Annotated in this window: 124 protein-coding genes and 1 tRNA gene (2 of these 125 only partly in view); 72 read left to right on the top strand and 53 right to left on the bottom strand. The window is 64.6% G+C overall.

Going from position 1 to position 109589, the window contains the following annotated elements:
• Positions 1-72: the start of a hypothetical protein gene (locus IE101_RS04980; RefSeq protein ID WP_189632664.1), read on the bottom strand. It extends 378 nt beyond the left edge of the window; only the first 72 of its 450 coding nucleotides appear in the window; it begins with the start codon at positions 70-72; the stop codon falls past the left edge of the window.
• Positions 73-207: 135 nt separating this feature from the next.
• Here IE101_RS04980 and IE101_RS04975 point away from each other — a divergent pair, with 135 nt between their 5' ends.
• A complete protein-coding gene (locus tag IE101_RS04975; protein ID WP_189632663.1) occupies positions 208-627 on the top strand; it encodes a SufE family protein in 420 nt (139 codons plus the stop codon).
• Between the two features lie 3 nt (positions 628-630).
• Here IE101_RS04975 and IE101_RS04970 read toward each other — a convergent pair whose 3' ends face one another.
• From IE101_RS04970 to IE101_RS04910, 13 genes are all read right to left on the bottom strand, one after another.
• Positions 631-1956, bottom strand: a complete 1326-nt coding sequence (locus IE101_RS04970) for a DUF8689 domain-containing protein (protein ID WP_189632662.1) — start codon at positions 1954-1956, stop codon at positions 631-633.
• 75 nt (positions 1957-2031) lie between these two features.
• Entirely contained in the window at positions 2032-2520 is a 489-nt protein-coding gene (locus tag IE101_RS04965) for a prepilin peptidase (protein WP_189632661.1), read from the bottom strand.
• A 9-nt stretch (positions 2521-2529) separates the two neighbouring features.
• Positions 2530-3378 (bottom strand): tetratricopeptide repeat protein, encoded by an 849-nt coding sequence (locus IE101_RS04960; RefSeq protein ID WP_189632660.1) that lies wholly within the window; start codon positions 3376-3378, stop codon positions 2530-2532.
• Between the two features lie 39 nt (positions 3379-3417).
• On the bottom strand, positions 3418-3993 hold the full coding sequence (locus tag IE101_RS04955) for a tetratricopeptide repeat protein (RefSeq protein ID WP_189632659.1): 576 nt from the start codon (positions 3991-3993) through the stop codon (positions 3418-3420).
• A gap of 13 nt (positions 3994-4006) precedes the next feature.
• Complete coding sequence (locus IE101_RS04950) at positions 4007-4978, bottom strand: type II secretion system F family protein (RefSeq protein ID WP_189632658.1); 972 nt, start codon at positions 4976-4978, stop codon at positions 4007-4009.
• A 7-nt stretch (positions 4979-4985) separates the two neighbouring features.
• Positions 4986-5954, bottom strand: coding sequence for a type II secretion system F family protein (locus tag IE101_RS04945; RefSeq protein ID WP_189632657.1), 969 nt, complete (start codon positions 5952-5954; stop codon positions 4986-4988).
• A gap of 8 nt (positions 5955-5962) precedes the next feature.
• Positions 5963-7429 (bottom strand): TadA family conjugal transfer-associated ATPase, encoded by a 1467-nt coding sequence (locus IE101_RS04940; RefSeq protein WP_189632656.1) that lies wholly within the window; start codon positions 7427-7429, stop codon positions 5963-5965.
• 23 nt (positions 7430-7452) lie between these two features.
• On the bottom strand, positions 7453-8739 hold the full coding sequence (locus IE101_RS04935; protein WP_189632655.1) for a CpaE/TadZ family protein: 1287 nt from the start codon (positions 8737-8739) through the stop codon (positions 7453-7455).
• A gap of 237 nt (positions 8740-8976) precedes the next feature.
• Positions 8977-9624: an OmpA family protein gene (locus tag IE101_RS04930; protein WP_189632654.1), complete on the bottom strand. Its 648-nt coding sequence runs from the start codon at positions 9622-9624 to the stop codon at positions 8977-8979.
• Positions 9625-9629: 5 nt separating this feature from the next.
• Positions 9630-11021 (bottom strand): type II and III secretion system protein family protein, encoded by a 1392-nt coding sequence (locus tag IE101_RS04925; protein ID WP_189632653.1) that lies wholly within the window; start codon positions 11019-11021, stop codon positions 9630-9632.
• A gap of 203 nt (positions 11022-11224) precedes the next feature.
• Entirely contained in the window at positions 11225-12088 is an 864-nt protein-coding gene (gene cpaB, locus IE101_RS04920) for a Flp pilus assembly protein CpaB (RefSeq protein WP_189632652.1), read from the bottom strand.
• An 89-nt stretch (positions 12089-12177) separates the two neighbouring features.
• The gene (locus tag IE101_RS04915) at positions 12178-12336 is read right to left on the bottom strand and encodes a hypothetical protein (protein ID WP_189632651.1); all 159 of its coding nucleotides are present in this window, start codon (positions 12334-12336) and stop codon (positions 12178-12180) included.
• Between the two features lie 112 nt (positions 12337-12448).
• Entirely contained in the window at positions 12449-12640 is a 192-nt protein-coding gene (locus tag IE101_RS04910; protein WP_189632650.1) for a Flp family type IVb pilin, read from the bottom strand.
• Between the two features lie 390 nt (positions 12641-13030).
• Here IE101_RS04910 and IE101_RS04905 point away from each other — a divergent pair, with 390 nt between their 5' ends.
• The 3 genes from IE101_RS04905 (at position 13031) to IE101_RS04895 (ending at position 15269) form a co-directional block, all read left to right on the top strand.
• A complete protein-coding gene (locus IE101_RS04905; protein WP_189632649.1) occupies positions 13031-13918 on the top strand; it encodes a lytic transglycosylase domain-containing protein in 888 nt (295 codons plus the stop codon).
• A gap of 162 nt (positions 13919-14080) precedes the next feature.
• Positions 14081-14164 (top strand) — tRNA-Leu (locus IE101_RS04900).
• Between the two features lie 142 nt (positions 14165-14306).
• The gene (locus IE101_RS04895) at positions 14307-15269 is read left to right on the top strand and encodes a tyrosine-type recombinase/integrase (RefSeq protein WP_189632648.1); all 963 of its coding nucleotides are present in this window, start codon (positions 14307-14309) and stop codon (positions 15267-15269) included.
• Here the strand turns inward: IE101_RS04895 and IE101_RS04890 are convergent.
• The 18 genes from IE101_RS04890 to IE101_RS04805 form a co-directional block, all read right to left on the bottom strand.
• The gene (locus tag IE101_RS04890) at positions 15261-15497 is read right to left on the bottom strand and encodes a helix-turn-helix domain-containing protein (protein ID WP_189632647.1); all 237 of its coding nucleotides are present in this window, start codon (positions 15495-15497) and stop codon (positions 15261-15263) included. The two genes, IE101_RS04895 and IE101_RS04890, sit on opposite strands and share 9 nt — an antisense overlap.
• Positions 15497-15676 carry a hypothetical protein gene (locus IE101_RS04885; protein WP_229804013.1) on the bottom strand — a complete coding sequence of 60 codons (180 nt, stop codon included), beginning with the start codon at positions 15674-15676 and terminating at the stop codon, positions 15497-15499. The genes IE101_RS04890 and IE101_RS04885 overlap by 1 nt, the downstream gene beginning before the upstream one ends.
• 65 nt (positions 15677-15741) lie before the next feature.
• On the bottom strand, positions 15742-15918 hold the full coding sequence (locus IE101_RS04880) for a hypothetical protein (protein ID WP_189632645.1): 177 nt from the start codon (positions 15916-15918) through the stop codon (positions 15742-15744).
• Entirely contained in the window at positions 15915-16229 is a 315-nt protein-coding gene (locus IE101_RS04875) for a hypothetical protein (protein WP_189632644.1), read from the bottom strand. Before IE101_RS04875 ends, IE101_RS04880 begins: the two co-directional genes overlap by 4 nt.
• A complete protein-coding gene (locus tag IE101_RS04870; protein ID WP_189632643.1) occupies positions 16226-16570 on the bottom strand; it encodes a hypothetical protein in 345 nt (114 codons plus the stop codon). The genes IE101_RS04875 and IE101_RS04870 overlap by 4 nt, the downstream gene beginning before the upstream one ends.
• Positions 16567-16932 (bottom strand): hypothetical protein, encoded by a 366-nt coding sequence (locus IE101_RS19735; RefSeq protein WP_229804012.1) that lies wholly within the window; start codon positions 16930-16932, stop codon positions 16567-16569. The genes IE101_RS04870 and IE101_RS19735 overlap by 4 nt, the downstream gene beginning before the upstream one ends.
• Positions 16929-17300 (bottom strand): hypothetical protein, encoded by a 372-nt coding sequence (locus tag IE101_RS04860; RefSeq protein ID WP_189632642.1) that lies wholly within the window; start codon positions 17298-17300, stop codon positions 16929-16931. The genes IE101_RS19735 and IE101_RS04860 overlap by 4 nt, the downstream gene beginning before the upstream one ends.
• Positions 17297-17509 (bottom strand): hypothetical protein, encoded by a 213-nt coding sequence (locus tag IE101_RS04855; protein ID WP_189632641.1) that lies wholly within the window; start codon positions 17507-17509, stop codon positions 17297-17299. The genes IE101_RS04860 and IE101_RS04855 overlap by 4 nt, the downstream gene beginning before the upstream one ends.
• Positions 17509-17778 carry a DUF6378 domain-containing protein gene (locus IE101_RS04850; RefSeq protein ID WP_189632640.1) on the bottom strand — a complete coding sequence of 90 codons (270 nt, stop codon included), beginning with the start codon at positions 17776-17778 and terminating at the stop codon, positions 17509-17511. Before IE101_RS04850 ends, IE101_RS04855 begins: the two co-directional genes overlap by 1 nt.
• A complete protein-coding gene (locus IE101_RS04845) occupies positions 17775-19829 on the bottom strand; it encodes a DNA cytosine methyltransferase (protein ID WP_189632639.1) in 2055 nt (684 codons plus the stop codon). Before IE101_RS04845 ends, IE101_RS04850 begins: the two co-directional genes overlap by 4 nt.
• Positions 19822-19983, bottom strand: a complete 162-nt coding sequence (locus IE101_RS04840; protein WP_189632638.1) for a hypothetical protein — start codon at positions 19981-19983, stop codon at positions 19822-19824. Before IE101_RS04840 ends, IE101_RS04845 begins: the two co-directional genes overlap by 8 nt.
• Entirely contained in the window at positions 19976-20341 is a 366-nt protein-coding gene (locus IE101_RS04835; protein ID WP_189632637.1) for a hypothetical protein, read from the bottom strand. The genes IE101_RS04840 and IE101_RS04835 overlap by 8 nt, the downstream gene beginning before the upstream one ends.
• Positions 20341-20967, bottom strand: coding sequence for a hypothetical protein (locus IE101_RS04830; protein WP_189632636.1), 627 nt, complete (start codon positions 20965-20967; stop codon positions 20341-20343). Before IE101_RS04830 ends, IE101_RS04835 begins: the two co-directional genes overlap by 1 nt.
• Positions 20967-21128, bottom strand: a complete 162-nt coding sequence (locus tag IE101_RS04825) for a hypothetical protein (RefSeq protein ID WP_189632635.1) — start codon at positions 21126-21128, stop codon at positions 20967-20969. The genes IE101_RS04830 and IE101_RS04825 overlap by 1 nt, the downstream gene beginning before the upstream one ends.
• Positions 21121-21369, bottom strand: a complete 249-nt coding sequence (locus IE101_RS04820) for a hypothetical protein (RefSeq protein ID WP_189632634.1) — start codon at positions 21367-21369, stop codon at positions 21121-21123. Before IE101_RS04820 ends, IE101_RS04825 begins: the two co-directional genes overlap by 8 nt.
• Positions 21370-21585: 216 nt before the next feature.
• Entirely contained in the window at positions 21586-21792 is a 207-nt protein-coding gene (locus tag IE101_RS04815; protein WP_189632633.1) for a hypothetical protein, read from the bottom strand.
• Positions 21789-22094, bottom strand: a complete 306-nt coding sequence (locus IE101_RS04810) for a hypothetical protein (RefSeq protein ID WP_189632632.1) — start codon at positions 22092-22094, stop codon at positions 21789-21791. The genes IE101_RS04815 and IE101_RS04810 overlap by 4 nt, the downstream gene beginning before the upstream one ends.
• Positions 22094-22294 (bottom strand): hypothetical protein, encoded by a 201-nt coding sequence (locus tag IE101_RS04805; protein WP_189632631.1) that lies wholly within the window; start codon positions 22292-22294, stop codon positions 22094-22096. The genes IE101_RS04810 and IE101_RS04805 overlap by 1 nt, the downstream gene beginning before the upstream one ends.
• Positions 22295-22405: 111 nt before the next feature.
• On the opposite strand from IE101_RS04805, the gene IE101_RS04800 reads away from it, so the two are divergent.
• Positions 22406-22627, top strand: coding sequence for a hypothetical protein (locus IE101_RS04800; RefSeq protein WP_189632630.1), 222 nt, complete (start codon positions 22406-22408; stop codon positions 22625-22627).
• Here the strand turns inward: IE101_RS04800 and IE101_RS04795 are convergent, their stop codons facing one another.
• The 3 genes from IE101_RS04795 to IE101_RS04785 all read right to left on the bottom strand — a co-directional run bounded on the left by IE101_RS04795 (position 22628) and on the right by IE101_RS04785 (position 24333).
• Positions 22628-23101, bottom strand: coding sequence for a hypothetical protein (locus IE101_RS04795; RefSeq protein WP_189632629.1), 474 nt, complete (start codon positions 23099-23101; stop codon positions 22628-22630).
• A 189-nt stretch (positions 23102-23290) separates the two neighbouring features.
• Positions 23291-23641, bottom strand: a complete 351-nt coding sequence (locus IE101_RS04790) for a hypothetical protein (RefSeq protein ID WP_189632628.1) — start codon at positions 23639-23641, stop codon at positions 23291-23293.
• A gap of 26 nt (positions 23642-23667) precedes the next feature.
• A complete protein-coding gene (locus IE101_RS04785; RefSeq protein ID WP_229804011.1) occupies positions 23668-24333 on the bottom strand; it encodes a S24 family peptidase in 666 nt (221 codons plus the stop codon).
• A gap of 51 nt (positions 24334-24384) precedes the next feature.
• Here IE101_RS04785 and IE101_RS04780 point away from each other — a divergent pair, with 51 nt between their 5' ends.
• From IE101_RS04780 to IE101_RS04635, 29 genes are all read left to right on the top strand, one after another.
• Positions 24385-24603 (top strand): hypothetical protein, encoded by a 219-nt coding sequence (locus tag IE101_RS04780; protein ID WP_189632627.1) that lies wholly within the window; start codon positions 24385-24387, stop codon positions 24601-24603.
• Positions 24603-24950: a hypothetical protein gene (locus IE101_RS04775; protein ID WP_189632626.1), complete on the top strand. Its 348-nt coding sequence runs from the start codon at positions 24603-24605 to the stop codon at positions 24948-24950. The genes IE101_RS04780 and IE101_RS04775 overlap by 1 nt, the downstream gene beginning before the upstream one ends.
• A 226-nt stretch (positions 24951-25176) precedes the next feature.
• The gene (locus IE101_RS04770; protein ID WP_189632625.1) at positions 25177-25452 is read left to right on the top strand and encodes a hypothetical protein; all 276 of its coding nucleotides are present in this window, start codon (positions 25177-25179) and stop codon (positions 25450-25452) included.
• On the top strand, positions 25449-26492 hold the full coding sequence (locus tag IE101_RS04765) for a hypothetical protein (RefSeq protein ID WP_189632624.1): 1044 nt from the start codon (positions 25449-25451) through the stop codon (positions 26490-26492). The genes IE101_RS04770 and IE101_RS04765 overlap by 4 nt, the downstream gene beginning before the upstream one ends.
• A 1-nt stretch (position 26493) precedes the next feature.
• The gene (locus IE101_RS04760) at positions 26494-27627 is read left to right on the top strand and encodes a DUF7146 domain-containing protein (protein ID WP_189632623.1); all 1134 of its coding nucleotides are present in this window, start codon (positions 26494-26496) and stop codon (positions 27625-27627) included.
• Between the two features lie 8 nt (positions 27628-27635).
• A complete protein-coding gene (locus IE101_RS04755) occupies positions 27636-29495 on the top strand; it encodes a DNA primase family protein (protein ID WP_189632622.1) in 1860 nt (619 codons plus the stop codon).
• Positions 29496-29893: 398 nt separating this feature from the next.
• Entirely contained in the window at positions 29894-30625 is a 732-nt protein-coding gene (locus IE101_RS04750) for a hypothetical protein (RefSeq protein WP_189632621.1), read from the top strand.
• Positions 30626-31175: 550 nt separating this feature from the next.
• Positions 31176-31628, top strand: coding sequence for a hypothetical protein (locus tag IE101_RS04740; protein ID WP_189632619.1), 453 nt, complete (start codon positions 31176-31178; stop codon positions 31626-31628).
• A gap of 4 nt (positions 31629-31632) precedes the next feature.
• The gene (locus tag IE101_RS04735) at positions 31633-33333 is read left to right on the top strand and encodes a terminase large subunit (protein WP_189632618.1); all 1701 of its coding nucleotides are present in this window, start codon (positions 31633-31635) and stop codon (positions 33331-33333) included.
• A 1-nt stretch (position 33334) separates the two neighbouring features.
• The gene (locus IE101_RS04730; protein WP_189632617.1) at positions 33335-34633 is read left to right on the top strand and encodes a phage portal protein; all 1299 of its coding nucleotides are present in this window, start codon (positions 33335-33337) and stop codon (positions 34631-34633) included.
• Complete coding sequence (locus tag IE101_RS04725; RefSeq protein ID WP_189632616.1) at positions 34623-35570, top strand: S49 family peptidase; 948 nt, start codon at positions 34623-34625, stop codon at positions 35568-35570. Before IE101_RS04730 ends, IE101_RS04725 begins: the two co-directional genes overlap by 11 nt.
• 1 nt (position 35571) lies before the next feature.
• A complete protein-coding gene (locus IE101_RS04720) occupies positions 35572-36870 on the top strand; it encodes a phage major capsid protein (protein ID WP_189632615.1) in 1299 nt (432 codons plus the stop codon).
• An 80-nt stretch (positions 36871-36950) separates the two neighbouring features.
• Entirely contained in the window at positions 36951-37412 is a 462-nt protein-coding gene (locus IE101_RS04715; RefSeq protein ID WP_189632614.1) for a hypothetical protein, read from the top strand.
• On the top strand, positions 37409-37720 hold the full coding sequence (locus tag IE101_RS04710; RefSeq protein ID WP_189632613.1) for a hypothetical protein: 312 nt from the start codon (positions 37409-37411) through the stop codon (positions 37718-37720). The genes IE101_RS04715 and IE101_RS04710 overlap by 4 nt, the downstream gene beginning before the upstream one ends.
• A 1-nt stretch (position 37721) precedes the next feature.
• Positions 37722-38291, top strand: a complete 570-nt coding sequence (locus IE101_RS04705) for a head-tail connector protein (RefSeq protein ID WP_189632612.1) — start codon at positions 37722-37724, stop codon at positions 38289-38291.
• 207 nt (positions 38292-38498) lie between these two features.
• On the top strand, positions 38499-38891 hold the full coding sequence (locus IE101_RS20055; protein ID WP_373296054.1) for a head-tail adaptor protein: 393 nt from the start codon (positions 38499-38501) through the stop codon (positions 38889-38891).
• Entirely contained in the window at positions 38888-39286 is a 399-nt protein-coding gene (locus tag IE101_RS04695) for a DUF3168 domain-containing protein (protein WP_189632610.1), read from the top strand. The genes IE101_RS20055 and IE101_RS04695 overlap by 4 nt, the downstream gene beginning before the upstream one ends.
• Positions 39287-39289: 3 nt before the next feature.
• Positions 39290-39766, top strand: coding sequence for an HK97-gp10 family putative phage morphogenesis protein (locus IE101_RS04690; RefSeq protein WP_189632609.1), 477 nt, complete (start codon positions 39290-39292; stop codon positions 39764-39766).
• Between the two features lie 176 nt (positions 39767-39942).
• Positions 39943-40380: a phage tail tube protein gene (locus IE101_RS04685; RefSeq protein WP_189632608.1), complete on the top strand. Its 438-nt coding sequence runs from the start codon at positions 39943-39945 to the stop codon at positions 40378-40380.
• Complete coding sequence (locus IE101_RS04680) at positions 40380-40925, top strand: gene transfer agent family protein (RefSeq protein ID WP_189632607.1); 546 nt, start codon at positions 40380-40382, stop codon at positions 40923-40925. Before IE101_RS04685 ends, IE101_RS04680 begins: the two co-directional genes overlap by 1 nt.
• A 2-nt stretch (positions 40926-40927) precedes the next feature.
• Positions 40928-42961 carry a coiled-coil domain-containing protein gene (locus IE101_RS04675; RefSeq protein WP_189632606.1) on the top strand — a complete coding sequence of 678 codons (2034 nt, stop codon included), beginning with the start codon at positions 40928-40930 and terminating at the stop codon, positions 42959-42961.
• Positions 42958-43620, top strand: coding sequence for a hypothetical protein (locus tag IE101_RS04670; protein ID WP_189632605.1), 663 nt, complete (start codon positions 42958-42960; stop codon positions 43618-43620). The genes IE101_RS04675 and IE101_RS04670 overlap by 4 nt, the downstream gene beginning before the upstream one ends.
• Positions 43611-44195, top strand: coding sequence for a hypothetical protein (locus tag IE101_RS04665; protein ID WP_189632604.1), 585 nt, complete (start codon positions 43611-43613; stop codon positions 44193-44195). The genes IE101_RS04670 and IE101_RS04665 overlap by 10 nt, the downstream gene beginning before the upstream one ends.
• 35 nt (positions 44196-44230) lie before the next feature.
• The gene (locus IE101_RS04660; protein WP_189632603.1) at positions 44231-44563 is read left to right on the top strand and encodes a DUF6950 family protein; all 333 of its coding nucleotides are present in this window, start codon (positions 44231-44233) and stop codon (positions 44561-44563) included.
• Complete coding sequence (locus tag IE101_RS04655; RefSeq protein ID WP_189632602.1) at positions 44556-46754, top strand: phage tail protein; 2199 nt, start codon at positions 44556-44558, stop codon at positions 46752-46754. Before IE101_RS04660 ends, IE101_RS04655 begins: the two co-directional genes overlap by 8 nt.
• A gap of 18 nt (positions 46755-46772) precedes the next feature.
• Positions 46773-49280, top strand: a complete 2508-nt coding sequence (locus IE101_RS04650; RefSeq protein ID WP_189632601.1) for a hypothetical protein — start codon at positions 46773-46775, stop codon at positions 49278-49280.
• Positions 49281-49533: 253 nt separating this feature from the next.
• Positions 49534-49857, top strand: coding sequence for a phage holin family protein (locus IE101_RS04645; protein WP_189632600.1), 324 nt, complete (start codon positions 49534-49536; stop codon positions 49855-49857).
• A 63-nt stretch (positions 49858-49920) separates the two neighbouring features.
• Positions 49921-50613, top strand: a complete 693-nt coding sequence (locus IE101_RS04640; protein WP_189632599.1) for a glycoside hydrolase family 19 protein — start codon at positions 49921-49923, stop codon at positions 50611-50613.
• A 2-nt stretch (positions 50614-50615) separates the two neighbouring features.
• Positions 50616-50942: a hypothetical protein gene (locus tag IE101_RS04635; RefSeq protein ID WP_189632598.1), complete on the top strand. Its 327-nt coding sequence runs from the start codon at positions 50616-50618 to the stop codon at positions 50940-50942.
• A gap of 552 nt (positions 50943-51494) precedes the next feature.
• Here IE101_RS04635 and IE101_RS04630 read toward each other — a convergent pair.
• The 3 genes from IE101_RS04630 to IE101_RS04620 all read right to left on the bottom strand — a co-directional run bounded on the left by IE101_RS04630 (position 51495) and on the right by IE101_RS04620 (position 52430).
• A complete protein-coding gene (locus IE101_RS04630; protein ID WP_189632597.1) occupies positions 51495-51731 on the bottom strand; it encodes a helix-turn-helix domain-containing protein in 237 nt (78 codons plus the stop codon).
• A 54-nt stretch (positions 51732-51785) separates the two neighbouring features.
• Complete coding sequence (locus IE101_RS04625; RefSeq protein WP_189632596.1) at positions 51786-52004, bottom strand: hypothetical protein; 219 nt, start codon at positions 52002-52004, stop codon at positions 51786-51788.
• A 111-nt stretch (positions 52005-52115) separates the two neighbouring features.
• Positions 52116-52430: a hypothetical protein gene (locus tag IE101_RS04620; RefSeq protein ID WP_189632595.1), complete on the bottom strand. Its 315-nt coding sequence runs from the start codon at positions 52428-52430 to the stop codon at positions 52116-52118.
• A 380-nt stretch (positions 52431-52810) separates the two neighbouring features.
• Here IE101_RS04620 and IE101_RS04615 point away from each other — a divergent pair, with 380 nt between their 5' ends.
• The 25 genes from IE101_RS04615 to pepN all read left to right on the top strand — a co-directional run bounded on the left by IE101_RS04615 (position 52811) and on the right by pepN (position 79883).
• Positions 52811-53575, top strand: coding sequence for a motility protein A (locus IE101_RS04615; protein ID WP_189632594.1), 765 nt, complete (start codon positions 52811-52813; stop codon positions 53573-53575).
• An 11-nt stretch (positions 53576-53586) separates the two neighbouring features.
• Entirely contained in the window at positions 53587-54972 is a 1386-nt protein-coding gene (locus tag IE101_RS04610; protein WP_189632593.1) for an OmpA family protein, read from the top strand.
• Positions 54973-55044: 72 nt separating this feature from the next.
• Positions 55045-55263, top strand: a complete 219-nt coding sequence (locus IE101_RS04605) for a hypothetical protein (protein ID WP_189632592.1) — start codon at positions 55045-55047, stop codon at positions 55261-55263.
• A 120-nt stretch (positions 55264-55383) separates the two neighbouring features.
• On the top strand, positions 55384-57210 hold the full coding sequence (locus tag IE101_RS04600) for a phosphatidylglycerol lysyltransferase domain-containing protein (RefSeq protein ID WP_189632591.1): 1827 nt from the start codon (positions 55384-55386) through the stop codon (positions 57208-57210).
• A 55-nt stretch (positions 57211-57265) separates the two neighbouring features.
• Positions 57266-58588, top strand: coding sequence for a sensor histidine kinase (locus tag IE101_RS04595; RefSeq protein WP_189632590.1), 1323 nt, complete (start codon positions 57266-57268; stop codon positions 58586-58588).
• Entirely contained in the window at positions 58588-59580 is a 993-nt protein-coding gene (locus tag IE101_RS04590; protein ID WP_189632589.1) for an NADH-quinone oxidoreductase subunit B family protein, read from the top strand. Before IE101_RS04595 ends, IE101_RS04590 begins: the two co-directional genes overlap by 1 nt.
• Positions 59577-61007 (top strand): nickel-dependent hydrogenase large subunit, encoded by a 1431-nt coding sequence (locus IE101_RS04585; protein WP_189632588.1) that lies wholly within the window; start codon positions 59577-59579, stop codon positions 61005-61007. The genes IE101_RS04590 and IE101_RS04585 overlap by 4 nt, the downstream gene beginning before the upstream one ends.
• A gap of 2 nt (positions 61008-61009) precedes the next feature.
• Positions 61010-63208, top strand: coding sequence for a carbamoyltransferase HypF (hypF, locus tag IE101_RS04580; RefSeq protein ID WP_189632587.1), 2199 nt, complete (start codon positions 61010-61012; stop codon positions 63206-63208).
• A gap of 213 nt (positions 63209-63421) precedes the next feature.
• Positions 63422-64507: a hydrogenase small subunit gene (locus IE101_RS04575; protein ID WP_189632586.1), complete on the top strand. Its 1086-nt coding sequence runs from the start codon at positions 63422-63424 to the stop codon at positions 64505-64507.
• Between the two features lie 2 nt (positions 64508-64509).
• Positions 64510-66303, top strand: a complete 1794-nt coding sequence (locus IE101_RS04570) for a nickel-dependent hydrogenase large subunit (RefSeq protein ID WP_189632585.1) — start codon at positions 64510-64512, stop codon at positions 66301-66303.
• A gap of 10 nt (positions 66304-66313) precedes the next feature.
• Entirely contained in the window at positions 66314-66898 is a 585-nt protein-coding gene (locus IE101_RS04565; protein WP_189632584.1) for a HupE/UreJ family protein, read from the top strand.
• 4 nt (positions 66899-66902) lie between these two features.
• On the top strand, positions 66903-67688 hold the full coding sequence (cybH, locus tag IE101_RS04560) for a Ni/Fe-hydrogenase, b-type cytochrome subunit (protein ID WP_189632583.1): 786 nt from the start codon (positions 66903-66905) through the stop codon (positions 67686-67688).
• 329 nt (positions 67689-68017) lie between these two features.
• Complete coding sequence (locus tag IE101_RS04555; protein WP_189632582.1) at positions 68018-68656, top strand: HyaD/HybD family hydrogenase maturation endopeptidase; 639 nt, start codon at positions 68018-68020, stop codon at positions 68654-68656.
• Positions 68656-68976, top strand: a complete 321-nt coding sequence (locus tag IE101_RS04550; protein ID WP_189632581.1) for a HypC/HybG/HupF family hydrogenase formation chaperone — start codon at positions 68656-68658, stop codon at positions 68974-68976. Before IE101_RS04555 ends, IE101_RS04550 begins: the two co-directional genes overlap by 1 nt.
• A 13-nt stretch (positions 68977-68989) precedes the next feature.
• The gene (locus IE101_RS04545) at positions 68990-69367 is read left to right on the top strand and encodes a thioredoxin domain-containing protein (RefSeq protein WP_189632580.1); all 378 of its coding nucleotides are present in this window, start codon (positions 68990-68992) and stop codon (positions 69365-69367) included.
• Between the two features lie 13 nt (positions 69368-69380).
• Positions 69381-70214, top strand: a complete 834-nt coding sequence (locus IE101_RS04540) for a hydrogenase expression/formation protein (RefSeq protein ID WP_189632579.1) — start codon at positions 69381-69383, stop codon at positions 70212-70214.
• Positions 70211-71026: a [NiFe]-hydrogenase assembly chaperone HybE gene (hybE, locus tag IE101_RS04535; RefSeq protein WP_189632578.1), complete on the top strand. Its 816-nt coding sequence runs from the start codon at positions 70211-70213 to the stop codon at positions 71024-71026. The genes IE101_RS04540 and hybE overlap by 4 nt, the downstream gene beginning before the upstream one ends.
• Before the next feature lie 3 nt (positions 71027-71029).
• Positions 71030-71920 carry a hydrogenase expression/formation protein HupK gene (locus IE101_RS04530; RefSeq protein ID WP_189632577.1) on the top strand — a complete coding sequence of 297 codons (891 nt, stop codon included), beginning with the start codon at positions 71030-71032 and terminating at the stop codon, positions 71918-71920.
• On the top strand, positions 71913-72254 hold the full coding sequence (gene hypA / locus IE101_RS04525; protein ID WP_189632576.1) for a hydrogenase maturation nickel metallochaperone HypA: 342 nt from the start codon (positions 71913-71915) through the stop codon (positions 72252-72254). The genes IE101_RS04530 and hypA overlap by 8 nt, the downstream gene beginning before the upstream one ends.
• Positions 72254-73210 (top strand): hydrogenase nickel incorporation protein HypB, encoded by a 957-nt coding sequence (hypB, locus tag IE101_RS04520; RefSeq protein WP_189632575.1) that lies wholly within the window; start codon positions 72254-72256, stop codon positions 73208-73210. Before hypA ends, hypB begins: the two co-directional genes overlap by 1 nt.
• On the top strand, positions 73210-74694 hold the full coding sequence (locus IE101_RS04515) for a sigma-54-dependent transcriptional regulator (protein WP_189632574.1): 1485 nt from the start codon (positions 73210-73212) through the stop codon (positions 74692-74694). The genes hypB and IE101_RS04515 overlap by 1 nt, the downstream gene beginning before the upstream one ends.
• A 1-nt stretch (position 74695) precedes the next feature.
• On the top strand, positions 74696-74980 hold the full coding sequence (hypC, locus tag IE101_RS04510; protein ID WP_189632573.1) for a HypC/HybG/HupF family hydrogenase formation chaperone: 285 nt from the start codon (positions 74696-74698) through the stop codon (positions 74978-74980).
• Positions 74977-76122, top strand: a complete 1146-nt coding sequence (gene hypD, locus IE101_RS04505; RefSeq protein WP_189632572.1) for a hydrogenase formation protein HypD — start codon at positions 74977-74979, stop codon at positions 76120-76122. Before hypC ends, hypD begins: the two co-directional genes overlap by 4 nt.
• Positions 76123-76226: 104 nt before the next feature.
• Complete coding sequence (gene hypE / locus IE101_RS04500) at positions 76227-77249, top strand: hydrogenase expression/formation protein HypE (RefSeq protein WP_189632571.1); 1023 nt, start codon at positions 76227-76229, stop codon at positions 77247-77249.
• Positions 77250-77318: 69 nt separating this feature from the next.
• The gene (gene pepN / locus IE101_RS04495) at positions 77319-79883 is read left to right on the top strand and encodes an aminopeptidase N (RefSeq protein WP_189632570.1); all 2565 of its coding nucleotides are present in this window, start codon (positions 77319-77321) and stop codon (positions 79881-79883) included.
• Positions 79884-79946: 63 nt separating this feature from the next.
• On the opposite strand, the gene IE101_RS04490 is transcribed toward pepN, so the two are convergent.
• The gene (locus tag IE101_RS04490; protein WP_189632569.1) at positions 79947-80540 is read right to left on the bottom strand and encodes a transglycosylase SLT domain-containing protein; all 594 of its coding nucleotides are present in this window, start codon (positions 80538-80540) and stop codon (positions 79947-79949) included.
• A gap of 168 nt (positions 80541-80708) precedes the next feature.
• On the opposite strand from IE101_RS04490, the gene gatB reads away from it, so the two are divergent.
• Together gatB and IE101_RS04480 are read left to right on the top strand one after the other, a co-directional pair.
• Positions 80709-82220 carry an Asp-tRNA(Asn)/Glu-tRNA(Gln) amidotransferase subunit GatB gene (gene gatB, locus IE101_RS04485; protein WP_189632568.1) on the top strand — a complete coding sequence of 504 codons (1512 nt, stop codon included), beginning with the start codon at positions 80709-80711 and terminating at the stop codon, positions 82218-82220.
• 165 nt (positions 82221-82385) lie between these two features.
• Positions 82386-82751, top strand: a complete 366-nt coding sequence (locus IE101_RS04480) for a DUF4177 domain-containing protein (RefSeq protein WP_189632567.1) — start codon at positions 82386-82388, stop codon at positions 82749-82751.
• Here IE101_RS04480 and IE101_RS04475 read toward each other — a convergent pair whose 3' ends face one another.
• From IE101_RS04475 to IE101_RS04465, 3 genes are all read right to left on the bottom strand, one after another.
• Entirely contained in the window at positions 82752-83861 is a 1110-nt protein-coding gene (locus tag IE101_RS04475) for a pyridoxal phosphate-dependent aminotransferase (RefSeq protein ID WP_189632566.1), read from the bottom strand.
• Between the two features lie 221 nt (positions 83862-84082).
• The gene (locus tag IE101_RS04470; protein ID WP_189632565.1) at positions 84083-87052 is read right to left on the bottom strand and encodes a valine--tRNA ligase; all 2970 of its coding nucleotides are present in this window, start codon (positions 87050-87052) and stop codon (positions 84083-84085) included.
• A gap of 117 nt (positions 87053-87169) precedes the next feature.
• Positions 87170-87601 carry an Lrp/AsnC family transcriptional regulator gene (locus IE101_RS04465; RefSeq protein WP_189632564.1) on the bottom strand — a complete coding sequence of 144 codons (432 nt, stop codon included), beginning with the start codon at positions 87599-87601 and terminating at the stop codon, positions 87170-87172.
• 215 nt (positions 87602-87816) lie between these two features.
• Here IE101_RS04465 and IE101_RS04460 point away from each other — a divergent pair, with 215 nt between their 5' ends.
• The 3 genes from IE101_RS04460 (at position 87817) to aguB (ending at position 91139) form a co-directional block, all read left to right on the top strand.
• A complete protein-coding gene (locus IE101_RS04460; RefSeq protein WP_189632563.1) occupies positions 87817-88962 on the top strand; it encodes a type III PLP-dependent enzyme in 1146 nt (381 codons plus the stop codon).
• A gap of 146 nt (positions 88963-89108) precedes the next feature.
• Positions 89109-90197 carry a T6SS phospholipase effector Tle1-like catalytic domain-containing protein gene (locus IE101_RS04455; protein WP_189632562.1) on the top strand — a complete coding sequence of 363 codons (1089 nt, stop codon included), beginning with the start codon at positions 89109-89111 and terminating at the stop codon, positions 90195-90197.
• A gap of 63 nt (positions 90198-90260) precedes the next feature.
• Complete coding sequence (gene aguB, locus IE101_RS04450; RefSeq protein WP_229804010.1) at positions 90261-91139, top strand: N-carbamoylputrescine amidase; 879 nt, start codon at positions 90261-90263, stop codon at positions 91137-91139.
• Here aguB and IE101_RS04445 read toward each other — a convergent pair.
• The 3 genes from IE101_RS04445 to gltX all read right to left on the bottom strand — a co-directional run bounded on the left by IE101_RS04445 (position 91129) and on the right by gltX (position 94716).
• Positions 91129-91836 carry a heparan-alpha-glucosaminide N-acetyltransferase gene (locus IE101_RS04445; RefSeq protein WP_189632561.1) on the bottom strand — a complete coding sequence of 236 codons (708 nt, stop codon included), beginning with the start codon at positions 91834-91836 and terminating at the stop codon, positions 91129-91131. The two genes, aguB and IE101_RS04445, sit on opposite strands and share 11 nt — an antisense overlap.
• A gap of 102 nt (positions 91837-91938) precedes the next feature.
• Positions 91939-93234, bottom strand: coding sequence for a citrate synthase (gltA, locus tag IE101_RS04440; RefSeq protein ID WP_189632560.1), 1296 nt, complete (start codon positions 93232-93234; stop codon positions 91939-91941).
• 72 nt (positions 93235-93306) lie between these two features.
• Entirely contained in the window at positions 93307-94716 is a 1410-nt protein-coding gene (gene gltX / locus IE101_RS04435; RefSeq protein ID WP_189632559.1) for a glutamate--tRNA ligase, read from the bottom strand.
• Positions 94717-94791: 75 nt separating this feature from the next.
• On the opposite strand from gltX, the gene IE101_RS04430 reads away from it, so the two are divergent.
• On the top strand, positions 94792-96855 hold the full coding sequence (locus IE101_RS04430) for a ComEC/Rec2 family competence protein (RefSeq protein WP_189632558.1): 2064 nt from the start codon (positions 94792-94794) through the stop codon (positions 96853-96855).
• Here the strand turns inward: IE101_RS04430 and lexA are convergent.
• The 7 genes from lexA to IE101_RS04395 all read right to left on the bottom strand — a co-directional run bounded on the left by lexA (position 96849) and on the right by IE101_RS04395 (position 102402).
• On the bottom strand, positions 96849-97541 hold the full coding sequence (gene lexA / locus IE101_RS04425) for a transcriptional repressor LexA (protein WP_189632557.1): 693 nt from the start codon (positions 97539-97541) through the stop codon (positions 96849-96851). The two genes, IE101_RS04430 and lexA, sit on opposite strands and share 7 nt — an antisense overlap.
• 82 nt (positions 97542-97623) lie before the next feature.
• On the bottom strand, positions 97624-98799 hold the full coding sequence (locus tag IE101_RS04420) for a molybdopterin molybdotransferase MoeA (protein WP_189632556.1): 1176 nt from the start codon (positions 98797-98799) through the stop codon (positions 97624-97626).
• On the bottom strand, positions 98796-99275 hold the full coding sequence (gene moaC / locus IE101_RS04415) for a cyclic pyranopterin monophosphate synthase MoaC (RefSeq protein ID WP_189632555.1): 480 nt from the start codon (positions 99273-99275) through the stop codon (positions 98796-98798). Before moaC ends, IE101_RS04420 begins: the two co-directional genes overlap by 4 nt.
• Before the next feature lies 1 nt (position 99276).
• The gene (gene trpC / locus IE101_RS04410) at positions 99277-100089 is read right to left on the bottom strand and encodes an indole-3-glycerol phosphate synthase TrpC (RefSeq protein WP_189632554.1); all 813 of its coding nucleotides are present in this window, start codon (positions 100087-100089) and stop codon (positions 99277-99279) included.
• A gap of 68 nt (positions 100090-100157) precedes the next feature.
• Positions 100158-100811: a uracil-DNA glycosylase gene (locus tag IE101_RS04405; protein ID WP_189632553.1), complete on the bottom strand. Its 654-nt coding sequence runs from the start codon at positions 100809-100811 to the stop codon at positions 100158-100160.
• Positions 100811-101824: an anthranilate phosphoribosyltransferase gene (gene trpD / locus IE101_RS04400; protein ID WP_189632552.1), complete on the bottom strand. Its 1014-nt coding sequence runs from the start codon at positions 101822-101824 to the stop codon at positions 100811-100813. Before trpD ends, IE101_RS04405 begins: the two co-directional genes overlap by 1 nt.
• Complete coding sequence (locus IE101_RS04395) at positions 101821-102402, bottom strand: anthranilate synthase component II (RefSeq protein ID WP_189632551.1); 582 nt, start codon at positions 102400-102402, stop codon at positions 101821-101823. The genes trpD and IE101_RS04395 overlap by 4 nt, the downstream gene beginning before the upstream one ends.
• Positions 102403-102559: 157 nt before the next feature.
• On the opposite strand from IE101_RS04395, the gene IE101_RS04390 reads away from it, so the two are divergent.
• The 4 genes from IE101_RS04390 (at position 102560) to IE101_RS04375 (ending at position 107742) form a co-directional block, all read left to right on the top strand.
• On the top strand, positions 102560-104044 hold the full coding sequence (locus tag IE101_RS04390; protein ID WP_229804009.1) for a divergent polysaccharide deacetylase family protein: 1485 nt from the start codon (positions 102560-102562) through the stop codon (positions 104042-104044).
• A gap of 211 nt (positions 104045-104255) precedes the next feature.
• Complete coding sequence (obgE, locus tag IE101_RS04385; protein ID WP_189632549.1) at positions 104256-105287, top strand: GTPase ObgE; 1032 nt, start codon at positions 104256-104258, stop codon at positions 105285-105287.
• Positions 105275-106402: a glutamate 5-kinase gene (gene proB, locus IE101_RS04380; protein ID WP_189632548.1), complete on the top strand. Its 1128-nt coding sequence runs from the start codon at positions 105275-105277 to the stop codon at positions 106400-106402. The genes obgE and proB overlap by 13 nt, the downstream gene beginning before the upstream one ends.
• Before the next feature lie 68 nt (positions 106403-106470).
• Entirely contained in the window at positions 106471-107742 is a 1272-nt protein-coding gene (locus tag IE101_RS04375; RefSeq protein WP_373296051.1) for a glutamate-5-semialdehyde dehydrogenase, read from the top strand.
• 14 nt (positions 107743-107756) lie between these two features.
• Here IE101_RS04375 and IE101_RS04370 read toward each other — a convergent pair whose 3' ends face one another.
• Positions 107757-108353 (bottom strand): histidine phosphotransferase family protein, encoded by a 597-nt coding sequence (locus IE101_RS04370; protein WP_189632547.1) that lies wholly within the window; start codon positions 108351-108353, stop codon positions 107757-107759.
• A 35-nt stretch (positions 108354-108388) separates the two neighbouring features.
• Between IE101_RS04370 and IE101_RS04365 the strand changes: the two genes are divergently transcribed.
• The 3 genes from IE101_RS04365 to olsA all read left to right on the top strand — a co-directional run.
• The gene (locus tag IE101_RS04365) at positions 108389-108574 is read left to right on the top strand and encodes a DUF3553 domain-containing protein (protein ID WP_189632546.1); all 186 of its coding nucleotides are present in this window, start codon (positions 108389-108391) and stop codon (positions 108572-108574) included.
• Positions 108575-108703: 129 nt separating this feature from the next.
• On the top strand, positions 108704-109501 hold the full coding sequence (gene olsB, locus IE101_RS04360) for an L-ornithine N(alpha)-acyltransferase (protein ID WP_189632545.1): 798 nt from the start codon (positions 108704-108706) through the stop codon (positions 109499-109501).
• Positions 109498-109589 carry the 5' portion of a lyso-ornithine lipid O-acyltransferase gene (gene olsA / locus IE101_RS04355; RefSeq protein ID WP_189632544.1) on the top strand. The gene runs 736 nt beyond the window's last position, so the window shows 92 of its 828 coding nt (coding positions 1-92); its start codon is at positions 109498-109500; the stop codon falls past the right edge of the window. The genes olsB and olsA overlap by 4 nt, the downstream gene beginning before the upstream one ends.

Below are 109589 nucleotides of genomic sequence, written 5' to 3'. Positions count from 1 at the left end.
CGGGTTCAGCCGCGTCCCGCAGGCAGACACCAGCATCATCAGCGACAGCGCAGCAAGCAGCGGTTTCTTCATGCCTCACCCTTTCGCGCCCATTCGTCAAAGCCTGTGGCGCCTCTCTTGGCTAGCGCATGGCGGAGGGTTTGAAAAGCGCCCCTCTGGACCTTTCCGCCTGCGCGGCTTAGCTCTGACCCAAAGATGGAGAACGCCATGGCCACCGCCGCCTTTGAAGACATTGTGGAAACGTTCGAATTTCTCGACGACTGGGAAGATCGCTATCGCCATGTCATCGAGCTGGGCAAAGCTTTCCCCGATCTGGACCCCGCCTTTCAGGCGCCCGCCTTCAAGGTGGATGGCTGTGCAAGCCAGGTCTGGCTGCGCCCGTTGGTGGAAGGGCAGGGGCCTGCTGCGCGGTTCGATTTCCAGGGCACGTCGGATGCGATGATCGTGCGGGGGCTGATCGCCGTGCTGCACGCGCTTTATTCCGGGCTGACGGCAGCCGAGGTGGGCAAGGTGGATGCACCAGCCGAACTCGCCCGATTGGGGCTGAACGAACATCTGTCGTCGCAGCGGTCGAACGGGGTGCGCGCCATGGTGGAGCGCATCCGCCAGACCGCCGCGGCCGCCTGAGCCTTAGCGCGCAATCGCCTCATCGCGGACAAACATGTTGGCCCAAGCCCGGTCGATCAGGCTGGGCGACATGTGGTAGGGCTGGCCCTCGAATTCGCAGATGGCAATCATCTGATCGATTAGGAAGATCGGCTGATAATTTGCGTAATTGTTGTTGATGGTGGGGTATTTCACCTTCAGCAGATGGATGATCGCCTTTTCATCCAGCGGCATCTTCCGCTTGCGCGCCATCATGGCAAAGATCTTCAGGAAGTTTTCCTGATCGGGGCCGTCGATCTTGATCTTGAAGAAGATCCGCCGCAACGCCGCGCCGTCAAAGATTTCATTCGGGTGGAAGTTGGTCGAGAAGATGACCAGCGTGTCAAAGGGCACGGTGAACTTTTCGCCCGATTGCAGCTGCAGGATGTCGCGGCTTTCCTCCAGCGGCACGATCCACCGGTTGACGAGCTTTTGCGGCGGTTCCGCCTGACGGCCAAGGTCGTCCACGATGAAGATGCCGCCATTCGATTTCATCTGCAGCGGCGCGGTATAGGTGCGCGCGACCGGGTTGTAGGTCAGATCAAGCATGTCGAGCGTCAGTTCCCCCCCCGTGATCACCGAGGGGCGCTGGCAATAGACATAGCGTTGGTCAAAGCGGTTGGCGGTGCGGCGCAGGCTGGTCGGGTCCTCGACAATCTCGACCGCGGCGGTATGCACGATCGGGTCATAGACGGTGATGACCTGCCCTGAATATTCCACCGCGCGGGGGATATAGATCTTGTCACCCAACGCATCGCGGATACCGTTCGAGATCGAGGATTTCCCGTTCCCCGGCGGGCCATACATCAGGATCGACCGGCCCGAGCCCACCGCAGGGCCAAGGTTGTTGATCAGATCATCGGGCAGGATCAGATGGCCCATGCCCTTGAGCAGCTGGTCCCGCGTCAGCTTCATGTTGCGAACGGATTGCCGCTTGATCTGGGCCGAGTAATCCTCAAGCGGGACGGGCATCGCGCCGTAATATTCGGACTGTGCCAAGGCATCGAGCGCGCGCGCCTTGCCCGCATCGGTCAGCTGATAGCCCATCTCATTGCCAGAGGTGGCATGCAGCGTGCCCGTGGCCTCCAGCAGGCGCTGGCTGCGGCAGGTATCGACAAGCTCTTGCGTGGCGGTGACAGGCAGGCAGATGATCCGGCTGATGTCCGACACCAGATCAAGGTTCATGCGGAACATGGTCTTGAGCAGGATATCCCGCATCATCACCATGGACAGACCGGTGTCCGCCAGCGAACGGGGCGCAACCGGCGCAATGACAGTGGGGCCCGGCTGCGGGGCGGCCTGCATGTTCATGGACTTCAACCTCGTCGGCAGTGCAGCGCAGGGGCGATGGTTGCCCCCGCGCGATTCAACCGAGAGTTAGCCCGATCAATTGGCCAGAAATGGGGCGAGAAGGTAGAAAATCAGCGTCCCCGAAAGGGCAAGACCCATGGGAAAATCCTTGCGCGTCCAGCTTTCCCAATCGCTCGCGGCGCGGCGCACGGCGGGGATCATCCGGGCCAGCCGATGCGTGGCAAAGGCGCCCAGAAGGCAGGCACAGAACAGCGCCAGCACCAGCACCGGGTTCGCGGTGGTGAAGACGGGTGCCATGGCCGCGGCGAATTTCGCATCCCCCGCCCCAACCAGCCCCAGCGCGCTGCTGACGAAACCGATGGCCAGCACGATCCCCAACAGCGCCCAGCCCCAGCCATATTGCGCCAGCGGGAAGGCGAAAAAGCCCACCACCGTCCAGACGGCGGCCATGGTCATGACGGCCTTGTTGGGGATTTTCATGAATTTCATGTCCGACCACGCAACCCAGATTGCGATCGGCAGGCAGAAGGGCAAAAGCCACAGGGCGGCGGAACTGGAAATCATCGATTCACCTCAGCCCTGAAGGGCGGCCAGACTGCGGGCGGCAGCCTCGAAATATTGGGGGTGGGTATCAACCGCTTCCTGCAGCAGGTTGCGTCCGACGCTGACATCGCCTTGCTTCACGGCGGCAAGACCAAGGGTGTAAAGCAGCTCTGCCCGTTCGGTCTGCGTCATGTCGATGACCGGCAGGTCATATTTGCGCTGCGCGCCACGGGCCAGAATCAGGTTGTTCTTCGCCGTGAACATGCGGGGATCATTCGTCAGCGCCTCGACGAAAAGCTTTTCGGCGGCTGCATATTCCCGGCGGTTCAGCTTGGAAAAGCCCCAATTGTTCAACACGCTGGCCGGCTTGGTGGTCAGCCCGGCCGCGATTTCATAGAAGCTGTCGGCCTTTTTCCATTCCTTGCGGCTGTCTGCAATCATCGCTTCCAGCCGGTAACGGTCATAGGTTTCATGCGTCGGTGGCACCTGATTGAGCTGCGCCGCCGCCTCGGCCCATTTGTTCGACCGGATCAGCGCCTCGGCATAGCCCACACGGTCATCATTGCTGCCCTGACCCGAGGCGATGAGCGCTGACCAGACCTTTGCCGCCTCTTCAGGCTTGCCTGCCCGCATCAGCGACTTCGCCAGACCGCGTTTCAGATCGGGGCGGTCGGGGTTCTGCTGCAGCGTGCGGGTGAAATAGGCGACCGCCTCATTCGGGTCACCCACGGTCAGCATGATCTCGCTCAGGTTGCTTTCATCAATGACATTCACGTCCTTGATGGCGCGCTGCACTTCGGCGTCGCTTGCGCCGCCGCCGCAACCGGCAAGCAGGGCTGTCGCCGCAAGGCACAGCCCGGAAAACAGATGATGGCGCATGGCGCGTCCTTGATCCTGCTCGCGAGCCACAGCCCTCGATCACAGCGCCGACAGCAGAACGTATTCCCCCTGGCCACGCCGAACGAGCGAGAAGTTGTGGACTTCTTGTTCTTCTTTTGCCGTTTCAGCATAAATCGAATTCTGGGACATGGCCATTGCGCGCTTCAGATTTTCGCGAATCGCGTCAGAGTTGCCACTGTCCAATGCAAAGGCCTGCTGGAAGACGATCTTCGCCTCGGGCGCCTTGCCCTGTTCCATCAGCACGCAGCCCAGATTGTTCAGCGCGGGCACGAAGGTCGGGTCCCGTTCCAAGGCGCGGCGCAGCGCCTGTTCCGCCTGACCCAGCCGCCCCAGCGCCAGATTGGCGCTGCCCACCGCCGAAAGCACATCGGCATCGACCCCCTGTTCCGCCGCGGCCCGGTAATAGGCGCGGAGCGCCAGTTCAGGCTCGCCCGCGGCCATCAGGCGGTGGCCGACGATCAGCCCGTCCACCCCTTCGCCACGCGCATTCGCGGGGGGCGGCGCATTTTCGGCAGGCCGCAAAGTGCCAGCGCCGCCCATCATCTGACAGGCGGCGAGCGGGATCACGCAAAGCGCAAGAAGGGCTTGTCTCATACTCGTCCGGGTCTCAACCCCCGCCGAGCTGTGTGGCGATGCCGTAGATCGAGGGTCCGATCAGGATCAGCATCAGGGGCGGCAGGGTGAACATCATTGTGCCGAGTGTCAGCTTCGTCGGCAAGACGTTCGCCTTCTCTTCGGCGCGCATGACGCGTTTGTCGCGCATCTCGGCAGAATAGACACGCAGCGCTTCCGAGATCGAGGTGCCGAAGGTGGCCGATTGCACCAGCGTCGTCACGAAGGACGACACGTCTGCCACGCCGACACGTTCGGACATGTCTTTAAGCACCTGCACCCGTTCCTTGCCCGCCTTCACCTCTTGCGCGACCATCTCGAATTCCTCGGCCAGGGCCGGGTAGCCCGCCCGCATTTCCTGCGCCACGCGGTTGATGGACTGGTCCAGCGACTGACCCGCCTCGACACAGACGAGCATGAGGTCGAGCGCATCGGCGAACCCGGCAAGGATTTCGGCCTGCCGGGTCTGAAGCCGCCGCTGCACCCAGTATTGCGGCATGTAATACCCCGCCGCTGCGGGCAGGATGGTGTAAAGGATCATCGTCTGCGTGGGCAGATCGCCGCGCTGCGATTTCAGCAGCATCGTATACAACAGCCCCAGTGCCAGCGCGCCGAGGCCCAGCGTCAGCTTGGCGAAGTAATAGGTCCGCACCGCGTTCTTCGACCGGTAGCCCGCCCGCAGCATGGTCAGCCGCGCGGCCGACATTTCCTGCTGGTCCTGCGGTTCCAGATAGGCCGCGTATTTCTCCAGCTTGTCGGCCGCGCTGCGCGTGCGCAGCTGCGCGTCACCGGCGGCGATGCCCATGGCGGTGCGCTGTTGTTTCAGCTTGTCCAGCGGATCGGTGCGTTTTTGCAGGATGGTCGGCAGCGCCACCGCCACCAGCACCACCGCCAGCCCCAACAAGACCATGACCGGGCCCAGCGGGCCAAGCTTTTCGGTCAGCAGTGCATTGATGTTTGTCAGCATGGCACCCTCAGACCTTGATGTTGACCATGATCTTCATGAAGATCACGTTAATCGTAAGCATCACGCCGACCACCAGCGCCGCAGGCACGAACATCGCGGATTTCTGGACCTCGTCGAAATAGTCGGGCTTGAGCATCAGGATCATCAGCAGCGCCAGCACCGGGAAGGCCGAAAGGAACATGCCCGACCATTTCGCCTCGGCCGTAATGGCGCGGACGCGGCGGAACAGCTTGAAGCGCGACCGGATCACCTGCGCCAATCCTTCAAGGATCTCGGCCAGGTTACCCCCCGATTGCTGCTGGATCGACACGGCGACGGCCAGGAAGCGCAAATCCTGATTGTCCATCCGTTCGGCAAAGGCCTTCAGGCTTTCTGCCACGTCACGGCCATAGGCAGCCTCGTCCGAGATCATGCCGAATTCGGTGCCCAGCGGGTCGGCCACCTCTTTGGCGACGATGCCAAGCGCGGCGGAAAACGGATGGCCCACCCGCAGGCTGCGCACCATCAGTTCAACCGCATCGGGCAGCTGTTCCTGCAGCAGCAGAACGCGCTTCTTGGCCTTGTTGTTCACCCAGATATAGATGCCGCCCACGCCCATGGCGATGGCCAGAATCACCCGCACCGGCGTATCGGCGGGGGTGCCGAAGGTGAGGCCGACATAGGCCATGCCCGACAGCGCGATCATCAGCGCGATCAGATGCACGGGCGAAAACGCGATATTCGCCTTCTGCGCCTTGTCGGCCAGAATCGAATAGAGCGGGATCGACTTGGCCGTCATGTGCTGCGTCATCTCCTTGCGGAGCTGGGCTAGCACTTCCTCACGGTTGTTGTTCTTCTCCAGCAGCGCCAGACGCCGCGAGATCCGGTTGTTCAGGCTGATCGACTTGCCGAAGATCGTGCGATAAAGCCCCTCGACCACCAGAAGCACGGCGACGAAGATCAACACATAGACGAAAATGGCCGGATTGATGGTCATGTCAGGCCTCAGGCAATGGGATCATAGATAGACGGGGGCAGGTGGAAGCCCCATTGTTTGAACCGCTCGGAATAATGCGACCGTACGCCGGTGGCGTTAAACCGCCCGATGATCTTGCCATCGGGGGCCAGACCGAGGCGTTCGTAACGGAAGATTTCCTGCATCGAGATGACCTCGCCCTCCATCCCCGTGATCTCGGTGATCGAGGTCATCCGGCGCGAACCGTCCTGCAGGCGGCTGGCCTGCACGATCAGGTTGACGGCGCTGGCAATCTGGCTGCGGACCGCTTTCAGCGGCATCTCGATCCCCGCCATGGCGACCATGTTTTCCAGACGGCTGATGCCGTCGCGCGGGTTGTTGGCGTGGATCGTGGTCATCGACCCGTCATGGCCGGTGTTCATGGCCTGCAGCATGTCGATGACCTCTTCGCCGCGGGTTTCGCCCACGATGATGCGGTCAGGGCGCATCCGCAGCGCGTTGCGCAGACAGTCGCGCTGGGTGACGGCGCCCTTGCCCTCGACGTTCGGGGGGCGGCTTTCCATCCGGCCGACATGCACCTGCTGCAGCTGCAATTCGGCGGTGTCTTCGATGGTCAGCACCCGTTCGGCATTATCGATGAACGACGACAGCGCATTGAGCGTGGTGGTCTTCCCTGACCCCGTCCCGCCCGAGACGATGATGTTCAGGCGCGTGGACACCGCAGCCTCAAGATAAAGCGCCATCTCCTCGGTGAAGGCACCGAAGCGGACCAGATCGTTGATCCCCAGCTTTTCCTTCTTGAACTTCCGGATCGAGACGAGCGAGCCATCCACCGCCACCGGCGGCACCATGCAGTTGAAGCGGCTGCCATCGGCCAGACGCGCGTCGCAATAGGGGTTCGATTCGTCCACCCGCCGCCCTACGGCCGAGACGATCTTGTCGATGATCCGCAGCAGGTGGCGTTCATCCTTGAAGGTGATGTCGGTCAGCGTCAGCTTGCCGCCCCGTTCCACAAAGATGCGCTGCGGCCCGTTCACCAGAATATCGCTGACGGTATCATCCTTCAGCAGCGGCTCCAGCGGGCCAAGGCCCATGACCTCGTCATAAAGTTCCTGATTGAGGGTCGAGCGGTCCTGCGCGGTCAGCGCGACCGACATTTCATCCAGCGCCTCGGCGGAAATGGCGGCGATTTCGGCCTTCAGATTGGCCTCCGATGCCTTTTCCAGCACGGCGAGGTTCAGGTTCTCCAGCAGGCGCTTGTGCAGTTCCACCTTCAGGTCCTGCAGGCGTTCCTTGCGCTTGCGGTCCTTGTCGGCCTGGGCGACTTCGGCCGGGCTCCGCGGAGCGGCGCGCGCCGCAGCAAGGCCGGGGGCGGCCGGTTTGGCAGTGGCGGTGGTCGCGGTGGCACGGGGGGCAGCCTGGGCCGCCCCGACGGGCGCCAGGTTGGGCGCGGGCTTGGCTGCGCCGGGTTCAGGTTTCTTGAATCGCGAAAACATCGTCACACCCCCATCACAACCGCTTAGGCCCCGGCCTTGGCCGCAGTGGTTTTCTCCATCTCGAACAAGGACTTGGCTAGCTTGGAAATCTCGCGCCGCAGCGGGTTCTTCGCCGCAGTTTCCGACAGCGGCAGGCCATGATCATTCGATTGCGTCACCTGCGCGCCGCCATCGGGCAGCTGCAGTTCGATGCTGATATCAAGGCTTTCGGCCAGCCGCTTGACCCGGCTTTTCGCCGACAGATCGGTGAACTTCGGCGCGCGGTTCAGCACATAGCGCAGCTTTTCAAAGGGCAGGTTTTCCGCCTTCAGCGCCCGCATCAGCCGCAGCACATTCTGGGCCGAACGCAGGTCCAGCTCCATCATGGCAAAATAGACCTGCGCGCGGCTGAGAACGGTTTCCGTCCAGGCCACGATGGTTTTGGGCATGTCGATGATGACAAAATCGAAATTCGCCTGCGCCATATCCAGCAGCCGCCCGATCTCCTCGGGGCCGACCAGATCCAGCGGCAGCATGTCGGCCGGCGCGGTAAAGACATGCAGCTTGTCGTTGAAGGTCAGCATGGCCTGCAGGAAGCTGTCGCTGTCGGCATGTTGCAGATCCTGCAGCACTTCGAACACCGCCTCGCGGCGCGGCAGGTCAAGATAGGTCGCAACCGAGCCGCATTGCAGATCAAGGTCGATCAGGCAGACGCGGGGCGACTTCGCCTTGTCCACATTCGCCAGCTCCCATGCCAGGTTCGCGGCAAAGGTCGTGGCGCCCGACCCACCTGATAGGCCGTGGATCGGCATCAGCACGCCCTCGCGGTCGCCCTTGGCCTTGAAGCGCGGTGGGTGGTGGTGTTCCGGCTCCATCTCGGGCGGGGGCGCAACGCGGGCCGCAGCCGGTTCGGGCTCGGCCGGTTTCTTGACGACGCGTGTCACCGCCTCATGCAGGGCGCCTTCGGGCAGGGGGTAGGGGACGAAATCATCCGCCCCAAGGCGCAGCAGCTGATGTAGCGCCACCGGGCTGACCTGGTCGGCGATCAGCACGACACGGATCCCCTTGGCCTTGGCGGTGCGGATCACCTCGGCGACGCGGGTCAGATCGGCCTCATCCTCGGCATTGACCGCCACGGCCACGAATTGCAGCGTGGCACTGTCGGGCTGTTCCAGAAACAAGAGCGCGTCGTCGAAGGACAGGTCGCCCCAGCTTTCCCCCAGTTCCTGTTCCATGTCGTCAATGAGCAGTTCAAAATTCTGAACATCACGCGAAATGGTACACGCCAGGATCGGCGCGGGTTCCGGCTGAAGATTGGCCACACTCGTCATCGCCTCAGTTCCTTCGGTTCCGGCGGGCACCCGCAGGGGCGACCAAGTCGCCCCGCCGCATGCGGGACCGCCGTGTGCAATGCGGGCATTGCACGGTTTGGGTTTATTCAGTCTGGAAGGTGCGGGGCAAACTGGGCGAGATTTGGGCTAAAAAACCGTATTTCTGGGAAATGTCTCTGACCCATGGAAAAAGGCGAGCCTCGGGCCCGCCTTTTTTCAATGTCATATCCGTTCGGATCAGTTCCCCTGAACCACCTGCGACTGCACGTTGGTCGGCGGCTTGATCGGGCGCACAGCGGAATCGACATATTCGCGCATGATGACCGCGGCATATTTGCCGTTCAGCGGTGCGTTCTGGCGCTTGAGGAAGCCCGATACCTCGGTCACGGTGCGGCGATTGCGCATCTCCGGCTGTTCGGTCATCACGATGGGCTGCGTTTCGCCATAAGACACAAGGGCCTGCAGGCGATTCCGCGAAATCCCGCGCGCGGCAAGATAGGCTACGACAGTCTCGGCCCGCTTGCGGCCAAGGGCCTTGTTATACGCATTCGACCCAACCAGATCGGTATGCCCATAGACCGAAAACCGCAGCTCGGGGAACTGGGACATCCAGTTGGCCTGTTGGTTCAGTACCGCCGCAGATTCGGCCGTCAGGCTGGCCGAGTTGAAGGGGAAGGTGATCGTTGCAGGCACCTCGGACGCGAATTTGCGCGACAGAAGAATGCGGGCCTCGCCCGCGTTGATCTGCGCCATCGAGTTCTGCATCGTGGCATTGCCAAAATGGCCGCCATCGACATCGGCACCCGCTTCGCGATCGCCACTCACGCAACCGCCCAACGCCACCAGCGCGACTGCCGCCGCCAGACTCCGGATCTGTCGCTGCATCCCGCTTACTCCATCACATAGCCATAGGGGCCGCTGAAGTCCTGACGGGCCACTTCACCCGCAGGGCCCTTGCTGCCCGCGACCTTGCCGAACAGGAACAGCTCTTTTTCCGTCGGCAGACGCACGCGATCGGTGGGCAGGGCCAGCGCCTCGCCGCGGGTCGGGGTCACCAGATGTGGCGTCACGATGATCACAAGTTCGGACTGCGCGCGCTGATATTCCGTGCTGCGGAACAGCGCCCCCAGAACAGGAATATCGCCCAGCCACGGCACCTGACCGTTCAGGTCGCGGAAGTCATCCTGCAAGAGGCCCGCAATGGCAAAGCTTTCCCCGTCGCGCATCTCGACCGTGGTCGAGGTTTCGCGCCGCTTGAAGGCGTTGACGCTGATGCTGTTCGTGGTGACCGAGGTGTCCGAGTCGATCGACGACACCGATGCATTGATCGTCAGGTTGATCAGGTCGCCATCAACCACGACCGGCGTAAAGGTCATCTCAACGCCGAAGGGTTTGTATTCGATGGAAATCCCGTCGCTGTCCGACACGGGGATCGGGTATTCGCCACCGGCAAGGAACTTGGCCTCTTGCCCCGAAAGGGCGGTCAGGTTCGGTTCTGCAAGGGTGCGCACGACACCCTTCGATTCCAGCGCTTCAAGCAGCACGGCGAATTGCATCGAGCCGGCAGTAAAGCCGAGCCCAAGCGAGGAATTCGCATTGGAACGCGGGGTGATCGTGGAATTGTTGATCGCGTTGCCGTCGTTCAGCCAGGTGCCGGTTTCGCCGTTCACACCGACTGTATTGCCCCCGGCCATGGCGAGGGACGAGGACAGGTTCTTCGACACCGACCGCTGCATTTCGGCAAAGCGGATCTTCAGCATCACCTGCTGGGTGCCGCCCACTGTCATCAGGTTCGACACCCGTTCGGGCGCATAGCGTTCGGCCAGGTCCAGCGCGCGGTCCAGCTTGGCGGTCGAGCTGACCGTCCCGGACAGCACGATGCCGTCATTGGCGGTCCGCACTTCGATATTCTCGCCCGGCAGGATCTGCCGCAGGCGTTCCTTGAATTCGGAAACATCCGGCGTGACCTCGACATCGACATTCGAAATCAGCTTGCCGTCGGCCGCCAGAAGCGTCAGCGTCGTCCGCCCCGGCGCCTTGCCCAGCACATAGATGGATTTGTCCGACAGCGTCGAGATATCGGCGATGCCGGGGTTGGCGATCGACAGTTCCGCAAAGGGAACATCGCTTTCCACCACCACCGCGCGGTTCAGCGGCACGGACAGCGGCGCCGAGGCCGATCCTTCCATCACCCGCAGACCCTGGGCCTGCACCATCGCCGTCGATCCGGCCAGCACGGCCAGGCCAATGGCGCCCGCACTCAGAAACGTTTTAAACTGCATGTGACCAGCCTTTCGGACCACGCCTCAATCGGGGTCTTTGCGCCCTTTCAGCCCCTAAAATGACGGAGAAGGTATTTTTTTGCAAGAATCAAACTCTTGCGGGTCGAAGCTTCTGTGGATAACGCCGTTCGCGCGCAGCGGCGGCGGAACAAGCAGAAGGCGCGCCCGCCAGATGCGGTGCGCGCCAGGGGTGCAATCCACTATTAGTTGGTGCAGGCAATTTCCTCGGACAGAACCTCGGTCCCTTTGCGGATCTTGCGATAGCATCTTTGCGCCTCAACCGGTGCAGGCTCGGCGGCCATCTTGGCGCCCAGAACCGGATCATCTACCGTTGATACAGCACCACCGTCGGTCATCTGCTCATCAGCCTTGGCTACAAGCGAGACTGTCAGATCACCCGAGGCCTGCGCCTGCGTGAGACGTGCAACCTGCTGGGGCGTCACGGCCACGGTCATCGACCGGGGCGGCGCCACTTCGCCTTCGGCCGCGCCCTTTGCCGGGGCAGGGCGGTCAACGGCAATCACCTCGATCGCCTCTTCCAAGCGGATGGTTTCCAGGCCACCATCAATGGCTGAGGGGCTGGGATGGGTCAGATAGATATCGACGTGGTTGGTGGGCTGCAGCGTCTTGTTTGCGCCCGCGGCATCCTTGAACTGGATGGTAAAGGCGCGTTGACCGGGCTTGAGCATATTGGTCAGACCGGCAGTTTCGCCCGGCGCCGTGACCTTGCCGGCCAGCACGGGTTCGAACTTGTCCATCTGCCGCAGCACATAGCGCGGTTCCTTTTCACCTTCGGCAAAAAGCGGCGTCTCCGGCGTGAACACGCCCTCGGGCAGCGCTGATTCCTGCAGATATACCAGCTGCACATCTTCGGGGGTCAGCTCGTCGCCGTAGTTCACGGATTTGGTCACGGCATAGACCTCGACCAGACGGCCGACCTTGGCGCGCAGCGCGCGTTCGCTTTCCAGCTGGGCTTGCGTCCGCCCGATGTAGTTTTGCGCCATGTAGACAGCAAACCCCGCCAGCGCGAGGCCAAGAACCAGAACACCCAGATAAACAGTCCGCATATCGCCTTCTCCTACATCCCATCGTTCTGGCCGAGACACGGGGCCGATGGGGGCCTTCCGTTTCGAACCGCGCCGGTCGTGCGGGTTCTTCAGCCGGTGATCTGCTGGGCAATCGCAACGGCGAAGGCCCGGACCTCTTCATTCAACATCAGGGTGACCCCGATGGACAGCCCCGCCACCAGGCCGGTGACAACGACAAAATCGACGGTGATGGCACCGTCTTCACGGGTCAGAAACTCTTTGAACATGCTACACATACTTTCTGCCGTGTTGTCGGGGGGCCGCTTGTGCAACAGGCTGCGGTCCTGTCCGGGACCGCAGCCTGCTGTTTACACTCTGGCTGAGACGCCGTGCGTCAGATCAGCGGCCGAGCTCGCGAGCTTCTTGCATGTCGGTCGCGATGGCGGTCGCGGTGTCGGTGATCGCCGGCTGCAGGGTCGAGATCACGATGATGCCCAGGCCAACGATGGCGGCGGTCAGAACCACGAAGTCAACGGTGACAGCGCCCGACTCGTCGTTTTTGAAGGCTTTGAAGATGTTCAGGAGTTTCATGTCTTTAGTCCCTTGGTTTCAGTGTTGCTCTGTTTCTACCGCGGCGTCTGCTTTCTGACCGGCCTCTGTTCCGATCCGCTGTTCGCTGCGGCATGGGCTCATATAGCCCCCCAATCGCGGCGGGAGTTGGGAGGCTTTTGGGCCGGGTCCAAAATCTGAAGAAAATCCGCATAAAAATGATAAGTGATTGAATTGCAGAAGTTAATTTCGATACATACCTTTGGATGTAGCTTACCGCCCCCCGTCTGTATCGCTGACTTTGGCAAGATTGCGGCAAAACTGCCACGATTGGGGACGACTCGGGCCAATTCGGCGGGGTGCCGTCTCGCCCGGTCGCGGGATTTCTGGCACCTTGGGTGCAGAAAAACCGGAAAACGGGCGGAACACCCCATGAGGCGGGGAATCGGAGCAGCACTTTTCGCCGGGGCGATTCTGTCCGGCGTGCCTGGCGTCTGGGCCCAGACCCCGCCGCCATTCGAAGATTTCACCTTCCGCCGCATCAAGGCCCCCGGCCTTGGCCCCGGCATCGGCAAGCGTATCACCGTGCAGATCGACCCGGCCGAACAGGCCCGCCGTCTGGCTGCCACCCCAAAGGTTGACCGCGACAAGGAGGCGCTGTCTCTGGCAGAGCCCGAAAAGCTGCCCGCCGAGGTGCCTGTCACCCCCGGCCCCGTCGTCCCTGCCGCCTATGCCTGGTTCTGGGACCGCGTGCCCACCGCGATCGAGGCCGTGGATGGCCGCTTTACGCTGGCGCTGGCGACGCTGTCGCAGGGGCCGGGTGGGGCTGCGGTCGTGGCACCGCGGATGCAGCACATGCAGAACATCGCGCAAAGCTATGGGACCGACATCCTCATGGCCACCATCGGGACCGAGGTTTCGCCCGCGCTTGTGCTGGCGGTGATCGGGATCGAAAGCGCAGGCCGCGCCGATGCCGTCAGCTCGGCAGGGGCCGAGGGGCTGATGCAGCTGATCCCCGCCACGGCCGAGCGCTTTGGCGTGGCCGATGCGAAGGTGCCGGTGCAGAACATCAAGGGCGGCGTCGCCTATCTGGACTGGCTGATGAAGCGGTTCGACCGTGATCCGCTGATGGTGCTGGCGGCCTATAATGCGGGCGAGGGGGCGGTTGAATCGAACCGCGGCATCCCGCCCTATGCGGAAACGCGCGATTACGTGCCCAAGGTTCTGGCCGCCTGGCAAGTAGCGCAGGGCCTGTGTCAGACTCCGCCCGAACTGTTTTCCGATCCCTGCGTCTTCAAGGTGCTGGCCGCTGGGGGATAAGGCGAACCCCGCACCGATGCGGGCGGGGCGGGGACGATCTTTTCGCCGCCAATCTTGACAAGACGGGGCAATCGCCGGGGCGCTGCACGGTTGCCGCGGCCACGGGAACTGCCATTTTTCGGCCCTTTACCTTGGGGCGCGGCTCTGTATGGTGACGGCCGTGCCTGCGTGGTGGAATGGTAGACGCTGGGGACTTAAAATCCCTTGCCTTCGGGCGTGCGGGTTCGAGTCCCGCCGCAGGCACCACCTCAGCGCAGAAATGTGCGCCTCTGTGAGATTTTTCCGTTTATTTTCAATCTGCGCGCCCGCCCGTGGAAATTTCTGACTACCTGACGCGCTCAATTTTTTGCATTGGTTTACGCACAATTCCCGCAGTGTGCGTAATCTCATGGCCTCGATTCGAAAATACGGCAAGCAGTGGCGCGCCGAAGTCGCGCGGCAGGGCGTCCGCAAAAGCAAGATATTCGCGTCCAAGGTCGAAGCCAAGGACTGGGCTGCGCGTCAGGAATATCTGATCCTGAATGGCGAGCAGCTTGCCAGCGCAGCGCTGTTTGGCGATGTGCTGGACCGATACGCCCGGGAGGTCAGTATCGGCAAACGCGGTGCGCGGTGGGAGCAGTTGCGCATCGATCTGCTGAGGCGTGACGCAGTGGCCCAGATCCAAATCGGCAGGTTGACAGCCGCTGATATTGCCGACTGGCGTGATCGGCGGCTCAAGGCCGTCTCGGCCGGGACTGTGCGGCGGGAGATGGTCCTGCTGGGCGCGGTGCTGACGCAGGCGCGCAAAGAGTGGGGACTGATCTCGGTCAGCCCAATGACGGATGTGCGGCGTCCGAAAGAGCCCGAGGCGCGCGACAGGCGGCCCAGCGAGGATGAGCTGTCACGCCTGGCACATGTTGCCGGGGCCGACCTCGCCAATGCCACGGCGCGAGCTTACCACGCATTCCTGTTCGCGATAGAGACTGGTATGCGCGCAGGGGAGATTGTCGGGCTGACGTGGGATTGCGTGGATCTCGATAAGCGCGTCGTGCATCTGTCGCGGACTAAAAACGGCACCGCGCGGGATGTGCCCCTGTCGTCCGAGGCTTTGCGTCTGCTTGGTGGGCTTCCGAGGATGCCGACGGTATTCGGCCTGCGGTCCGACCAGCTCGATGCGCTGTGGCGCAAGATCAGGACCAAGGCGGGGATCGAGGATCTGCATTTTCACGACAGCCGACACGAGGCGGTGACGCGGCTGTCGAGAAAGCTCGATGTGCTGTCTCTCGCTCGCATGATCGGCCACCGCGATATCCGCCAGCTGATGACCTATTACAACGAGAGCGCAGCAGATATTGCGAGGCGCCTAGACTAGGCGCACTTGCTTAGTTTTGCCTGATCCGCGCGCCTCGAGCTGCCCGAGGCTGATCTTGCGGCGGATGGTCGATGCGGACACTCCGAGGCGTTTTGCTGCTGCCGGGATGCTGCACCACTCCGGCGCTGGCGTGAGTGTCGCGCCCTCCAGTTTGGCGGAAATCGCGGCGATCTGTCGCTCAATGCGCGCCAGTGCCTCGGCCTCTATCAGAACAAACTGCTGCCCCATCACCGGGCCTCCATTTGCTGTTGCTGCTGTTGACGCTCTGCGACCATGGGCCAGTAGATCCGGCGGGCCTCGATGACGGTGCGGCGGACGATCTCGGCGGCGCTGAGCGGCAGGTAGCCCCTGCCGCCGCAGACGTTGCAGGGGATCGGCGCGCGGATGATCGGGGCCGTGTCCTGCATCTCCCTGCGCAGCTCGCATGCCGCGCAGGGATCGCAGTTGCCGTGGAGATATGGGGTTGGGCCGGTCATTTCGTCAGTCCTCTGACAATGGCGTGGATTGCCCGGCCATCCGCCAGGCCGGCCCATAGGATCAGATAGAGGATCGCTGCCGTGTGCATCGCGATCGCCAGGGCCAGCGACAGCAGCCAGATGGTCACGCAGGCAAAGCCCAGCCCGAGGGCGCGGGTGGTCAGCCACATCATGCCGTTTCATCCTCTCCCCACGTTGGCGGCGTATCTGTCAGGCCCTCGTCAAAGGCGAGCCATTCCCAGAGATAACCGCTCAGGGCGTCATAGTCGCTGTTGCGCTGGTGCAGCAGGCCGCCGTCGTCCGGGGCCTCGTCGGGGGTGCCGCATTCATAGTCGCCGCAGGGCATACACATGGGTCGGCATCGCGTTTCCGCTTCTTTGATCGTGGTGGCTTTGCACCATGGGCACGGGCCGGGGATATACTGCGGCGTGGTGGCGAGCAGGGCAACCGCCTGCTCCCGGGTCATGGAGTCGGGTAGGCTCATTCCCGACCCTCCGTGATAGCGCGAAGGGCGGCTGCGGAGGCTTTCCAGTCCGCCAAGTGCTTTTCAATTGCGCGGTAAGCGTCTTCATGGCCTCTGTCCACATCTTCAGTCGCGCCGTAGCCGATGGATGCGACGATACCTAGTGCGTCCGACAGACCCTTCTCGTAAGCGGTCTCAATCATTGCCTGCACTTCTGGCAGCGTGGCGAGGACTGCGGGGTCGCGGCGGATGTATTCGGTATCGCCGTCATCTTGCGGCTCAATGCACCACGTTACCTCAAATTCAGCCGCACTCTCGTAATCCCCGGCGTCCTGAAGCCAAATCCGATCCGGCCCGCTCATTCCCGGCCCTCCGTGATGGCGCGTAGGGCTTCGCCAAGGTCATACAGTCCGCGAATAATTCCATCTGTGGAGTTCCAGTAACTGTCGTGGACAATCCTCGCCGCATCGATCAGCGCATTGATCTTCGGCACCCGCGCCGCGTCCTGCACGGTGATGGGCTGGCCGAAATCCTTAAGCGCGAAGTCGCGATCCTCGCCTTTGTCAACGTCAAGCGCGGTCAGGATCCATTGCGGTTCCGGGTGCCATGCCGTCGATCCCCACCAGATACGGCGCGGGATGATCCGGCGCTGTGCAGTCTCGCCCTTCCAGTTGGTATAGGTGAGCGTGACAGGAGCCTCGGTGCTTGTGTCGATCTTGTTCACTGCTTGTTCTCCTGTGTGCGGGCGATGAATTGGATGGCGTAGATCCTGCCGGTGTCGTCCCGCAGGCTAACGGCATCCAGCGGGCAGGCATCGCCCAATTTGCGGCGCCAATTGGCAAATGCGGAGCGGAGGTAGTGGCGCTCCTGGTCGCTCGTGACCTCGACCACATCGCCGGGGCGGCGGCTGTCAAAGGCGTAGTCGGTCCGAGGGGCGCGGTCGGGTTTCGCGGGCTGCACGGGCGCGGCCGATTGCGGCGGCTCGGATCCGCACGGTATCGGCAGTCTGACGCCCCATTTGTTGCCTGCGGTGGACGTGATGCCCGCCAGCTCTGGCAGGGTGACATTGGAAGGTCTTGTCTGTTGGCTCATGCAATGCCCCCTTGGATGATGGCCGAGAGCTGGTCGGCGCGGGTTTTGGCTTTGGTCAGGTCATGGCGGAGTGCGGCTTTGTCGGCCTGGAGCTGCGCGACGAGGCGCTCGAGGCGGCCGATTTCGTTCCGCTGACGTTGCTGTTTGGCCTGCATGTCGGCGATCAGGCGCGCATGCTGGTCCGGTGCTGCGGTGTTTTTGCGCTGCATCACGCGGCCCCCGTTGCGATCTCACCGGCCAGCGCCGCATAGCCCGCCGCGTCGATCGCGTTGTCGATGTGGGCCGGGTTGCCGCGCATGCGGGCCAACTTAAACAGCACCATCATCGCGGCCACGTCATGCGCCGTGACGGGGTGGTCGAGATGCGCGGACCAGTAGGCCGCGATCAGGCCAAAGCTATCCTCGGCCTCGCCGTGGGTGGCGGCCCGGTCAACGGTGATGCATTGCAGTGCGGTTTGCAGGATTTCGGCGCGTCTCATGCGGTCCTCTCGATCTGTTCGGTAATGGCGAGGTGGGCGCAATTTGCGCGCACCAGGGCCTCTGCAAGCGGCGGGCACACGCTGTTGCCGCAGCAGCTGACCTGCACGTCTTTGGCAAATGCCTCGAATTTGGGGCTGGCGGTGTCGGTCCCTGTCCAGACACCTTCGATCACATAATCAGCCGGGAAGCCCTGCGCGTTGAACAGCTCGCGCGGGGTCAGCATCCGCATGCCAATATCGACCACCACAAAATCGGCCCCATCGATCGATAGGGTCACGAATTCGCGGCTGTCCCAGGCGTCGTGGGCGCGCAGGAAGTCGGCCACCGCGCGCGCCCGGGCCTCATGCTCAGGGCCGAAGGGGGGCGCCTGCAGCGATGCCTGCATGTGGCCCATGCGGTCCTTGACGGTGATGGTGTGGCATGGCTCATCCGTGCGCGCGCCGTCGCCGGTGCCGTAATATTTGGCAAAGAAGGCGGCTACCGGGGTTTGATGGCTGCCAGAGGCGGCAATGGTGCTGATCGGGTCGCGGGCATCGTGCCCGGCATTTCCGCCCATGCGTGGCCCGCCATGGTGTTGCGCGAGGAAGGCGGCAATTGGCGCGTGTTTGGCCCCGCCCGCAACGACCGTCCCCAGCGGCGAGTTTACATCGAGTGCGCGCGGGATTTGACCTTTGCGCTCGCCGTAGCCGATCTGCGCCATGGTCGCGGCCAACAGGCTGTTTTGGTCTTTGCGGCTGGCGCAGATCGTGTGGTGCGGAACTGTGGCCGACCGGCTCCCACCCCCCTGTTGGGCATAGGTCAGCACCGGCGCGATGATCGAGGCGTGGTTGCCCTCGGCGGTCACGACCGGGTGGGGCCGGTCAACGTCCCCCTTTCCGCCGCCAGATCCATACATCTGTGACAGGATCGGGGTGATAACCGCATGTTGGATGCCGCCAACGATGACAGTGCCAAGTGGATCGGCCAGCGGGTATTCCCGGCGCCCGCCGCTGTCGCCGTGCGCGATGCTTGCCAGATATGGCGCGAGCATGCCAAGCGGCGCGGCGCCTCCCGGCTTCTTGATCCAGCTGTTTGCGGTCACGGTCGGCGCAGGGTCGCGCAGATCTGCCCCCGTGGCCCCGCCGTTGAATCGGGTCAGGCTGGGGGCGACCACTGCCTTTTCGCCACGGTGGGCGCCGGTGATCGTCCGGAAAGGCTCTGCAGCATCCTCGCAGCGCCCGCCGTGGGTCAGGTTCACCAGGAACGGCCTCTCAGCCTCGATCACATACCGCTTCATGCCGCGTGCCACCCGCGCCAGCGTGTTGCTGGCGAGGGGGCGAACCGCGCGCAGCCCGTGCTTGGCCATGACCTCAGCGGCGGTGTCGAAAATCGACGGGCATGGCAGGGACCAGTCGATGCACTCCGCAGCCGTGCGCCACGGCTGCAGTTTGCCTTTGCGGACCTCTGGCGATTTGGGGTCGCCATGGGTCGGCTTCGGCCAGACAATCGGGCGGCCGTCTCGGCGGGCCACAAGAAAGAACCGCTTGCGGATCGTCGGCGCGCCATAGTCACAGGCTCGCAATTCGCGATGCTGGACCTTGTAGCCGAGTTCCTTCAGCTGGCTGACCCACAGGTCAAAGGTCTGGCCCGCAAACTCTTTGATCGGCTGTCCATCCTCGCCCACCGGCCCCCAGGTCAGGAATTCCTCGACATTCTCCATCAGGATCACGTCGGGCTTTGCCCATTTGGCCCATCTGACCACGACCCAAGCCAGATCGCGGATGTTGCGGTCGCGCGGTGCGCCGCCCTTGGCTTTGGAGAAATGTTTGCAGTCCGGGCTTGCCCAGAGCAGCCCGACATGGCGCCCCCGGGTGACGGTCAGCGGCTCCACGTCCCAGATATTGCTGTCGAGGTGGATGGTTTCGGGATGGTTGGCGGCATGCAGCGCCAAGGCCTTGGCGCTATGATTGATCGCAACATCCGGCGACCGGCCAAGCGCTTGTTCGATCCCGGTCGAAGCGCCGCCGCCTCCCGCGAAACTGTCAATGATCATGGGCAGGGCGTCAGCCATCGTCCCGCTCCCCGCAGTTGTGCGCGTGCTGGATCCGCCCACAGGTGTCGCAGTGACGGGGTGGCAGATAGATGCCCATGCGCGCCAGCTCGGCGGCCGTGCCCTGTGCGCTGTGGTAGGCGCTGAGGTGGACGGTGTGGATACGGTCAGACATGGGCGCCCCCCTCTGCATCATCGTCTGCAAGCCATCTGCGGAGGCTCCATTCGAGGCGGTTGACGGCATGCGGGAAGTAGCCGCGTTGGGCGTCCAGCGACTCCTGCGCCTCTTGGGGGCTGACAAGATCACTGATCACCTCTGGCAGATCGAAGGCCATGCCCTCGCCGTGATCTGCGTATTCGTCGTAGAGCGCCAGCCAGAGGTCGCGGCAGTCTGTGTGCCCGCGCGCTGAGTAGAAATCGCCCTGCCATTTCCCGGAAATGTTGAGGTAGGAAGTGCCCGCGGGAATGGTCCCCCGGCAATAGTCGCACCGATGCGCCTTTCGCGCGGTGTGCTTCGTTTCGGATATGAACATCACAGCACCCCCGCCAAGACGCGCTTGTCATGGTCTGCTTGGGTGCGGCCCTGGTGGTGTAGGTCGTATTGCTTGATGCCCCACACGATTGCTCGCAAGAGCCACAGGTAGCCAAAATCCCAGTCAGTCAGCTCGCTTTCAAAGCAGTCGAAACTGTTCCCGCCTGATGCTTCAAAGTCTCGCACAGCCGCATAGGCTTCATGCTCGTGGCCGAACCCCTCCGAGGCCAATTCCTCGATTTCTGCAAGGATTTTCTGGGCGTCACCAAGGCGAACCTGCCATTCCGCAGATTCTTCCCTTATGGCTGCACGGAACTTTTCAGGGCTATACCTTTTTGCTCCACCATTCCGATCAACAGCATCAGCTTTTTCATGCCAATACTGCGGGTTAATACGGCCGATCATTTCCCGATCACGGAAAAAATCGAACATATCTTGAACCCGCGAAAAGACGTAGCTTCCCATGTCGCCACTGATTGCCAGGTGGCCGGGCCATGTGTTCAGGCGGAAGTAATAGGTGTTTGAGCCAGGGCGACTGAACTTGATGGATCGGTGGACTCCCTGATCCAGTTCGATGGTCATGCGGTGGTCGCGCACATCGCGCAGGAATCTGATCTGATCAGCCATCACAGCACCCATGCGACCAGCGCCGCGCCCGCCACGATCAGGGCCAGAGCGAACAGGGCGGCGAGTGCAAATCCTCCGAGGGTGACGGCGCCCTGTTCGAGTTCGGGAGTGTCTGCCTCTGCCATGCGGGCCAGCTGGGCTGGGTCATTGTCGTCACGCATTCTTGGCCTCCATTTTGATGATGATGCTCAGATCTTTGAAAACGCCCCGCACGAACCGGTCATGGTCGGCGGCGGATCGGGGCTTGATCCCCTTTCGGCGGTTCATTTCCGCGATGGTCGAGGCCATGGCGCTGCAGCCCGCTTTTTTGCGTTCCGTGGCAGTCGGCCGGCGCCGGATCAGGTGTTCACCGCGCCAGTCCAGTTGGTCGCGGTGGTCGTCGGGATTGGCGCGGTGCGGCATGGTCAAATCCATTTGTGGCAAAGGGGCGCGGTCAACGTGGCGCGGGGCGCCGGTCCGGCTGTGGTTTGATCGGCGTGTCCTCGACCTGCTCGCGATGGCGGATGCAGGCCCACCGGTAGGCGCGCAAATGAGGCGGCAGGCTGCGGAGCGGACCGGGCGCGCGAAAACCGAAGGGCGCGTTCGGGCTGCCGCAGATGAGGCAGCGACGGTCTGTCGTCACCAGCTGGCCCGGGCCTCGGCCTCGGCGATCAGATCGGGCAGATCACGGGCGATGCGCAGGCCGGTATCCGCGGCGACAAGCGCGCCGGTCAGGATCACCAGAAACAGGGCGGCGGTGCCCGCCGTGCGCATGGCAGGCATGGCGCGTTGCAGGCGGTCAGCGCGGATCGTGCGCGCGTTGAGGTTGGACTGAGCGGTTTTCATGCGGCTGACCCCATGGTGCGGCGCAGGCGGGCGGGCAGGGCCATCACGATATGCGTGGGCTCGCGGTCCGGTTCGGTGCGCAGGATGACAATCTGGTCGGTGTCGGTGATCGAGATGCCCACACCGCCGCCGGTCACGGTCTGCCCCTGAAGGACGAAGGCGCCGTCGCGCGGGGCGACGTGGCGCAGGCCGGGGCATTCGGCGCCGATCATGTCGGCGGTGTGGTCAATGCTGCGGGCCCATGCCCAGGCATCGCGCAGGCGGCGCAAGGCCGGGTGAATGGCATAGGTCGCGGGGCGCATCAGGCGGCGTCCCCGGGGTGGATTGGCAGGAACCGCACCCGCGCCCGTCGGCGGCGCTGCAGATCATCGCGCAGGACGGCCCACGCGGCGCTCAGGTCATCGGCCAGCTCGTTGGCGGGCAGGTCCATGTAGTCATGGGCGTGGGTGACGAGATGGCGCGCCTGCGCCACCAGATCGACGGGATAACTGTGTGCGGACATGGTGGCCTCCATCGGGTTGCAAGGACAGGTTGAGACGGCGAAGGTCAGGTGCGGGTGGCGGTGGAAACGCCACCCGCGATTCCCCACGCGAAGAACGAAAGGACGCGGGAAATGAGCAGTGATCTTGAGGATCGCGTGACCGAGCTGGAGTTTGCGATCAGCGCGCTGGATGGCGCCGAGCCGGTGGCGCAACTGACGGGCGGTCGCACCATCTCGCTGAGCCAGATTGTGACCGAGCTTGACCACACAAAGAGCGACGTTGCCGGTTTGGGGGCGGCGATCCGCGCGATCCAGCGCGACGTTGCGGCGATCAAGGCCAAGCTCGGCATCTGATCAGCCCTGATCTGCCAAGCGCGAAAGCCGCCGCCAACGGTTGAGCGCGTGGGTCTGCATCTCTGCGGCGCCGCGCGTTTCTTCGCGCAGCAGATTGCGCTCGATGATCTGGGGCGCCTCTTCGTGGCGCATCATGCCGATGCCGATGCTGATTGCCGTGATCAGATGTTCGAGGCTGAGCATCTGTTCGGGGCTGGTGGCGTAGGAGAGGCGCGTCCAGGCAACGTGCAGCATGTTCTGCAGCTTCGCTTCGGACACCGGGCCGATTTGGGACAGGATGAAGCGCTGCGCTTCATCTTGGGTGATGGGCGCGTCGATGGCCGGCGTGTCGGTGACCCGCCCGATGTAAGAGTGATCGCAAAGGGCAACCAGCAGCCTTTCGCGCGCCCCTGCGCCACCGTCCTTTGCCAAGATATAGGGCCGTGGCGTCTCGCGCTTCACGGCATCGTCGAGGGTGTCCGTCTTGCTGGGCATGTGGGCCTCCATCGGGTTTCGATGGAGTCAATATGATAGGGTAAATTTCCCCCGTCAAGTGCTGTGGGTGAAATTTACCCTATTGGCCGCCAACTGCGAGCAAGCATGACGAATCGAACCGGCGCCGATGACTCGGCGCCGGGTGACGTGTAGTACGAACCGTAGATGGTCTTGTTGCAGGTGGGCCTGCTATTTCATGACCACGCTAAGGCATTCCGACTCAGCTTTTGAGCGGAAATCCTGCACTGATCTGGTGATGAATTTGGGAGAGTTGTAACGTGGTTCATCGAACGCGTTGGTAATCATCTTCATGATAAGGCTCTTGGCGTCCTCCTCCATCGTCGGAGTAATTACCACTTCAATCATCTTGGATGGCGTTGCGCCTGCCTGCCTCGCGTTCATTATGCTCTCCGCAAGCTGCCCGACCTTTTTGCAAGTTTGCAGATTTTCTTCCATGGTCGCCGGAAACGCAGGGTGAGCGAGAGCAAACGGCACGAGCGAGGTGATGAAGGCAAGCGCAAGTTTTTGAATTTCAATCATTATATAGCTCTTAGGCCTTGAAGATTCTACAGTTTGGTAACGTAAGTCATTGGCAGATGGAAAAGCACCGGCGCTGCCCACTTGAGAGCCACGTCGAGGCGATTTGTCCCGGTTGGGTTGATGGAGAGTAGATTGAATAGCCCGGGAGATGTTCCCACCTTGACCTGTTTCACCCAGACGAGTCCATCATAATCTTCGCAGATACACGGTCGCCCGATCGCCTCGGTCGGGATGCCAATGGTCTGTCGTGAATAGAAAAGAATATCCCCTTCGTAAAAAACTGGTTCCATGCTGTCGCCAACGACCTCGACTGCCACCACGCCGCGTGGTGCGAGCTGCGGCGGACATGCCACGTGGTAGAGTCCGTCACCTTTTGCGTGGTCATCGCTAAGCACAACCTCTGCGCCTGCACCAACACGCCCTGCCACCGCTACAGACTGAGTGGCGCCCAGGCGACCGGTATAGAAATCATCTAATGTTACGCCGAAGGCGCGGGCGACGCGCATCGCATCGTCGACATTGGTCGATGATGCCTTTCCCTGCTTAAGCCCCTTTAGTTGCTCGTAGCTCACGCCGGAAGCAATAGCGACGCTACGAAGAGATCTTCCGGTGATCTTGAGGGCGACTTCGAGCGCTTCTTTGAAGCTGTTTTCCATGATGCGGAGTGTACCCGCCGACAGCGCGCGCCGCATGGGTTAGATTTCCCCTTGCATTATGGGGTAAATATCCCCCATAAGTAGGGCATGGAACAGTTCATCCAAGAAGTTGAAACCTACGCAGCTGCGATTGGACGAAAGCCGCAGGGTGTACTGCGCGCTGCTGTCGGCGCGAGCTGGGGAAGCTGGGACAACTGGCGATCCGGCAAGGCAAGCCCAACCATGGCTGTTGCAGACAGAATTCGCCTCTACATGGCTGAAAACCCGCCACCAGCGGAGCCTGAACAAGCAAGGGACGTCGCCTGATGTCATCGAAGCCCCTCCCATTTCGTCGCATCGACTCCGCGCTTCCATCGCAGCATGCGCCCGGGCGCGATCAAAAGTCCCGCGCCAATCCGTTCGACCGCCGCGCCGGTGGCCGGGGTGCCGCCGCCGCGCGTCGTGTCTCGGTTGCGCCGGTGATCACGCGGCATGAGGCGACGGCCTTCTGGGCTGATCTTGTCGCCCGCCGCTGCCGATCGCGCGAGGAATGCGCGGTGGTGTTTCAGGTCACCTTTCAGACCGCGTGCAACTGGTTCGATGGGTTTTCCTGCCCGACCGGCGACAAGGTCATGATGGCCATGGCGCTGTGGCCTGAGGAGTTCGGGCAGTGACCTCCCGCCCGGCATCCGACCCGTTTTCCCCGGATGCAGGGTTCATCGTGCGGCCAGACGCACGGTGACTGGCGCGGCGTTACAGGCCGCCGCGCCCTTTTTATTCCGATCCGGGCTGTGGTGGGCCCGGTGCGCCGCCCGGACGCTTTCCGGGTTCTCGTCTGGTGTTGCGCGGCCCGGGACGTTCCGCCCGGGCCGATGCGCCGGACCAGCCATCGGGGCCAACATGTCACAGTTTCGTCCGATCGGGAAAATCGCCGCGCAGCTCGTGCAGCAGCAGATGCGGGTGGATCTGGCCGTCGGCGATGCCACGGCGACGGTTCTGGTGGCCGAGGGTTGTGGCCAGCTGATCTGGCATCGGGGCGCTGAGGGGCCAATCGCGGGCCAGGCGATCTTCAACGATTTTCTGGCGCCCGGGATGGGCGACCAGCTGCGCGCGCTGGCCGGGGTGGTCGATGCCGCCGCGGCGCTGACTGCGGGCTTTGCCGGGGGTGTGAAATGAATTTGACCGAGATGAGCGTGGATGATCTGCGGGCTCTGCTGGGGCAACTGGGTCATATTGCGGATGCCGCCGGGCGGATCGAGGCGAGCCTGCGTCTGGATGTTGTGATCAGCATCGTGCCGGGGCGCGAGGCGGTGATCCGGACGGGGTGGACCATGCCTGCGGCGGTCGAGTTCGGGCCCCCACCGCCCTTCGTGCTGGAGCCTGCCGCTGATCCGGCGCCGGTTGTGCAGCAGGTGGTCGATGTGGTTCCGCCCCGCATGGATCCTGAGCCGTTTTGCCGTTTTGTGCGATCGGCTCGGTCTGTGACCGCAGCCGTGGCTCAGGCCGTGCCAGAGGCCGCGGCTGAGGCGGTTCCTGAGGCTGTCACCGCCGTGCCGGTCGCGCCCCTTAGGGCTGAGGGGGCTGAGGGCGGTGAGCCGATTCTTGGGCCGATGACCGACGGCGAGAAGGCTGTGGTGCGTGAGATGGCCGCCCGTGGCCTTAGCGCGCATGAGATTGCGAAAGAGACGCGGCGCCGGGTGCAGACCATTGCATCGATCCTGCGCGCCAAGAAATCCGATGCGGGCCAGCCCGCCGAAGCCGGGGTTGGTCATGCCTCGGGCGCAGATGCCAGGTCCTCCCTCCCGGTGTCTGATGCAGGCGAAACCCCCGTGCTCTGTGAAGGTGGCGGCGAGAGTGGGCCTTGCGCCGCTGCCAACGGGGTCTCACAGAGCGCTGCGCCGAAGGCTGGCGGCGCAGCACCCTTGCCCCACATGCTGCCGAAGCAGCGGGTGCTTTATGAGCATCTGGTGCGGATCGGCTATCGCAAAGAGTGGAACGCAAAGACGGACCTCGATCTGGTCGAGGGGCTGGCGGGCGGTCTCAAGTTGGGCGAGATCTGTGCGGACCTCGGCTGCGACACGTTTTCGGCGCATTTGCGCTTTGAGGAGCTGTCGCGCCCCATCCGTGACCCGCGCGGCCGTGTGACGATTGACGGTCAGCAGACGCTGCTCGAGGTGCTGCGGATTCGCGCGCAGTCAGCTGCCGCGGTGCGCTGACATGGTGCGCGACGATCCGAGGGTGGCCGAGGCGCAGGCAATGGATATCGCGGAGGTTGCCGACCGTCTGGCGATCCAGCGTCTGGCGCGGGCAGGGCGCGAGATGATCGGGCCTTGCCCGCGCTGTGGCGGGACAGACCGGTTTGGGATCAACACTCAGAAGCGCGTGTTCGGCTGCCGCAAATGCGGTGCCGGGGGCGGGTCAATCGATCTGGTCATGTTCGTCATGGGCATGGATTTCCGTGCGGCGTTGGAATGGCTGTGTGGGTCGTTGGAGGGTGTATCGCCAGAGGAGCGCCGCGCCCGTGAGCGGCAGGCCGAGGAAAACCGCCGGCGCAACGAGGAGCGCGCCCGGGCAGAGCGGGCCGAGGCAATCCGTGGGGCGCGCGAGATTTGGCAGGCCGCTGTCAGCGCCCAAGGGTCGCCGGTGCATGACTATCTCGCCCTGCGGGGCATTCCCCAGGCGCTTTACCCACGCATGCCGATCGCGCTGCGGTATCACCCGGATCTGGCCTATACGGTGCAGGTCGATCGCAAATGGGTTCAGGTCCATCGCGGGCCTGCCATGCTGGCCGCGATTCAGGGGCCGGATGGCCGGTTTCAGGGTGTCCATCGCACCTGGTTTGACGTGAGCGCGCCCAAGGGCAAGCCGGTCATCCTGCACCCGACGACGGGTGAGCGGGTCAAGGTCAAGAAATCCCTGGGCAGCGTCAAGGGCGGGTCGATCCGTCTGACGCGGCCTGCCCCTGTGCTGATCATGGGCGAGGGGATCGAGACGACGTTGACCGCCTTGATCGCCGATGTTCCGGCGGGTGCCGGGTATTGGTCCGGGATCAGCCTCGGCAACATGGCTGGTCAGCGCCGACTGGGGCAGGGCCTGAAATATGCGGGTTTGCCGGATCTGGGCGATGCCGAGGCCTTTGTGCCGCCACCCGGGGTAGAGCGGCTGATCTACGTCCAGGATGGGGACAGCGAGCCGAAATTGACACGCGCCCAGCTGCTGGCGGGGCTGCGCCGCGCCATGGCGCTACGGCCAGGGCTGCGCGGTCAGATCGTGATGGCCGGGGCCGGGGTTGATCTGAATGACGTTTTGTTGGGTGTGGGCGCCGATGCCCCGCACCCCGATGATTTGTGAGGCGGGAAATGACAGAGGACAACTTGGGGCGTGTGCGGCAGGTCATGTCTGCCGCAGAGGACGTCGATCTGCCGGAAGACATCGCAGCTGAGGCTGCAGCCATGGCGGACGACCATGACGCGCCCATGGGTGACGAGGATACGCCCTATCCGGATGAGCCTGCACTGCCCCCGCACCACCCTGCGGATGATCAGGGGCAAGGGATCGAACGGGAATGCGCGCCGCTGCCGCTGAACGATTTTGGCAATGGCCAACGGTACGTGCGGCATTTCGGCGAGGATGTCATCTCGGTCCCGACCCTCGGCTGGCACGTCTGGTGCGGGACGCATTACCAGATCGACATGCATCAGCTGGCCGTGCGCGCCAAGGCGCAGGAGCTGGGCGAGCTGATCGCTCGGGAAATCCCGTGGCTTCAGCTTGAAGATTGGCAGATGGAGGCCATTGGCAAGGAACGTGATCTGCGCGACAGGATGGTCGAATTGCAGGGCATGGTCACCGAAGATGGCAAGCCGGAAGCCGAGGCCGAGCAAGAGATATCCGATATCCAGAAGAAGCTGAAGGCAATCGCGGATATCAAGAAGGTGTTGGGTGACAAGCGCAAGGCGCATCGCAATTTCGCGCGGACGGCGGGGAATTCTGGCCGAATTGACGCGGCGCTGAAAGAGGCCGCGCCGCACCTTGCCGTGCGTCACGAAGAGCTCGATGCCGATCCGATGGCCGTCAACACATTGTCGGGTGTTCTGCGGTTCGAGGTGCAGGGCGGCGGCGATTCTGGGTTTTCGAAAACGGCTTCAGTCAGGCTGGACCCCCACGATAAGCGCGACCGGATTTCGAAGGTGATCCACGCGCATTATGATCCGAGGGCCAAGTGCCCGCGGTTCATGGCGTTTCTCGAACGGGTCCAGCCTTCGGAGGAGATGCGCCGATACCTGCAGCGCTGGTTGGGGCTTTCGATCAGCGGCATACCGGTCCAGGCCATGATGTTTTGGTATGGCGCCGGGGCCAACGGCAAATCCGTGCTGGCAGAGCTGATCGCCAAGATGTTGGGCGAATATGCGGCCGAGATCCGGATTGAGACGCTGACAGGGAAGAACACCCAGAGCGGCGCTCAGGCAACGCCCGATCTGGTCTATCTGGTCGGCGCGCGCATGGCCCGGGCCAGTGAGCCGCGCGAGGGTGAGCAGCTTCAGGATGCGCTGATCAAGTCGATCACCTCCGGCGAGCCGATCATGGTGCGGCCAAACTACGGGGCCTTCTTCCGGCTCTACCCGTATTTCAAGCTGACGATGAGCGGCAACCACAAGCCTGATATCCGGTCCACCGATGATGGCATTTGGCGCAGGATGAAGCTGGTGCCATGGGATGTGCAGATCCCAGAGGCCGAGCGTGACCCTGACCTCGGCGCCAAGCTGTGGGAGGAGCGTGACGGTATTCTGCGGTGGCTGGTCGATGGGTTGATGGACTACCTGGAGGGTGGTCTGCAGGAACCGGATCAGGTGCGCGATGCGACGGCGGAATACCGCGAGGATAGCGACCCGATTGGCGCATTCATCGCCAGCTGCTGCCTGTGCACCGGCAATGATGCCGACAGGATCGGCGCGCGCGAGCTGGTGCAGGCATTCAACTATTGGCTCGAGACGCGCGGCGAAGGGCGATGGACAGAGCGCAGGGTCTCGACCCGGATCAAGGACAAGGCAGGCCGATGGCGCAGCCCAAGGGATGGTCGGGGCTATAGCGCGGTCAAGTCACACGGCGTGATGACCTACACGGGCATCCGCTTTGACGATGTCTTTGGTCCCAAGTTCAGCGCCGCACCACGGGATCAGGACGGTCGCCCGATCGCGGGCCGCACGGCCTATGAGGACTGATTTCCCCGCACCCCTCGCTCGGTTCGGGGAGGATGGGGAGCATATCGGCATGTGTGGGGAGAAAGGCGAAAACATGGGGTCAGGGGTGAGTTTCTTTGCGGATCAGTGGCTTGCGCCTGTTTCGGGGAGGATGGGGAGTATGGGGAGCAATTTCCGCGTAACGCATGTGAGGGGCCTTCATTGGGGTATGGGGCAGTATAGGGCGGCGACTGTCTTACATGTGTTTGAAATATCCTCCCCATCTTCCCCATCCTCCCCAAACATTCATCAAGCCAATGAAAATAAAGGGAAACATAGGAAAGAACGGCGAAAAGAAACCTCCCCAATCTTTCATCTATCCTCCCTATCCTCCCCATAAGAATGTCAGGCGAAACAAGATGCAGTTTGATGGCGCGAAAATGAAACAAGATGTGGTGCAGGCAATGGGTTTTGATCGTCAGTCGGGTCGTGTTGTCGGTCATCGTGCGGTGCGGGTTGCACAGCCGATGCGCCGCGTGGTGCGCGAGATGCCGATCCAGCGCGCGCTGGAATGGGCGTTTGGGGTGGAACATGCGCGGATCGACTTTGACCTGACCGGCGCGCGGCAGTTCGACCGGGTCGGTGTCAGCCCGGAATATGTGCTGATGCAGCGCGCCCGGCTGGGCTGCAACGTCGATGGTGGTGGGGTGTCGGGCGTGCATCCTGATGCCGAGCTGATCGCGGCGGCGGTCGAGGCTCTGCCCGAGGGTTGCGGCGGGCGGCGGATGGCCGTGCTGGTGGCGGAGTGCGCGCGGGCCGGTGGGGCGCCTGACTGGCGCGGTGATGAGCGTCGTCGTGTTGTTCCGAAGGGCTGGGATCTGCAGGATGACGGCAGCTGGTCGGCGCATGTTGAACAGGGCGATGAGTATCGGTTCGTCGCGGCTCGCAGCCGGGTTCGCACCGGGCGCGCGACCTACTGCCCGGTCAGTATTACGGGTGGCGTCTGGTCTGTCGCGGCGGCGCGCCGGGCCTATCTCGGGTGGTATGGCGCGCTGCTGCATCTGGCCCATGTCGTCGGCCAGCCGGGCTATCTGTCGTCGGTTGCGATCACTGGTCAGCTGCCGCCGCTCTCGCCCTGGAAAAAAGAATTTGACGTCCCGCAGCAGATTTGACAAATTGCCAGCACCACACGAGCGCCCGACAGGATAACCCTGCCGGGCGCTTTGCTTTTGGGGGTGCGCCTATGGTGCTAAAGCGATTGCCGCCGCGCATTGCTGCATTGCCGCCGATGGTGCGGTTTGTGGACAGCACGCCCGCCGAGGCCAGTCGCGCGAGGGATGCGCGGGTAGAGTGGCGAAAGTGGTACAAGACAGCGCGCTGGCAAGAGCTGAGGTGGCGCGTGCTTGAGCGTGATGGCTTCGTGTGCCGGTTCTGCGGTGCCGCGCATCCTGTTCTTGCGCCCATGTGCCATGCATTGGCTAGCGCGGGCTGTCCTTCGGGCGTTCCGCGTCAGTCTGCATCTGGATTTGTCGCTGACCATGTGACGCCCCACCGTGGCGATGCGTCGTTGTTTTGGGATGAGCGGAACCTGCAGTGTCTCTGCGCCAAGTGCCACAACTCGACCAAGCAGGCAGAGGAGAAGGGGAGGGGGGGGGTAAATCCCTAGGAAGCCCTCGCGCCCTAGACCCGCAGCCATAAAATAGCGGGGTTTTAATTCCGGCCATGATGAAAAACGACAATGGGGAAGAGGTTGACCTGCTGGGCGACCCTATCCGGCCGCTTCGCGACCCACGTGGCCGAAAGTCGGCGGTTGGAAATGCGTCAATTCGCAAAGAAAATCAAAGAGTTGTCATGTCCCTATCGGCAGCGGGCCTCAAAACGGATGAGATTGCCCAATACATGGGGATCGATGCCAAGACGCTGCGGAAGTATTTTTCCCGTGAGCTGGATCATGGAGCGATGCTTCTGGAGGGGCTTGCGATGCAGGCTCTTGTGCAACGCATGCTCGAGGGAAACGTTTCCGCGGCCAAAGAGGTTCGCACCATCGCGGCGGCGCGCGCCGCGCCACGCACACCAAAGGCACATGTCCACAAGCCTGCGCCACTTGGGAAGAAAGCAGCTCTTGCACAGGAAGCAAAAGCTCCGCCAACGGGGTGGGGCGATTTGCTAAATTGAAACGATGGCATTTGATTTCGCCTGCCCCGACTGGGTTGAGAAGTTAGAGCGCGGACAAACGCCAATCGCGGATTTGCCTCTTGATGCTGAGGCAGCCGACCGCGCGGTCCAGGTGTTTAATCGCTTGCGGTTGCCGGACGTGATTGGACAACCAAGCTTGGCGGAGGGGGCTGGGGAGTGGATCCGGGATGTCGTGCGGGCAGTGTTTGGCTCGATGTCCACATCCTCGTTGGTGCCGGAAGTACGTCAAGTCGGCGAGGTGTTCATCCTTGTCCCAAAGAAGAACGCGAAGACCACAAGTGCTGCGGCCATCGCGCTGACATTCATGCTGCTTAACAAGCGCCGGAACGCGGACTTGCTGGTCATTGGGCCGACGCAGAAGATCAGCGATGTCGCGTTCGGACAGGCGCGGGACATGATTGATGCGGACCCTGAGGGGTTCTTGCAAAAGCGGTTCCATGTCCAGGATCACAAAAAGCAGATCAAGTGCCGTGTGACCGGTGCCAAGCTGATGGTGCGGACATTCGGCATGGATGTGCTGACGGGTGCAAAGCCGGTTTTTGCACTGATCGACGAAATTCACCTGCTCGGGACAGTGCCGTATGCGGCTGACGTCATCCGTCAGATCCGTGGCGGGATGATGCCGTTTCCCGAGGCGCTCTTGGTGATGATTACGACGCAGTCAGACCACCCTCCTGCGGGCGTATTCAAAACCGAGCTGCAGTATGCGCGCGGTGTCAGGGATGGTCTGATCACTGAGCGGGTGCGGATGCTGCCGGTGCTCTACGAGTTTCCGGAGGCTATGCAGACCGCGGAGCACAAGCCGTGGCAGGATCCTGCATATTGGCACATGGTTACGCCAAACCTTGGCCGATCCATCACTCTGGAGAAGCTGCTTGATGGTTTCACGCGTGCCAAGCAGGACGGAATCGGCGAGCTGATCGCCTGGGCGACACAGCATCTCAACGTTGAAATCGGTCTGGCGCTGCACAGCAATCGCTGGGTTGGCGCTGACTTCTGGTTGGCCGCCCGTGATGTGAGTTTGACCGGGCTTGACCAGTTGATTGAGCGCAGTGAAGTCGCGGTGGTCGGAATTGATGGCGGCGGTGCAGATGACCTATTGGGCCTGAACGTCACCGGGCGTTGCCGGGAAACGCGCCAATGGCTGAGCTGGTCGCATGCTTGGTGCCACCCGGTCGCACTGCAGCGTCGCCAAGAAAACATCGCCACCATGCATGACTTTGAGGCGCGAGGTCAGCTCACGATCTGCAGCCATCCATCTGAGGACCATGCGGGCGTATGTGACATTGTCGCTAAGTTGCAAGATGCGGGGCTCCTGCCAGAGGCAGCTGCCATCGGGCTAGATCCGGCGGGGGTTGCTGCTTTGGTTGATGAGTTGTCCGCGGTTGGCATCGCGCCCGAGCAAATGGTTGCTGTCGGTCAGGGGTATCGTCTGTCATCGGCCATCTGGGGGATGGAGCGCAAGCTGATGGACGGGACTTACCGCCACTGCGGCCAAGAAATCATGGCTTGGTGCATCGGAAATGCCCGCTCCGAGCAACGCGGCAATGCCGTGCTGATCACAAAAGAAGCTGCGGGCAAGGGAAAGATCGATCCGCTCATCGCAGCATTCAACGCCTTTACGCTGATGAGCCGAAATCCGACAGCCGCCGGGTCCGGAAGGTTCGAATATACGGGAATGTAACATGGGCATTTTCAGTTTCTTGAAGGCTGGCGCAGGCGCGTCGGCTGCCGCGCCCATGCGCGTTGAGCCGCCTGTCGTTGCGAGCGCAGCGCCTGTGGAAAGCGAGAGCCAATGGCGTGGTTTTACCCCCGTCGGTGGTGTTTCCAAAGCTGGTGTGCGGGTTGATGAGCGTGCTGCCCTGTCCTTGCCCGCAACACTGCAGGCATTGCGCGTGATCAGTGGTGTATTCGCCATGGCGCCCCTGCATCTGTACAGCAGGTCCAGTGTCGGCCGGCAGCGCATGGATGGAGTTCCTGCAGAGGTCCTGCTCGCGTCCAGGCCAAACGGTTTTCAGACGCCGTTCGACCTGTTTGAGTTGCTGATGGCCGACTTGCTTCTGGCAGGTAACTTTTATGCCTATGTCTCGCGAAACATGCGCGGTGACCCCGTCGCACTGACTCGGTTAGAGCCGCAGACCGTGCTCGTGGCCAAGTTTTTTGACCGCGCGGAGGGGACGATCCTTTTCTACGACGCGACGCTTCCTGACGGATCGCGTGAAAGGTTCCCCGCTCGCGACATTTGGCATGTGCGAGGCATGTCCCGTGATGGTCTTGTTGGCCTTAATCCGGTGCAATACAGCCGCGAAGCGCTTGGTGGCGCAATCGCGACGGCGGATCACAGCAACAGGTTTTGGAACAAGGGCGGAAGGCCATCGACAGTTCTGACGACCACGCAAAAGGTCAGTCCAGAAGACAAGATGAGGATCCGTAGCGATTGGGACCGCATTCATTCCGGACCTGACGGCAGTGCCATTGCGGTATTGGATCAGGATCTGAAAAGCGCGTTTCTCACGCACAATCTCAAGGATAGTCAGTTCCTTGAAACGCGTCAGTTCCAGGTCGTGGACCTGGCACGGATCTGGGGTGTCCCGCCGCATCTTATATTCGAGCTGTCGAAGGCGACATTCTCAAACATCGAGCATCAGAGCCTCGAGTTCCTGACCTACCACCTTGGCCCGCATTTCACTCGAGTGGCGCAGGCCGCCACGCGACAGTTTGCGCCCGAAGGCATGTATTTCGAGCATGTCACTGACGCACTGGTGCGCGGCGACCTCAAGAGCCGGATGGAGGCCTATTGGCTGCAGCGCCAGATGGGCATCGTCAATGCCAATGAGCTGCGCCGTCGCGAGAATGAAAACAATATACCGGGCGAGGCGGGCACCGAGTACTGGCGGCCGTCAAACATGGCGCTGGCTGGTCGGCCAATGCCGGAGCCGCAAGAATTGCAACAATCCAGAGAGGATGCCGACAATGCGGAATGATCTGCAGGCCCTGATTTCGGCAATCCGGGCGCAGCCATGGGCCATCGTGCCCGAATACCTGGAAGCGATCGAGGCCATTGCGGTTCGGGCGATGGATGCCGATGTGCTTCAGCTTTTATCCCGGGATGGTCACGATGTCAGTATGGATGCGAGCCGCATGGCCGTGTCCGCACTCGGGACGCGCTTAGATGGGTCTCGTGGCAGCACCATCCGCAACGGCAACGCGGTAGTGCCGATGATTGGCACGATTTTCCCGCGGGCCAGCATGATCGGGGCATCTACCGGTGGCACGTCGCTGGATGCCCTGAGCCACGATCTGCGGGTGGCCGAGGCGAGTGCGGATGTCGAGCGGATCGTACTCTTGATCGATAGCCCGGGTGGGGTTGTCTCGCATGTGGGTGAGGCAGCAGAAATGCTGCGCGCCTCGACCAAGCCGGTGACGGCGTTTGTGACCGGCATGGGGGCCTCGTTGGCCTACTGGCTGGGGTCGCAGGCGCGCGAGATTGTTTTGGACCGGGCGGCGTCGGTTGGATCGATCGGCATCGTTGCGACAACGTCGCGGCAAGAGGGGCCGGATGCTAGCGGCAGACGGGCCTATGAGATCGTCAGCTCCGGCGCCCCGCTCAAACGCCCGGATGTCACGACCGAAGAAGGCCGCGCCGCGGTGCAGGCCGATGTCGATGCGATCGAGGCAGTTTTCATCGCCGATGTAGCGGCAGGTCGCCGGGTATCGGTCGAACAAGTTCGGGAAAGGTTCGGGCGGGGCGCAATGGTGCCTGCCGCCCGCGCAGTAGAGGTCGGCATGGCCGACCGGATCGGCACGCTGGAGAGCGTGCTGCAGCAAGGTTCCGGGCGCACGCCGGAAAAGAGGGGCCGCAGCCGTGCGTTGGCGGCGGCCGAGTTGGAAACGCGGCAACGGGCCGCAGAAAGGATTTGACATGGACCGGATCACGGCCCTGCGAGCCCGCCGTGCGGGCATCATCGAACAGATGGAGGCTATCGTGGCCTCTGTCCCGGAAGGCGGTGACATGACCGTTGAACAGACTGCCGCCTTTGATGCGCTGCGCGCGCAGGATGATGCGGTGGCTGCGCAGATCACCCAGGCCGAGGATCTGGAGCGTCGTCGCGCAGCGGCGGCCCGTCCGCTGGCGCCGCTGCCCGGTGTCACCCAGCCCGCCGCGACTGTCCCGGCAGCCCCGGCGGAAAAGGGCCTGACCTTTGCCCGCATGACCCGCACCATCGCGGCAGCGGGCGGCATTCCGCATGTGGCCATGCAGATTGCCGAGGCCAATGGCGACAGCGGCCTGTTTGCCAACCAGAACATGGGCTCTGGCGTGGCTGGCGGCTTTCTCGTGCCCGAGGATGTCTCGACCGAGGTGATCGAGATGTTGCGCCCGTTGTCGGTGGTCACCGCCATGGGGCCGCGCGTCGTGCCGATGCCGAACGGCAATCTGACGACCAACCGCCGCGCCAGCGGGGCGACCTTTACCTATGGCGGCGAGCAGCAGGACATCAAGGCGACGGGCGTTTCGTTCGGTCAGGTCAAGCTGTCGGCCAAGAAGCTGTCGGGCCTGATCCCGATTTCGAACGACCTTCTGCGCAGCGCCTCGACTGCTGTGGATCGGATGATCCGCGATGATGCGCTGGCGGATGCGGCGCAGATTCAGGATCGGTTCTTCCTGCGCGGCTCGGGCACCGATTTCGCCCCGAAGGGCCTGCGTTGGCAGACGCTGGGCACGGCGTTTGAAACCACCCATGTCCTGACGATGACCGGTTCGCCGGATCTGGCGAAAGTCACGAATGACCTTGGCCGGATGGAGCTGGCGCTTGGCAAGGCGAATGTCGTGTTCACCGGGGCGCATTGGGTCATGGCGCCGCGCGTTGCGATGTATCTGACCAATCTGCGCGACGGTAACGGCAATCTTGCCTTCCCGGAAATGCAGGATGGTCAGCTGCGCCGCAAGCCGGTGCACATCACCACCGAGGTGCCGGACAACCTGGGCGCTGGTACCGAGTCGGAAATCATGCTGGTTCATCCCGCGCATGTGCTGGTTGGCGAGCACATGGGCATCGAAATCGCGATGTCCACCGAGGCGGCCTACAAGGACGCGAGCGGCAACATGCAGGCAGCCTTCAGCCGTGACGAAACCATCCTGCGGATGATCATGCAGCATGACATCGGTCTGCGTCACCTGCCTGCCGTTGCGGTGCTGACCGGCGTGACCTGGGGCGCCTGATCGCCTGATCTGATCTGACATGCGGGCCGCCATCGTGCGGCCCGTGCCATTTTGATGGGCCTTGCCCGAGGAGAAACATCATGACGACGCAGATCCGCAGCATCGGCGAACTGATCGCCGTGCGCCGTGCTGCAGCTAATACCGCCGCGACGGCGGGTGGCAGCGGCGACAACACCGAGGTTGTCGGGGTCATTCTTGACCGTGCAGCACTGGGTTTCCCGCAGTCGGCTGTCGTGGCCATCCCCTACACCGCTACGCTGGCGGCGGGGGCGACCTTGGCCATCGCCTGGGATATCGATGAGGGCAACAATTCCGGCCTGTCAGATGCTGACGTGCTGACGTCTGCCGCGGCGGCCGTTGTTGCGACCGGCCCGGCCGGGGGGGGCACCGTCACTGGCACCTTCGAGGCCAATGTCTCTTTGGCAGGCGCTGGCCGCTATGTGCGACTGAACTTCACCCCAAACCTGTCGGCGGCCAATACCGATACGGCGGCGCTTTCGGCGGTGATCGTGTTTGGCGGCTCGGACCGCTTGCCCGCATGATCCGGCTGCTGTTCGTGAAAGGCTACTTGATGTATCAGCCGGGCGAGGTCGCTGGGTTCGATGATGCAGTGGCTGAGGCAATCATTGCGGCTGGTGCCGCCGAGAATGCGGATCAGGCTGAGGCGAAGGCCGCTGCGGACAGGGAAAAAGCCGAAGCAGCGAAAGCCAAGGCCGAAGCAGAAGCCGCTGCCAAAGCGGAAGCCGAGGCGGCGAAAGCCAAGGCCGAAGCAGAAGCCGCTGCCAAAGCGGAAGCCGAGGCGGCGAAAGCCAAGGCCGAAGCAGAAGCCGCCAAGGGAAAGAGGGCCTGAAATGATGCTGTCGCGGATTTCTGCACCAAGCGCGGCGCTTGTCGCGGTAGACGAGGCGAAAGCGCACTGCCGCATCGACGGTGACGATGACGATGCAGTGATTTTGGCGCTGGCCTCCGCGGCGGCTGACTATCTCGACGGCCCCTCCGGGATTCTCGGGAGGGCTATCCTAGGCCAGACTTGGCGGCTTGAGTTGCCATCTTGGCCTCCGTTTATCGAGCTCCCGGTAGAGCCAGTCATATCTGCAGAGGTTCGCTATCTTGACGTCGCTGGCGTGGAGCAAGTGCTCGACGCATCAGCTTATCGTCTTGTCGCGCCGCTTGGTGCTGCGCCGACGTTGCAATGGGGGTCTGGCGAAGAGCTGCCTCGGCTCGGGCATGCTCGCTTCCCGATCGTGATTGACTTCGTCGCTGGGTTTGGATCGCCGGAGGAGGTTCCAGCCCCTATTCGTTTGGCGGCTCTGATGCTAGTTGACCACTGGTACAGGAATCGTGGTCTTACTGGCGGCGATCCAGCAGAGTTGCCAATGACATGCAGCGCATTGTTGGCGAGATATCGCAAGATTTTATGACGTGTGGCGCCCCGTTGAGGGGCGCCGCTTGGCATTAAGGCTTCATGAAGAAGCTGATCAAGACCCCGATTGGACCAAGGAGAAAGCCCAACAGCGCGGCCAGGCCGGCTTTGTTGGGGGCTCGGTCTCGTGCGACCATGTATGCAAGTCCCGCGCAGACCAGCCAAATAAGCAGAAGAATTTCCATACCAAACTCCATGGTTACCGATGATCCATCATTGGTTGCGCGGATCGAGATCGTCAACACGCGAGGGATGCAAAATGCAGGCAGGTCAACTGAGTTCGAGGATCGCGTTTGACGCCCCCACTGTGGCGCCGAATGGCCAGGGTGGTGTCCTGCAGGGATGGTCCGAGCAGTATGCCTGTTGGGCGAACATCCGATACCTTCGTGGGTCCGAAACCGTAATTGCGGCTCGGCTGGCAGGGCGCCAGCCCGTCGTGATCACGGTGCGCAATTGCTCGGCCGCGCGGAGCTGCGCGATCGATTGGCGTATCCGAGACCTGCGCACCGGCCGGGTCTACAATGTCCGCACCGCGCCGGTGCCGTCACAGGACCGGGCCTGGCTGGAAATCACAGCAGAGAGCGGGGTGCCGCAATGAGCGTGAGCAATGCTCTGCAGCGCGCCATCTATGAGCTGCTTATCGGCGATGCCGCCGTTTCCGCTTTCGTGGGGGACAGGGTCTGTGATGCCCCGCCGTCAACTGTGCAGTCGCCCTGCATCACCTTCGGGCCCAGCGATGTGGTCTTTGACGAGGAGGTCTGTTCCTCGGGGAGGGTGGAGACGGTGCAGCTCGACCTCTGGTCGGACGCGCAGGACGGGAAGCGCGAGGTCAAGGCGATGTGCGACGCCGTAAAACGGGCGCTAGATGGGGCGGAGCCCAGTTTGATCGACGGCCAGCTCATTGCCATGCAGGTGCTTTCGATGCGGGTCTTTGATGATCCCGGGGGCGGATATCACGGCGTCGTGCCCGTCGAATGCACGATCGAGGATTGAGGGATGGTGCAGGGGCTCAATGAGCTGAACCGCCGGTGGACGGCTATACCGAAGAAGGTTCGTGATGCTGTCCGCGTCGAGATGGAAAAGGCCGCGGATGATGTCGTGGCGACCATGCGCCGATTTGCTCCTGTCGATACTGGAGCTTTGCGAGAAAGCATCGGTTGGACGTGGGGGGATGCTCCGGCGGGGGCGCTGACGATCGGCAAGGTCGGCAAGACCGAATACGGCACGATGCTGATCACAATTTACGCCGGCGGCACAGAGCAGACAAAGCGACGGCAGGCCAGAGCTTCGGGCACTCGGGCACGCGACCAAAAACGCGGTGGCTATTTCGACACCGATGTCGCGAGGCTGCAAGAGTTCGGCACAAAGGTTATGAATGCGCACCCCTTCTTTTTTCCCGCATGGCGGGCCAAGCGAACGAAGGTCAAGGGCAACATTTCTCGCGCGATCACGCGGGCAATAAAGAGCGCCTGAGCCCCATGAAAATACTGGTAATTTCTCCTGCTACCTTTCGGGTCAGCAGCGGGCTCAGCTTGGCCTATGCGCCGGGCTGTCACACTGTTCCGCGCCGCATCGGGCACGCGCTCGTTGCGGCGAGGCTGGCCGAGGTCATCCCGGCAAAACGCAACGCCAAATCGGAGGATTGATCCATGGCGAAATCGAAACGGCTTGTTGTCCAGGTCGGGAATGGCGCAAGCCCGACCGAGGTGTTTGCATTCACCTGTGGCGCCAATCAGTGGTCGGTGCAGCTCGAGAATACGACGGGCGAGGCGATGACGTTTGACTGCACGGACCCGCTGGACAACGAGGTATTCTGGGAGCGCTGGACAGAGGCCCAGAACACCACGGTCACCATGAGCGGTACCGTGACGCAGGAAGCCTGGCAGACGTGGCGCTCGTGGTCCGACAGCGGTGCTGCCAAAAACACCCGGATCATCTTTGACGAGAGCTCGGTCAATCACGGCGGCCATTGGACCGTTCCCACGATCCTGACCAGCCTGGAGCTGACCAAAGAAGGCGGCGGTGTTGTCAACTTCAGCGCGACCTTGACCGCTGCTGGGCGCCGCGTCTGGACGGCTGCGACCTGATGGAGCTGATCCGAGAGTTTGCAGGGCGAGAGCGCAAGTTTGCGCTCCGCTTTGGCGAGATCCTAGACTTGGAGCAGGCCTGTGGGGATGGGAAGGATCCTGCCCCGATCGGCGTCATCTTCCAGCGCCTCAGCATGTCGCGCTTCGCCGCGCGCGATGTATACCACACGATCCGCCTTGGCCTGATCGGCGGCGGGATGGATGCCCTTCGGGCGAAATCGCTCATCGATGATCGATTGTCGGCTGGTGCGGGGTTTATGGGCATGGCCGATCTTGCCCTTGATCTGCTGATGCATGTCATGGCGGGGATCGAGGGCTCTGAGACTGCTGCGCCTGAGCGGCAAGAGCCAAGGCCCCTGCGCTTGTCTGATGTCGCGATGATCTGCCAGACGCTCGGCATGACGCCAAGCGACCTGCGCCAGACCAGATATGCGGATTTTGTCAACATGGTCAGGGGCTTCAATGCCGCGGGCAAGACGCAGGTCGCGCCGATGTCCGAAGATGAATTTGCCGAAATCCTGGCGAAATACGAACCGGAGACCTGATCATGGCCCAGAGCGCCGAGTCCGCCCTCATCGTCCGCATGGAAGCCACCCTCAAAAAATTTGAGGCACAGATGGCCAAAGCCCAGGGCCTGACCAATCGCACGGCGAAAGGCATGGAAGACCGCATGGCGACGATGAATCGCAATATTGCGCGCAACGCTGAGAGGGCTGGCGAGGCTATAGGCCGAGCTGGTGGGCGTACCATGATGATCCAGAATGCCAGCTTTCAGCTGCAGGACTTCGCTGTTCAGGTTGCAGCTGGCACTTCAGCGTCTCAGGCTCTCGGCCAGCAGCTTCCGCAGTTGCTCGGTGGTTTTGGCGCTTTTGGCGCAGCTGCTGGTGCCGCGGTTGCTATTCTTGGGCCATTAGTTGGCAGCCTCTTCGAAACAGGGGCAAGCGCTGGCGATGCATCGGCGGCTCTCAAGCGCCTATCCGATGCGACAGATGGTCTTCGCTCCATGACTGAAATGTCGAGTGAGGATATCATCAAGCGTTATGGGGCGATCACGGAAGAGCTTGAGCTCGTCCTCAATAAAAAGCAGGAGCTTGCAGAATTCGAGGCGCGTGAAGCGGCGCGTGGCGCGATTTCCGGGCTTGCAGACAATGGCATCATCAGCGCTGCGGCCCAAGTACGCGAGTTGCAGCAGCGCCTCGCTGAATATGAGGCGATGAGCGTGGACGAGGCGCGTGCGCTCGGTATAGGTGTCGCGGACAATATCCTTCTGGCAAACGAGTCGATTGGGGTAATTACCGAAAGCCTAGGCTTGACGGTTGAAGAAATTTACCGAGTTTCCGATGCGCTAGAAGCATGGTCTTCTGCGAATAGCCTATATGAACAGGCAGATGCGGCCTCGGCTGTGCTGGCTGCGATCAGTGGCACGTCTCTAGAAACGAGCGAATGGGGGAAGAGCCTCGCAGATGCAGCGCTGCAGCTGTACGCGACGCGCGACGCTGCGGCTGATGCTTTGGTGTCGATGGATAAAATCAGGGCTGCCGCTGCCGCGCTACTGGATTCAGTTCCAGGGTCGGACTGGCTGGACGATGCCATCAAAAGTGCAGCTGGTTTGGCGGCAACGCTTTGGGATGCCGCTAAGGCGAAGGCCGCAGCGACGGATGCGCCAGTGGTCACTGATGATCGGCGCGAGGCCATTCTTGAGAACCGCGCCGGCGTGAATGAGGCCCGCGGGATTCGTCTCGAGCGCACGCAATCGGCATGGTTGGATGCAGGCAAGTCAACTGGCGGCGGGCGTGGTGGCAAGGCGGCGTCGAAGGACGACTACGCCGCTGCGGTGGAGCGGTTGCAGCAGCAAATCGAGGCATTCACCCTCGAGGCTGAGGCGGTCTCGGCTTCCGCCGACTCTCACCTGAAATATGGCGATGCGGCGGACTATGCCAAGAAGAAGGCTGAGCTGCTGATCGCGGCCCAGAAGGAGGGCAAGGCCGTCACGCCGGAGCTGTCGGCCGAGATTGAGAAGCAGGCCGCAGCATATGCTGAGGCGGCGCAGCGTGCGGAGGATGCGCGGGACAAGATCAGCGCCATGCAGCAACAGGCAGCGCGTGGCCGAGATGCCTTGGGAGATGTGTTCGGGGCAATCCTGGAGGGGTCAGATGCTGCCAAACAGGCGCTGGCTAACCTCTTGATGGAGATTGCGAAGATCCAGATGCAGAAGGCTGGCCTCGGGCTGATCGACGCGGCGGGCGGCGGCGGGATTGTATCTTGGCTCGGTGGTCTGCTGTCCTTTGATGGCGGAGGGTACACCGGAAAGGGCGGCCGCTCTGGCGGCCTTGACGGGAAAGGTGGCTTCCCGGCCCTCTTGCACCCAAATGAGACCGTGATCGATCACACCAAGGCCGCCTCGGCGCAGCCGCAGGGGCTGGTTGTGACGGCCTATAGCGACGAGGGCGTGATCCTGAGGGTGGCACGTCAGGCGGCAAGGGGGGAGGTGCAAGGCGCCGCCCCGACGATCGTGCGCCAATCCGTCAGCGCGACGGGTAGGGCGATGGCATCGACCAAAAAGTTCGGACGGATCATATGACAATCAAGGTCATTGCCTGGCCACCGGTCCGCGCGTCTGCGCGTAGCTGGACCATTGCGCAGCCGGTTGCACGCATCAGATCGGCCCTGACCGGGCGCGACCAGATGCAGGCCAGCCAGCGCCCGCGGCGCATGGTTGAGATGACTGTCTCGGCTAAGGCTGGCGGGTTGCTTGCCCCCGGCTACATGGAGGGTCTGATCGGGCTACTGGATGGCGGCGTCAATGCGGTGCGCCTGACATCATGGCGACCGTATTGGCAGCTGTCCGACGCCCAATTCGGCGATGCAGCATTCTGGCGGCCCACGATCTCTGCCACGGTCGTTACGTCGGGCGGGGTCTCCGCGTTCCGGGCCACGGGTCTGCCGCCGGGCTATCCAGTCGCGCGCCCGGGCGACCGGATCAGCGTGGCGGGTTCGGTCTGGCAGGTGATCAATCTGGCCACGGTCAATGACGCCGGGTCTGTGGATATCAAGGTGTTGGGTGAGCCGCTCGCGGGTGGGCCCGTGACGTTTGACGCATGGGAGAGCCGGGTGTTTCGGCCCGAGGCTTTGCCGATCGGCATCCAGACTGCGGGTGCCGATTGGTCCTATAGCTGGTCGTTCCGCGAGGTTTTTGCGGACGAGGTTGGTGGATTTTCGGAGGTCGACCCATGGACCTGACGCGGGGTGTTGGCGCTGCACTGATGGCGCAGATCGGCGGCGGGGTGTGGCACCCGGTCCTGATGGTGGATCTGGACTGGCCAAGTGGCCGGGTGCGCGCGCATAGCGGAGTTGGCGCCATCAGCTGGGCGTCTGCGACATGGTCCGGCGTGGGCAAATATGGCGAGGTGTCGATCCCGGAGGAGGCCGCAAATGGCCTGCCGTCGGACTTTTCGCTTTCGTTGGTCTGCGATCTGCCAGATCTGGCGTCCTATGCTGATGCCGTCATCCGGGGTCGGCCGGGCACTGTCTATCTCGGCGCCACGACGGCGCCGGGCGGCAATCTGCTGGTCGGCAATCCCGTTGCGCTGGCCTCGGGCACGATGGACGGTCTGGTCCTGACGCTGGACGCGCAGGACGGGGTGCAGCTCTACCGCCTGACCGTCAGCATGACGACCGGCCCGAGCTATCGCAGTGCATCGGCCATCGTGCACAGCCATGAGGATCAGTCGCGCAAATACCCCGGCGACACCGCTGGGCTGCGGCTGATTGGCGCCATGTCCCGCGCCCGTACGACGCTGTGGCCTGAGCCGTGACCCCGACGACAGTGTGGGCGGCGGTGGAGGCCGTCATGCATCGCCCATTTGAGTGGGGGCGGTCGGACTGCAGCACGTCCGCCTGCGACGTGTTCGCGGCGCTCTGGGGTGTTGATCCTTTGGCGCCGTGGCGCGGCGCGTATGACAGCGCGCTGTCGGCCGCCCGGCTGATCCATCGCATGGGCGGGCATGAGGCACTGGCCATCGAAATGGCGCGGCGGGCTGGGCTTCGGGATGGCGATGCCATCGGTGCCATCGGTCTGGCGGGCCGCACCCTTGTGATTTGCGTTCGCCCCGGCGTTTGGGCGGGCAAAACCGAAACCGGCCTCGCCGTCGTGCGGGCCGTTGATCGAGCGTGGCATGCGTAAACTCTTGCTGATCACCACCGCGCTGACTGGACTGGCGTTCAACCCTACGATGGCGCGCGCTGATCCGATCAGCACCATCGTCGCCCTGATGGCAAATGGCGCGACATTCGGCGCGGCTCTTACTGCAACGTTTGGCGCTGTTGGTGCTGCGCTGGTTCAGCTTGGGGGGTCATTTATCCTGTCGGCGGCCGCGACGGCGCTCATGGGGCGACCCAGCGCGCAGACCCAGCGGCAGGAATTGCAGCGCCCGAGCGCGCTCCCCGCCTACCGATTTGCATATGGTCGATGCTGGGCGCCCGGCACCCCGGTAGGCTGGGCCGTCAAGGGCAAGGTCCTCTACATCTGCTATCTCTTGAACAGCCGCCCGTCTGCGCTGACCTCCTACACGGTCTATTTTGACGAGCGGGCCGTGGTGCTGGACGGCAACCCGTTTGATTTTACCGGCCCCGGTGGCGCGGCGGTCGAGGCGCCGTTTGATGGACATGTGCAGATCTGGATCGGGCGCGGGGATCAGACGACATGCCCGGCGCAGATTGTGGCCGAGAGCGAGTATTTTGCGAGCACCGATGCCTGGCGCGGCCGGACGGTCCTGTGGGCGCGCCTCGATTGCGGCAAGAAAAACAAGCGCAGCGAGCGCTGGCCTGCCACGCCACCGGCGCTTACGGTTGATGGGGATTGGAGCCTTGTTCACGACCCGCGCGATGGCCTGACCAAGTTTTCGCGCAATCAGGCGCTGATCGTGCTCGATGCGCTGCGGACCAACCCGATCCGGTCCTACGCCGATGATTATCTGATGCTCGACACGTTCGGGTGGGCTGCGGATGTGGCTGCACAGGCCGTGGCGGTCAAGGCTGGCGGCACGATCCCGCGCTATCGGTGTGATGGCGTGCTGGTGTTTGCTGATGGGGCAGAGCTAGAGGATCAGCTTGACCCGCTGCTCGCCGCCGGGGCATCGCGGCTGGTGCGGGTAGGGGGCAGGCTGGGCATCGTCCCGGCCATTGCCCGCGACCCGGTCCATACGATCGAGGATGTTGCCGATGGCCAGCCGCTGGAGCTTACCAGATGGCAGCCGTCTGACAGCCTCTATACCGAGTGTGTCGCGACCTACACCGCGCCGGATCGCAACTATGAGGCGGCAGAGGCGCCGGTCTATGTGGTGCCGGGGGCGGTGGCGGCAGACGGTGGGCTGCCCAAACGGCTGGATCTGGCTCTGGATTTTGTGACTGATCACCGCCAGGCGCAGCGCCTCGCCAAAATCGCGGCGCGGCGCGGGCGGTTGCAGCGGGCCATCTCGGCCGAGCTGTGGCCGGACGCATTTGACCTCGTCGCGGGGTCGGTCGCATCCGTGGATCTGGGCGACCCGTTTGGCCCATGGTCAGGCGATTATGAGGTGGAGAGCATCCACCCCGCCGCGGGCATCAATGACGATCAGTCGATCACGCTGAGATTGCCCGCCACGCTGCGGGAGACCTCGGCTGCGATCTACGACTGGGACGCGGCGACAGAGGAGCAGGACGTGGAGCTGGGTGATCTGGGCGCGACCATCGGCGGCGTCCAGGCGCCGGGTGTGCCATCTGTGATCAGCGGTGGCGCGGCGGCGTTGACGAGCGGTGAGCAGGTTACGCCACGCGTGCAGTTTACGTTTGCGGCATCTGCCAGCGCCTCGGCCGAGGCCTACGAGGTCCAGTATCGCCGCCACGATGGCACCAGCTGGGGCCGCTGGCAGGCGGTCGGGACGTTTAGTGAGGATGCGGTCGAGAGCGGCACGATCACGGGTTATGTGACGCCAGTGTCGGTCGGATCTGACTATCAGGTGCAGGCCCGCACGGTCGGCGAATACGGCAAATCGGGCTGGTCTGTGTCTGTCGCCGTGACGGCCTCGGCCCCGGCCAACATCCTCGCCACACCCGACGCGCCGACCGTCACCGCGCTGTCCAGCAGCACAATCCGCGTGCGGGCGGAGCAGATCGACGATCCGAGCGCCACGCACCTGATCATCCTGCGCAACACGGTCAACAACTCGATCACAGCGACCGAATGGCTGAGCGTGGCCGCCGGTGCGAGCGTGGCCGTGCAGCGCGATCATACCGGCCTGACCAGTGGCGCGACCTGGTTTTACTGGGTCCAGCCGCGCGACCAATGGGGCAATCGCGGCGGGGTATCCGCTGCGGGCACCGCGACAACACCATAAAATCTATCCGAGGTGATCATGCCTGATCTGACCCAAATCACGGGCGGCGTCGTGCTGCCCGATGGCTCTGTGCCGTATGAGGGCCGCGTCCATTTTACCCCCGTTGGTTGGGATTGCCCGGCGGCGGGCAAGGTGCAGCCCCCGGCCACGCGCAGCTTTGAGCTGGGCCCGTCCGGTGGCCTGGTCGATGTCTACCTGTCGCCCAGCACGACCAGCCTGCGCGAGATGCCATATCGTGTGAGCGTGACGCATTTCAACGTCGCGACCCGTGCGATGGAGACCACCGACCTCGGCCTGATCTCGGTCCCGGAGGTTGCCGAGGGCGACAGTGTCAGCATCCGGTCTCTGCTGTCAGACCCCGGTGTGATCCCGTCCGCGCCGGATGCGCTGGCGCAGGTGACCGCCAAGGCGATCGAGGTTGATGCGGATCGCGCCGCGGCGCAGGCTGCGCGAGAGGTGGTTTTGGCGGCGCGCGATCAGACAATCGCTGCTGCCTCGCGGACGTATGATACGGTTTCTGCGCTGCTGGCTGACGAAACGGCTTGGCCGGTTGGTACAAAACTGACGGTGCGCGGTACCGGCGACTATCAGGCGGTCATCAACGATGGAGACGCGACCACGGCTGGTGGCGTAGAGGTCTATGCGCAGCCGTTGCCTGCAGAATACGTTGATCGCCAGTTTTTTGTCGCTGCTGACGGCATTGCGGACGACACTGCGGCTTACCAGCGGATCGCGTCAAAACTGCCTCCGGGCAAGACGCTTCGGATCGCTGGCGGCGGCACGCGGATCATCGGCGCACAGATAGCATTTGCTCAGCCAGGCATCAAAATCGTGGCCGATGTTGGCTCCAAGATTATGCAAAGATCTGGCACTGGCTCAATCGACACGCTGGTCACCCTCTCTGGCCTTGGCGCGGAGGTCCACGGTCTGCAGATCGACGCTAACAATGCGGGCAATCCGACCGCAGGCTATACCGGCCGCGGCGAATTGCTCAAAATGTCTGGTGATCGTCAGGTGGTGCGCAATGTTTCTATCGTCGGCGGGCACGTCAAGGATTTCGCTGCAGGCATCTACATCACGGGCAAGCACGTGATTGTGGACGGCGTGACGGGCGATGGCACCGGGCGGATCCTGCTGCGGGGGCGAGCGGACTTTGCCACGATCCGCAACGTTGTTGGGCGCAACATCCAGCCGAGTGTTGGCGTCAGCAACAAGGTCCTGGTGTGGGACGGTGGCGATGAGAGCAACAACCCGTTCACCTGGCTTTTGTTCGAGAATATTTATGGGCACTCGACGAGTAGCACCCACCAATCACTCATCGTCGTGGACAGTTCGACCGTGATTGGCGGTAAAATCACAGCGCGAAATCTGTTCGCTGACTATCCAAATCAGGGCGGGCCAGATTCCATCAAGTTCGTGAATTTCCAGCGGCTTGACATTGACGGGCTGACGACACGCAACGGCGGTGACGCGGGGTCGAATTGCTGTCTGCGACTGCAACAGGATGATGCGCTGAATTTCACGGGCCATCGCGCCGTGTCCCTGCGGGGCCTTGATCTGGCCGGGCATGTCAATTTCGACGGCACGCAGCCTGCGCGGGTCTTTGTCGGTGGCGATTGCCGTATCGGCGCCACACTGGAGGGCCCGGCCTGCATTGACGATTTGCCGAACGGCTACCTGACCATCGCGGATGGGGCTGTTCTGGGCAATTTCACCGGGGCGGTCATCGCCACCCGGTCCGACGCATTTGACCCCATAATCAACATCGGTCGGGTGGAAATTGTCGGCGCTGTCAGCACCGGAACGCCCTATGCCAACAGGCGCATTGTCCAGCATCGTGCCTATATCACCGGCAGCCCCACCCGCCGCATCCGTGCGGGCCAAGTGGCAATTGATGAGCCGCTTCGGATTGAAAACACCCGCACTTTCGCGGCTGATCAGCGGTGGGTGATGGACAACGAGACGCTTGACGCATCTGTCGCGCAGGGGCGGTCGGCAGAATATCTTGTTTCTGGGACTGACTTTGCTCTGACATCTGGCCCGCGTGATACCGATGGCTGGGTGCGCGGCACCCGCATTTATCGGCGTGACCCATCGGCAGGGCAGGTTGACGCGCTGCGCTGCGTGACTGCTGGGTCATCGTGCCAAACGGCGTGGGCGCCAACGACAGCGTATTCGATTGGGGCGCGGCGCTACAATGGAGCAAACGTATATGTCTGTGTGACTGCTGGCACGTCTGCTTCAAGCGGCGGGCCGACTGGGACGGGCGCGGCCATTAGCGACGGCACAGCAGTATGGGATTTCGTTGCTGTGAGGGCGGTATTTGCAGTTGAGGGGCAGATCGGCATCCCGACCGACACCGCGTCTCAAATCGCTGCGGCGGCGGCTGGCATCAACACCAGCGCTAAATTCGCCGGCAAGCTTGTTAAGGACGCGACCAACAACCGTCTCATGATCGCGCGCGGCGCATCTGCGACGGACTCGTGGGATGTGGTGGATGGCTCAGCCACGGTGACGCCTATGTGATTAGCGGATCATGCCGGTCGTGGGCTGCGTATGCACTGGACTGGCGAGGCTTGGTTCGCTTGATTGGCTGAGTCGTAAAGGGGGGGCTTCAAGCCCCCCTTTTTTCTTAAATCGGGTAATGGTTTCGTAGGGGCGCGTTGCGGCCTTGCATCGATGTTGGATGGTGACGGCACCGGCCCGCGCGCCGAGTGTCGCAGATGGGGCGTCCGGGGTGGCCGGGCGCCTTTCTTTATGGTCTGGGCCGGGGGGCATAATGGACACACAATCGAGCGGCGGGCTGATCGGCTGGATGCAGGCGTTTTTCGGCGCTGGCGCAACGACGATCATTGCCGCGGGGCTAGGCCGCCTGGTCTATCACTCGGGCGAGGTGCGCGCGGGGCGGCGCCCGGCCATCGGGCTGCATCTGATTTGGGAGGTGCCGACGGCGGTCGTCATGGCGTTGGTCGCGGAGTCTCTGGCGGCGTATCTCAATCTGCCGCCGCAGGTGACGACCGGAGTCGTCGCGGTGCTGGCCTATCTCGGCCCGCGCGGCGCCCGCGATGTGATCGAGCGGGCGACTGGCAAGACCAAAACCTGATCGGTCTAACATCCGTCTAACACCGCCCCGCCATCGCGCGGGGCTTTTTTATGGGGATCGATGATGCAGGTCACTGCACATACGCTGGCCGCCATCGCGGGCGCGCCGGTCAACAGCAACATGCGCTCAGTCATTGCCGGGCTGCGCGCGCTCGGCACGGCGTCCGGCCTCGATGTGCCGCACCGGCTGGCGCATTATCTGGGCCAGATCGCGCATGAGAGCGGCGGATGGCGGTGGGATCGCGAGATCTGGGGGGCGACGCCCGCGCAGGCGCGCTATGACACGCGGGCCGATCTGGGCAACACACCGGCGCGGGACGGGGATGGCTATCTCTACCGTGGCCGGGGTCCGATCCAGATCACGGGCAAGGCCAATTATCGGCAATATCGCGACTGGTGCCGGGGCATCGGCCAGCCTGCGCCGGATTTCGTGGCGCAGCCCGACATGGTGCTGCTCGATCCTTGGGAGGGAATCGCGCCGATCTGGTACTGGGAGACGCGCGGCCTCAATCGCCTGGCCGATGCCAACAATCTCGACGGCATCACGCGCGCGATCAACGGCGGAGACAATGGCCAGGTGGATCGCCGTGACCGCTACGTCCGCGCCGCGCTGGTCCTGTTGGGCTATGGCCCGACCCAGATCCGCGAGTTTCAGCGAGCGTGGTCCATCGGGGCTGATGGCATCGCCGGGCCGACGACGCGCGCCACGCTGCATGCGGCGCTGACTGACCAACCCCCCGTCAAATTCGGAGACTGACCATGGACCTCAATACCGTCATTGCGGCGATCGCGCCGCAGCTGCTGACTGCCATCGGCGCGCTGCTGACTGTCCTGATCGGCTGGGCCGCCGATACCGCCCGCCGCCGGTGGGGCATCCAGATCGAGCAGGCGCATCGCGAGGCGCTGCACAGCGCCATTATGACCGGGATCAAATTGGCGCTGCAGCGGGGCATGTCCGGCCCGCAGGCGGCCGAACTGGCGGTGGGCTATGCGCGGGCCAGCGTGCCGGATGCCATTGCGGCGCTAGGGGCGCGGGATGATGTGCTGGCCAATCTGGCGCGGGCTAAGATGGGGGATATGCGTTAATCACAATCCGTCGGCTGTTCCGGCGCCCTGTCCCCGCCACGCTTGCCTTGGCGCCCGTCGCGCATCCATGCATTAGCCCTGGCGCCCCATCCTTCGGGCTTGGGCCTCTTTGCAGCTTCGCGCAGCGCCTTCGCGGTTTCCGGGTGCGCGGCGCGGCCTCGCTTGGTGCTGGCCATTTTTGCGCGTGCCGCGGGTGCAGAGGCTGCCTCCCTGCCTCGTGCCGCGGCCTCGGCGGGTGGGCCGGTAACATTGGCCAGTAGCTTGCGCGTCCCGTCTGTGATCCTCCCAACCCCCAAGGCCTGCCGCCAGCGCCAAACGGTGCCCATTGACACACCCCAGTGATGTTGGACTGCGGCGCTGCTCTCGGTCTGCACTGCGCGTATCAGGTCGCCGCACAAGATCGGAGAGTGGCGCCCGGTCTTTTTGCGTCGCGGCCATGGTATGGGCGCATCCGTCCAGCCGCCGACCTCGATGAGCCCGTCGATGGCATCCTCTACCCAGCCACTTTTGACATCTGGAGGGGCGTATGGGCCAAAGAGCAGCGAGGCTGGGTTATAGTCCGCCGCCATATCTCTTTGTCTCTTCGGCCAGATCGTCCAGCGCCGCCGCCCGCTCTTGCATGATCCTGATGAGATCGACAAACACGCCTGGGCGTGGGTCGGTCTTGCGTGCGACCCAGCGCCGTACGGTGCTGCTGTCAATTTCGAGCGCGCGGGCCATCTGCGATTGCCAGGTATCGCCCCACAGTGCCGTGCCGATGCGCTCGATCATGTCGTGCTTGTCTGTCATGCCAGCCCTCCTTGGCCATGGGATGGCAGCCCCGAGGGGGCTGCGCACCGATGATCATTTCCAGCTGCGCGCGCAAACGCGTTTGGAGGCAACAACATCGCCATTCCACGGGTCGGGGCATTGGGTGTCGATGATGACGATGGTGTAGTCACGCATCTCGCCGCCGAATTCCTTGGTCGCTGCCGTCTTGGCAGCGGTCAGATCGTTGCCCACATTGACGACGCGGGCGCTGGCGATGCTGTGGTGACGGATGGTGGCGGTGTAGCGGGTCATGGCGAGCCTCCTTGCTCTTCCTTCTGGCCGGGGCTGATCCCCTTGCCGTGCACTATAATTAGGGCATTTTGTTTTGGTGTGCAAGCCGGAAAATGCAACCGGGGCGTTTTTTTATGCGGGCTCGTCGCGCCAGCGCCATTTGATAATCTGCTCGACCGGGCGCCGCACGGTTATGGCCTGACGCTCGGCGCTGGTCGGGATGCACCAGCGCACGGCCATGTGCTCGGCCGTGCGGCAGCGCGAGCAGGCGAATGGGGGCAGGTGCCGCTGGTGACGGGGCCCGACGACGCGGACCAGATCCTCGGCCCAGTAATTTACGGTTCGGTGGCACAAAAGGCAGGTGACGGATAGGAGCATGCCATCCCGTGCCGCATCGGCCAAGGTCGGGTTGCGGAATGGGTTTGCTGATGGTCCTGCGGCGGGCATGGCGGCGTGTCCTGATATGGCCACCAATGAGAACGCAATGAGAACATCGGCGCAAGTCCGAGGAATTTTCTGTGCGGGTTTTTGCTGGATTGCCTGGCACGCCCTAGATTGCGAGGACTCTGCCCGCGTATTCGCTGGGTTGTCCATGCGCATAATTTACGCATGATCTGCGTCATGTAGATGATTGTAATGATAAATTAGGTGCCCGCCGCAGGCACCACCGCTCCTCCGCTCCTTTCGAAACACGGTCGCGCGCTGCCCGCTTAAGCCGTTCGGTTTCTGTCCGTTGATCTGTCGGGGATCGGCGGTCGGACCGTCGCCCGGCTTGCGGCACATGGCACAGATCTTGCTGCCCTCGCCGCGTCTGAGAGGGAACGGTTATGGATCTGGCGACTACCATCGGCTTCTTTGGCGGGATTCTCGCCGTTGTCGGCACAATGCTGACCGGGGGGCACATCGCCCCCTTCGTTTCGATGCACGGCTTCATCATCGTGTTCGTGGGGGGCTTTTTCGCGGTGATGTATACGGCCCCCATGCCGGTGTTCCTTGGATCATTCAAGGCGATGGGCACCGCCTTCAAGAAACATGACTATGAAATCGGCCCCCTCGCCAAGACCTTGTCCGAACTGTCGGCGGTTGCGCGCAAGGACGGGCTGATGGCGCTCGAAGGGCGTCAGATGCCGCACAAATTCGTGCAATCCGGCCTGCAGATGCTGATCGACGGCTCTGATGAACACAAAATGGCAGAACAGCTGACCCAGGACATCGCAGCCATGAAGGGCCGCCATACGGCCCGGCAGGACGTGGTGAAGGCCTGGGTCGAACTGGGCCCCGCCTATGGGATGATCGGCACGCTGATCGGTCTAGTCGAGATGATGGGCAATATGTCGGACCCGACGCTGGTGGGCAAAGGGATGGCCACCGCACTGGTGGGCACGATGTACGGCGCGATCGCGGCCAACGTCTTTTTCGGCCCCATGGCCACAAAGCTGAAAAACAATACGAACCGCGAGGTCGCCTATTGCGAAGCCGCGATCGAGGGGTTGCGCAGCCTGTCGCGGTCAGAAGCCCCGCGGATGATCATCTACAAACTGGCCGTGCGTCTGCCGCCGGATCAGCGTGAAGAACTGCTGGCCGCAGCCTGAGGACAAGAACGATGAGCAAGGCGCCGGCGGGCAAGAAGGGGGGCGGTCATGATGACCACGGGCATCATGGCGCGCATGGCGGCGGTCATGGCGGTGGCGGCCATGACGACCATGGCGGAGGCGGCCACTGCCCGCCGCCGTGGATCATCACCTTTGCGGATATGGCCACGCTTCTGATGGCCTTTTTCGTGATCATGCTGATGACCGCGAAATCCGACCAGCCCAAGTTCAATGCCTTTGCCGCGGTGATGCGCCAGACCTTCGGCACCGTGCCGGATGGGGGCGATTCGGTGCTGCAGCTCAATTTCGGCCCGCAATCGGGTGAACAGACGGACGAACCTCCTGGAACCACGCCGCAATCGGGCGATCCAAACACCCCGCAAAGCGGTGATGAAGAGGGGACCGGCAAGAAGGGCAGCGGGTCGGGCGATGCCGCCAAAGAGGCTGCCGAGGCGCTTGGCAAGGCGATGCGCGATGCGGTGTCCAAAGGGCAGATCAAGGTCGAAAGCGATCAGGGCGAGGTGATCGTCCGGCTTCCCCCCGGTGCGGGCGCGAAAGAGGCCGAACAGATCGCGCAATCCCTGCGTCAGGCGGCCGAGGCCGCCGCGGCCGAGGGCGCGGGGGCAGGCCAAGGTGCAGGGCAATCCGGCGCCGGCGGGCAGAACGGCCAGCCGGGCGATGCGCCGACCGGAGGCAAGGATGCCGCGCCGCAATCCGAAGGCGGTGATGCCGGTCAGGGTGCCGGGGCCGCGCAACAGGGCGCGGATGCCGGGGCCGGGGCTGCGGGTGGCGCCAGTGCCGCCGGGGCACAATCCGGGGCTGCGGGTCAACAGGCGGGCGATGCCGCCGGGGGGGCTGGTGCCCAGAGCAACGCCGGCGCGCAAGGTGGCGCGGGGGCGGCAGGCCTTGGTGGGGAAACGCCTGCCTCTTCGGGGGGCGCGGGTGCGATCAAGGCCGAGATCGCCGCCATCCAGCTTGGCATGGTGCTGGATGACCAGCTCTCCTCCGGGGATGTCCGCGTCGAACGCAAGGACGGCGAGGTGGTGCTGACGGTCGGATCGGGCGGGGCGTTCCAGTCCGGGTCGTCGGACATGACGGCGCAGGCCCAGGACATCATCAGCAAGCTGGAACAGGTGTCGCAATCGGCCAAAAGGATCGTGGTGACCGGCCACACCGACAACGTCCCCGTCAGCGGCGGCGAATTCCGCGATAACTGGGATCTTGCCTCGGCACGGGCGCAAAGCGTGGTCCGGGCCATTGAAGAAAGCGGCGTCCTGCCCAATGCCGAACTTCAGGCCGTCAGCAAGGGCGATACCGAGCCGATCGCAGATAACGAAACGGCCGAAGGGCGCGCCAAGAACCGCCGGATCGAAATCAAGATCGAATTTGAAGAATGACAGGTGGCCCCGCCGCGGCGGGGCGCCCTTTTCCGGGCCATCCGGCCCCTCTGACCTGAAAGGAACCGCGCCATGGGACCGCTTGCCTGCACCACCTGCCGCATGATCCGTCGCTTTGTTCTGGCTTTTGGGGGCGGCGCCTTCCTCGCCTATCAGCTGACGGGCACCATGCCCTTTCAGGCAACCGCCAGTGACGAGGTCTGGAATGGCCTTATGTGGGTCGCGGTCTTCTTTGCTTTCATGAGCGTTTTCATGCGGATGCGCCAAATGCGCGCCCGGTGGAAACGCTGACCGGCGGGCGCGGAACGGGGCAAGGTTCATCCGAAGGTATGGTCGCCACGTGCATTCGCAGGAAGGCTAAAATTAACACCTCTGCGTCACGTTCTGCCTGAATATCTTCTGGAGGTCGCCTTGCCCGTCACATCCATCGTCAAACACCGGGGGCTGGGTCGGGCGCTGGGGCGGCTTCTGGTTTCCGGGGGGCTGATTGCAGGCTCGGCTTGGCTGGTGCATCGCCATTTTGCCGAACTCGATCTGCGCAGCGTCGGGGCCGAGGTGGCAGATCTGGCGCTCTGGCAATGGGCGGGGGCCGCCCTGGCGACGCTGGTCGCCTTCATCGCCGTCGCCGGACAAGAGCGGGAGATCGTGCGCGCCATGGGCCTCGCTGCCCCGCGGGTGGGACGGGTTGGTGCCGCCGCGGCGGCGGTGTCGCAGACGCTCGGCTTTGGTCCCGTGATCGGTGCCATTCTGCGGCGGCGGCTGCGTCCGGATCTGACTGTGGCGCAATCTGTGGCGATTTCCGGCACCATCACCCTGGCGTTCTTTGCCGGGATCGGCCTTCTGGGTGCCGCGGCGCTGATCCTCACGCCCGAAATGGGTTTGGCGCGCGAAGGGGCCTTGGCCTTGGTCGGCTTGATCGGTCTTGGCACGCTGGCCTTCCATGCCTTTCCCCTCTGGCCCTTTGGCCTTGTACGGCCAGCCCCGCAGGTCGTGCTGCGCCTTCTGGTGTGGATCGTGCTGGATGTGGCGATGCTGTGCCTGGCCTTTCACCTGTTGCTGCCGCAGTCTGCGGCGCTGCCGGGGCTGTCGTTCCTGCCGGTCTTCATTCTGGCCCTCGCCTTTGGCCTCGTTTCGGGCAGCCCTGCCGGGGCGGGGCCGTTCGAGGTGACGGTGCTGGCCCATTTGCCCATGGTTGATGCGGCCGAGGCTGCCGCTGCCATCGTGGCCTTCCGTTTGATCAGCTACGTGATCCCGGCCGTGATCGGTGCGGGCTATGCGGTGTTGGCGCCGGGGGCGGGCCTGCGGGCCCCCGCTGCGGCGGCGGGGCGCGGGCCAAGACCCGGCGTGCTGGAGTTTGACCTTTATGCCGCCCCCCGCGCCGAACTACAGCTTTGCCGCGCCGGGACCCTGTCGTTGCGGCCTCTGGGTGTTGGGGCGGTCTGGTTGGGTCGGCAGACGCCATTGTGCGATCTGCGGGTGGGCGATCCGGTCGGTCGGCCCATGGGTGCGCCGCTGGATTTGCATCCCGCCGATTTGACAGGCGGCCTTCGCCCGCGGTTCTGCTACAAGATCGGCGGCCGCACCGCGGCCCTGGCACGGGCAAGCTGCATGGTTGTGCTGCCTTATGCCCAGGAAGCCGTGCTTTGTCCGACGCGCTTCACCCTGGGCGGTCCGGCCCGGGCCGGGCTGCGTCGCAAGCTGAACCATGCCGCCCGTGCCGGAATCGCGGTCAGCGAGGCCGAGGCGCTTCCCCTGCCGGAGATGGAGGCCGTGCATCGTGCCTGGCTTGGCAAGCGGCGCCATGAACGCGGTTTTTCCATGGGGCGTTGGGGGGTGGATTATGTGCGCGGCCAGCGCGTCTTTTTGGCGCGTGACGCGCAGGGGCAGCTTGTGGCTTGGATCAGTTTCCATGCCTGCCGCGGCGAATGGGTCCTGGATCTGGTGCGCTATCGGCCCGATGTGCCGGATGGGACACTCTATGCGCTGGTTGTTGCGGCAATTGACAGTGCGTCCGCGCTGAAGGTGGGGCGGCTGTCGCTGGCGGCAGTGCTGCAGGCGGGGGGGCATGGCCTCTACGGTTGGGGCCTTGGGCGCGCTGCGGCGCAGGCGCGGGGTCTGCATCAGTTCAAGGCTGCTTTCCGCCCCCGGTGGGAGCCGCGCTATCTGGCCGCCACATCCTGGCCTGCGCTTGCACTCGGTCTTCTGATCTGCACCCTGGGCATCCATCGGCGGCGCTAGCCTTTGGGCTTGACCCGCCCGCAGCCCGGACCGATCCTTGGCCATGGGGGGCAATATGGCACGGATGTTCGGGCAGGATTTCGATACGACGACCGAATTTTCGGAAACCGCCTGGGCCGAGGTGCTTTCGGCGGTGGACCGGACCTATGCCGATCTTGTCGATTATCAGGAACGGCTGGAGCGCCAGAATGCCGAGCTGGATGAGCTGCGGGGGTTTCTCGCCTCGGTCCTGGGCTCTGTCTCAGACGTGCTGCTGGTCTTGTCGCGGCAGGGGCGGGTGCAAGAGGTGAATGCCTCTTTCCTTGCGCTGACCGCGCAGGCCAAGCCGGCGGCGGTGGGGCAGCCCGTGACCGCGCTTTTCGACCGGGAAGATGGTGACCGCCTGACCGCGGCGATTGCAAAGGCGCTTTCCACCAAGGCCGCCGTTACCATCGAGGTGCAGCTGACCACCCCGACCGGCCCGGCCCCGATTGAGCTTTCGATCAGCCCCCTGGTCGATGATCGCGGGCGCGGTACGGGCACGGTGCTGACCGGGCGCCCCTTGGGCGAATTGCGGCAGGCCTATGCCGCACTTGCCCAAAGCCACCGCGACCTGCAAGAGGCGCAGGCCCAGCTGGTGCGGAACGAAAAGCTCGCCTCGCTGGGGCGGCTGCTGGCGGGCGTCGCGCATGAGCTCAACAACCCCATCAGCTTTGTCTATGCCAATGCCCATGCGCTCGAACGCTATGCCGCCAAGTTCGAGACCTATTTCACCCGCGTCCAGCAAGGCGCCACCCGGGACGAGCTGATCCGCCTGCGCGAAGAGCTGAAACTGGACCGCGAGCTGCGGAACCTGCGCGAAGCCGTGCGGGGCGCGCGGGATGGGGCCGAACGGGTGCGCGACATTGTCGAGGATCTGCGCCGTCTGTCGTCGGACGGATCGGGGGATCGGGTGGATTTCGACCTGACCGAAACCGCGCGCGTCGCCGCGCAATGGGTGCTGCGCGGGGCCAAGCGCAAGGTTCCGGTGCGGATCGAGGGCGCGACCCGCCTGATGGCCCATGGCCGCCCCGGCCATATCCAGCAGGTGGTGATGAACCTGGTGCAGAACGCGGTCGATGCGCTTGACGGGACGGCCGAGCCCGAAATCGTGATGACCCTGTCCGAAGAGGCGGGGCTGGCCTGTCTGACGGTGCGGGACAACGGCCCCGGGATTCCTGCGGCCCTTGAGGCTTCGGTCTTTGATCCCTTTTTCACCACCAAACCCGTGGGGGCGGGCACCGGCCTTGGCCTGTCGATCAGCCACAAGATCGCGCAGGAACATGGCGGCAGTCTGCGGCTGGTGCCGGGGGATCGGGGCGCCTGTTTCCGCCTGACGCTTGCGCTGGGGGCGCAGTGATGCGGGTGATCTGGCTGCAATCGGCGGGCTGCGGGGGCTGCACCATGTCGCTCCTCTGTGCGGAAAACCCGGATGTGTTTGACACGCTGGCCGCAGCAGGGATCGAGATGGTCTGGCATCCCGCACTTTCGGTTGAAACCGGGGGTGAGGTGCGGCGCCTATTGCAGGCGGCGACAGAGGGGCACAGCCCGGTCGATGTGCTCTGCGTTGAAGGTGCCATCGCACGGGGGCCGCGGGGGACGGGGCGCTATCACATGCTGTCGGGAACCGGGGTTCCCATGCTCGACTGGGCCCGCCGTCTGGCCGCACGGGCGCGGCATGTGGTGGCAGTGGGGACCTGCGCAGCCTATGGCGGCGTGACCACGGCGGGGGGCAATCCCTCGGATGCGGTGGGCCTGCAATATGAGGGCAGCCATCGCGGCGGCGCGCTGGAGGCCGATTTCATCGCCAAGGGCGGTCTGCCGGTGGTCAATGTCGCGGGCTGTCCGACGCATCCGGGCTGGGTTTTGGAGACATTGCTTCTTCTTGCCTCGGGGCGGATGGGGGCCGGGGATCTGGACGCGCTCGGCCGCCCGCGCTTTTACGCCGACCATCTGGTGCATCATGGCTGCCCCAAGAATGAATTTTACGAATACAAGGCCAGCGCCCGGCAGCTGTCGGATATCGGTTGCATGATGGAACATCTGGGCTGTGTTGGCACGCAGGCCGTGGGCGATTGCAACATCCGCCCTTGGAACGGGGAGGGGTCCTGCACCCGCGCGGGCTATCCCTGCATCGCCTGCACCGCCCCGGAGTTTGAGGAGCCGCGCCACAGTTTCACCGAAACGCCCAAGGTGGCGGGTATTCCGGTCGGCCTGCCCTCGGACATGCCGAAGGCCTGGTTCATGGCGCTGGCCTCCTTGTCCAAGGCCGCGACACCGCCGCGCATCGCCCGCAATGCGGTGGCCGACCGCATCGAGGTGCCCCCCACGCTCAGAAAGCCCAAGGCATGACCGAACTTCTTGTCGGCCCCTTCAACCGGGTGGAAGGCGATCTGGAAATCCGACTGACGCTGGCCGAGGGGCAGGTGGCGGCGGCGCAGGTGAATTCGCCGCTGTTCCGGGGGTTTGAGGCCATGCTGCTGGGCAAGGACCCGCGCGATGCGCTGACGCTGACCCCCCGGATTTGCGGCATCTGTTCGATCAGCCAGAGCATTGCTGCCGCCCGCGCGCTGGGGGCCGCTTGGGGTGTCGCGCCCAGCCCGCAGGGGCAGCGGGTGGCCGCGCTGATCCATGCGGTTGAAAATCTTTGCGACCATATCACCCATTTCAACCTGTTCTTCATGCCCGATTTCGCCCGGCCGGTTTATGCGGGGCGCAGCTGGCACGGGCGCGCCGTGCAGCGCTTCACCGCGATGGAGGGGGGCGCCCAGCGGGCCGCCGTTTCCGCGCGGGCGCAGATCCTGCATATCGTCGGGCTGCTGGCGGGCAAGTGGCCGCATACGCTGGCCGTGCAGCCCGGTGGCGTGACCAAGGCCCCGACCGAGCGGGACCGACTTCGTATTCTGGTCAGCCTGCGGGCCTTTCGCCGCTATCTGGAAGAGGTGGTTCTGGGTGCCCGGGTCGAGGATTTCGCCGCGCTTGCGGATGTGCCTGCCCTGATGTGCTGGGACCGGGGCGATGCGGGCCTGTTTCTTGAGATCGCTGCGGATCTGAACCTTGCGGGCCTTGGCCCGTCGCAGGGGCGCTATCTGTCTTTCGGGGCCTATCCGCTCGAGGAGGGTCCGGCCTGGGCCGGGGGGCTTTGGCAGGGTGGGGCGGCCCCGTTCGATGCCGGCCGCATCCGCGAGGACCTGTCCCATGCCTGGATGCTGGGTGCTGCGGCCCACCCCGCCCAAGGTGAAACCCGCCCGGATGAGGAGATGCGCGACGCCGCCTATAGCTGGTGCAAGGCGCCCCGCTATGATGGCCAGGTGTTCGAGGTGGGCGCCCTGCCGCGGCAGGTGGTGGCGGGGCATCCGCTGGCCCGGGTGCTGGCGGCTCTGCCGGGGGGCGGGGGGGTGCTGGGCCGTGTGGCCGGGCGGCTTCTGGAAATGGCGCTGACCCAGCTTTTGCTGGAGGATCTGGCCCAGGCCATCGACCCGCGCGAACGGTTCATGCTGCAGGCCGAACCCACGCGCGAGGGCGAAGGGGCGGGGCTGGTCGAGGCCGCGCGCGGCGCCCTAGGCCATTGGTTGCGGATTGAACGGGGGCGGATCGCCAATTACCAGATCATCGCGCCGACGACCTGGAACTTCAGCCCGCGTGATGCCGAAGGCACCCCCGGCGCGGTCGAGGCTGCGCTGGTTGGCGCCCCCGTCGGGCCGGGCGAGGACACGCCCATCGCCGTCCAGCATATCGTGCGCAGCTTTGATCCCTGCATGGTCTGCACGGTGCATTGACCATGGCGGGGTCAGGCTGGCAGATCCGCGTTCGGGGGCAGGTGCAGGGGGTGGGCTTTCGCCCCTTTGTCTGGCAGCTGGCGCAACGGTTTGGCCTGTCGGGGCAGGTGGCCAATGATGCAGAAGGCGTGCTTATCCTGTGCGATGCCGCGCCCGAGGCCTTTCTGGCCGCCCTGCGGGCCGAGGCCCCGGTCCTGTCCCGCATCGACGCGGTGGAGGTGACGCCCGCCCCGAGGCCCGAAGGGGCGGGGTTCCGCATCGCGGCCTCGGGTCAGGTGGGGGCCGAAACGCGGGTCACCCCCGATGCCGCGACCTGCCCGGCCTGTGCCGAGGAAATCCGGAACCCCGGCCGCAGGCAGGGCTATGCTTTCACCAATTGCACCCATTGCGGCCCGCGCTTCACCATTCTGAACGCGCTGCCCTATGACCGTGCGCGCACGACCATGGCGGGTTTCCCGCTCTGCCCCGATTGCGCGGCGGAATATGCCGATCCTGGCGACCGCCGCTTTCATGCCCAGCCGATTGCCTGCCCGACCTGCGGCCCGCGCCTGTGGTTGGAGGTCGCGGGGGCCGAGCTGCCGGGCGACCCCATCGCCACCGCTGCCGCGCGCTTGCAGGCGGGGCAGGTGCTGGCGGTCAAGGGGCTGGGCGGGTTCCATCTGGCCTGTGACGCGACTGATGCGGCGGTGGTGGCGCTGTTGCGCGCGCGCAAGCGCCGCCCGGCCAAGCCCTTCGCGGTGATGGCCCCGCTTGAGGTGTTGCGCGACTATTGCGACCTGTCCGTGGCGGCGCTGCGCCGCCTGACCGACCCGGCCGCGCCGGTGGTGCTGGTGCCTGCGGCGGGGCGCGACCTGCCTGACGCGATCGCCCCCGGCATGCGTGAACTGGGGGTCATGCTGCCCTACACGCCGTTGCACCATCTGCTTTGCGCGGCGGTGGGCCGGCCCTTGGTGATGACCTCGGGCAATCTGTCCGGTGCGCCGCAAGTGGTGGGGAATGATGAGGCGCGCCACAAGCTTGGCCCCTTTGTCGATGCCTTCCTGCTGCATGACCGCGAGATCGCGCGGCGGCTGGACGATTCCGTCGAACGCGCCGACCCGCCCATGGTGCTGCGTCGTGCGCGGGGGCTTGTGCCCGGAACATTGCCCCTACCTGAGGGGTTCCCGGACCGGCAGGTGGTGGCCTATGGCGGGCAGATGAAGGCCGCGATTTGCCTGACCAAACGGGGGCAGGCGCTGCTGTCGCATCATCTGGGTGATCTGGATGAGGCACTGACCTGGGCCGAGTTTCAGAAGGCCGACCGTGATTATGCCGCGCTCTTCGACCATCAACCGCAGATCGTGGCCTGCGATCTTCACCCCGAATTCCGCGCGACCCGCCATGCCGAGGGGCGCGGCTTGCCCCTGATCCGCGTGCAGCATCACCACGCCCATCTGGCGGCCTGTCTGGGCGACAATCTGTGGCCGCTGGGGGGCGGGCCAGTTGCGGGGATCGTGCTGGATGGGCTGGGACTTGGCACCGACGGCACGGTCTGGGGCGGGGAGCTGCTGCTGGGCGACTACCACGCTGTCACGCGGGTGGCCCATCTGACCCCCGCGGCCTTGCCCGGTGGCGACCGCGCCAGCCGCGAGCCTTGGCGCAACGCCGTCATCCGGCTGGATCAGGCGGGGTGCGGCGATCTGGCCGACCGGCTTTTTGCCGATCAACCGCTGGCCACGCTGCGCCAGATGGCCGCGCGGGGGGTGAATGCGCCGCTGTCCTCCTCTGCCGGGCGGCTCTTTGATGCGGTGGCGGCGGTGCTGGGCCTCTGTCAGGTGCAAAGCTATGAGGGCGAGGCAGCGATGCGGCTTGAGGCCGTGGCCGAACCCGCCGCGCCCTATCCCTTCGGGCCGGGGCTGGACCCCGCGCCCATGTTCCGCGCGCTGGCGGCTGATCTGGGGCGGCGCCCGGTGGGGCAGATGGCGGGGGCCTTTCAGGCCGGTCTGGCGCTGGCCTTTGCCGATGCGGCCCGCGCGTTGGTCGAGGCCGGGCAGGCGCGGGCGGTGGCCCTGTCGGGGGGCTGCCTGCAGAACGCGGGCTTGATGGCATTGCTGCAAGAGGCGTTGTCCGACCTGCCCGTGTTGGTCCATCGGCAGGTGCCTGCGAATGACGGCGGGCTGGCCTTCGGGCAGGCGCTGGTGGCGCTGGCGGTAAGCGGCTGACCAGCCCAGCCTTCCGCCTGCATGGCTGCTTTCCGCCGCGCCCGCAGTGCCGCCTTGCAGCATCTTCCGCAAAGCCCCGGAAACGCTGACGAAATTCTCCTCTGTCCGCAAAGCTGCCTTTTCTTTGCGCGCCCCCCTGCCGGGGCTGCATACCTCGGAATACCACGCGCGACGCCCCCCTTGGGGCGCAAGCCAGACGAGGGAGGGACGGCATTGGCCCAGATCGAGACGTTCTATGATGTGATGCGCCGCCAGGGCATCACGCGGCGCAGTTTCATGAAATACTGCTCGCTCACGGCGGCGGCGCTTGGGCTTGGCCCCAGCTTCGTGCCCAAGATCGCCCATGCGATGGAGACGAAGCCCCGCACCCCCGTGATCTGGGTGCATGGTCTGGAATGCACCTGTTGTTCGGAAAGCTTCATCCGGTCGGCGCACCCGCTGGCCAAGGATGTGGTGCTGTCGATGATCAGCCTTGATTACGACGACACGCTGATGGCCGCGGCAGGCCATGCCGCCGAGGCGGCCTTTGAAGAGACGATCCAGAAATACCACGGGAACTATATCCTCGCGGTGGAGGGGAACCCGCCCTTGAACGAAGACGGGATGTTCTGCATCACCGGCGGCAAGCCCTTTGTCGAAAAGCTGAAACATGCTGCGGAAGGGGCCAAGGCCATCATCAGCTGGGGGGCCTGCGCCTCTTACGGCTGCGTGCAGGCGGCCAGCCCGAACCCGACGCGCGCGACCCCGGTTCACAAGGTCATCCTTGACAAGCCCATCATCAAGGTGCCGGGCTGCCCGCCCATCGCCGAGGTGATGACCGGCGTCATCACCTATATGCTGACCTTCGACCGCCTGCCCGAGCTGGACCGTCAGGGCCGCCCGGCGATGTTCTACAGCCAGCGCATCCACGACAAATGCTATCGCCGTCCGCATTTCGACGCGGGCCAGTTCGTCGAGGCCTGGGACGACGAATACGCCAAGAAGGGCTATTGCCTTTATAAGATGGGCTGCAAGGGCCCGACCACCTACAACGCCTGTTCCACCGTGCGCTGGAACGAAGGGGTGAGCTTCCCCATCCAGTCCGGCCATGGCTGCATCGGCTGTTCCGAGGACGGGTTCTGGGATCAGGGGTCGTTCTACGACCGGCTGACCAACATCAAGCAGTTCGGGGTCGAGGCCAATGCCGACAAGGTCGGCATGGCGGCGGCGGGGGTCGTGGGTGGCGCGGTGGCCGTTCACGCGGCCGTTTCGGCGCTGAAGCGCGCACAGAAAAAGACGCAAGACAAGGTTGAGGGCTGAACATGACCGTATCCACGCCGAATGGCTTCAACCTGGACAATTCAGGGCGCCGGATCGTCGTCGATCCGGTCACGCGGATCGAAGGGCATATGCGCTGCGAGGTGAACGTGGATGATCAGGGAATCATCCGTAACGCCGTCTCCACAGGCACCATGTGGCGCGGGCTTGAGGTGATCCTCAAGGGCCGCGATCCGCGCGATGCCTGGGCCTTCACCGAACGGATCTGCGGGGTTTGCACGGGGACGCATGCGCTCACCTCGGTGCGGGCGGTCGAGGATGCGCTGGGGATCACCATCCCCGACAATGCCAATTCGATCCGCAACATCATGCAGCTGAATCTGCAGATCCATGACCATATCGTCCACTTCTACCACCTGCATGCGCTGGATTGGGTGAACCCGGTCAATGCGCTGCGGGCGGACCCCAAGGCCACCTCGGAATTACAACAGGCCGTCAGCCCCAGCCACCCGCTGTCGAGTCCGGGCTATTTCCGCGATGTGCAGAACCGTCTCAAGAAGTTTGTCGAAAGCGGGCAGTTGGGCCTGTTCAAGAACGGCTACTGGGACAACCCCGCCTATCTGCTGCCGCCCGAGGCCGATCTGATGGCCACGACCCATTATCTTGAGGCGCTGGACCTGCAGAAAGAGGTGGTGAAGGTCCATACCATCTTCGGCGGCAAGAACCCGCATCCGAACTGGCTGGTGGGGGGCGTGCCGTGCCCGATCAATGTCGATGGCGTGGGCGCGGTCGGCGCGATCAATATGGAGCGGCTGAACCTCGTCAGCTCGATCATCGACCGCTGCATCGAATTCAACAAGAACGTCTATCTGCCCGACGTGGTGGCGATCGGCGGCTTCTACAAGAACTGGATGTATGGTGGCGGGCTCTCGTCCAAGGCGGTCATGGCCTATGGCGACATCCCAGAACATCCCAACAACTTCGATGCCTCGCAGCTGCATCTGCCGCGCGGCGCCATCATCAACGGCAACCTGAACGAGGTGCATGACGTCGATCCGCGCGACCCCGAACAGGTGCAGGAATTCGTCGATCACAGCTGGTATCAATACGGCGAACCCGGCAAGGGTCTGCACCCCTGGGATGGCGTGACCGAACCGAAGTTCGAGCTGGGCGCCAATACCAAGGGCACGCGCACCAATATCGAAAACCTTGACGAGGCGGCGAAATACAGCTGGATCAAGGCGCCCCGCTGGCGCGGGCATGCGATGGAGGTGGGGCCGCTGGCCCGCTACATCGTCGGCTATGCCAAGGGGCATGAGGATATCAAGAACCAGGTCGACGGCCTGCTGCGGACGATGGACCTGCCGGTCAATGCGCTGTTCTCGACCCTGGGCCGCACCGCGGCGCGGGCGCTGGAAAGCGAATACTGCGGCCGTCTGCAGAAGTATTTCTTCGACAAGCTGGTGACGAACATCAAGAACGGCGACAGCACCACCGCGAATGTCGAAAAATGGGACCCGAAGACCTGGCCGAAAGAGGCCAAGGGCGTCGGCATGACCGAGGCGCCGCGGGGCGCGCTGGGCCACTGGATCCGCATCCGCGACGGGCGCATCGAAAACTATCAATGTGTTGTGCCGACCACCTGGAACGGCAGCCCGCGCGACAGTCAGGGCAATATCGGTGCCTTTGAGGCAAGCCTTCTGGACACCAAGATGGAACGCCCCGACGAGCCGGTCGAGATCCTGCGGACGCTGCACAGCTTCGACCCCTGCCTTGCCTGCTCTACCCATGTCATGTCGCCCGATGGTCAGGAACTGACCACCGTCAAGGTCCGCTGAGGAGGCCCAGATGAAGAAACTTGCATTTGTCGCCGCGACAGCCAGCCTGATCGCCGCGCCCGCCTTGGCCCATACCGGGCATGGTGGGGCCGAGGGGCTGCTGAACGGGCTTGCCCATCCGATGCTGGGGATGGATCACCTGCTGGCCATACTGGCGGTGGGGCTCTGGTCCGGGTTCGTGCTGCCGCGGCACGTCTGGGCCGGGGGCGCGATGTTCCTTGCGGCCATGGCCACCGGGGCCGGGATGGCGTGGTCGGGCATCGGCCTGCCGCTGGTCGAGGGCTGGATCACCCTTTCGGTTGTGGTTTTCGGGGCACTGACGCTTTTGTCGCGTCGGGGGCAGGCGCCTGCGCTGACCGGCGCATCGCTTGTGGCGATCGCTGGCTTCGCGCTTGCCCATGGCCACGCCCATGCGGCCGAGGCGACCGGCCACGTCGCGTCCTACCTTGCCGGGTTTCTGATCGCCACGGCGGCGCTGCACCTGGCGGGGATCGCGCTTGCGCGGTCGGTCGCGACGGGGCGGGCGGCGCATCTGGTGCAGGGGGCCATGGGTGCGGGCATCGCGCTTGGCGGTCTGCTGCTGATGGCCGGGTGATGCCATGACCGACACGGTTCCGCGCATCAACACCCCGAATCCTGATGCCCCGCTGCCGCTTGAGGCTGCGCGTCTGACCGGCGACGCCACGGCCGCCGATATCGAGAGCATCCGTCGCCGCACCTCGGTCTATGTCTATGAGGCGCCGGTGCGGCTCTGGCACTGGATCAACGCGCTGGCGATCACGATCCTGATCGTCACGGGCTACCTGATCGGCCGCCCGCTGCCCACGATGCAGATCGCCGAGGCCTATGACCAGTTCATCTTCGGCTATATCCGCTTTGCGCATTTCGCGGCGGGCATGGTGCTGACGGTGGCCTTCTTCGGGCGCGTCTATTGGGCCTTCATGGGCAATCACCACGCCCGGCAGATGTTCTACATCCCGATCTTCAACAAGCGGTTCTGGAGCGAGCTGTTCTTCGAGCTGCGCTGGTATTTCTTCCTCGAGGCCGAGCCGAAGAAATATGTGGGCCACAACCCGCTGGCACAGATCGCCATGTTCTTCTTCATGACACTGGGCATCACCTTCATGATGATCACCGGCTGGGCGCTTTATGCCGAAGGCGTGGGGCAGGGCAGCCTGCCCGATACCGCGATGGGTTGGGTGCTGGGTCTGGTGCAGAACAGCCAGCGCCTGCACACGCTGCACCATCTGGGGATGTGGGCCATCGTGGTTTTCATGATCATCCACATCTATGCCGCGATCCGCGAAGACATCATGAGCCGTCAGAGCATGGTCTCGACCATGATCTCGGGCCACCGGACCTTCAAGGACGACCGGGTGGAGTGATCCGCCAGAAACGTGACCTAAGGGGCGATCCGGCGACGGGTCGCCCTTTTCTTTTTGCGTGCGCTTTCAGCAGGACCGGGGGGATTGCTGAATCGCCAGGCGCCTGTGTGGAAGGCTGGATCCCAGTTTCGCACAATAATGGAAGGAAGGTTTTCACTTCTTTGGTGGTTGCTCTAGTCGTTTTCTGGTCAAGCATTTGATTTCAAAATGAAATAATCCTGCATCCCGCGGTATGCATTTTCTTACCCCGTGGGGCTGAAAACATTACTCTCACTTTCAGCAGCGGCCGGAAATGCCGCGACCAGCCCGACAGAGCCAGCGGAGGCCCCATGTCCAGCCCCATCCCCAGCCCGTCAGGGAAACCCACCTCTGTCCTGATCCTCGGGATCGGAAATGTGCTTTGGGCGGACGAAGGTTTCGGGGTGCGCTGTATCGAGGCGCTGGCCGACCGCCACGCCTTTGCGCCCGAGGTGACGCTGCTCGATGGCGGGACGCAGGGGCTCTATCTGCTGCCCTTCCTGGAGGAGGCTGACGCGCTGATCGTCTTTGACGCGGTGGATTACGGTCTGCCCCCCGGCACGCTGAAGATCGTTGAAAATGATGAGGTGCCGGCCTTCATGGGCGCCAAGAAGATGAGCCTGCACCAGACCGGGTTTCAGGATGTCATCGCGACGGCGCAACTGATGGGCTATTGCCCCGAACAGATGCTGCTGATCGGCTGCCAGCCGGTCGAGCTGGAGGATTATGGCGGCGGCCTGCGTCCCGAGGTGGCCGCCCGGATCGACCCCGCGCTGCAGATCGCGCTGGACCGGCTGGCCCAGTGGGGCTTTGCCCCCCGTGACGGGCGGGCGGATGATGGTCTGCTGGCCGATCCGTCGATCCGCCGCGATGCCTATGAATCCGGTCGCCCCGCCGCCGAAGACGCCTGCCGGATCGGTGATCCGCGCTTTCTGCCGGAGCAGTCGTGATGTGCCTTGGCGTTCCCATGCAGATCCTGTCGGTCGATGGCATTGCCGGTTGGGCGACCGACGGGCAGGCCGAAACCCTGATCGACCTCAGCCTGACCGGGCCTTTGCGCCCCGGTGACTGGGTGCTGACCTTCCTTGGCGCTGCGCGCGAGGTGATCGACGCCGAAACCGCCGCCCGCATTGCCGCTGCACTTGATGGGCTGCGGGCGATCATGGCCGGGGGGGATGCGGGCGATGCCTTCGCCGATCTTGATACCCGCAGCCCGCAGCTTCCCCCCCATCTTCAGGCCGCGCTGGACGCGGGCCGCACCACCGCCTGACCCGGAGACCCCCATGACCTCGCCCCTGATCGACCGTCTCACGACCGAACTCGGCTGGCCCCGGCTGGAGACCGAGGCGGCCCTGGCCGAACATCTGGCCACGCCCGGCACGCATTGCCTTTTTGTGCCGGGGGATCCGGTCCGCAATCTGGAAAGCAACGATGCCGCGGTGATCCTTCCGGAACTGCGGATGGTGTTTCAGCACGCCTTTGACTGTGCCGTGGTGGGCGATGCCATCGAGGCTGACCTGCGCGAACGCAGCGGGGTTCTAAAGACCCCCAGCCTGATCTTCTACCGTGAGGGGCGCTGCCTGGGCGGCATCCCCAAGGTCCGCGACTGGGCCGATTACCTGACCCGCATCCAGACCATCCTCGGCCTGCAATCGGCCTGAGCGGAGAGAGACCATGGTTCAGAATTTCCACCTGCCCCCCATCGGCTTTGGCCCCGGATCGCAAGGCGACGAAGGCGAGGCGCTGGAATACATGCCGCTGCCTTCGGGGATGCGGACCTATTCCACCCATCTGCCCGAGGTCGAGGATACCGGCCCGCTCGCCCCGGCGCTGACGTTGCTCGCGCGTTTGGCCGATGCCTGTGACGATGCCGCCGCAGGCGGGGCCGCGCAGGTCTTTGACCTGACCGGGCTGGATGCCGCAAACCGCGCGCTGCTGGCCGAAACGCTGGGGCAGGGCGAGGTGAGCGTGAAGATGCGCGGCAAGCCCGCCCTAGCGGCGCAGGAAAGCGTCTTTGCCGGGGTCTGGACGATCAGCGGCGCCGATGTGCAGCGGATCGAGGTTGCACCCATCCCGCAGGCCGCCATCACCCGCGCGCATGAGGCTGAGCGCCCCGCGCTGCTGACGCTGGCGCCCCGGGCGGCGGGCGTGGTCAATGCGCCTGCGCTGCTGGCCGAGCTGATCGACCATTCCGCCCGCTTTTGCCCCGGCCAGTCACCCCATGTGGTGAACCTGACCCTGCTGCCCCATACGCCCGAGGATCTGGATTGGCTGGATGCTGCGCTGGGGCGCGGGGGCGTGACGCTGCTGTCGCGCGGCTATGGCAATTGCCGCATCACCGCTACCGCGCTGGCGGCGGTCTGGCGGGTGCAGTTCTACAATTCGATGGATACGCTGATCCTTGATACCTTCGAGGTGACGACCATGCCCGAGGTCGCGCTGGCCGCGGTCGAGGATCTGTCCGACAGCGGCGAACGCATCCGCGAAGTGCTGGAGGCGATCCGATGACCGAGGCGCCGCGGTTTGAGGGGTCTTTCATGGGGGCGGGGGCCAAGATTTCCGCCGCCGCCGTGATGGAATGCAAGATCTGCTGGCATGTCTATGACCCGGCTGTGGGCGATGACACGCGGCAGGTGCTGCCCGGCACCCCCTTCCTTGATCTGCCCGGCACCCCCTTCCTTGATCTGCCCGATGACTGGACCTGCCCGGAATGTGGTGGAGCGCATGAACAGTTCATGGTGCTGCGCGATCCGGGGTCCGCGGCCGCGCGGATGTCCGACTGGATTGAGGACCGCACCCGCGCGCTGGTTGCCGATTTCACCGAGATCTATCATGCCAAGATGCGGGACATGCCTGTCATCAACGCGGCGCTGCATGTGCAGGCGGTGGGGTTTCAGCCGCATGGCGATGCGGTTCTGGGGGTGCTGATTGCGCCCTGGTTCATGAACCTGATCTTGCTGCCCGGCCCGGATGACGATTGGCAAGCGCTGAAGCCCGGCGAAAAAGAGGTGATCGCCTTCCCCTCGGGCGATTATGAATTCCTGCACAATCGGCGCGAACAGGTGGGTGGCTACAAGGCCTGTTCGCTGTTTTCGCCGATGGAGGATTTCAACAGCCAGATGCAGGCGGTCGAGGTGGCGCGCGCGGTCATGGCTGCGCTGTTTGATGCGGAAAACCGGGCCGAAACCGACCGCGCCGCCGAAATCCGCGCGGCGCGCGAGGCCGAGCTGGCACCCCCGCCCGAGCCCGAGGCCGATCCCGCGCCCACGCGCCGTCGCCTGATCACCGCCGGTCTGGCGGCGGACCCGGCAGAGGACTAGGCCATGCAGGGCGCGCTGCAGATCACACTGACCGAGGCGGGGGGCGATCTGGTCCCCCGGCTGGTGCCGCCGCGCGCTTTGCCGCTCGCTCCCCTGGTGCGCGGCAAGACGCCCGAGGAGGTGGTGGAGCTGCTGCCGCGCCTGTTTAACCTCTGTGCGGCCAGTCAGGCGCTGGCGCTGCGCTTGGCGCTGGATCTGCCCGCCGATGCAGGGGCCATGGCGGCGCTGCGCCGCGATGTGCTGCGCGACCATCTGTTCCGGCTGCTGGTCAACTGGCCCCGCCATCTGGGTTTGCCGCCCCGCGCCCTGCCGCCGGGCTGGGATCAGGATGCGGCGGTCGTGGAACGCTCGGTCTTTGGATCGGCGCGGCCCGTGGTGTTGGACGATTGGCTGGCGCGGGGTGAGGGCGTGGCCCCGGTGATCGCCGCGCTGGCCGAAGGCTTTGCCCCCGGCGAAGGGGTGGGGCCGGACCTGCCGCTCTGGTCGCCCGAGGGGGAGGGCCCCTGTGAAAACAGCCTCGCCGCGCGGCATGCGGATCACCCGATCCTGCAGCGTCTTGCGGTGCGCGGCGGGCGCGGGCCGCTGTGGCGCGCGATGGGGCGGGTGCTGGATGTGGCGGCCTGTCTTGACGATACCCTGCCGCAGCCGCGCCGTATTGCGCCGGGTCGGGCGGTGGCGCCGGCGTCGCGCGGGATGTTCCGCGTCTCGGTCCGGGTGTTGGGCGGGCGGGTGCTGGGGGTTGACCGGCGCACCCCCACTGATGACATGCTGCCGCTGGCGCTTGGCGCGGCGCTGGCGCGGCTACCCGCGGCCAAACGGGCGCTGGCGCCGCTGCTGGTGGATCTGTTCGATCCCTGCATGGCCGTACAAATCAGGGAGGGCGGCGATGCATGAGATGTCTTTGGCCGAGGGAATCCGCGGCATTGTCGAAGATCAGGCCCGCCGCCACGGTTTTGCCCGCGTGACGCGGCTCAGGCTGGAAATCGGGCGCTTTGCCGGGGTGGAAAAGCCCGCACTGGCCTTTGCCTTCGATGTGGTGATGCGCGGCAGCCCGGCCGAGGGCGCGGCGCTGGAGATGATCGACCTGCCCGGACAGGCGCTGTGCTATGACTGCGCCGAGGTGGTGGAGCTGGCCGACCGATTGGACCCCTGCCCGCGATGCGGTGGGGGAAAGCTGCTGCCACAGGGCGGCGATGAGATGCGGATCAAGGATATGGAGGTGCTGTGATGTGCACGGTATGCGGATGCGGAACGGCGCGGCTTGAGGGGCAGGACCCCCACGCCCATCAACACGATGGGCACCATCACCATGACCACCCCCACGACCACAGCCACGGGCACGGGCATGACCACAGCCATGACCATGACCACGGGGCTTGCGGCTGCGGGCATCACCACCACGACCATGACCACCATGCGCACGACCATCACGACCACCATCACCATGGCGCGCAGGGCGATCTGCACTATGGCATGGGGCTGGCCGGCACCTCGGTTCCGGGCATGTCGCAGGATCGGCTGATCGCTGTCGAAACTTCGATCCTCGCCAAGAACGATGGCTATGCCGCCTCGAACCGGCGGGTGCTGGATGCGCTTGGGGTTTTTGCGGTGAACCTTGTGTCCTCGCCCGGCTCGGGCAAGACCACGCTTTTGTGCAAGACGATCACCCTGCTGCATGACGCCCCCCTTGCGGTGATCGAGGGCGACCAGCAGACCAGCAACGATGCCGACCGTATCCGCGCGACCGGCGCCCCGGCGGTGCAGGTGAACACCGGCAAGGGCTGTCATCTGGATGCCCATATGGTGGGCCATGCCATGGACCATCTGCGCCCGCGGCCGGAAAGCCTGCTCTTCATCGAAAACGTGGGGAACCTTGTCTGCCCCGCCGCCTTCGATCTGGGCGAAGATGCCAAGGTCGCCATCCTCTCGGTGACCGAGGGCGAGGACAAACCCCTGAAATACCCCGACATGTTCACCGCCGCGCGGCTGGCGCTGATCAACAAGGTCGATCTGGCCGCCGCCTGTGATGCCGATCTGGAGGCCTATGAGGCGAACCTGCGCCGCGTGAACCCCGAGATCGAGATCCTCCGCGTCTCGGCCCGCACGGGCGAGGGGATGGACCTTTGGCTCGCGTGGTTGCGCCGGGGGCTGGCGGCCAAGGCCCGCGTCGAGGCGGCGCAATAATGGCTTCGCCCCGTCCCGCCATTCTGCTGGTGGATGATGAACCCCATTCGCTGGCCGCCATGAAGATGGCGCTTGAGGATGATTTCGACATCCTCACCGCCGCCGACGCCGCCGAGGCGCAGCGCCTGCTGGAAGAGGAATGGGTTCAGGTCATCTTTTGCGATCAGCGGATGCCGGGGCGGACGGGTGTCGATTTTCTGGCCGAGGTGCGCGAACGCTGGCCTGAAACGGTGCGGATCATCATCACGGGCTATACCGACCCCGCCGATATGGTTGCCGCGATCAATGAGGCCGGGATTTACCAGTTCCTGACCAAACCCTGGCACCCCGACCAGCTGCTGATGGCGGCCCGCAATGCCGCCCGGCTGTTTCAGCTGTCGCGCGAGAATGAGCGCATGGCGCTTGAGATGCGGTTTCTGGGGTCCACCGCGGAATCGAAGCTGGAAAAGCGCCGCAAGGCGCTGCGCGAGGGGATGGGGTTTGAAACCCTGCTGCGCGCGCCGCAATCGCCGATGAACGCGGTCATCGCGCAGGCCCGCCAATTCGCAAGCTTTGATGTGCCGGTGCTTCTCGTGGGGGAAACCGGCACCGGCAAGGCCGCCCTGGCGCGGGCGATGCATTATATCAGCCTGCGCTCGGACCGGCCCTTTTATCAGCTGAACTGTTCGGGCCTGACGGATGAGCTGATCGAGATGGAGCTTTTTGGCGCGCGCCGTGGCGCGGTGCCGGGGCTGGCCAACAACAAGATCGGGCTGGCGCAAAAGGCCGACCGGGGGACACTCTTCCTCAATGGTGTCGACGGCTTCAGCCCGCGGCTGCAGATGGCGCTGGCGCGGCTGATGGAGGAGGGGGCGTTTCAGCCCGTGGGCGGGGCGGAAACCATCACCACCAACCTGCGCCTGATTGCCGGGTCGCACCGCGACCTGCGCGCCCTTGTGGCCGAGGGTCAGTTCCGCGCCGACCTTTACTACAGCCTCTCGCTGGCCGAGCTGGCGCTTCCGCCCCTGCGCGCGCGGCCCGGCGATGTGGCCATCCTCGCCCAGCATTTCTTGTTCGAGGCTGCCCGCGCCCATGGCAAGCCCGTCCACGGCCTTGATGCCGCGGCGCTGGAGTTTCTGGAGAATTACGACTGGCCCGGCAACCAGCGCGAGCTGGAGAATGAGGTGACGCGCATGCTCATCTTCGCGCAGGCGCCGTTGCTGGGGGCCGAGCTGATTTCGCGCCATATCCTGCAGGCGCCACCCTCGGACAGCGGGGCCGACCGCAGCGCCGATGCCGCGCTGACGGGCGAGGGGTCGCTGAAGGACCGGGTCGAACTGATCGAGATGCGGATCTTGCGGGAAACGCTGACCCGCCACCGTTGGAACAAAAGCCGCGCCGCCGCCGAGCTGGGGCTGAGCCGCGTCGGATTGCGGGCGAAACTGGAACGCTACGGCATCACCCAGCCGGGGCGCAGTCTGGCCGAGGAAGAGGAGGAAGACTGAGATGTGTCTGGGAATTCCGGGACAGATTGTCGAGATCACCGATGCGGCGCGGCTGATGGCCATGGCCGATGTGTCGGGCGTGCGGCGCGAGGTGAATGTGGCCTGCGTGCTGACCGGCGCGCCCGAGGCGCTGATCGGGCAATGGGCGCTGATCCATGTGGGCTTTGCCATGGCGTTGATCGACGCCGACGAGGCCGCCCGCACGCTTGAGGCGCTGCGCGATCTGGGCGAGGCGCAGGAAACGCTGGAGCAGATGCGCGAAGGGGAAAGGGCATTGGCATCATGAAATACGCATCCGAATTCCGCGACCCCAAGGCCGCCCGCGCCCTGCTGGCCGAAATCGCCGCCACCTGTGACCGGATCGGCGCCACCCGCGACAAGCCTGTGCATATCATGGAGATCTGCGGCGGCCATACCCATGCGATCTTTCGCTACGGGCTGGACCGTCTGACCCATCCGGGGATCGAATTCATCCACGGGCCGGGCTGCCCGGTCTGCGTGCTGCCCATGGCGCGGGTGGACGAATGTGTCGAACTGGCCGAACGCCCCGAGGTGATCTTCTGCACCTTCGGCGATGCCATGCGCGTGCCGGGCCACCGCAAGAGCCTGTTGCAGGCCAAGGCTGCGGGGGCGGATATCCGCATGGTCTATAGCCCGCTCGACGCGCTAGAAATCGCCCGCCGCAACCCCGCGCGCGAAGTGGTGTTCTTTGGCCTCGGGTTCGAAACCACGACGCCATCGACCGCCCTGTCGATTCAGGCCGCCGCGCGCGAGGGCTTGGGGAATTTCAGTGTTTTCTGCAACCATATCACCGTGCCGGAACCGATCAAGGCGCTGCTCGATGACCCCGACATGGTGCTGGACGGCTTTGTCGGGCCGGGGCATGTGAGCATGGTCATCGGAACACACCCCTATGACTTCATTGCGCGCGACTATGGCAAACCCATCGTTGTGGCAGGGTTCGAGCCGACGGACCTGCTGCAATCCGTTCTCATGGTGCTGCGCCAGATCGAAGCGGGCCGCGCCGAGGTGGAAAACCAATATGCCCGCGTGGTGCCCGAACATGGCAACCCCGTCAGCCTGGCCGCGATTGCCGATGTCTATGAACGCAGGCCCAGCTTTGAATGGCGCGGGCTGGGGGAGATCGACGCCAGCGGCCTGCGCATCCGCGACGCCTATCGCGCCTTTGACGCCGAGGCGAAATTCGGCATCGGATATGGGGCGGCACAGGGCCGCACCGTGGTGCCAGAGGCCGAGGGTTGCGCCTGCGGGGCGGTAATGACGGGGCGCATGAAACCCACCGCCTGCCCGCAATTCGGCAAGGGCTGCACGCCGGACATGCCGCTCGGGGCGCTGATGGTCAGTTCGGAGGGGGCCTGTGCGGCCTATTGGCAATACGGCGGGGCGCGGGGCGTGGCGGCGCGCTGACGCGGCATGAAGGCTTTGCGCTGACGCGCAAGGGGGGCTCTGCCCCCCATCGCCCCTGCGGGGCGTCCCCCCGGGATATTTTTACCAAGATGAAGGAGAGGCCGATGGCGCTGCGTGAAGATCGGGTCACCATGGCACATGGCGGCGGCGGCAAGGCCATGCGGGATTTGATTGCCGAAGTCTTTGCGGCGGTGTTCCAGCCGCCCGGGATGGAGGATCAGGCCCGCCTGATGACCGAGGCGCTGCAGGTGCCGGGCGCGCGGCTTGCGCTGACGACCGACAGTTTCGTTGTGGCCCCGATGGAGTTTCCGGGCGGCGACATCGGCAAGATCGCGGTCTGCGGCACGGTGAATGACCTTGCGGTCGGGGGCGCGCGGCCGCTTTGGCTTGCGGCGGCCTTCATCATCGAGGAAGGGACCGAGATTGCGCTTTTGCGCCGCATCGCCGCCAGCATGCAACGCGAGGCCGAGGCTGCGGGTGTGCGGATTGTCACCGGCGATACCAAGGTGGTCGAGCGGGGCAAGGGCGACGGCGTCTTTGTCACCACGACCGGGGTAGGGGTGATCGCGCCGGGCCTTGATCTGCGGGCCGAGGCGATCCGGCCCGGCGATGTGGCCATCGTGAACGGGGTGCTGGGCGACCATGGCGCGACGATCCTGGCCGCGCGCGGGGATATGGCGCTGAGCACCGCGATTGAGAGCGACTGTGCCGCCCTGGGTCATCTGATGCAGGGGGTTTTGGCGGCCTGTCCTGATCTGCGCGCCGCACGGGATGCGACACGCGGGGGGCTGGCTTCGGCGCTGAATGAGCTTGCCGCGGCTGCCGGGGTCGGAGTCGTGCTGGAGGAAGACGTCTTGCCGCTGCGGGCCGAGGTGCGCGGGGTTTGCGAGATTCTGGGCCTCGATCCCCTCTATCTGGCCAATGAGGGGCGGCTGGTCGTCTTTGTGCCGGAGGCCGCGGCCGAGGCGGTGCTGGCGGCCATGCGCGCCCACCCGGAGGGTGCGGGGGCCTGTGTCATTGGCCGCGCGGTGGCCGATCATCCGGGGATGGTGGTCATGCGGACACCCTTTGGTGGCACGCGGATCGTGGACATGCTGGTGGGGGAACAGCTGCCGCGCATCTGCTGAACCCCGCGGCCGAAGGGCGGTTGCACCTGCGGCGCCATGCGTTAGCGTGGCCCGCAAAGGAGACCCGCCATGGCCGATACTGCTGTTTACCTTAAGGACTATCAGCCCTTTCCCTATTGCGTGGATCAGGTCGAGCTGACCTTCCGCCTGCAGCCCGAGGCCACACGGGTCATGGCGCGGCTGCATTTGCATGCCAATCCGGCGCGGCCCGGCGTCAATGACCTGCGCTTGGATGGGGAGGAGCTGCGGCTTTTGTCGGTGACCATCGGCGGGCGTGCGATTGCGGCCACGCCCGATGCGCGCGGCCTGACGATTGCCGCCGCCGATCTGCCCGAGGGGCCCTTCGTGCTGGAAACCGAGGTCGAGATCGCGCCCGCCCGCAATACCGCGCTGGAGGGGCTTTACATGTCAAACGGCATGTATTGCACGCAATGCGAGGCCGAGGGGTTCCGCAAGATCACCTATTACCCCGATCGCCCCGATGTGATGGCCCGTTTCCGCGTGCGGATCGAGGGCGATTTGCCGGTGCTGCTGTCCAATGGCAATCCGCTGGGCGCGGGGCCGGGCTGGGCCGAATGGGATGATCCTTGGCCGAAGCCGGCCTATCTGTTCGCGCTGGTGGCGGGGCATCTGATCGCCCATTCAGATCAGATTACCACGCGGTCAGGGCGCCAGGTCGCGCTGAACATCTGGGTGCGGCCGGGGGATGAGGACCGCTGTGCTTGGGGCATGGAGAGCCTCAAACGCTCCATGCGCTGGGACGAAGAGGTCTATGGCCGCGAATATGACCTTGATGTCTTCAACATCGTCGCCGTCGATGATTTCAACATGGGCGCGATGGAGAACAAGGGGCTGAACATCTTCAATTCGAAATGCGTGCTGGCAACGCCGGAAACCATGACGGATGATGAATTCGCCCGGATCGAAAGCATCGTCGCGCATGAATATTTCCATAACTGGACAGGCAATCGCATCACCTGCCGCGACTGGTTCCAGCTTTGCCTGAAAGAGGGGCTGACCGTGTTCCGGGATCAGCAGTTCTCGGGCGATCTGCGCGGCCATGCGGTGAAGCGGATCGAGGATGTGCTGGCCCTGCGCGCGCGGCAGTTCCGTGAGGATCAGGGGCCGCTGGCCCATCCGGTGCGACCCGACAGCTTTGTCGAGATCAACAATTTCTATACCGCCACGGTCTATGAAAAAGGGGCCGAGATCATCGGCATGCTGAAACGACTCGTGGGGGAGGATGGCTATCGCCGGGCGCTGGATCTCTATTTCGACCGGCATGACGGGCAGGCGGCGACAATCGAGGATTGGCTGGCGGTGTTCCAGGACGCGACGGGGCGCGACCTGACGCAGTTCAGCCGCTGGTATTTCGAGGCGGGCACCCCGCGCGTGCAGGTGGCGGAAGACTGGCAGCCCGATCTGGCAGGCGGCACCTTCACCCTGACTCTGCGTCAGGACAATCCGCCGACGCCCGGACAGCCGGACAAGGGGGCCAAGGTGATTCCGGTGGCGGTGGGCCTGCTGAACCCCAATGGCGATGAGGTGCTGGGGACCACCATCCTGGAGCTGACCGAGGCGGAGCAGAGCTTCCGCTTTGAAGGTTTGGGGGCGCGGCCGGTCGCCTCGGTCCTGCGCGGGTTTTCGGCGCCGGTCGTGCTGGACCATCCGGTCAGCCCCGAGACGCGCGCCTTCCTGCTGGCCCATGACACCGACCCCTTCAACCGCTGGGAAGCCGGGCGGAGCCTTGCCAAAGAGGTGCTGGCCGAAATGGTTGTGACCGGGGCCGCGGTGTCGCGCCCCTGGCTGGATGGGGTGGCGCGACTGGCGACGGATGACACGCTCGACCCCGCCTTCCGCGCGCTGGCGCTGCGGCTGCCCTCCGAGGATGATCTGGCGGCGACGCTGGCGGCGGCGGGCCATGTGCCCGATCCGGCGGCGATCCATGCCGCTCGGCGGCGCATGGGCGATGCGCTGGCGGCGGCTTTGGGGGCAGAGCTGGCCGCCCTGCGCGCGGCGATGACCGTCTCAGGGCCGTTCTCGGCCGAGGCGGGGCCTGCCGGGCGGCGGGCGCTGGCCAATGCCTGCCTTGCGCTGCAAACCCGGCTGGACGGGGGTGAAGCCGCCCGTGCGGCCTTTGCCGCGGCCACGAACATGACCGACCGTCTGGCGGCGCTGGTGGCGCTGATTGACATCGGCGCCGGGGCCGAGGCGCTGGCGGCCTTCGAGGCGGAATGGAAGGCTGACCGGCTGGTCATGGACAAGTGGTTCATGGTGCAGGTCGTCCATGCCCCGCCCGCCGAACTGGCGGCAACCGTCGAACAGCTGACGGCGCGGGCCGATTTCAACATGGACAACCCCAACCGCTTCCGTGCGGTCTTTGGCGCCGTCTCGGCAAACCATGCGGGCTTCCACCATGCGGATGGCGCGGCTTATCGGCTTTTGGCCGATTGGCTTTTGCGGCTGGACGGGCGCAATCCGCAGACGGCGGCGCGCATGTCTACCGCGTTTGAAACCTGGCGCCGCTATGATGCCGGGCGGCAGGCCCTGATCCGGGCCGAGCTGTCGCGCATGGCCGCGACTCCGGGCCTCAGCCGCGATCTGTCGGAAATGACCGCGCGGATGCTGGGCTGAGGCGGATATGACAAAGGGGGCGAAAGCCCCCTTGCTGCCGCATCCGTCTGTTCGGAGTTCTGCTTATTTGCAGTAGCTTTGCTGGCGGACCCAGCTTTGCATCTCGGCCCGGGTCTGGGCCTTGCGGAAGGGCATCCAGTCGCGCCCGATCCCCTGATTGCCATTGCCCACGGCCAGCCCGTCGCGTTCGACGTGGTGGGCAACCATTTCCACGGCGCAGGCCAGATTCGCCGACCCGTCCTTCAGCGCCGAGGCCGAAGTCGCATCGCAGCCGTAATTCGCGGCCGAGCGCGGCGAGATCTGCATGATCCCGATATAGCGCCCGCCCCCACCGGCGGCCTTTTCGTTGTAGCTGCTTTCGTATTTGCCAACGGCCGAGATCAGCCCGGCCCAGAAGGCCCGCCGATCAGTGACCGAGGCATCGGCATAACCCGGGCACCATTCGCCGATATCGGCGGGCACGCGGTCGGCCAGGGCATCATCCCGTTGGGCGACAGCCATGAGGGTATTGACGGTCCATTCCGGCGCTTCGGGATGATTGTCCCAGCGCATCGGGGGCGGTGTGGTCGCACGGCCGACGAGGTCGGCAGTTTCGGTGGTGCATCCAGCCAAGGCAAGGGCAGCCATGGCCCCGATGATCCCGAATTTGACCTGCATTGCAGCTCCCGCAGTGGCGACGCGTCCGATGCGCGACGCCGTTTTTTGCCCAAAGACCGCCCCCCGAGTCCAGCTTGGCGATTCCGGATGCGCGAAAATCCGCCCGTCCCGCCTTGCCGGGCAGGCCCGCCATGCCTATGAAGGGGCCAAGAAAGCGAGGGGAAACCGATGCTCGACCTGACCTATGAAGCGCCCAAGCCCAAGGTGATTGCCGGGGCAAAACATGACTGGGAACTGGTGATCGGCATGGAGATCCATGCCCAGGTTTCCTCGAATGCCAAGCTGTTTTCGGGGGCCTCGACCCAGGTCGGCGCCGAGCCGAATTCCAACGTGAGCTTCGTCGATTGCGCCATGCCGGGCATGCTGCCGGTGATCAACGAATATTGCGTGGAACAGGCGGTCCGGTCGGGCCTTGGGCTGAAGGCGCAGATCAACCTGCGTTCGGCCTTTGACCGCAAGAATTATTTCTACCCCGACCTGCCGCAGGGCTATCAGATCAGCCAGCTCTATCACCCCATCGTGGGCGAGGGCGAGGTGATCGTGGAAATGGGGCCGGGCATCGCGCGCCATGTGCGGATCGAACGCATCCACCTGGAACAGGACGCGGGCAAGTCGATCCATGACATGGACCCCAACATGTCCTTCGTCGATTTCAACCGCACGGGCGTGGCGCTGATGGAGATCGTCAGCCGCCCCGACATCCGCGGCCCGGAAGAGGCGGCGGCCTATGTTGCCAAGCTGCGCCAGATCCTGCGCTATCTCGGCACCTGCGATGGCAACATGCAGAACGGCAACCTGCGGGCCGATGTGAACGTCTCGGTCTGTCGCCCCGGCCAGTATGAGAAGTATCAGGAAACGCAGGATTTCGCGCATCTCGGCACGCGGTGTGAGCTGAAGAACATGAACTCCATGCGCTTCATCCAGATGGCCATCGACTATGAGGCCCGCCGCCAGATCGCCATTCTGGAGGACGGCGGCGAGGTCGTGCAGGAAACCCGCCTCTACGATCCGGACAAGAACGAAACCCGCTCGATGCGGAGCAAGGAAGAGGCGCACGATTACCGCTACTTCCCGTGCCCCGATCTGCTGCCGCTGGAAATAGATCAGGCCTGGGTCGATGACATTGCCGCCCGGATGCCGGAACTGCCCGACGCCAAGAAGGCGCGCTTCATGTCGGATTTCGGTCTGACCGATTACGACGCGAATGTCCTGACCGCCGAGCTTGATTCGGCCGCCTTCTTCGAAGAGGTGGCCCGTGGCCGTGATGGCAAGATTGCCGCGAACTGGGTGATCAACGAACTCTTTGGCCGCCTCAACAAGGAAGGTCATGCCATTGCAGAGAGCCCCGTTTCCGCGGCGCAGCTGGGCGGCATGCTCGACCTGCTCGCCAAGGGCGAGATCACCGGCAAGATGGCGAAAGAGCTGTTCGAGATCCTCTGGACCGAAGGCGGTGATCCGGCCGAAGTGGCCGCCGCCCGCGGCATGAAGGCGGTAACCGACACCGGCGCCATCGAAAAGGCGCTGGATGATCTGATCGCCGCCAACCCCGCGCAGGTGGAAAAGGCCAAGGTCAACGCGAAGCTCGCGGGCTGGTTCACCGGGCAGGTCCTCAAGGCCACCGGCGGCAAGGCGGACCCGGCGGTCGTGAATGCGATGGTGGCCCAGAAGCTGGGTCTGTGATTTCAGGGCCGGCCCACCGTGACAGCGGGCCGGCCTTTCGCTTCCCGTGGCGCGCGATGCCGCAGACGTGTCCCGCCGTGCGTTGCTTGCCCGCGGGTTGCTTTTTATGACGGAAGGACGGGTCGCAGCCGCAGTCGGCCGCGGGCATTTTCAGCAGAGGCACCAATGCAGCATTTTGAATATCGGGTGGTTCCGGCCCCGCGCCGTGGCGAAAAGGCCCGCGGGCTCAAAAGCACCGAAGACCGCTTTGCCCATGCGCTGACGCAGCTGATGAATGACCTCGCGCGCGAAGGCTGGGAATACCTCCGCGCCGATACGCTACCCTGCGAGGAACGCAGCGGCCTGACCGGCAAGTCTACGACCTTCCAAAACCTGCTTGTCTTTCGCCGCGTGAAAACCGCGCCCGTGACGGCGGCCGCCCCGGCAATTCCCGGCCTCGGCTCGGCCCGCGCGGGGGAAGGGGTGGCCCCGGCCCTCGGGCCTGCACCCTCGGATCAGGATCTGCCGAAGGCGAGCCTCCGGGCCGAATGATCAGCCCCGCGCCGCAGCCAGCGCCAGAGGCAGGGCTGTGGCAAAAGCCCCCAGCGCCGCCGCATCCCCGCAGCTGACCCGGATGCAGCGGTCATGCGGCGCGACAAAGGGCATGCGGACAAAGATGCCCCGCGCGACCAGCTCGCGCAGCACCGCGCGGGCAAAATCGCCATCCCGCCCGCAGTCCATGGTGACAAAATTCGTGGCCGAGGGCAGGGGGCGAAGCCCGTTCGCCACCGCAATCGCCGCAAGGTGCGTCCGCGCGGTGGTGACCTCGGCCCGAACCTGATCCAGCCAGGCCTGATCCTGTAGCGCCGCAAGCGCCCCGGCCTGGGCTATTCGCCCGACACCGAAATGGTTGCGCACCTTGTTGAAGGCCGAAATCAGACCAGGGGCGGCAATGGCATAACCCACCCGCAGTCCCGCAAGACCATAGCCCTTGGAAAAGGTCCGCAGCCGGATCACCCGCGGATCATCGGCCGCGATGTCAGCCGCGGTACCGGGCGGCGCAAGATCGACATAGGCCTCATCCAGCACCAGAAGCGTGCCCTGGGGCAGGCGGTCGAGCATAGCAGCGATCGTCGCGCCCGGATGGTGCGACCCCATCGGATTGTCCGGATTGGCGATATAGAGCAGCTTGGGCCGCACTCCAGCGGCCGTGGCCAACAGCGCCTCGGGGTCTTCGTGATCGCCGCGATAGGGCACCTTGTGCAACACTCCGCCATGGCCGGTGACGTGGAAGTTGAAGGTCGGGTAAGCGCCATCCGACGTCACCACCACATCGCCCGGAATAATCATCAGGCGCACGAGATAACCGAGCAACCCGTCAATTCCTTCGCCCACCACGATGTGGTCAGGGCTCACCCCATGATGCGCCGCCAATGCGGCACGCAGCTCATGCACCTCCGGGTCGCCATACATCCAGACTGACCTTGCCGCCGCCTCCATCGCGGCAATGGCCCGGGGCGAAGGGCCAAAGAGGCTCTCATTCGCCCCCAACCGCGCGGTAAACGGCGCGCCACGACTGCGCTCCTGGGTTTCTGGCCCGACAAAGGGCACCGAGGCGGGCAGGGAACGGATCAGCGGCGTGTATTGCGGTGTCTCTGTCATACCGTGATCTGACAGCGAAACGGCCCAATTCGCAAGTCCATCAAGCGGCAAAGAAAAAGGGGGCTCGCCGCCCCCTCTTGGCCTGCGGCCAATTCACCCCGCGGATATTTTCAGACAGAAAATGGAAGAAGGGCGCGGCGCGTTCCCCTCTTCCCGTTGTGAAAATATCCTCGGGGGAGCCTCCCGCAGGGAGGCGCGGGGGCAGACAGCCCCCGGCGCTGTCAGGCGATTTCGGCGAGCCGGGTTACGGCGGCGCGGATCTTGTCGGCTTCCTCGGTGCGGGCCTCGAGATTGGCGCGGGCTTCGTCCACGACCTCTTCCTTGGCGCTTTCGATGAACTTGGGGTTCGAGAGGCGGGTGGTGAGGCCCGCGATCTCTTTTTCCAGCTTTTCGAGCGTCTTCGACAGGCGAGCTTTTTCGGCGGCGATGTCGATGATGCCTTCCAGCGGGATTGCGAAGCTGGCGCCTTCGGCTGCGATGGTGATTGCGCCTTTGGGGGCGCTGGCGGCGGCGGTCAGGCTTTCGATCCGGGCGAGGCGCTTGATGAGCGATTCATTCCGGATCCAGGCCTCTTGCGCCTCGGGGTCCATCGCCGTGGCGACCATGTCGAGCTTCAGTCCCACCGGCACATGCATCTGCGCGCGGGCCGAGCGGATGTCGTCGATGAGCCCGGTGACCCAGGTCATCTCACGGTCGGCGGCGGTGTCGATGAGTTCCGGCCCATAGTTCGGCCAGTCGGTATGGACGAGCATCTTGGCGCGGGTGCCGGTGGTGGCCCAGAGCTCTTCTGTGACGAAGGGCATGATCGGATGCAGAAGGATCATGCACTGGTCCAGAACCCAGGCCATGGTCTTGCGGGTCTCATCGGCCTGATCGCCATCAAAGAGCGGCTTGGCGAATTCGACATACCAGTCGCAGACCTTGCCCCAGACGAAGGCGTAGAGCGCATTGGCGGCCTGATCGAAGCGGAATTCGGTCAGGGCGGCGTTCACCTCGGCCAGGGCCTTGGCGGTTTCGCCGATGATCCAGGTGTTGGCCGTGGCGGTGGCTTGCGGGGCGGCCGCCTGCGTGCTGTGGCCTTCCCAGACGCCGTTCATTTCCGCGAAGCGGCAGGCGTTCCAGAGCTTGGTGCCGAAGTTGCGATAGCCTGCGATGCGGTCTTTCGAAAGCTTCAGGTCACGCCCCATGGCGGCCATGGCCGTCAGGGTGAAGCGCACGGCATCGGCGCCGAATTCGTCGATCAGGTCGAGCGGGTCGAGCACATTGCCGAGGCTTTTCGACATCTTCTTGCCCTTCTCGTCACGGACGAGGGCATGGACATAGACGGTCGAGAAGGGCTTTTGACCCACCACGGCCAGCTGCATCATCATCATCCGGGCGACCCAGAAGAAGATGATGTCAAAGCCGGTGACCAGCACGCTGGTGGGGAAATAGCGTTGCAGTTCGGGGGTGTTTTCCGGCCAGCCCAGCGTGCCGATGGGCCAGAGGCCCGAGGAGAACCAGGTATCCAGCACATCGGCATCACGCCACACGGGATAGACCAGATGCGTCGGGTCCTGGCTGAGGTTGTAATCGGCCAGCGCGCGGGCCAGCGCCTCGATGGCGGCGGCGCGGTCCGCGACCTCGACGATGCGGGCATGGTTCAGGGGCGCGGGCAGGGGTGCCAGATCATCCATGAACCGCTCCGAGACGGCGGCGAGATCGGCGGCACAGTGATAGACCGGATCGGCATGGTTGAAGGCGCCATCGGCGAGGAGGGCGAAGATTTCCGCCTCATCCAGCGCATTGTCGCCTTCCGCATCGCGGAAGCCGGTGGGCCAGATATCAAGCCCATACCACACCGGGATCTGGTGACCCCACCAGAGCTGGCGTGAGATGCACCAGGGTTCAATGTTTTCCAGCCAGTGGAAATAGACCTTGGCATCGCGTTCCGGCAGGATCTGGGTTTCGCCCGAGCGGACGGCATCAAGGGCCGGGCCGACGATCTTGGCGGTATCCACGAACCATTGATCGGTCAGCAGCGGCTCAATGGCCACTTTGGAACGGTCGCCATGGGGCACGAAATGGCGGTCGGCGTCGATGCCGTCGAGCCAGTGCTGTTCCTCGGCCAGACCCAGAATTTCTTTCCGGGCGCCGGCGCGGTCCATGCCGTGCAGGGCCATGCATTCCGGGGTCGGATCGGCGCCTTCCAGGAAATCGGCATTGCCGTCGATATTGATCGCAGCCTTGGTGTCCATCACATTGATGACGCGCAGGCCGGTGCGCTGACCGACGCCCCAGTCGTTGAAATCATGCGCCGGGGTGATCTTCACCGCGCCGGTGCCCTTCGTCAGGTCGGCATAGTCATCGGCCACAATGGGGATGCGGCGGTTGACCAGCGGCAGGATCACCTCTTTGCCCACGAGGCCCGCATAGCGGGTGTCGGCCGGGTTCACGGCGATGCCCGTGTCGCCCAGCATGGTTTCGGGGCGGGTGGTGGCCACGACCAGATAGTCGCGGGTTTCATAGGCGGTGGGCTTGCCCTCTTCGTCAAACTCGACCGGGTGCTGATAGGTCACGCCATCGGCCAGCTTGTAGCGCAGCCGGTGCATGGCGCCGTTCACCTCGACCTGTTCGACCTCAAGGTCCGAGATCGCGGTTTCGAAATGGGGGTCCCAGTTCACCAGCCGCTTGCCGCGGTAGATCAGGCCCTTGTCATACATATCGACAAAGACCTTGATCACGGCCTCGGGGAAGTTGCCGGACATGGTAAAGGCTTCGCGGTCCCAGTCACAGGTCGCGCCAAGGCGCTTGAGCTGGTTGATGATGGTGCCGCCGGACTTTTCTTTCCACTCCCACACCTTGCCGAGAAACGCCTCGCGGCCCATTTCGCGGCGCGAGGGTTGCTGGGCCTTGGCAAGCTCGCGTTCCACCACCATCTGCGTGGCGATGCCCGCGTGATCGGTGCCGGGCTGCCAGAGCGTGTCAAACCCGCGCATGCGGTGCCAACGCACCAGAATGTCCTGCAGGGTGTTGTTGAAGGCATGGCCCATATGCAGGCTGCCCGTCACGTTCGGCGGCGGGATCATGATCGAGAACGCCTCGGCGCCGGGTTTGGCATTGGCGCCCGCGCGGCCGACCTTGCCGTCGATCCACTGTTTGGAGATCCGGGCTTCCGCCTCGGCGGCGTTGAAGGTCTTTTCCATCGGCATGAGAGTTCCCCTTTTCGTCGCGGTCGGGTTTAGCCAATGCCTTGGCAAAGGGAAAGGCTTTCGCCCCCGCCAAGGCGGCCGGGGGCCATATTTTCGGCCCCAATCGGTGGTCAGCGGTCAGACTGCACGGTCGAATTTCGTCGAGAGGTGGATCAGACTTTCCGAACTGACAACCCCCGTCAGCGCCCCGATCTGGTCCAGAACCTGATCGAGCACCTGCGTCGAGGGGGCGGCCACCTGCAGCAGCAGGTCATAGCGGCCGGAGGTGGTAAAGACCTTTTCGATCTCGGCGATGGATTTCAGCCGCGTCAGAATCGCGGCCTGCGCGCGGGGTTCGATGGTCAGAAGGACCGAGGCCCTGAGCCGCCCTTGCCGCGCATTTTCCCCCAGTTTCAAGGTGTAACCGGCAATGACGCCCGTCGTCTCCAGCCGCTCCAGCCGGGCCTGCACGGTCGATCGCGCAACCTTCATCCGCCGGGCCAGGGTGGCCACCGACATGCGCGCATCCGCGCTCAGAAGGCCGATGATATTCCGGTCCAAATCGTCCATGCAATGTGCCCGCCTATTTCGTCATTTTGTCATCCCTACACTATATTTTTGTGGTTTTCATCGGTGAAGTTTGGTCCCATATGCGCATTCCACGTTTTCAGGAAAAGGGCGGCTCATACGCACCTGGCCTGGTTGTAATGACCGCGCAGGTGCTGGCTCCCGGAAGGGTTCCGGGCAATGGCCGCTTGCGTCTTGTTGGCAGAAGGAACACGCCGATGGGACTTTCCAAAACGATCTGGTCCAACCCGACCGAATATATCCGCACGGTGAAACCGGAAAATCCGGTCATCTTCTTTTCGCCTGCCGTTCTGCAGGCTGCGGCACGTCGCTTCATCGACGGCTTTCCGGGCATGGTGACCTATGCGGTCAAGACCAACCCGTCCGAGGTGGTGATCGAGAACCTCGCGGCGGCGGGTGTGCGTGGCTTTGACGTGGCCTCGCCCAATGAAATGCGTCTGGTGCGCCGTCTCGCCCCGGATGCGGCGATGCATTACAACAACCCCGTGCGGTCGCGCGCGGAAATCGCCGTGGCGGTGGAACTGGGCGTGAAATCCTATTCCGTCGATTCCGCGACCGAGCTGGAAAAGCTGATCGAGCTGGTTCCGGCGGAAAACTGCGAAATCTCGGTGCGCTTCAAGCTGCCGGTGGCGGGGGCTGCCTATAATTTCGGCGCCAAGTTCGGCGCGACGGTTGAGCTTTCGGCCCAGCTTCTCAAGCGCGTGGCCGAAGCGGGCTTCATCCCCTCGCTCACCTTCCATCCGGGCACGCAATGCACCGATCCCCATGCCTGGGAATCCTATATCCGTGCGGGCGCCGAAATCGCCCAGCTGGCCGGTGTGACGGTGGCGCGGCTGAACGTCGGCGGCGGCTTCCCGAACCACCGCCTGCAGGCCGTGGTGCCGCAGATCGAGGATACCTTCGCCCTGATCGACCGCGTTGCAACCGAAGCCTTCGGGGACCAGCGCCCGCTTCTCGTGTGCGAACCGGGCCGGGGTCTTTGCGGGGATGCCTTCACCCATATCGCCAAGGTCAAGGCCGTGCGCGACGGGCAGCATGTGTTCCTGAACGACGGCGTCTATGGCGCGCTGGCGGAACTGCCGCTGGTGGGGATCATCGACCGCATCGAGGTGGTGGACAGCGAAGGCCGCAAGCGCAATGGCGCGCTCGAATCCCGCATCGTCTTTGGCCCGACCTGCGATTCGGTGGACCGTATCCCCGGTGAGCTGATGCTTGATGAAGGCGTGTCCGAGGGCGACTTCCTCGTCATCCATGGGATGGGGGCCTATTCGATTGCCACCAACACCCGTTTCAATGGCTTTGGCGAACTGACCATCGCCACGGTCCTCTCGCTCAAGGTTTGATCATCCGGACCTGAAATGGAAACGCCCGGCTGGACAGGCTCCACCGGGCGTTTACCATTTGGGGGCATGCTCTAATCAGAGTGGGGCATGGGGGGATGGCATGGGCTGGAACGCGCGCAGCATCCGGGAAGGGCAAAGGGGGCGGCATGTCGGTTGCTGACCTTCTGCGCCACTGGTTGCGTGGTCGCCCGGTGGTCCGCAGCGATCCGGGCGATGTGCCGCCCCCCGCTGTGCGGCGCGCGCCGGTCGATCATGTCATCGTGCTGGACGGGACGCTGGCATCGCTGCGGCCGGGGCATGAAAGCAACGCCGGCCGCGCCTATCAGTTGCTGTGTGAACGGATGCCGGGGGCGGCCCGGCGCAGCCTTTACTATGAGCCCGGTCTGCAATGGGAAGGCTGGCGCGACACGCTGGACGTGATGCAGGGGCGCGGGATCAACCGCCAGATCCGTCGCGCCTATGGCCATCTGGCCAGTCATTACCGCCCCGGCGACCGGATCTTTCTGTTCGGCTATTCCCGCGGGGCCTATGCGGTACGCAGCCTGGCCGGAGTGATTGATCGGGTGGGCCTGCTGCGGCACGACATGGCAACCGAACGCCATGTGGTGCTGGCCTATCGCCATTACGAACGCGCGCCCGATTCGCCCGCGGCCCAGGCCTTTGCGGACCGCTACTGCCACGCGGAAACCCCGATCCAGATGATCGGGGTCTGGGATACGGTCAAGGCGCTGGGGCTGCGGCTGCCGCTGTTGTGGAAGATGACCGAGGGGCGCCATGCCTTCCACAACCACCATCTTGGGCGCAATGTGCTGCATGGGTTTCAGGCCTTGGCGCTTCATGAAACGCGCGAGGTTTTTGCCCCCGTGCTGTGGGACTGTCCGGCCTCGTGGCAGGCGAATATCGAACAGGTCTGGTTCCGCGGGGCGCATGGCGACATCGGCGGGCAGCTTGGCAATTTTGAGGCCGCGCGGCCGCTTGCGAATATTCCCTTAGTCTGGATGCTGGCCCATGCGGAAACCTGCGGCCTTGTATTGCCGTCCGGCTGGCGGGACCGTTTTCCTTGTGATCCGCGGGCGCCCATGGTGGGGACCATGCGCGGCTTCGGTGCGGCATTCATCCTGCGCCGTGCGCGCCGTATCGGGCAGGACCGGTCAGAGCATATCCACCCCAGCGCAGTTGAGGCCGAGCCTGACCGTTGGCTGCCCAAATCCCCTGCGCGGGCCCGGCGGGCGTGATCGGGGCTTTTCAAACGCAGCGGGGCGGGGCACCTTGCGCTGTGTTTGATCAAATGAGGGGTCATGATGCGCCACCTGACACTTGCCGCCACGCAATTCGCCTGTTCCTGGGATTTGCCCGCCAATGCCGACCGGGCCGAGGTGCTGGTCCGCGCGGCGGCGGGGCAGGGGGCGGGCCTGATCCTGCTGCAAGAGCTGTTCGCGACCCCCTATTTCTGCATCACCCAACGGCCTGAATATTTCGACCTTGCGGCGCCCGCTGCGGGGCATCCGCTGATTGCGCGTTTTGCCGATCTTGCGCGCGAGCTGGGGGTGGTGCTGCCGGTGTCGTTCTTCGAACGGGCGGGGCAGGCCTTCTTCAACTCGGTCGCGATGGTCGATGCCGATGGACGTGTCTTGGGCGTCTATCGCAAAAGCCACATCCCCCAGGGTCCGGGGTATGAGGAGAAGTTCTATTTCTCGCCCGGTGATACCGGGTTCCGCGTCTGGGAAACGGCGGCGGGGCGCGTGGGCGTTGGGATCTGCTGGGACCAGTGGTTCCCTGAATCGGCGCGCAGCATGGCCTTGTTGGGGGCCGAGGTGCTGCTTTACCCGACGGCCATCGGATCGGAACCGCCGAACCCCGCCTATGACAGCCAACCCCATTGGGAGATGACGCAGCGCGGCCATGCGGCGGCCAATGTCATGCCGCTGGTCGCCTCGAACCGCATCGGCCGCGAGGTCGCGCCCGAGGGGCGGGATGTCACCTTCTACGGCTCCAGCTTCATTGCCGGGCCTTCGGGCGATCTTCTGGCCAAGGCCAGCCGCGATGGTGAAGAGGTGCTGACCGCCACCGTCGATCTGGACGAGATCGCCGCGCTGCGTCGCAGCTGGGGCGTGTTCCGCGACCGCCGGCCCGATCTTTACACACCCCTGCGGGGGTTGGACGGGCTCAGCGCATAAGCGCTGCGGCAGCCCAGACCAGCGCCATCAGCACCGGCTGGTGGATCAGGTAAATCGCCAGCGAATGCCGCCCCGGCCAGCCTAGGCTTGCCGGGCCGCGCAGCGCCGCCAGACGCGGCCAGAGCGGCCCTGCCAGCCGCGCAAGACCAAGGCCCAGCAGGAACGGCCCGAACCAGGGAAAGAGCGGTTCAAAATCCACGGTATAGGTGGGAAGCAGGCTTAGACCCAGAAACCGCAGGGCGGGCGCATCCAGCTGCAGCAGCCCCGGCAGAACATAGGATGCGGCCATCACCGCGCCCCCCAGCAAAAGCGTCAGCGCCGCAGGCAGGCGCAGGAAGGCGAGCCCCAGCAGGCTGCTCAGGGCGATGCTGTGCAGGATGCCGAAAAAGACCCAGGCCTCACCCATTGCCACGCGCGTGGCCGCCGATACCAACGCCGCCGCCAGCGCAAGCCGCAGCCACCGCCGCCAGAAGGCACCCCACCGCACCCCCTGCCCATGCGCAAGCCAGAGCGACACCCCCGCCAGAAACAGGAAGCTGCCCGCCACCATCCGCGCATGCCAGTAGAACACCCCATTGACCGAGGTGCCGGGCGGCAGAAAGCCGAAAAGCTGCAGATCAAAGACCAGGTGAAACGCCACCATCCCGATCAGCGCCAATGTCCGCGCCACATCGATCAGCCAGATCCGCCCTGCCATTCCCTGCCTCCTGCCGTTTTGCCCCATCTGCCCCCGCCCGGCCCGCCCGCGCAATGAAAAAGGGCAGCCCGAGGGCTGCCCTTTCTGCAAAGTGATCCGCGATCAGCGGTGACGCATATCCGGGTAATCGCGGCGCTGCGGCCCGGTATAGAGCTGGCGCGGACGGCCGATCTTCTGGGTCGGATCGTCGATCATCTCTTTCCACTGGCTGATCCAGCCCACGGTGCGCGACAGCGCAAAGATCGGCGTGAACATCGAGGTCGGGAAGCCCATCGCATCGAGGATGATGCCCGAATAGAAATCGACGTTCGGGTAGAGCTTCTTCTCGACGAAATAGGGGTCGGACAGGGCGATGCGTTCCAGCTCTTTGGCGACCTGCAGGGTCGGGTTGTTCTCGATGCCGAGCAGGCCCAGAACCTCGTCCGCCGATTCCTTCATCACCTTGGCGCGCGGGTCAAAGTTCTTGTAGACGCGGTGGCCAAAGCCCATCAGGCGGAACGGGTCGTTCTTGTCCTTGGCGCGGGCGATGAATTCCGGGATGCGATCCACGGTGCCGATTTCGCGCAGCATTTCCAGGCAGGCCTGGTTGGCGCCGCCATGGGCCGGGCCCCAGAGGCAAGCGATGCCGGCGGCGATGCAGGCAAAGGGGTTCGCACCCGAAGACCCGGCCAGACGCACCGTCGAGGTCGAGGCGTTCTGTTCATGGTCAGCATGGAGCATCATGATGCGATCCATGGCCTTTTCGAGGATCGGGTTCACCACATAGTCTTCGGCCGGAACGGCAAAGCACATGTGCAGGAAGTTCCCCGCATAAGAGAGCGAGTTCTTCGGGTAAACGAAGGGCTGACCGATCGAGTATTTGTAAGCCATCGCAGCGATGGTCGGCAGCTTGGCGATCATGCGGATCGCCGAAACCTCGCGGTGCCAGGCGTCGTTGATATCGGTCGAATCGTGGTAGAAGGCCGACAGGGCACCCACGACACCCACCATGGTGGCCATCGGGTGGGCGTCACGACGGAAGCCACGGAAGAAGTTGTGGATCTGTTCGTGCAGCATGGTGTGCCGCGTCACGCGCCCCACGAAATCCGACAGCTGAACGGCGGTCGGCAGTTCCCCGTAAAGCAGCAGGTAGCAGACCTCGAGGTAATGCGACTTCTCGGCCAGTTGGTCGATCGGGTAGCCGCGGTGCAGCAACTCGCCCTTGTCGCCATCGATATAGGTGATGGCGCTTTCGCAGGCGGCGGTCGAGGTGAAGCCGGGGTCGAAGGTGAAGACATCGGCCTGGCCATAGAGTTTGCGGATGTCCAGAACATCGGGACCGATGCTGCCAGACTGGATGGGCAATTCGATGACCTTGTCGTCGATGGTCAGCTTCGCGGTCCTGGTCGGTTCTGCCATATCACGTCCCTCTGCGTTGGCATGCAGCGCCGAAACGGCGCTGCGCGAATGGTTCCGGCAGAGGCGCGGCGATCAGGCCGCGGCATCCTCCAGCCGCGCTATCGTCTCGTCCTGACCGATGACAAGCATCATGTCATAGACGCTGGGGCTTACCGTGCGCCCGGCCAGCGCCGCGCGCAAGGGGGCGGCCAGCTTGCCAAAGCCCATGCCGTGTTCGGCAGCGGCCGCGGTGAGGATGGCCTCCAGATCGTTCTTCGTCCAGCTAGCATCTCGCAGGCGCGGCGTCAATGATTTCAGTATACCACGGGATACCGTATCAAGCGCCTTTTCCGCTGCCTCGTCCCGCGAAATCGGCCGCGAAACAAGGATATAACGGGCTTTTTCAAGCAGTTCCGGGAAGGTCTTGGCCCGTTCCTTCAGCCCACCCATACCTTTGAGCATCAGCGCAGATTGGGTCTGCGTCAGGGCAGACTGGCCCGAGGCGGCCAAAAACGCCTCAAGTTCATGCAGCAGCGCAGCATCCTCGGCCGCCGCGATGTGCTGGCCGCAGAGATTCTCGAGCTTCTTGAAATCCAGCCGGGCCGGGGCGCGACCGATTCCCTTGAGGTCGAACCACTCCATGGCCTGCGCACTGGTGAAGAATTCGGCATCGCCATGCGCCCAGCCCAGACGCGTCAGGTAGTTGCGCATCCCTGCCGCCGGATAGCCCATGACCTGATATTCCTCGACCCCGAGCGCGCCATGCCGTTTGGACAGCTTCTTGCCATCCGGCCCGTGGATCAGCGGGATATGCGCCCAGACCGGGATGTCCCACCCCATCGCGTCATAGATCATCTGCTGGCGGGCGGCGTTCACCAGATGGTCGTCGCCCCGGATGACATGGGTCACGCCCATATCGTGATCATCGACGACCACGGCAAGCATATAGGTCGGCGTCCCGTCCGACCGCAGCACGATCATGTCGTCAAGCGTTTCGTTCTTGATCGTCACCTTGCCCTGAACCTGATCGTCGATCACCGTCTCGCCGTCGCGCGGGGCCTTCATGCGGATGGCATAGGGCGCATCGGGGTGGGTGGCGGGGTCGGCATCGCGCCATGGGCTCTGGAACAGGGCATAGGTGCCCTTCGCCTCGGCTTCGGCGCGGAAGGCGTCAATTTCTTCCTTGGTGGCAAAGCACTTGTAGGCCGTGCCGCGGGCCAGCATCTCATGCGCGACCTCGGCATGGCGGTCGCGGCGGGCGAACTGGCTGATCACGTCGCCGTCCCAGTCGAGGCCCAGCCACTCCAGCCCGCGCAGGATGGCGGCGGTGGCTTCGGGGGTTGAACGCTCGCGGTCGGTATCTTCGATCCGCAGCAGGAACTTGCCGCCCCGGCCGCGGGCAAACAGCCAGTTGAACAGCGCCGTGCGGCCGCCGCCGATGTGCAGATAGCCGGTGGGCGAGGGGGCAAAACGGGTGACGACCTGCTTCGGGGCAGTGTTCATGGATGTTAACCTTTCGGAAACCTTGACGGCGCTAGCCTTTGCCGTGTGATAGGCGAGCGGAGGCGCGGAAACAAGGTGGCGGGCAGGGCGCAGGGGCTGGTCCGGGTCGTGGCATGGCCCTTCGACCGGCTGACGGAGGCGCGGGGGCGGCTGTTCCCTTGGGTGCCGGTCTGGTTGGGCACGGGCACCGGTCTGTGGTTCCTGCGGCCCGATGATCCGGGCGGGATGGTGCTGGTGGCGGTCGCGGCGGCGGTGCTGGCGCTGGCTGCCGTGCGGCTCTGGGGGCCGGAATGGCTGCACCCGGTGGTGATCGCCGCGGCGCTGCTGGGCGCAGGCTTTCTGGCGGCGGATCTGCGGTCGCGTCTGGTGGCCGCGCCGGTGCTGTCGTTCCGTTATTACGGCCCGGTGCAGGGGCGCATTGTCGACATCGACCGCTCGCAAACCGATGCACTGCGCCTGACACTGGATCAGGTGGTGCTGGCCGATGTGCCACCCGCGCGAACGCCGCTGCGGGTGCGGCTGTCCCTGCATGGGGATTGGCCATGGCTCGACCCCGCGCCGGGGCAGACCGTGCAGATGACCGCGCATCTGGCGGCCGCCGAAGGGCCAGTCGCGCCGGGGGGCTTTGATTTCCGGCGTGTTGCCTGGTTTCAGGGCCTGGGCGCGGTGGGCTACACGCGCCACCCCGTTCTTCTGGTGGCAGAGCCCACAGGCGCCGAGCAATGGGTGAACCGCACGCGGACGGCGCTTGCACGCGGGATCACATCCCATGTGCCGGGGGATCCCGGGGCCTTTGCGGCCGGGGTGATGACCGGCGACCGATCGGGCCTGAGCCTTGAGGCCGTAAGCGCCCTGCGGGATTCAAGCCTCGCGCATCTCCTGGCGATTTCAGGGATGAACATGGCATTTCTGGTCGGATTCGTGTTCGCGCTGGTGCGGACAGGTATCGCGCTGGTCCCGCCGTTGGCGCTGCGCGTCAATGCCAAGAAGATCGCGGCGGTGTTGTCCTTTGGCGTGGCCTGGTTCTACTTGCTGCTCTCGGGTGCGAATGTCGCCACGGAGCGCGCCTTCATCATGGTCTGTGTCATGCTGGGGGGGGTGGTGCTGGACCGCCGCGCGATAAGCCTGCGGTCCGTGGCGCTGGCGGCAGTGGTCTTGCTGGTGCTGCGCCCCGAAAGCTTGCTCGATCCCGGCTTCCAGATGTCCTTTGCCGCGACCACCGCCCTGATTGCAGGCTTCCGGATTGCCGAGCCGCTGCTTCTGGGGGGGCGGGTGCCGGGATGGGTGATGCCGGCGGTGACCTTGGTGCTGTCTTCCGCGGTGGCCGGGGTGGCGACGGCCCCATTCGGGGCGGCACATTTCAACCGCTTTGCCGATTTCGGCTTTGTTGCCAATCTATTGACCGTGCCGGTGATGGGGGCGGTGGTCATGCCGGCGGGGGCGGTTGCCGCGCTTGCCGCGCCTTTGGATTTGGAGGATCTGCCGCTTCGGATCATGGGCCTTGGGTGTGAATGGATCTTGTTCGTCGCCGGAAAGGTGGCCGAACGCGAGGGCGCGGTTACGGCCATCATCGCGCCGGGGCCTTGGGTTTTGCCGCTGATCTCGGTCGGTGGGATCTGGATCTGTGCTTGCCTCGGCCGCTGGCGGCTGATCGGGTTTCTTCCCGTCGCTGTTGCGATCGGGATCTGGTCACAGGAGCGACGGCCCGATCTTCTGATCGCGCCGGACGCCGCCATTCTGGGTCTGGACAGCGCGGAAGGACGGGCGATTTCCCATCCGAAAGGGGCGGGCTTCGTCGCCCAAAGCTGGCTGGAGGATGATGGCGATCTGGCAGATCAACGCACCGCAGCGGACCGTCCCGGTTTTCGCGCCGAGGGGCGTCTGCATCGCTTTCAATTGGGCCAGTTGACCGGCATCCACCTGAAAGGAAAAGGGGCCGAGGCAGAGGTATCGCGCGCCTGCGCAGAAGCGGCATTGGTGATTGTGGCCGCACGTCTGACGCAGCGCCCGCAGGGCTGCCTTCTGATTGATCAGGCTGATCTTGCACGGTCAGGGGCCATGGCCATCTGGGCGAACCCCGATGGCCTGCGGGTTGAAGTGGCCTATCCCGGCCACCGCCGCTGGCACCCGGATCAATAGCTGCGGATCAGCCCGACAAGCCGCCCCTGCACCTTGACCCGCGCTTCTGGCAGGACACGGGGTTCGTAGGCGGGGTTTGCGGCCTCAAGCGCGATCATGCTGCCCTTGCGGCGATAGCGTTTCAACGTCGCCTCGCTGTCATCGACCAGCGCCACAACGATATCGCCGTTATTCGCCGTGGCCTGTTCGCGGATCACGACGATGTCGCCATCATTGATCCCGGCGTCGATCATCGAATCCCCCCGCACCTCCAGTGCATAGTGCTGGCCCTGACCCGAAAGCATGGTCCCCGGCACGGCGATGTGGTGGGAAATTTCGGAAATCGCCTCAATCGGCACACCGGCGGCGATGCGGCCCATGACCGGCAATTCCAGCGCATGGATCGCCTGCACCGGCATTGCGCTGCGCGGAGGATCGGCCTGCGGGCGGTCGCCTGCGATGACGCGCGGGCTGAAACCCGGTTTCTCCATCGCCTCGGGCAGTTTGACGATTTCAATGGCGCGGGCGCGATGGGCCAACCTGCGGATGAAGCCGCGTTCTTCCAGCGCAGTGATCAGGCGATGGATGCCCGATTTCGACCGCAGGTCGAGCGCCTCCTTCATTTCGTCGAAGGAAGGGGGAACACCGTCACGGTCCATGCGGGTGCGGATGAAATCGAGCAGTTCCAGTTGCTTGCGCGTCAGCATGCCGCAAAACCCTTTCGCAGGTCAGCCGGGGTGTTTGCCCTATGTTCTGCCCGTGTTCCCCTTTTGTGTCAAGCCGTTTCGATCAGAGCGCGAGGTATGCCGCGCGCTCACCGGCCCGACGCGGCCCATCGCCCAGCGGGCGGATCAGCAGGGCGTCAGCCGCGCACAGAACGGTCAGCAGCGCCGAATCCTGCCGCCCGAACGGGGTGATCTGCGGCAGGCTTTCACCGGGCGAAAGGCGCGCGCGCATGTAATGCGTGCGGGGGCCGGTGGCGGCGACATCGCATCCCAGAACCGCCTGCAGCACCTTGGGCTGCGGCGCCGGGTCGCCCAGCATCGCCCGCACCAGTGGCAGCAGGAAGAGATGCGCGCAGACGATGGCCGACACCGGATTGCCCGGCAGGCCCAGCATTGCCGCCCCGCGCAGACGCCCTGCCATCAGCGGTTTTCCAGGCCGCATGGCGAGCTTGTAGAAGCTGCGCTCCAGCCCCATGCTTTCGGCCAGACGCGCCACCACGTCATGATCCCCGACCGAGGCGCCCCCGATCGTCACGATCACATCGGCCCCTTCGGCCAGATCAAAGGCCGCGCGCAGGCTGGCCTCGGTGTCGCGGGCGATGGGCAGAAGGCGCGCCTCGGCCCCCTCTGCCTCGACCAAGGCTTTGATCGCGAAAGAGTTCGAGGCGATGATCTGGTCCGGGCCGGGGTCTTCGCCCGGCATCACCAGCTCATCCCCGGTGGCCAAGATGGCCACCACGGGGCGGCGGCGCACCGCGACCTGCGGCACATTCATCGCCGCCAGCAGCGCAAGGTCATTCGCGCCCAGACGTTTCGGCGGCACCTGCGCGCCAAGCGCGAAATCATCGCCGCGCGCGCGGATATTGGCATTGTCGGAGACCTCGGTCACCGTCACCACATCGCCTTCGCGCCGGGTGTTTTCCTGCAGGATCACGCGGGTTGCGCCGGGGGGCACCGGGGCGCCGGTGAAGATCCGCAGCGCCTCGCCCGGGCCAATCTTTCCGGCAAAGCCGTGCCCTGCGCCCGCTTCACCGATGACGCGGTAGGTCTGGCCCAAGGGGGCGCTGTCGCCCACGGCATAGCCATCCATTGCCGAGGCGGGGAAGGGCGGCTGATCGCGCCGCGCCGTTGCGGGTTCCGCCATCCAGCGCCCCGCGGCCGAGGCCAGCGCGACGGTTTCAGCGGGCATAGGGGTGGCCAGATCGAGAACGCGGGCCAGCGCGTCTTCGACAGTGATCATGCTTCGGCCTCATACCGGCCGGATTTGCCGCCGTCCTTCAGGACAAGCCGGATGCCTTCAATGGTCATGGATTTCTCGACCGCTTTCACCATGTCGTAGATTGTCAGGCAGGCGACCGATACGGCGGTCAGCGCCTCCATCTCGACCCCCGTCTGACCGCCGGTCTTGACCGTCGCCTCAACCACCACGCCGGGCAGATCGGGGTCGGCGGTCAGGTCAACCGCAACCTTGGTGATCGGCAGCGGATGGCAGAGCGGGATGAGATCGGCGGCGCGCTTGGCCCCCATGATCGCGGCAAGTCGCGCGACAGACAGCACATCGCCCTTCTTCGCGCGCCCTTCGGTGATCATGGCAAGCGTTTCCGCCGACATACGGACCACGCCCCGCGCCACGGCGATGCGCGCCGTCACGGGCTTGTCGGAAACATCGACCATATGGGCATGGCCGGCTGCGTCGAAATGCGTGAGGCCCGACATCTTACGCCCCCCCTTGCGCCGTCAGCGGCTGCGCGAGGATCGCGCGCGTTGCCGCCGTTACATCGGCCTGACGCATCAGGCTTTCGCCAATGAGGAAGCAGCGCGCGCCATATTGCGCCATATCCGCCAGATCGGCGGGGGTGAAAAGACCGCTTTCCGACACGATCAGCCGGTCCTCCGGCGCGCGGCGGGCCAGATCGCGGGTCGTGTCCAAGGTCACGTCGAAGGTATGCAGATTGCGGTTGTTGATGCCCAGAAGCGGCGATTTCAGCTTGGCGGCACGGTCCAGCTCGGCGCGGTCATGCACCTCGATCAGCACATCCATGCCCAAATCCAGTGCGACCTGCTCCAGCTCGGCGGCCTGAACGTCATCAAGCGAGGCCATGATCAGCAGGATGCAATCGGCCTTGAGCGCGCGCGCCTCGACGATCTGATAGGCGTCATAGACGAAGTCCTTGCGGAGGCAGGGCAGGTTCGTCGCATCATGTGCCTGCACCAGATATTCGTCCGCCCCCTGGAACGACGGCCCGTCGGTCAGCACGGAAAGGCAGGTGGCGCCGCCCGCCTCATAGGCGCGGGCCAGCGCGGGCGGATCGAAATCGGGGCGGATCAGGCCTTTGGACGGGCTGGCCTTCTTGATCTCGGCAATCAGGCCATAGCCGGCAGCAGCGGCCTGTCGCAGCGCCTTGGCAAAGCCGCGCGGGGCAGGCGCCGCGCGGGCGGCATCTTCCAGATCGGCAAGGGGCCGGGCCGCCTTTCGCGCGGCGACATCCTCAAGCTTGTAAGCCTTGATCCGGTCGAGAATGGTGCTCATGTCTGCCTCCTGCGCGTCTGTCGGTTTGCCGTAGCGTCTGGCGACGGGTTTGAAAACCCGACCTGTGGTCAGTGTGACCAGTCGATCGGGCTTTCGCCACGGGCGACCAGCCAGTCATTGACCTTAGAAAAGGGTTTCGATCCGTAAAAGCCGCGATGCACCGAAAGCGGCGAGGGATGCGGCGATTCAAGGAACAGATGGTCGCCCAATGCGCCTGCGTGGCGCGGCAGCTTCGCGCAAAGCTTTTGCGCCGGTCGCCCCCAGAGCAGGAAGGCCCGCGGCCCGTCGGCGGCCACTGCGCCCAGAACCTGCGCCACCAACCGCTCCCAACCCCAGCCCTTGTGGCCGTTGGACAGCCCGACCGGCACGGTCAGCACCGCGTTCAGCAGCAGCACCCCCTGTTCGGCCCAGCCGGTCAGGTCTCCGTCGGTTTTTTCAACGCCCAGATCGTGGCGCAGTTCCGTCAGGATATTGCGCAGCGAATCCTGCGGGCGTTCACCGGGCGGAAAGCTGAAGGCGAGGCCCGTGGCCCGGCCCGGCGTGGGATAGGGGTCCTGGCCCAGGATCACCGCCCGCACCTTGGCGCGCGGCGTCAGGTCCAGCGCGCGAAAGATCTGCGCGGGCTGCCAGTCCGGCGTTTCAGCAAGCCGGGCGGCCAGCGCGGGCCAATCGGTGCGGAAAAAGGGCAGATCGGCCCAATCGCGGGGGGGCGGGGGCAGCATCACGCCCGGGTCAGCGCCACCAGCGCCTCGACCTTGGCAAGGGCAGCCCCGCTGTCGATCGACTGGCGCGCGATCTCGGCCCCTTCGGCAAGGTTCGCTGCCCGATCCGCCACCACCAGCGCCGCCGCGGAATTGAGCAGCACCGCATCCCGATAGGCGCCGGTCTCCCCTTCCAGCAGGCGGCGGAAGGCTGCGCCGTTTTCCTGCGGGGTGCCGCCGATGATCGCCTCGAACGGATGGAAGGGCAGGCCTGCGTCTTCGGGCGTCACGGTGAATTCGGTGATCTCGCCCGCCGCCAGCGCCGCCACCTTGGTGGGCGCCGCGATCGAGATTTCATCCGTCCCGTCGCCGCCATGCACGAGCCACGCCTTTTCCGACCCCAGCACGCGCAGCGTTTCGGCCATGGGCCGGATCAGCGCATCGCTGAAGGTGCCGGTCAGCTGCCGCTTGGCCCCTGCCGGGTTGGTCAGCGGGCCAAGGATGTTGAAGATGGTGCGGGTGCCCAGTTCCGTCCGGACCGGGCCAACATGGCGCATGGCCGGGTGGTGCATCGGTGCCATCATGAAGCCGATCCCGGCTTCTGCCAGGCAGCGTTCGACCTGCTCGACCCCGATCATCACGTTCAGGCCCATTTCCGTCAGCGCGTCGGCCGAGCCGGATTTGGACGAAAGGTTGCGGTTCCCGTGTTTGGCGACCACGACGCCCGCGCCCGCCACGACAAAGGCCGTCGCGGTGGAGATGTTCAGCGTGCCTTTGCCATCGCCCCCGGTGCCGACAATATCCATGGCCCCCGCAGGCGCGCGCACCGCATTGCATTTCGCGCGCATCACGCCCGCCGCAGCCGCATATTCGGCCACGGTTTCGCCCCGCGTCCGCAGCGCCATCAGGAAACCGCCCATCTGGGCGGGCGTGGCCTCACCCTCGAACAGCGCCTCGAAGGCACTTTCGGCCTCGGCTTGGGTCAGCGGGCGGGTGGCGGCGACACCGATCAGCGGTTTCAGCCGGTCGCTCATGCCGACACCTTCACGCCGTCGATGAAGTTTTTCAGCAACTGGTGCCCATGTTCGCTGGCGATGCTTTCGGGGTGGAACTGCACGCCTTCGATGGGCAGCGTCTTGTGGCGCAGGCCCATGATGGTGCCATCCTCAAGCCAGGCGGTGACCTCAAGGCAGTCGGGCAGGCTTTCCTTTTCCACCACCAGCGAATGATAGCGCGTGGCCTGGAAGGGCGAGGGCAGGTTGCGGAAGATCCCCTTGCCGGAATGATGCATGGTGCCCATCTTGCCATGCACGATCTCGTGGCAGCGGATGACCTTGCCGCCAAAGGCCTCACCGATAGTCTGATGGCCAAGGCAGACGCCCAGCAGCGGGATCTTTGCTTCGGCGGCCGCGGCGGTCAGGGCAAGACAGATACCGGCCTGTGCCGGATCGCAGGGGCCGGGCGACAGCACGATCATTTCCGGGCGCAGGGCCATGGCCTCTTGCACATTCATCGCGTCATTTCGCACGACGCGGATGTCGGCCCCCAGCTCGCCCAGATAATGCACGAGGTTGTAGGTGAAACTGTCATAATTGTCGATCAGCAGCAGCATCGGGGCGGGCCTTGCAGTTGGGGGCGCTAAAGGGGGTGCATCCCCGCGCATCGTCGCGCTATACATGGGGCCAGCCGCGCGGCGAGGTCAAGTCAAACCGCCCCGCGGAACCAGAAGGCAAACGGCGGGGAAACCGTCGGAACGTGTGGAGGCAGCAGTGCGTGGCTTTGTGACAGGCGTGATCTGGGGCGGTGTGGTTGCGGTTCTGGGGCTTGGGGTGGTGTCGCAGCTGGCCCCCTTGCCCAAGGGGAACGCGCCGATGGTGGCCGCGAATGAACCTGCCGCGCCGCAGAAGGCCGCGCCCGAGGTGGCCGCGCCTGACGTGTCGACTGCGCCTGTGGCAGAGCCTGCCGCCCAAGCCCTTCCCAAAGTGACCGTTCCCGGCCAGGCAACGGATGGCGCTGACGCGGCCGCGCAGGTGACGCTGGCTCCCGATACTGCCGCCGGGACCGTGGCCGAACCTGAATCTGCGCCTGACCTTGCGCCCGAACTTGCAACGTCGCCAGAAGATGTCGCACCGCCCGCAGCAGACGCCGACGTTGCCACGGCCCCCGCCGCCCCCGAAGCACCGGTCGTGGCGGAACCGCCGTCCGCGCCCGAGGCCCCTGCTGCACCGACCGCCTTGGCGGAACCCGCGTTGCCCGAGGCGGGCAAGATCGCCGATGCCCTGCCTGCCGAGCCCGATCTGCCGCCCGTGCCGCCGCTGTCGCCCGAAGAAGAAACAATGCTGGCCCCCCTGCCGGGTGAGGTTCCGGCCCATTCCCCCTTTGCCGAGGACGCGGCCTCGACCAGCCCCGTGACTGCCCCCGTGACCGCGCCCCCCGCGCCCGAGGCACCGGCCGAGCCGCTGCTCGACCGGCCGGAACCCGGCATTGCGCCCGCCGAAGGTGTGACAACCGACCGCCTGCCGCGGATCGAGGCCACGCCGCCTATGGCCGCGCCGGATATGGCCCCCGCGGCGGATGATCCCCGCCCGATCGTCCGTTTTGCGGTGTCCTTTGCCAATCCGCAGAACAAGCCGCTCTATGCCATTCTCATCGTGGATGACGGCAAGGCGCCTGTGGATCGCGCGGCCTTGGCGGCGCTGCCGCTGCCTGTGACGGTGGTGCTGGACCCTACGGACCCCGATGCTGCCGCGCGCGCAGCCACCTACCGCAAGGCCGGGAAAGAGGTGGCGATGCTGGCTTCGGCCATTCCCGAGGGGGCCAAGCCTTCCGATCTGCAGGTCACCTTTGCTGCCCATGACAAGGCGCTCTCTGAGGCGGTGGCTGTGGTCGATCTGCCCACCGGCGGCTTCCAGAATGACCGCAAGCTTGCCACCGATCTGGTGCCGGTGATCAAGGATCAGGGACGCGGCCTTGTGACCTTCGACAAGGGGCTGAATGCGGGCGATCAGGTTGCCCGGCGCGAGGCGGTTCCTGCCGCGCTGATCTTCCGCGAGCTGGACGCGGGCGGCGAAAGCGCCCCGGTGATCCGCCGCTATCTGGACCGTGCCGCCTTCAAGGCCGCCCAGGATGGGCAGGTGGTGGTGCTGGGACATGCCACGCCCGATACCATCGCCGCGCTGATGGAATGGTCGCTGGAAGGGCGGGCCGGGTCGGTCGCGCTGGCGCCGCTGACGGCGGTGCTGCAGGCGCGCTGACCGCGCGGCAAGCGCAGATGTCAGGGCTGGACGCGGGCGCAGACGGCTGATAGCTGCCGCAGATTGCGCCGCGCCATGCAGCCGATGCTTGCACATGGGCCGCCGCGCGGCTATCGCCAATCGCAAAAGACCTGCGGACGCGTCCGGCGCGTACGCGGGATGCTGTCCGCCGATCCCGATCCGTCCGTTCCTGACCCAAAGGTTTGCCCCGATGAAGTTCCTTGACCTCTGCAAAGTCTATATCCGCTCGGGTGGCGGTGGTTCGGGCTGCGTCTCGTTCCGGCGCGAGAAGTTCATCGAATTCGGCGGCCCCGACGGGGGGGATGGCGGCAATGGCGGCTCGGTCTGGGCCGAGGCGGTCGAAGGGCTGAACACCCTGATCGATTTCCGCTATCAGCAGCATTTCTTTGCGAAATCCGGCCAGCCGGGCATGGGCAATCAACGCACCGGGAAGTCGGGGGACGAGATCGTCCTGCGCGTGCCTGTCGGGACCGAGATCATCGACGAGGATGAAGAAACCGTCATCGCCGACCTGACCGAGGTCGGGCAGCGCGTGCTGCTCGCCAAGGGCGGCAACGGCGGCTTTGGCAACCTGCATTTCAAATCCTCGACCAACCGGTCGCCATCCCGCGCGAATCCCGGTCAGGAAGGGGTCGAGCGCACCATCTGGCTGCGGCTGAAGCTGATCGCTGATGCGGGTCTGGTCGGGCTGCCCAATGCCGGCAAGTCCACCTTCCTCGCCGCCGTGTCGAATGCGCGGCCGAAGATTGCGGATTACCCTTTCACAACGCTGGTGCCGAACCTGGGCGTCGTGGGGATCGACGGGCACGAATTCGTGATGGCCGATATTCCGGGGTTGATCGAGGGCGCATCCGAGGGCCGGGGGCTGGGCGACCAGTTCCTTGCCCATGTCGAACGCTGCTCGGTGCTGCTGCATCTGGTGGATGGTACCTCATCGACCATCACCAAGGATTACCGCACCATCGTGGGCGAGCTTGAGGCCTATGCCGAAGAGCTGGCCGACAAGCCGCGCATCCTTGCGATGAACAAGATCGATGCGTTGGACAAGAAGACCATCGGCACCCGGAAACGGGCGCTGGAAAAGGCTTCGGGCGGGCCGGTGCATCTGATTTCGGGCGCCACGACCGAGGGCCTGAAGGATGTGCTGCGCGCCCTGCATGCCGAGATCATGGCCGACCGCAAGGCCCAGCAACCCGTGGAGAATACGCCGTGGCAGCCCTGAGCACCCTGTCGGCGCCCGATGTCCGGGCCGCCAAGCGTCTGGTGATCAAGATCGGCTCGGCCCTGCTGGTGGACCGGGTGAAGGGCCTGAAACAGGGCTGGCTTTCGGCGCTTGCGCTGGATGTGGCCGAGGCGAAGGTGCGCGGCACCGATGTGGTGCTGGTGTCGTCAGGCTCGATCGCGCTGGGGCGGATGATCCTTGGCCTGCCGGCCGGGCCGCTAACGCTTGAACAATCGCAGGCGGCGGCGGCGGTGGGACAGATCCGTCTGGCCCGCGCCTATGAAGAGGTTCTGGCCCCCCATGGCATCACCACCGCGCAGATCCTTGTGACGCTGGAAGATACCGAGGATCGTCGCCGCTATCTGAACAGCCGTGCGACGATGGAGACGCTGCTGGGTCTGGGCGTTGTGCCGATCGTCAATGAAAACGACACCGTGGCGACCGATGAGATCCGCTATGGCGACAACGACCGGCTGGCCGCGCAGATCGCGGTGACGGCGGGGGCGGATCAGCTGATCCTGCTGTCGGATGTGGACGGGTTCTATTCTGCCAATCCCAAAGAGGACCCCACGGCCGAGCGGTTCGACATCGTGGAGACCATCACCCCCGAGATCGAGGCGATGGCGGGCGATCCGATTTCCGGCCTGTCGAAGGGCGGGATGAAGACCAAGCTGATGGCGGCCAAGACCGCCGTCGCGGGCGGCTGTGCCATGGCGATCATGGAGGGGTCGACCCTGCGGCCGCTGAAGGCGCTGGCCGAGGGTGCGAACCGCACCTGGTTCGTGGCGCAGGGCGATCCGCAGGTCGCGCGCAAGCGCTGGATCAATGCGATGAAGGACCGGGGCAGGGTGCAGGTCGATGCCGGGGCCGTGGTGGCGCTGCGGGCTGGCAAAAGCCTGCTGCCCGCCGGTGTGGTCGTGGTCGAGGGCAGCTTTGGCCGGGGTGAGCCGGTGGCGATCATCGGGCCGGATGGCGTGGCGCTGGGGCGCGGGCTGATCCGCTACACCTCGGACGAGGCGCGGGCGATTGCCGGGCATCGCTCGGGCGATATTGCCGCCATTCTGGGGTATGAGGGCCGCGCGGCCCTGATCCACCGCGACGACATGGTGGTTTGAGACGGCCGGAAGGAAGAAGGCTGGGGGGCTGTCTGCCCCCCAGACCCCCCGAGGATATTTGAGCCAAGATGAAGAGGCTGACGATGGAAGATGTGGGCGAGCTGATGCGCGGGATCGGGGCGAAAGCCCGCGAGGCGGCGGCGGAGCTGGCCTTTGCCCCATCGGAGGCCAAGCGCGCGGCGCTGGAGGCGGCGGCCGAGGTCGTGCTGGCGCGGCAGGACGCGATCATTGCGGCCAATGCCGAGGATCTGGCCTATGGGCGCGACAAGGGGCTGTCGCCGTCGATGATGGACCGGCTGATGCTGGATGCGGGCCGGATCGGCGGGATTGTCGAAGGTTTGCGTGCGATTGCGGCGCAGGCTGATCCGGTGGGGCGGATTCTGGCGGAATGGGATCGTCCCACGGGGCTGCATATCCAGCGTGTGGCGACCCCCCTTGGCGTGGTGGGCGTGATCTATGAAAGCCGTCCCAATGTGACGGCGGATGCCGGGGCGCTGTGCCTGAAGGCGGGGAACGCCGTCATTCTGCGCGGGGGATCGGAGAGCTTCCATTCCTCGGCTGCGATCCATGCCTGCATGGTGGAAGGGCTGCGGCAGGCCGGGCTGCCCGAGGCCGCGATCCAGCTGGTGCCGACGCGCGACCGCGCCGCGGTGTCGGCCATGTTGCAGGCGGTGGAGCATATCGACGTGATCGTGCCGCGCGGGGGCAAGGGGCTGGTGGGCCTTGTGCAGAAAGAGGCGCGCGTGCCGGTCTTCGCGCATCTCGAGGGCATCTGCCACGTTTACGCCGATGGTGATGCCGATCTGGAAAAGGCGCGTCGGGTGGTGATCAACGCCAAGACCCGCCGCACCGGGATTTGCGGCTCGGCCGAATGTCTGCTGATCGATCGGGCCTTCTATGCCCGGCATGGTGCGGTGCTGATCGAGGATCTGCTGGCCAAGGGCGTGGAAGTGCGCGCCGAGGGTGAGCTGGCGCGGGTGCCGGGCACCGTTCCGGCCAAGCCCGAGGATTTCGGGCGCGAGTTTCTGGACATGATCATCGCGGCCAAGCTGGTCGATGGGGTCGATGAGGCCATCGCCCATATCCGCCGCCATGGTTCGAGCCATACGGAAAGCATCCTGACCGAGAATGACGCCACTGCGGCGCGGTTCTTCCAGCGGCTTGATTCGGCGATTCTGATGCGCAATGCCTCGACCCAGTTTGCTGATGGGGGCGAGTTCGGCATGGGGGCCGAGATCGGCATCGCCACGGGCAAGATGCATGCGCGCGGGCCGGTCGGGGCCGAGCAGCTGACCAGCTTCAAATACCTTGTGACCGGGGATGGCACCTGCCGGGCCTGAGCGCCCGGCCGGTTTCAAAACGAAAGGCGCAGTTCCTCTTCCCGGATCTCGACCACCAGTTGGCGTCCGAGGCGGGCCATTTCTTCCGGGATCAGGGCGAAATGGACCTGCGCAGGCGTCACCTCATGCCGGGCGGCGGGGTTCGAAAGCACCTCCCACAGGTCGGGGTCGATGCGCAGACGGGGGGCGCGGCCGGTGACATGCCAGCGGCCGTCCACCACGCTGACGCTGATCTTGCCGCCGAAGGCCATCGCGGTTTCAAGGCACATGACCAGAAGGAAGGCGAGCTTCACCTCGCGTCGGGGAAGGTCGGCGGGGCTGGACCAGTCGAGGCTGAGCCGCCCGCCGCGCATGAGATCGGCGAACAGCGCCAGAACCTCGGTCCGGCCGATGCGCTGTTCCGCACCCGCCGCGCCAAAGCCGATGCGGAAGAAGCGGATGCGCGCATTGGCATTGGCCACGCTTTCCGCGATCAGCGCCATTTCGGGGCCGGGGCTTGCCCCCTCCATCATCAGAAGCTCGACCCCATTGCCGATGGCGCCGATGGGGCTGATAAGGTCGTGGCAGATTCGGGAGCCGAGTAGGGCAAGGATGTCGGGTCGATCGGTCATGGTTGCTGATGGGGCCGCATGAGGAAGGAAACGGGATGAGCCTTGGATTGAACGCACTGCTGGAGCCGGGGATGCTGGTCCGCCACCCGCAGGAACCCGACTGGGGCCTGGGGCAGGTGCAATCCAACATCGGCAACCGCATCACCGTGAACTTCGAACATCGTGGCAAGGTCGTCATCGACGGGGCGCAGATTGCCCTGACACGGATCTTCGATACCTGAGGCCCGACTATGGGGCAGCGGGGCAGAATTGCAACCTGAGATTGCGCTACCTTGCGCGGGCCGGGGCGTGGGCTTGGGCCTTTCGGGCCAGGGCGGGGCCGGGGGCGTGCAGGCAAGAGGGATGAGGGCATGACCGAGAGCCGGACCGACGAGGATGGCGCCTTCGAGCTGCGTCTGGCGGCGGATGCGCGCGATCTGCGGGCGGCGCAGCGGCTGCGCTATGCCGTCTTTGTCGAAGAGATGGGCAGCGACGGGGCGCTGGTGGATCATGCGGCGCGGCTGGAATGTGATGCCTTCGATCCGATCTGCGACCATCTTCTGCTGATCGACCGGCGGCGCGATGCAGAGGCGCTGGAGGATGTGGTGGGGGTCTACCGGCTGCTGCCGGGGGATCGGCTGGCGGCTGGACAACGTTTTTATTCCGAAGGGGAATATGACCTGACCGCGCTGCGCGCCAGCGGGCGGCGGCTGCTGGAACTGGGGCGGTCTTGCGTGCATCCCGACTTTCGCGGCGGGGCGGCGATGATGCTGATGTGGAACCGGCTGGCCGATTATGTGCTGGAGCGGGAGGTGGAGCTGATGTTCGGCACGGCGTCCTTCCCCGGCACGGATGTGGCGACGCTGGCGCAGCCCCTGTCCTATCTGCACCATCACCATCTGGCGCCCGCGGCGCTACGGCCCGTGGCCCTGCCGCCGCATCGGGCCGAAATGGCCATGCTGCCGCCCGAGGCGGTCGAGCGGCGCGCCGCCATGCAGGCGACGCCCGCGCTGATCAAGGCCTATCTGCGGCTGGGGGGCATGGTGGGCGATGGCGCCTGGATCGACCATGCCTTCAACACGGTAGATGTGCTGTTGCTGATGGATACCGCGCGGATGTCGGCCCGGCACCGCGATTACTATGTCCGCAAACATGGAGAGGGCGCGTGAGCGACTGGCAGCACGAGCGGATGGAGATGCCGCGCATTGGCCCGCTGGGATGGGCGCTGGTGGTGCTGCGCGCGCCGCTGCTGGCATG

It is taken from the genome of Gemmobacter lanyuensis, from assembly GCF_014652355.1.
GTDB lineage: Bacteria > Pseudomonadota > Alphaproteobacteria > Rhodobacterales > Rhodobacteraceae > Gemmobacter > Gemmobacter lanyuensis.
Note: the sequence above shows the minus strand (reverse complement) of the source record. Positions and strands in the feature narration are given on the sequence as shown.

Coding starts and splice junctions, on each gene's coding strand:
- IE101_RS04705 (WP_189632612.1), top strand. CDS start 37,722: ATGATGCTGTCGCGGATTTCTGCACCAAGCGCGGCGCTTGTCGCGGTA.
- IE101_RS04970 (WP_189632662.1), bottom strand. CDS start 1,956: ATGAACATGCAGGCCGCCCCGCAGCCGGGCCCCACTGTCATTGCGCCG.
- IE101_RS04845 (WP_189632639.1), bottom strand. CDS start 19,829: ATGGCTGACGCCCTGCCCATGATCATTGACAGTTTCGCGGGAGGCGGC.
- IE101_RS04740 (WP_189632619.1), top strand. CDS start 31,176: ATGATGAAAAACGACAATGGGGAAGAGGTTGACCTGCTGGGCGACCCT.
- gltA (WP_189632560.1), bottom strand. CDS start 93,234: ATGGCAGAACCGACCAGGACCGCGAAGCTGACCATCGACGACAAGGTC.
- IE101_RS04665 (WP_189632604.1), top strand. CDS start 43,611: ATGGACCTGACGCGGGGTGTTGGCGCTGCACTGATGGCGCAGATCGGC.
- pepN (WP_189632570.1), top strand. CDS start 77,319: ATGGCCGATACTGCTGTTTACCTTAAGGACTATCAGCCCTTTCCCTAT.
- IE101_RS04395 (WP_189632551.1), bottom strand. CDS start 102,402: ATGCTGCTGCTGATCGACAATTATGACAGTTTCACCTACAACCTCGTG.
- IE101_RS04755 (WP_189632622.1), top strand. CDS start 27,636: ATGACAGAGGACAACTTGGGGCGTGTGCGGCAGGTCATGTCTGCCGCA.
- IE101_RS04905 (WP_189632649.1), top strand. CDS start 13,031: ATGAGGCGGGGAATCGGAGCAGCACTTTTCGCCGGGGCGATTCTGTCC.
- IE101_RS04625 (WP_189632596.1), bottom strand. CDS start 52,004: ATGACCCGCTACACCGCCACCATCCGTCACCACAGCATCGCCAGCGCC.
- IE101_RS04445 (WP_189632561.1), bottom strand. CDS start 91,836: ATGGCAGGGCGGATCTGGCTGATCGATGTGGCGCGGACATTGGCGCTG.
- IE101_RS04965 (WP_189632661.1), bottom strand. CDS start 2,520: ATGATTTCCAGTTCCGCCGCCCTGTGGCTTTTGCCCTTCTGCCTGCCG.
- IE101_RS04515 (WP_189632574.1), top strand. CDS start 73,210: ATGGCTTCGCCCCGTCCCGCCATTCTGCTGGTGGATGATGAACCCCAT.
- IE101_RS04370 (WP_189632547.1), bottom strand. CDS start 108,353: ATGACCGATCGACCCGACATCCTTGCCCTACTCGGCTCCCGAATCTGC.
- IE101_RS04765 (WP_189632624.1), top strand. CDS start 25,449: ATGAATTTGACCGAGATGAGCGTGGATGATCTGCGGGCTCTGCTGGGG.
- trpD (WP_189632552.1), bottom strand. CDS start 101,824: ATGAGCGACCGGCTGAAACCGCTGATCGGTGTCGCCGCCACCCGCCCG.
- IE101_RS04825 (WP_189632635.1), bottom strand. CDS start 21,128: ATGCGTGACGACAATGACCCAGCCCAGCTGGCCCGCATGGCAGAGGCA.
- IE101_RS04955 (WP_189632659.1), bottom strand. CDS start 3,993: ATGAGACAAGCCCTTCTTGCGCTTTGCGTGATCCCGCTCGCCGCCTGT.
- IE101_RS04770 (WP_189632625.1), top strand. CDS start 25,177: ATGTCACAGTTTCGTCCGATCGGGAAAATCGCCGCGCAGCTCGTGCAG.
- IE101_RS04730 (WP_189632617.1), top strand. CDS start 33,335: ATGGGCATTTTCAGTTTCTTGAAGGCTGGCGCAGGCGCGTCGGCTGCC.
- IE101_RS04850 (WP_189632640.1), bottom strand. CDS start 17,778: ATGAGACGCGCCGAAATCCTGCAAACCGCACTGCAATGCATCACCGTT.
- IE101_RS04750 (WP_189632621.1), top strand. CDS start 29,894: ATGAAACAAGATGTGGTGCAGGCAATGGGTTTTGATCGTCAGTCGGGT.
- IE101_RS04940 (WP_189632656.1), bottom strand. CDS start 7,429: ATGTTTTCGCGATTCAAGAAACCTGAACCCGGCGCAGCCAAGCCCGCG.
- IE101_RS04830 (WP_189632636.1), bottom strand. CDS start 20,967: ATGGCTGATCAGATCAGATTCCTGCGCGATGTGCGCGACCACCGCATG.
- IE101_RS04875 (WP_189632644.1), bottom strand. CDS start 16,229: ATGAGCCTACCCGACTCCATGACCCGGGAGCAGGCGGTTGCCCTGCTC.
- hypC (WP_189632573.1), top strand. CDS start 74,696: ATGTGTCTGGGAATTCCGGGACAGATTGTCGAGATCACCGATGCGGCG.
- IE101_RS04640 (WP_189632599.1), top strand. CDS start 49,921: ATGCAGGTCACTGCACATACGCTGGCCGCCATCGCGGGCGCGCCGGTC.
- IE101_RS04615 (WP_189632594.1), top strand. CDS start 52,811: ATGGATCTGGCGACTACCATCGGCTTCTTTGGCGGGATTCTCGCCGTT.
- IE101_RS04870 (WP_189632643.1), bottom strand. CDS start 16,570: ATGAGCGGGCCGGATCGGATTTGGCTTCAGGACGCCGGGGATTACGAG.
- moaC (WP_189632555.1), bottom strand. CDS start 99,275: ATGTCGGGCCTCACGCATTTCGACGCAGCCGGCCATGCCCATATGGTC.
- IE101_RS04595 (WP_189632590.1), top strand. CDS start 57,266: ATGGCACGGATGTTCGGGCAGGATTTCGATACGACGACCGAATTTTCG.
- IE101_RS04780 (WP_189632627.1), top strand. CDS start 24,385: ATGGAACAGTTCATCCAAGAAGTTGAAACCTACGCAGCTGCGATTGGA.
- IE101_RS04950 (WP_189632658.1), bottom strand. CDS start 4,978: ATGCTGACAAACATCAATGCACTGCTGACCGAAAAGCTTGGCCCGCTG.
- IE101_RS04605 (WP_189632592.1), top strand. CDS start 55,045: ATGGGACCGCTTGCCTGCACCACCTGCCGCATGATCCGTCGCTTTGTT.
- IE101_RS04545 (WP_189632580.1), top strand. CDS start 68,990: ATGACCTCGCCCCTGATCGACCGTCTCACGACCGAACTCGGCTGGCCC.
- IE101_RS04635 (WP_189632598.1), top strand. CDS start 50,616: ATGGACCTCAATACCGTCATTGCGGCGATCGCGCCGCAGCTGCTGACT.
- olsB (WP_189632545.1), top strand. CDS start 108,704: ATGACCGAGAGCCGGACCGACGAGGATGGCGCCTTCGAGCTGCGTCTG.
- cpaB (WP_189632652.1), bottom strand. CDS start 12,088: ATGCGGACTGTTTATCTGGGTGTTCTGGTTCTTGGCCTCGCGCTGGCG.
- IE101_RS20055 (WP_373296054.1), top strand. CDS start 38,499: ATGATCCATCATTGGTTGCGCGGATCGAGATCGTCAACACGCGAGGGA.
- lexA (WP_189632557.1), bottom strand. CDS start 97,541: ATGCTGACGCGCAAGCAACTGGAACTGCTCGATTTCATCCGCACCCGC.
- IE101_RS04680 (WP_189632607.1), top strand. CDS start 40,380: ATGGAGCTGATCCGAGAGTTTGCAGGGCGAGAGCGCAAGTTTGCGCTC.
- IE101_RS04675 (WP_189632606.1), top strand. CDS start 40,928: ATGGCCCAGAGCGCCGAGTCCGCCCTCATCGTCCGCATGGAAGCCACC.
- IE101_RS04795 (WP_189632629.1), bottom strand. CDS start 23,101: ATGCCCAGCAAGACGGACACCCTCGACGATGCCGTGAAGCGCGAGACG.
- IE101_RS04550 (WP_189632581.1), top strand. CDS start 68,656: ATGTGCCTTGGCGTTCCCATGCAGATCCTGTCGGTCGATGGCATTGCC.
- IE101_RS04570 (WP_189632585.1), top strand. CDS start 64,510: ATGACCGTATCCACGCCGAATGGCTTCAACCTGGACAATTCAGGGCGC.
- IE101_RS04880 (WP_189632645.1), bottom strand. CDS start 15,918: ATGATGTGGCTGACCACCCGCGCCCTCGGGCTGGGCTTTGCCTGCGTG.
- IE101_RS04420 (WP_189632556.1), bottom strand. CDS start 98,799: ATGATCACTGTCGAAGACGCGCTGGCCCGCGTTCTCGATCTGGCCACC.
- IE101_RS04760 (WP_189632623.1), top strand. CDS start 26,494: ATGGTGCGCGACGATCCGAGGGTGGCCGAGGCGCAGGCAATGGATATC.
- IE101_RS04685 (WP_189632608.1), top strand. CDS start 39,943: ATGGCGAAATCGAAACGGCTTGTTGTCCAGGTCGGGAATGGCGCAAGC.
- IE101_RS04805 (WP_189632631.1), bottom strand. CDS start 22,294: ATGTCCGCACACAGTTATCCCGTCGATCTGGTGGCGCAGGCGCGCCAT.
- IE101_RS04530 (WP_189632577.1), top strand. CDS start 71,030: ATGCAGGGCGCGCTGCAGATCACACTGACCGAGGCGGGGGGCGATCTG.
- IE101_RS04620 (WP_189632595.1), bottom strand. CDS start 52,430: ATGCCCGCCGCAGGACCATCAGCAAACCCATTCCGCAACCCGACCTTG.
- IE101_RS04810 (WP_189632632.1), bottom strand. CDS start 22,094: ATGCGCCCCGCGACCTATGCCATTCACCCGGCCTTGCGCCGCCTGCGC.
- IE101_RS04775 (WP_189632626.1), top strand. CDS start 24,603: ATGTCATCGAAGCCCCTCCCATTTCGTCGCATCGACTCCGCGCTTCCA.
- IE101_RS04835 (WP_189632637.1), bottom strand. CDS start 20,341: ATGTTCATATCCGAAACGAAGCACACCGCGCGAAAGGCGCATCGGTGC.
- IE101_RS04710 (WP_189632613.1), top strand. CDS start 37,409: ATGATCCGGCTGCTGTTCGTGAAAGGCTACTTGATGTATCAGCCGGGC.
- IE101_RS04690 (WP_189632609.1), top strand. CDS start 39,290: ATGGTGCAGGGGCTCAATGAGCTGAACCGCCGGTGGACGGCTATACCG.
- IE101_RS04720 (WP_189632615.1), top strand. CDS start 35,572: ATGGACCGGATCACGGCCCTGCGAGCCCGCCGTGCGGGCATCATCGAA.
- gltX (WP_189632559.1), bottom strand. CDS start 94,716: ATGAACACTGCCCCGAAGCAGGTCGTCACCCGTTTTGCCCCCTCGCCC.
- IE101_RS04815 (WP_189632633.1), bottom strand. CDS start 21,792: ATGAAAACCGCTCAGTCCAACCTCAACGCGCGCACGATCCGCGCTGAC.
- IE101_RS04660 (WP_189632603.1), top strand. CDS start 44,231: ATGCATCGCCCATTTGAGTGGGGGCGGTCGGACTGCAGCACGTCCGCC.
- IE101_RS04840 (WP_189632638.1), bottom strand. CDS start 19,983: ATGTCTGACCGTATCCACACCGTCCACCTCAGCGCCTACCACAGCGCA.
- IE101_RS04650 (WP_189632601.1), top strand. CDS start 46,773: ATGCCTGATCTGACCCAAATCACGGGCGGCGTCGTGCTGCCCGATGGC.
- IE101_RS04585 (WP_189632588.1), top strand. CDS start 59,577: ATGACCGAACTTCTTGTCGGCCCCTTCAACCGGGTGGAAGGCGATCTG.
- IE101_RS04895 (WP_189632648.1), top strand. CDS start 14,307: ATGGCCTCGATTCGAAAATACGGCAAGCAGTGGCGCGCCGAAGTCGCG.
- IE101_RS04715 (WP_189632614.1), top strand. CDS start 36,951: ATGACGACGCAGATCCGCAGCATCGGCGAACTGATCGCCGTGCGCCGT.
- hypE (WP_189632571.1), top strand. CDS start 76,227: ATGGCGCTGCGTGAAGATCGGGTCACCATGGCACATGGCGGCGGCGGC.
- hypF (WP_189632587.1), top strand. CDS start 61,010: ATGGCGGGGTCAGGCTGGCAGATCCGCGTTCGGGGGCAGGTGCAGGGG.
- IE101_RS04470 (WP_189632565.1), bottom strand. CDS start 87,052: ATGCCGATGGAAAAGACCTTCAACGCCGCCGAGGCGGAAGCCCGGATC.
- IE101_RS04455 (WP_189632562.1), top strand. CDS start 89,109: ATGTCGGTTGCTGACCTTCTGCGCCACTGGTTGCGTGGTCGCCCGGTG.
- IE101_RS04820 (WP_189632634.1), bottom strand. CDS start 21,369: ATGCCGCACCGCGCCAATCCCGACGACCACCGCGACCAACTGGACTGG.
- IE101_RS04935 (WP_189632655.1), bottom strand. CDS start 8,739: ATGACGAGTGTGGCCAATCTTCAGCCGGAACCCGCGCCGATCCTGGCG.
- IE101_RS04475 (WP_189632566.1), bottom strand. CDS start 83,861: ATGACAGAGACACCGCAATACACGCCGCTGATCCGTTCCCTGCCCGCC.
- hypB (WP_189632575.1), top strand. CDS start 72,254: ATGTGCACGGTATGCGGATGCGGAACGGCGCGGCTTGAGGGGCAGGAC.
- gatB (WP_189632568.1), top strand. CDS start 80,709: ATGCTCGACCTGACCTATGAAGCGCCCAAGCCCAAGGTGATTGCCGGG.
- IE101_RS04465 (WP_189632564.1), bottom strand. CDS start 87,601: ATGGACGATTTGGACCGGAATATCATCGGCCTTCTGAGCGCGGATGCG.
- IE101_RS04890 (WP_189632647.1), bottom strand. CDS start 15,497: ATGGGGCAGCAGTTTGTTCTGATAGAGGCCGAGGCACTGGCGCGCATT.
- IE101_RS04910 (WP_189632650.1), bottom strand. CDS start 12,640: ATGAAACTCCTGAACATCTTCAAAGCCTTCAAAAACGACGAGTCGGGC.
- IE101_RS04490 (WP_189632569.1), bottom strand. CDS start 80,540: ATGCAGGTCAAATTCGGGATCATCGGGGCCATGGCTGCCCTTGCCTTG.
- obgE (WP_189632549.1), top strand. CDS start 104,256: ATGAAGTTCCTTGACCTCTGCAAAGTCTATATCCGCTCGGGTGGCGGT.
- IE101_RS04375 (WP_373296051.1), top strand. CDS start 106,471: ATGAAGAGGCTGACGATGGAAGATGTGGGCGAGCTGATGCGCGGGATC.
- trpC (WP_189632554.1), bottom strand. CDS start 100,089: ATGAGCACCATTCTCGACCGGATCAAGGCTTACAAGCTTGAGGATGTC.
- IE101_RS04925 (WP_189632653.1), bottom strand. CDS start 11,021: ATGCAGTTTAAAACGTTTCTGAGTGCGGGCGCCATTGGCCTGGCCGTG.
- IE101_RS04800 (WP_189632630.1), top strand. CDS start 22,406: ATGAGCAGTGATCTTGAGGATCGCGTGACCGAGCTGGAGTTTGCGATC.
- IE101_RS04590 (WP_189632589.1), top strand. CDS start 58,588: ATGCGGGTGATCTGGCTGCAATCGGCGGGCTGCGGGGGCTGCACCATG.
- IE101_RS04885 (WP_229804013.1), bottom strand. CDS start 15,676: ATGCAGGACACGGCCCCGATCATCCGCGCGCCGATCCCCTGCAACGTC.
- cybH (WP_189632583.1), top strand. CDS start 66,903: ATGACCGACACGGTTCCGCGCATCAACACCCCGAATCCTGATGCCCCG.
- IE101_RS04670 (WP_189632605.1), top strand. CDS start 42,958: ATGACAATCAAGGTCATTGCCTGGCCACCGGTCCGCGCGTCTGCGCGT.
- IE101_RS04785 (WP_229804011.1), bottom strand. CDS start 24,333: ATGCGGCGCGCGCTGTCGGCGGGTACACTCCGCATCATGGAAAACAGC.
- IE101_RS04540 (WP_189632579.1), top strand. CDS start 69,381: ATGGTTCAGAATTTCCACCTGCCCCCCATCGGCTTTGGCCCCGGATCG.
- IE101_RS04565 (WP_189632584.1), top strand. CDS start 66,314: ATGAAGAAACTTGCATTTGTCGCCGCGACAGCCAGCCTGATCGCCGCG.
- IE101_RS04555 (WP_189632582.1), top strand. CDS start 68,018: ATGTCCAGCCCCATCCCCAGCCCGTCAGGGAAACCCACCTCTGTCCTG.
- IE101_RS04790 (WP_189632628.1), bottom strand. CDS start 23,641: ATGATTGAAATTCAAAAACTTGCGCTTGCCTTCATCACCTCGCTCGTG.
- IE101_RS04645 (WP_189632600.1), top strand. CDS start 49,534: ATGGACACACAATCGAGCGGCGGGCTGATCGGCTGGATGCAGGCGTTT.
- IE101_RS04460 (WP_189632563.1), top strand. CDS start 87,817: ATGGGACTTTCCAAAACGATCTGGTCCAACCCGACCGAATATATCCGC.
- IE101_RS04655 (WP_189632602.1), top strand. CDS start 44,556: ATGCGTAAACTCTTGCTGATCACCACCGCGCTGACTGGACTGGCGTTC.
- IE101_RS04725 (WP_189632616.1), top strand. CDS start 34,623: ATGCGGAATGATCTGCAGGCCCTGATTTCGGCAATCCGGGCGCAGCCA.
- IE101_RS04630 (WP_189632597.1), bottom strand. CDS start 51,731: ATGACAGACAAGCACGACATGATCGAGCGCATCGGCACGGCACTGTGG.
- IE101_RS04365 (WP_189632546.1), top strand. CDS start 108,389: ATGAGCCTTGGATTGAACGCACTGCTGGAGCCGGGGATGCTGGTCCGC.
- IE101_RS04610 (WP_189632593.1), top strand. CDS start 53,587: ATGAGCAAGGCGCCGGCGGGCAAGAAGGGGGGCGGTCATGATGACCAC.
- IE101_RS04960 (WP_189632660.1), bottom strand. CDS start 3,378: ATGCGCCATCATCTGTTTTCCGGGCTGTGCCTTGCGGCGACAGCCCTG.
- IE101_RS04405 (WP_189632553.1), bottom strand. CDS start 100,811: ATGCTGCCCCCGCCCCCCCGCGATTGGGCCGATCTGCCCTTTTTCCGC.
- IE101_RS04735 (WP_189632618.1), top strand. CDS start 31,633: ATGGCATTTGATTTCGCCTGCCCCGACTGGGTTGAGAAGTTAGAGCGC.
- IE101_RS04975 (WP_189632663.1), top strand. CDS start 208: ATGGCCACCGCCGCCTTTGAAGACATTGTGGAAACGTTCGAATTTCTC.
- hypA (WP_189632576.1), top strand. CDS start 71,913: ATGCATGAGATGTCTTTGGCCGAGGGAATCCGCGGCATTGTCGAAGAT.
- IE101_RS04480 (WP_189632567.1), top strand. CDS start 82,386: ATGCAGCATTTTGAATATCGGGTGGTTCCGGCCCCGCGCCGTGGCGAA.
- IE101_RS04855 (WP_189632641.1), bottom strand. CDS start 17,509: ATGCAGCGCAAAAACACCGCAGCACCGGACCAGCATGCGCGCCTGATC.
- hypD (WP_189632572.1), top strand. CDS start 74,977: ATGAAATACGCATCCGAATTCCGCGACCCCAAGGCCGCCCGCGCCCTG.
- IE101_RS04945 (WP_189632657.1), bottom strand. CDS start 5,954: ATGACCATCAATCCGGCCATTTTCGTCTATGTGTTGATCTTCGTCGCC.
- aguB (WP_229804010.1), top strand. CDS start 90,261: ATGATGCGCCACCTGACACTTGCCGCCACGCAATTCGCCTGTTCCTGG.
- IE101_RS04860 (WP_189632642.1), bottom strand. CDS start 17,300: ATGAGCCAACAGACAAGACCTTCCAATGTCACCCTGCCAGAGCTGGCG.
- hybE (WP_189632578.1), top strand. CDS start 70,211: ATGACCGAGGCGCCGCGGTTTGAGGGGTCTTTCATGGGGGCGGGGGCC.
- IE101_RS04915 (WP_189632651.1), bottom strand. CDS start 12,336: ATGTTCAAAGAGTTTCTGACCCGTGAAGACGGTGCCATCACCGTCGAT.
- IE101_RS04930 (WP_189632654.1), bottom strand. CDS start 9,624: ATGCAGCGACAGATCCGGAGTCTGGCGGCGGCAGTCGCGCTGGTGGCG.
- IE101_RS04695 (WP_189632610.1), top strand. CDS start 38,888: ATGAGCGTGAGCAATGCTCTGCAGCGCGCCATCTATGAGCTGCTTATC.